We start from the raw sequence: 115,343 nt of genomic DNA on the forward strand, positions 1-115,343 counted from the left end.
CAAATGCCAAATATGATGCCGATCATGGATAATAATCAACCACCAAACATGATGCCATATCAAATGCCGTATCAACAGCCTATGATGCCGCCGAATCCATATTATCAACAACAAAATCCGTACTATAATATGCCATATCAGCAAGGAGCACCATTTGGGCCGCAATATACGTCTATGCCAAATCCAAATATGATGCCAATGGATAATAATATGCCGCCACTCGTGCAAGGTGAAGAAGACTGTGGATGCGGAGGAGAGAGTAGGTTATATAGTCCGCAACCTGGAGGGCCACAATACGCGAATCCTTTATATTATCAACCAACTCAGTCAGCATATGCGCCGCAGCCAGGAACGATGTATTACCAACCAGATCCACCAAATGTATTTGGCGAGCCAGTTTCAGAAGAAGAGGAAGAGGACAAAGAAGAAGTTTAAAAAAGGTGGGATTATTCCCGCCTTTTTTGTATTCATGTTAACTAAGACAATAAAGGTTTGTATTAAGTGTTAGAAAATTCCTAGTGAAATATTAACAGTGTAAAAAACCACTCTGTTACTCATCATAAGAGGGAGCTTTTCAGAAGAGAAGTTCATCCTAACAGAGGGGGTTTTTGTATTGAATACGAAAGTAAAAGTGATTGCTGCTTCTTTGTTAGTTACCAGTGCGTTAGCTGCATGTGGTACACCAAAAGATAACAATGCAATGGATGGACGCAACTACAATTACGAACATACATCTTATAATGATCGCGATAATGTAACGCGTAACGACCGTTATAATACAGATTATGTAACATATAAAAATGGTCGTAACGATACAGGATATAATTATTATCGTGATGTAAACTATAACGGGCAAATTGCGAATCCGTATCCAACTCGTAATATTACGACGAATAATTCATACACTAACAATGATGGTAAAACTGCAGAAAAAATTACGAATCGTGTGAAGGGTATGAATAACGTAGACCGCGTGTCTACAGTTGTATATGGAAACGATGTAGCAATTGCGGTAAAGCCACGTAATACAGTGACAAATGAAACAGCGATGGCGAACGAAATTCGTCAAGCTGTTGCAAATGAAGTTGGAAACAGAAATGTATATGTTTCTGTAAGAAATGACATGTTTACTCGTGTCGATGCAATGAGTATGCGTTTGCGTAACGGTACAGTTACAAACGACATTAATCGTGACATAGCGAATATGTTCAAAGACATTCGTTACGGTTTAACTGGTACAGTACGATAGGAAAACAAAAGAGGAAGGGATATCCCTTCCTCTTTATTCATCGTGGTCTTGTAAACGACGCTTTTTAATAAAATAACTAATGGAATAAGAAACTAAAAAGCATATGAAGAGAATACTACCTGTTAGAATAGCTTCAAATAGAGGTCTTTCTGGACTGAAAATAATATAAATAATAGCCATAATCATTCCCACAATAAAAGAGCGTAAAACAAGTTTGTAATAAGGAGTTAACTGTATTTCCTTTTCGCCTTCTTCAACATCGATAGAAATGCTTAACTGTAAATAACTAAGTACAATACTTGTAAGAATAAATAATAACCATAATGGAGATTTCGTAATTTGATCCATTCCTTCCGCGAATCCGATATAACCCAAAATACCGATTATACCAATGGATTGAAAAAGAAAAGCAATACGTATGTTTTTTAACGTTTGCAGTATAAGACGTTCATCCTTTATTTTCTTCACAATATCCATCCCCTGTTTATTATGATTTTGCTTTCATAATAATTGTAACATATATATTGCATTTATCAATTTATAATTTACATAAATTGTATTTGGATGAAAGAGGAAAAAATTTTTTTAGAAATATGTTGCGCTCATACTCTATTAATGTTATATTAGCAAAGCGATGAGCTAATTTACGTAAGACGAGAGATATGCTTAAGTGCTAAACACGCGAATGTGGTCGCCTGGTCTCTCGCCGTAAACGCATCAAGACGCCTGCTTTGCAGGCGTCTTTCATTTTATATGAATGTAAAGAGAAGACTGGAGTAATCCAAGCTTCTCTTTTTTGTTTGTTTTAAAGTCAGAAAATATTGAACTCTATAAATCTTAATGGGAGCAATCTATGAATTAGGGATAAAACCCCCATTTCCGGAAAAGCTACAAATGAAAGTATGATCTTGCCTAAAAGAGGTGAACGGAAATGAAATGGATACTGATTGCAGTACAAGCTTTCGTGATGATGTTTTGTTTAGTTTATGAAACGAATGTGAGGGCAGAAGGGCCAGTACCAGAAGTAACAGAGAAAGAACCTCAAGTTACAATTTTATTAGAGCGTATGTATGTTGATGGAGAAGTAAGTGAAGAAATATTTACAGAAAAAGTAGCGAATTTAGAAAAGTTTTTACAGCAATATAAAGAATGGCAACTCGTTGATCGTGATGATGTGCAAATTGTATTACAAAAGAAAGTTGATGATATTTCTCCTTTATTAAAAACGAGCGGTTACTTCGGTGTTTCAGAGGAAGGGATATTACAAATTTTCAAAGGAGTGCCGAAAAGCGATAACGCAATTCATTCCTTCTTTCAAATTGATATGAAAAAGCTTGAGAGTTATGATCGTGCGAAACTAAAGCGTGGTATTCGTATTAAATCAAAAGAAGGTTTTGTGAAGACGATTGAAAAAATGAAACAATACGCAGTGCAAAATAAGAAAAAAAGCAGCTCATGGTGAGCTGCTTTTTCTTATTTATTCTTAGCTAAAATTTCTTTTGCGATTTCATCAATTAGCATATCTTTTCCGATTGGATTGAATGCTTTCGTATTGAAGACTTCGTTCGATACTTCATATACGTGATTGTTTTTTACTGCTTTATTATCTTTCCAAACGGCGCTGTTTTTATAGTCTTCGTATACTTTATCAGCTTCTCCGCCGAAGTTTACAACGAACATTTGGTCAGGTTGGAATGCAACAAGGCCTTCTAGTGATACTTGTGCCATCGTTTGTTTTAAATCTGTACCTTTTGTTGCTGGAAGTTTTAAATCGTTAAAGAGTATGTCACCATATCCGAAGCTACCGTATACACGGAAGTTTTGTGGTGTTACTGCAACGAACATAAAGTTCTCATCTTTTGTTTTTTCTTTAATTTTCTTAGATAAAGAGTCGGCCTTTTTATCGTAGTCTGCAATCCATTTGTCAGCTTTCTTCTCTTCGTCAAATAGCTTACCTACTTCTTTAAACTTACCGCGCCAGTCTTCTAAGTTTGTTTCTAGAACAACTGTCGGTGCAACCTTTTCTAATTGATCATAAATTTTTAATTGACGGTTATTTAAAATAATTAAGTCTGGTTTTAAAGCTGTGACAGCTTCTAGGTCAACTTTAGGTGCCCAGTACCAGCCAACTGCTTTTACTCCGTCTAGCTTTTCTGTTAAGTGATTTTGAATTTTATCTTTATACGTATTTGCCGTACCAACAGGTTTATGTCCAAGAAGTAATAATTCTTCTGTTGATCCAGATAAGTCTACAATTCTCTTTGGATTTACTGGAATTGTAGTTTCTCCTTTAGCATGTTTTACAACTTTTGTTTTCGGTTGTTCTTTTGCTTTTGATTCTTCTTTTTTGGAAGAACAGCCAACGATAGAAAGAACGACTAGCATGATAGTAAATAAAATAAATAATTTGCGTTTCATCCCTATGTAACCCCTTTAATTAATATTGATAATCATTATCGACTTCTGTATATTAAGGGGCTTTATACTTTCTGTCAATGGAAAATAACAGAAGTTTTATATGGAGAACATTTGTTGGGGCAGTCTCGCTTTTCTATCATTAAATATGTTAAAATGGAATACATGATTTAAGAGGGAGAGATCGTATTTTGTTTGAATATGTTACAGGTTACGTGGAGTATGTAGGACCGGAATATGTCGTAATTGACCATAATGGAATTGGTTATCAAATTTTCACACCGAATCCGTATGTATTTCAAAGAAGTAAGCAAGAAATCCGTGTCTATACATATCATTATGTGAGAGAAGATATTATGGCACTTTACGGGTTTAAAACACGTGAAGAGCGTTTATTATTTACAAAGTTGTTAGGTGTGTCTGGCATTGGGCCAAAAGGCGCTCTTGCAATTTTAGCTTCTGGTCAAACAGGACAGGTCGTTCAAGCGATTGAACATGAAGATGAGAAGTTTTTAGTGAAGTTCCCGGGCGTCGGAAAGAAAACAGCGCGCCAAATGATTTTAGATTTAAAAGGAAAACTAGCAGATGTCGTACCAGATGCATTTGTTGATTTATTCTCAGATGCAGAACGTTTTGATGAGAAGAAAGGTTCATCAGCTGAGCTTGATGAGGCGCTGGAAGCTCTGCGTGCACTTGGATATGCAGAACGAGAAGTTTCTCGCGTTGTACCAGAGTTATTAAAAGAATCATTAACGACGGATCAGTATATTAAAAAGGCACTTAGTCTTTTACTAAATGGTAAGAGGTGAGTATAATGGACGAACGTCTCCTTTCAGGGGAATCTGGATACGAAGATGCGGATTTAGAGTATTCACTACGGCCACAGACGCTCCGTCAGTATATTGGCCAAGATAAAGCGAAACATAATTTAGAAGTGTTTATTGAGGCGGCGAAAATGCGTGAAGAAACGTTAGATCACGTACTTTTATATGGGCCACCTGGACTTGGTAAAACGACGCTCGCGAATATCATTGCCAATGAAATGGGCGTTAACATTCGAACGACGTCAGGTCCCGCAATTGAAAGACCAGGAGATTTAGCAGCGGTATTAACAGCACTTCAGCCTGGGGATGTATTATTTATTGATGAAATTCATCGTTTGCATAGATCAATTGAAGAAGTACTATATCCTGCGATGGAAGACTTTTGCCTTGATATCGTAATTGGAAAAGGACCGTCGGCACGTTCTGTACGATTAGACTTACCTCCATTTACATTAGTTGGAGCAACGACGCGTGCGGGGGCATTGTCAGCGCCGCTTCGTGACCGTTTCGGTGTACTTTCACGATTAGAGTATTACACAGTAGATCAGCTCTCTGCGATTGTTGAACGTACAGCAGAAGTATTTGAAGTTGAAATTGACTCGTTAGCTGCACTAGAAATTGCAAGACGTGCTCGTGGTACACCTCGTATTGCAAATCGTCTATTACGACGTGTACGTGATTTTGCACAAGTTCGTGGTAACGGAACGATTACAATGGAAATTACGCAAATGGCGTTAGAACTATTGCAAGTAGATAAATTAGGACTTGATCATATCGATCATAAATTATTGCTAGGTATTATTGAAAAGTTCCGTGGTGGTCCAGTTGGATTAGAAACGGTTTCGGCAACAATTGGAGAAGAATCTCATACGATTGAAGATGTGTATGAGCCGTATTTATTACAAATTGGCTTTTTACAACGAACGCCAAGGGGCCGAATTGTAACGCCACTTGCATATGAACATTTCGGAATGGAAATGCCAAAAGTATGACGGAGATGCCAAAGCTCCTTATTACAGCGGGTGTTTTACTTATTGTTGTTGGTCTAGCTTGGAAGTTCATTGGAAGGCTTCCAGGCGATATTTTTGTGAAAAAAGGTAACGTTACCTTTTATTTTCCTATCATCACATGTATTGTTTTAAGTATTGCATTATCTTTTATTATGTATATAATAAATCGATTCAAATAAGAAATAGGTGGATACAGTTATGGATATTAATCTGTTTGATTTTCATTTACCAGAAGAACTTATTGCACAAGTCCCGCTAGAGGAGCGTGAAACATCAAGGTTAATGGTGTTAGACCGTGAAACCGGTGATATTGAGCATAAACATTTTACGGACATTCTTTCTTACTTACATGAGGGGGATTGCTTAGTTTTAAACGAAACAAAAGTTATGCCTGCTCGCTTACACGGTGTGAAAGAGGATACAGGCGCACATATCGAAGTGCTTCTTTTAAAACAAGAGGATGGAGATAAGTGGGAAACGCTTGTAAAGCCAGCGAAACGTGTAAAAGAAGGAACTGTCATCTCTTTTGGTGAAGGAAAGCTAAAAGCAACTTGCACTGGAACAGCAGACCAAGGTGGACGTCAACTTGAATTTTCATATGACGGCATCTTTTATGAAATTTTAGACGAGCTTGGAGAAATGCCACTTCCGCCGTATATTAAAGAGACGTTGGAAGATCGCGATCGTTATCAAACGGTATATGCGAAAGAAATCGGTTCAGCAGCAGCACCGACAGCGGGGCTTCACTTTACAGAAGAGTTACTTGAGAAGTTAAAGCAAAAAGGCGTTCAGTTAGCATTTATTACACTTCACGTAGGGCTTGGAACATTTAGACCAGTTTCTGCAGACACGATTGAAGAACACCATATGCACGCAGAATATTACCATATGTCTGAAGAGACAGCGGCATTATTAAATCGCGTAAAAGAGAATGGTGGACGTATTATTACAGTAGGTACGACATCAACTCGTACGTTAGAAACAATTGCGACAGATCATGACGGTAAGCTTTGCGCTGCTTCTGGATGGACAGATATTTTTATGTACCCAGGTTATGAATTTAAAGCAATTGATGGTTTAATTACAAATTTCCATTTGCCGAAATCAACATTAATTATGCTTGTAAGTGCATTTGCAAATAGAGATAATGTACTTCATGCTTATAATGAAGCAGTAAAAGAAAAATATCGTTTCTTTAGCTTTGGTGATGCGATGTTCGTTGCATCTCACGCTAAAATAAGAAACAAATAAAAGGAGTAAATTATGACAGCAATTCGTTATGAATTTATTAAAACTTGTAAACAAACGGGCGCGCGTTTAGGCCGAGTACATACGCCGCACGGTTCATTTGATACACCAACATTTATGCCAGTTGGTACGCTTGCAACAGTTAAAACGATGTCACCAGAAGAATTAAAAGCAATGGATTCTGGCATTATTTTAAGTAATACGTATCATTTATGGCTGCGTCCTGGTCACGAAATTATTCGTGAAGCAGGCGGTTTGCATAAATTTATGAACTGGGATCGTGCAATCTTAACGGACTCTGGTGGTTTCCAAGTATTCAGTTTAAGTGACTTCCGCCGTATTGAAGAGGAAGGCGTCCACTTCCGTAACCACTTAAATGGAGATAAATTATTCTTATCACCAGAAAAAGCGATGGAAATACAAAATGCATTAGGTTCAGATATTATGATGGCATTTGACGAGTGTCCACCGTTCCCTGCTACTTTTGAATACATGAAAAAGTCTGTAGAACGTACGAGCCGCTGGGCAGAGCGTTGTCTAAAGGCGCATGAGCGTCCACAAGACCAAGGTTTATTCGGTATTGTACAGGGCGGAGAGTTTGAAGAGCTTCGTCGTCAAAGTGCGAAAGATCTTGTTTCAATGGACTTCCCTGGTTACGCTGTAGGTGGTTTATCTGTTGGAGAGCCAAAAGATATTATGAACCGTGTACTTGAGTTCACAACACCACTTCTTCCAGATAATAAACCACGTTACTTAATGGGGGTAGGTTCTCCTGACTCGTTAATTGATGGTGCAATTCGTGGTATTGATATGTTTGACTGCGTACTTCCAACTCGTATCGCTCGAAATGGTACATGTATGACAAGTGAAGGTCGTTTAGTTGTGAAAAATGCAAAATTCGCTAGAGACTTCGGTCCACTTGATCCAAACTGTGATTGCTACACATGCAAAAATTACTCTCGTGCGTACATTCGTCACTTAATGAAATGTGATGAAACATTCGGAATTCGTTTAACATCTTATCACAACCTTCATTTTCTGTTAAACTTAATGGAGCAGGTGAGACAAGCTATTCGTGAAGACCGTCTTGGCGATTTCCGTGAAGAATTCTTTGAACAGTATGGCTTTAATAAACCGAATGCTAAAAACTTTTAATACATAATTTAAAAGGAGGAACAAAAAATGAATGCAGGTATGATGAATATCGTTATGATTGTTGCGATGTTTGCGATTTTCTATTTCTTATTAATTCGCCCGCAACAAAAGCGTCAAAAAGCAGTTGCTCAAATGCAAAATGAGTTAAAAAAAGGTGATGCTATCGTAACAATCGGTGGTTTACACGGTACAATCGAATCAGTAGACGAAACTAAAATTGTTGTTAAATCTGGTGGTTCACACTTAACTTTCGATCGCAATGCGATTCGTGAAGTTGTGAAAAACTAATGATGAAGGCCCTGCATGAAATATGCAGGGCCTTTTTTAGTTATTTTGCTTTGACATATTTACACCAAAAATACCTCCAAGTGTACTCGTGCCCATTAATGCTAATTGGTAAAGTAACTGTGAGTCCGATAAAGTTTGAGAGAAGCCTAAATAGTTAACGAGGAAAACAAGAATAGCAAATGTGAGGCCTGTTGTGAAGCCTACAAGCCAACCTTTTCCTTGCGCCTTTTTACCGGCAATAAATCCGGACATAAGCGTAGATAGAAGTGCGAGTATAAAAATAGTAACTGTCAATGATCCTTCATTGATATTTGTAAATTTTAATAAAAGAGCCATGATCATACTTATAATAGATGCGAGGATTAATAAGGTAATTATACCGAATCCAATTGCAGTTGATAATTTTTTCGTTCCATCCATTATACATTCCCCCTTTTTAATACAAGCATATTGTCTTTTTGCCCAAGTTAGACTAGTTTCTTTTTAGTCGGAGAACCTATAAGTAAAAAAAGGAGATGTTGAAATGGAATGGGTATCCATAATTGGTCGGACGATGCTTTTGTATGTCATCATATTAATTATTTTTCGCTTGATGGGAAAACGTGAAATAGGAGAATTAAGTGTATTAGATTTAGTCGTATTTATTATGCTCGGTGAAATGGCTGTTGTTGCCATTGAAAATACAGATAAATCCCTTTTACATCAATTAGTTCCGATGACTTTTCTTATGTGCATACAAATTGTTTTGTCAGTTATTTCTTTAAAGTTTCAACGATTTCGGCATTTAATAGAAGGGGAGCCAGCTATTCTTATAAATGCGGGGAAAATTGATGAAAAAAAGATGAGGAAGCAGCGCTATAATATAGATGATTTAATGATGCAACTAAGGGAGCAAGGGGTCGGAGATGTGCGGGATGTGGAATATGCTATTTTAGAACCGTCAGGGAAGTTATCTATTTTTCAAAAACAAAAAAGTAAAAAGAGTAAAAATGATACGCCAATTTTTACACTCCCATTAATTATTGATGGAGAAATTCAATTTAATCATTTGCAAATGATTGAACATACAGATGAATGGCTCATTGGAAAATTAAAAAACTTAGGTTATAACGATATAACACAAATTTTATACTGCAGCTTTCAAAACGGCCAATTTTTTGTTGATTCGAAAGAAAACTAGAGGCTTACCGTATTAAATAGTAAGCCTATTTACTTCAAAAATGAAAGTTTCCGAATGATAGGGAGGCGACTCAACTCTTCTTTTCGAATGAGTTTGAAAACAAAGAGGAGAAAAATATAAACGATTGTTGTTAAAGTGATTTCCCATAATGTTTGTACGCCAAGTGAACGAGAGAAAATAACATACTTATGAAGGTAAAAACCGAAGGCGCCTGCAATACCGATAGCAAGTCCGCCAAAAATATAGTCTTTTGCATAAATAGTAAATTTAATTTTCTTCAAAACAGTAGCGTAGTGAAGGAATGTTACCGTCACTATATTTGCTGCGATTGCGAGGGCAACCCCCATCATTTGAAAATCTGGCCTTGAAGCTAGTACAAAAATGACGATTAATTTCACGATGGCGCCAATAAAAGTATTCATCATTGCAGCTCGTGCCAAGTTTAAAGCTTGCAAAACAGATGTAAGGGGACTTTGGAAATAATGGAATAGAAAGCAAGGTGCAAGAAGCTGGATGAATGCTGTTGCACTGTCGGATCCGTACATAAGCGTTAAGACGGGTGAAGCAAATACGTATAAAATAACGACTGACCATCCACCAGTGATTAATGAAATTCGAAGTGCTTGTTGTAAACGGTGTTCCACTAATTTGTGTTGTCTTTTTGCCATCGCTTCACTAATTGAAGGGACGAGTGCTGTCGAAAGAGCGTATGTAATAAAGGCAGGTAGTGATAGAAGCGGGAAGGCATAACCGTTCAATATACCGTATTGCTGTGTTGCGACAGAAGCGGCAACCCCGGCAATTGCTAAGCTTTGCATAACGACGATAGGTTCAAAGAAATAGGAAACGGAACCGATTAAACGGCTTCCTGTAGTTGGAAGTGCGATATCCATAAGAGAATAAAATGTATTTTTGCTCTCCTTTACCGTAGTGAAAAAACCAGAGCGTATAGATAAATGTTTTTCGCGCTGGAATAAAGTAAGTAAAAATAATAAAGATGCAACTTCGCCAAGAACGGCTGATAGCATGGCGCCAGCTGCAGCATATTCTACGCCGTAAGGTAAAAATAAACGAATGCATACAGCGATAATTGTAATGCGGACAACTTGTTCTATAACTTGAGCATATGCGCTAGGTTTCATATTTTGTTTCCCTTGGAAATAACCGCGTAAAACAGAGGAAACAGCAATAACAGGAACGACAGGTAAAATGGCCATTAATGGGTAGTACGTTCTTTCATCAGTTAATAATGTTTTCGCTAAAATAGGTGTGAGGAGCATGATCCCAATTGTTAAAATGATACTAATAACGGATGTAACAGCTAAGGAGACAGTTAATATTTTTTTGACTCTTTGTTTATCGTTCACTGCTTCTGCTTCTGCTACAAATTTTGCGATTGCAACAGGAAGGCCAATTTGTGTTAATGTAATTGCTAAAATGAAGGTGGGAACAGCCATCATATAAAGGCCAACGCCTTCTTCTCCTAAAATACGTGCCATTACAATGCGGTTAATAAATCCAAGGATTTTTGTAATAAAGCCAGCTATCATTAAAATAAATGCACCTTTTAAAAAGCTTTGTCTCGTCATGGTCTTCTCCTACCTTCTCAAAATCAGTGGAATGATTTACAATAATTTATATGCACGTATGAGACAAGAATGACAAGCATTTAAGAGAGTGCAGTATTGAGGGTACTCTTGAAAGTGGTTATTGCTGTCCATTAGAGCGGGAATAAAAGCGACTTTTCGTGCTGAAATCAGAAGGAGATGTTATATATGTTGGATAAAGAGGCTTTGGTAGAATCATACCGCGGACAGTTACAAGTCGTTTTAGAAAGTAAAGTAGAAGAGTTTCGAATGTTCGGTTACGACCGGGTGACAGATAATGATATTTGGAAATTCCTCAAGGTGAAAAAGTGGAAAAAAATCGACAGTGATGTTAGGTTATATGAATTAGTAAATGATGTATTAAGAGTAAGTACTAATGAATATATGAATTATTTAACTGTTGAAGCATATCAAGCACCACTTTGGTCGTTTGATGAATATGAAAATAAATAACCGACTGCAATTGGTTTGTTCTTCCTTTTGCAGTATAATGATAGGTATTGATAAAGAGGAAATAATTATGTCAGAGATTCTATGTAAAGGAGGTAGCGAAAAGAAAAATAAATAATAAAAGTATAGGTATTGTGAAGCGCATACCTATACAGCTAGTGGGAACTAGCAAAAAACATGTATTTTACAGAAAGGAAGTCTACTAACTAGGCGTATGCACACGTGCAAAAGTGAATCGTAAAAGATTTATTGAAAGTGTTAGTAGCAGAAAGAGGGTACATATGGCAAAGCGTGGTACAAGAATCGCCGCCTTTTTCCTCATCGTTTTATTAATTGGTGGAGTAATTGGTGCGGCAGGAAAAGACATAGCAAAAGGAATTAGTCTAGGACTAGACCTTCGCGGTGGTTTTGAAATTCTGTATGAAGTAAAACCAGCCAAAGAAGGCGATAAAATTGACAAAGAGGCACTTGTAAGTACAGTAGGTGCTCTTGAAAATCGTGTCAATGTTCTCGGTGTAAGTGAGCCGAACATCCAAATTGAAGGAGAAAATCGAATTCGTGTACAGCTTGCTGGTGTACAAGATCAGCAAAAAGCACGTGAAATGTTATCAACACAAGCGAAATTAACATTCCGTGATGTGAATGACAATCTTCTTATGGACGGAACGGATTTAAAAGGCGGCGGAGCGAAGCAAACATTTGATGAGCAAGGTCGTGCGAGCGTAGGCCTTACACTAAAAAGCGCTGACAAATTCCGTGAAGTAACTGAAAAAATTTCAAAAATGCCACCACCAACGAATTTAATGGTAATTTGGCTTGATTTTGAAGAAGGAAAAGATTCATATAAAGCAGAATCTGAAAAACCGAATCCGAAATTTTTATCAGCAGCAACAGTAAACCAAGTATTTAATCAAGCTGAAGTATCTATCGTAGGTGGAAACTTTACAGTGGAAAGTGCAAAAGAACTTTCATCTTTATTAAATGCAGGTGCACTTCCTGTTGATTTAAAAGAAATGTATTCAACATCTGTTGGAGCGAAATTTGGTCAACAAGCATTAGACCAAACGATTTTCGCTAGTGCGATTGGTATCGCTCTTATTTTCTTATTTATGCTTGTATACTACCGTTTACCAGGACTTGTAGCTGTGATTATGTTAGGGCTATACATTTTTGTTACGCTACTCGTATTTAACTGGATGCACGCGGTTCTTACATTACCAGGTATTGCGGCGTTAGTGCTCGGGGTAGGTATCGCAGTTGATGCGAATATCATTACGTACGAGAGATTGAAGGAAGAACTTAAAATTGGTAAGTCGATGATGTCAGCATTTCGTGCTGGTAACCATCGTTCATTAGCGACAATTTTAGATGCAAACGTTACGACTCTTGCAGCTGCAGGTGTATTATTCGTATATGGTACAAGCTCAGTGCAAGGCTTTGCAACAAGTTTAATTGTAAGTATTTTAGTTGGTTTTGTTACAAATGTATTTGGTACTCGTTTCTTATTAGGATTACTTGTAAAGAGTCGTTATTTTGATAAAAAACCAGGATATTTTGGTGTGAAACAAAAGGATATTATTCCGTTAACAAAAGGTATAGTACATCCACCAACGAAATTTGATCGTATTAACTTCGTAAACATCGGTCATAAATTCCTTATCTTCTCGATTGTAGTTGTAATTGCAGGTGCAATTATACTACCAATTTTCAAATTGAATCTTGGAATTGACTTTGCGAGTGGTACACGTATGGACTTGCAGTCAAAACAAGCACTTACTGTGTCTGATGTTCATAAAGATTTGAAAGAATTGAAAATTGATGTGAAGGAAGAAGATATTGTACCGACTGGGGATGACAATAAAGGATTCGCTGTTCGTACTGTAGGAGTTTTATCAAAAGATGAAATCGCGAAAGCAAAAACATTCTTCAGTGATAAATATGGTACAGAGCCAAACGTAAGTACAGTTTCACCGACAATCGGTAAAGAGATTGCACGAAATGCATTTATCGCAGTACTAATTGCTTCTGCAGTTATCATCTTATACGTAAGTATTCGATTCCGATTTACGTATGCATTATCTGCAGTACTTGCATTATTACATGATGCATTCGTTATGATTGTTATGTTTAGTATTTTGGGGCTAGAGGTAGACTTAACGTTTATTGCTGCGGTATTAACAATCATTGGTTATTCTATTAATGACTCGATTGTTACGTTTGATAGAAACCGTGAGCTATACAAACAGAAAAAACGAGTTCGCGACATAAAAGACCTAGAAGAAATCGTAAATATGAGTATTCGCCAAACGCTTGGTCGTTCGATTAACACCGTATTAACAGTGTTGCTCCCAGTAATTGCGCTGCTTATCTTCGGTAGTGAGTCACTACGTAACTTCTCGTTCGCATTACTTGTTGGATTAACTGTAGGTACGTATTCTTCTGTTTTCGTTGCCTCTCAAATTTGGTTAATGCTTGAAAACCGTCGTTTGAAAAAGGGTAAAAACAAGAAGAAGGTTGAGAAAGAAGTATCTGAACCGCAAGTATAAAAAAGGTGATGCCTCACTATGAGGCATCTCTTTTTTCGTTTGTGGATACAATAAGATAGCGACTTTGAAAGAACAAAATGGAAGAAAGTGGTGGTGTTATCGTCGATTTTGTTACAATGAAAAAGAGAGGTTAAGAAAAGAAGGGATTTTAATTATGGAAAAAGATGAACGTTTTAAACAGGCCGAGTTTGGTGCTATTGTCGGGATCGTTGGTAATATTATATTAGCGATTGTAAAGGCGGTAATTGGTTATATTGGGAATAGTAAAGCACTGTTAGCGGATGCCGTGCATTCTGCATCAGATGTAATTGGTTCGCTAGCTGTACTTTTTGGATTGCGAGCAGCAAAGCAGCCGCCTGATGAAGATCATCCGTATGGTCATGGTAAAGCGGAATCGATTTCAGCGATTATTGTTGCGGTATTATTATTTATTGTGGGAATCGAGATAGCGATTTCGTCTATAAAAGCTTTTTCGCAAGAATTAGAACCACCAAAGGGAATTACAATTTTTGCGGTTATTCTTTCGATTGTAGTAAAAGAAGGGATGTTTCAATATAAATTTCGGTTAGGGAAGAGGGTAAATAGTGATGCAATTATTGCAAATGCATATGAGCACCGTTCAGATGTATTTTCTTCAATTGCAGCTTTAATCGGTATTTGTGCGGCTATTATTGGTGGTAAGCTAGGCCAAGATTGGCTTGTATATGCTGATCCAATTGCAGGATTATTTGTTTCGCTTCTTGTTGTAAAGATGGCGTGGAGCATTGGAGCGGATGCAATTCATGCAACGCTTGATCACGTTCTTCATGAGGAAGATGTTATTCCGCTTAGAGAAGCAGTCCTTCAAGTAAATGGTGTGAAAAAAATAGGTTCTTTATATGCAAGAGAACATGGTCACTATGTCATTGTTGATATTAAGGTTTCTGTAGATCCATATATCACTGTAGAAGAAGGACATAGCATCGGAAAGCATGTGAAAGAAACGCTTATGAAACAAGATAACGTACAAAATGTTTTTGTACATATAAATCCGTATTCACCAAATTAAACATTGTTAACATTTTAGTATGCAGATATTGCATCGTAGTTTGCATTATATTGTCACCCCTTAATCTGTCTTGTATAATAAACAGGTTAAGGGGTGATTTCGTGTTACAACCGAAGACGCGTTGGAAAGAAAAAGAATATAATGAAGAGCGAGTAAGTGAATTAGCAAGCAAATTGCAATTATCGCCACTTGTCGTTTCGTTATTCCTCGGTAGAGGACTAGATACAGAAGATAAGATTTTAGATTTTTTAAATACAGAAAATCAAGAATTCCACGATCCATTTTTATTAGAAGGAATGGACAGAACAGTAGAACGTGTAAATAAGGCGATTCAAAATGGAGAGCAAATATTAATATTTGGTGATTATGATGCGGACGGAGTAAGTAGTACAACGGTTTTATATCTTGCTCTGCAAGAATTAGGTGCAGATGTAGAATTTTATATTCCGAACCGTTTTACAGAAGGTTATGGACCAAATGAAGAAGCGTTTCGCTGGGCACATAGTGCAGGGTTCTCACTCATTATTACTGTCGATACTGGTATCGCAGCGGTACATGAAGCGAAGGTAGCGAAGGAACTTGGCATAGATCTTATAATTACAGATCACCACGAGCCGCCGCCAGAATTACCAGAAGCACTTGCGATTATTCATCCGAAACTAGATGGCGGTGTGTATCCATTTCACTATTTAGCTGGTGTAGGTGTTGCTTTTAAAGTTGCGCATGCACTACTAGGCCGCGTGCCAGAACATTTATTAGAAATAGCAGTAATCGGTACAGTAGCTGATTTAGTATCGCTTCATGGTGAAAATAGATTACTTGTGAAGCTTGGTTTAAAGCATATGCGTATGACGAGAAATATCGGTTTAAAGGCATTGTTTAAAGTTGCTAACGTTTCGCAAAGTGAAATTACTGAAGAGAGCATTGGTTTCTCGCTTGCACCTCGTATTAATGCAGTTGGGCGTTTGGAAGATGCAACACCTGCTGTACACCTTTTATTATCAGATGACCCAGAGGAAGCGAAAGAGCTGGCTGAAGAAATTGATGAGCTGAACAAACTACGAAAAGATATTGTAAAGCAAATTACAGAAGAAGCTATTGCTGAAGTTGAAAATAAATTCCCACCAGAAAAAAACAAAGTGTTAGTGCTTGCAAAAGAAGGTTGGAATCCAGGTGTAATTGGAATTGTCGCTTCTAAATTAGTTGAACGTTTTTATCGACCGACAATTGTATTAAGTATTGATCCTGTAAAAGAAACAGCAAAAGGTTCAGCACGTAGTATTGCAGGATTTGATTTATTTGCGAATTTGTCCGATTGTAGAGAGTTATTACCACACTTCGGGGGACATCCAATGGCAGCGGGTATGACGCTACATATGAATGATGTAGATGAATTACGCCGCCGCTTAAATGAGCAAGCGGATGCAATTTTAACAGAAGAAGATTTTATTCCAATTACAGCGGTGGATGCATTTTGTAAAGTGGAAGATGTAACACTGACAGCAATTGAAGATATGCAAAAGTTAGCGCCATTTGGTGTTGGAAACCCGAAACCGCGTATTGCAGTGAAAGATGCTGAGTTAGAAAGTATTCGTGCAATCGGATCAGACGGTTCTCATTTGAAAATGGCTCTTCGTGATGGGCAAGCAACGCTAGACACAATTGGATTCGGATTTGGTGCGTATGCAAAAGAGATTTCCCCAGTTGCAAAGGTATCTGTAATAGGAGAAGCCTCCATTAATGAATGGAATAATTTTAAAAAGCCACAATTAATGGTACAAGATATTGCTGTAGAGGCATGGCAATTATTTGATTGGCGTAGTATGCGCAATGTAGAAGCGAATTTAGCAGAACTTCCGAAAGATAAAATAACGATGGTGTATTTTTCTGAAGAGGTATTGAATAAATTTTCTTTAGAAGAATATAAAGAGCATATCATGCATGCATCAGATGTAACACATTTAGATAATCAATACATTGTGTTACTCGATTTGCCGAAAGGAACAGATGAGTTACGTGATGTATTTAAAGTAGGGTTCCCATCTCGAATGTACACGCTCTTTTATCAAGAGAATAATCATTTATTTAGTACAGTCCCAACGAGAGAACACTTTAAATGGTACTATTCTTTCTTGAACCAAAAAGCACCATTTTCTTTAAGACAATATGGTGAACAACTATGTCGTCATAAAGGTTGGTCGAAAGATACAGTAAATTTCATGACACAGGTGTTTTTTGAGTTAGAATTTGTTACAATAAAAGACGGTGTCATTTTTATGGCCGAACAAAAACAAAAGCGTGATTTAATTGAATCGAACACATATCGTGAGAAAATGAACCACTTACAATTAGAAAAAGAATTGGTTTATAGCACATATCAGCAACTATATACATGGTTTGAAACGATTCGTAATCATAAATAAGTAGAACAGTTAGGGTAAAGGATTTGTATTTACAAACCTTTTATATCTGAGGAGGATTCAGAAATATGGATTTCAAGCAACATATCGCAATTGTACCGGATTATCCAAAAGAAGGTATCGTGTTTAAAGACATTACACCTTTAATGAACGACGGTAAAGCATACAAAGCAGCAACAGATGCAATCGTTGAATATGCAAAAGAAAGAGATATTGACGTTGTAGTAGGACCAGAAGCACGTGGTTTTATTATCGGTTGCCCGGTTTCTTATGCATTAGAAGTAGGTTTTGCACCAGTTCGTAAATTAGGGAAATTACCACGTGAAGTAATTACAGTTGACTACGGTAAAGAATATGGTAAAGATGTTTTAACAATCCATAAAGATGCAATTAAGCCAGGTCAACGCGTATTAATTACAGATGATCTGTTAGCTACAGGCGGAACGATTGAAGCGACAATTAAGCTAGTTGAAGAACTTGGCGGAGTTGTAGCAGGAATTGCATTCTTAGTAGAGCTTACTTACTTAGATGGTCGTAAAATGTTAGATGGTTACGATGTATTAGTATTAGAAAAATACTAATCACTATATAGGTAAAACTACGGTGATAAAAAGTACCCGTGAATCTCTTGGAGAGGAGCGGGTACTTTTGTATAATTGAACAAAAAAATATGGTGAAATGTCAGTAAAATCTTTTCCTTTTCACAATTCACAATCATTGGGTTATAATGATAGAATATAATTTATTCTACTTAATAAAGATAAAGTCAATTTTCAATAAAAGGTGATTCGATGGCAAATGAGCAGGTACTAACAGCTGAACAGGTACTCGAGAAAGCAAGTCAATATTTAGCGGATGAAGATATTGAGCTAGTGGCACGTGCCTATGAATATGCGCGCGATGCACATAGCGAACAATATAGAAAATCGGGTGAACCATATATTATTCACCCAATTCAAGTTGCAGGTATTTTAGTTGATTTACACATGGATCCGGCTACGGTATCGGCAGGTTTCTTGCATGATGTAGTGGAAGATACGGAAATTACATTAGAAGATATTGAACGGGAATTTAACAAAGAAATTGCTATGCTTGTCGATGGTGTTACAAAGCTTGGAAAGATTAAATATAAATCTCATGAGCAACAACAAGCAGAAAACCATCGCAAAATGTTTATCGCAATGGCTCAAGATATTCGAGTTATTTTAATTAAACTAGCTGATCGTCTTCATAACATGCGTACATTGAAACATTTACCTCAAGAGAAGCAGCGACGCATTGCAAATGAAACGTTAGAAATTTTTGCACCTTTAGCACATAGACTCGGAATTAGTACTATTAAATGGGAGCTAGAGGATACGTCACTTCGCTATTTAAACCCACAGCAATATTATCGTATTGTGAATTTAATGAAGCGTAAGCGTGCAGAGCGTGAAGAATATTTAGATGAAGTAATGACTGGCATTCGTGAGAAATTAAAAGAAGTTGCAATTCAACCTGAGATTTCTGGAAGACCAAAGCATATTTACAGTATTTATCGTAAGATGGCACTGCAAAACAAACAGTTTAATGAAATTTACGATTTATTAGCTGTACGTGTCGTTGTAAATAGCATTAAAGATTGTTATGCAGTACTTGGGATTATCCATACGTGCTGGAAGCCAATGCCAGGTCGTTTTAAAGATTATATTGCAATGCCAAAAGCGAATCTATATCAATCTCTTCATACGACTGTAATTGGGCCGAAAGGTGACCCGCTAGAAGTGCAAATTCGTACGAAAGAAATGCACGAAATTGCAGAATTCGGGATCGCGGCACACTGGGCGTACAAAGAAGGAAAAACAGCAGAAACAACGGGTACATTAGAGAAGAAACTAACATGGTTCCGTCAAATATTAGAATGGCAAAATGAAGCTTCTAATGCAGAAGAGTTTATGGAGTCATTAAAAATTGATTTATTCTCTGATATGGTGTTTGTCTTTACACCGAAAGGCGATGTAATGGAATTACCTCTTGGCTCTGTCCCAATTGATTTTGCGTATCGTGTCCATTCGGAAATTGGAAACAAAACAATTGGTGCAAAAGTAAATGGGAAAATGGTGACACTTGATTATAAATTAAAAACTGGTGACATCATTGAAATTTTAACATCGAAACATTCGTATGGCCCAAGTCAAGATTGGGTAAAGCTTGCTCAAACATCTCATGCAAAAAATAAAATACGTCAATTCTTTAAGAAGCAACGTAGAGATGAAAATATTGAAAAAGGCCGTGAGCTTGTTGAAAAAGAAGTACGTGGCTTAGAGTATGAGATGAAAGAAGTATTAGCTCCTGATAATTTAAAACGTGTCGCTGAGAAATTTAACTTTGCAAATGAAGAAGATATGTTTGCAGCAGTTGGATATAGTGGAATTACAGCTTCGCAAATTGTTACGAGATTAACGGACAAGTTCCGTAAGCAACGTGAAGAAGAAGAAATCGTCGAAGTTAAAGAAGTTCGTAAACCGATGAAAATTCGAAAATGGGATTCTGGCGTTAAAGTAAGTGGTGCGGATAATTTATTAATTCGTTTATCAAAATGCTGTAACCCAGTTCCAGGCGATGATATCGTTGGGTATATTACGAAGGGCCGAGGCGTATCGATTCACCGTCGTGATTGCGTTAATGTTCATACAGAAGAAGCTGTAGAGCGTTTATTAGAAGTAGAGTGGGAAGGTAGTCCTGAAAAAGAAATTGAATATAACGTTGATATTGAAATTTCAGGTTACGATCGCCGTGGTTTATTAAATGAAGTACTGCAAGCTGTTACAGAGACGAAAACGTACATTTCAGCTGTTTCTGGTAGAAGTGACCGTAATAAGATGGCGACAATTAATATGTCGATCTCTATTCGAAATTTACAGCACTTGAAAAAAGTAGTAGAGCGCATTAAGCGTGTTCCAGAAATTTATGCAGTACGACGCATGATGCATTAATAGGGAGTGTAGAAAAAATGAGAGTTGTTTTACAACGATCAAAGGAAGCGTCCGTCACAGTAGATGGTGAGATTGTAGGACAAATTCCATTCGGTTTAACATTACTAGTTGGCATTACGCATGAAGATACAGAAAAAGATGCAACTTACATTGCAGAAAAAATTGCAAACTTACGTATTTTTGAAGATGAGAGCGGAAAGATGAACCACTCTGTACTTGATGTAGAAGGACAAGTTCTATCTATTTCGCAATTCACATTATACGGAGATTGCCGTAAAGGAAGACGTCCAAACTTTATGGATGCTGCGAAACCTGACTATGCAGAGCGTTTATACGATTTCTTCAATGAAGAGGTCCGTAAACAAGGGTTGCATGTCGAAACAGGGAAGTTCGGAGCGATGATGGACGTTTCTTTAATCAATGATGGTCCGGTGACCTTAATTGTGGAAAGTAAATAGTGTTGCCCAAAAAGAGAGGATTATATAATCCTCTCTTTTTTATACATTGTTGTATGTTTCGTTCATTTAATATAGGATAATTTTGAAGGGGAATAAAAGGAAAAGTAGGTGTAGCATGCTTCAAGAATTTAATATAGCTTTACGTTTTATGCTAGAGTTATGTGTTCTTGGGATTGTTGGATACTGGGGATTTCGAGTAGGAACAATAACGGCTATAAAAATTATACTTGCGATTATTCTTCCAATTATTGTTGCTGTCATATGGGCGCTATTTGGAGCGCCGCACGCAGAATGTGAAGTACAGGGTATATTACATGTACTTTTAGAAATTATCGTATTTGGAACAGGTGTTGCAGCGTTGTATCATTTGAAGCATCCTATGCTGGCGAGTGGACTGGCTATTATTATTGTTGTAAATCGAATGCTAATGTTTGTTTGGAATCAATAGCTCGGGTTATTAATTATATAGTATCATGAAAAAAATGGTAAAAATATTTGAATGTATGTGTGATAAGGGGAGATAGTATATGAATTGGTCAGTCTTTAAAGATTTAAAATTTTTATTGCGATTTAGCTTAGCTATTCTTTTACATGCATTAGGAGTTACTTTCGCAGTGTTAAGTTATGGTACTTGGGTAGTATTTGTAATGGCAGCGATGGTTGTAACATTCTTTATGATTCAAAGAGCTAATTACTTATATAAGAGCGTTATGGAATAACGTTATTCGTTTTTACGTATAACTCTCTCATCAATATGGAACAATAAAAAGTAAAACATCCATATTGAATGTGAGGGATATACGTATGCGTATGAATGAAAAAGGGCATTCTGTTACAAATGGTGCAAATCAACTGTTTAATGTTAATTTACATGATTTTATTTCGAAAGAACAAAACAATACTTCAATGGAGCTTGCTTCTGAATTTGGCATTTCGCTACAAGATGTAAAGCGCCTAAAGAAGCAAATGGAGCGCTCTTAGAGCACTTGACAATCCTACTGAACAAACGTATAGTAATTTTATATTTACATATGAATAGAACCGTTGATAGAGAAGAGTAAATGAGATACACATGGAAAGAGAAGAAATGTCTTAGGCTGAAAACATTTCTACATGATGACTGATTGAATGACACTCTAGAGGTTTCAACTTGAACGGCATATATGCTTAGTAGGGATGAACGCACATTTAAGCGTTATTAAAAAAGTGGAAGCATACGTGCTTCAATTAGGGTGGCACCACGGGTATAATACTCTCGTCCCTACTGTTCAAACAGTAGAGGCGGGAGTTTTTTTATTTTTATTAAGATTAAAACAATTTGAGGAGGAACTGAATATGTCTATTCAAATCCCACGCGGAACGCAAGATATTCTTCCGGGTAGCGTTGAGTTATGGCAGTATATCGAAGGGCAAGCGCGCGAAATTTGCCGTCGTTACAATTATAAAGAAATTCGCACACCAATTTTTGAACACACTGAGCTATTTTTACGCGGTGTTGGTGATACGACAGATATCGTACAAAAAGAAATGTACTCATTCCAAGACCGTGGAGAGCGTAGTTTAACACTACGTCCAGAAGGTACTGCACCTGTTGTACGTTCTTACGTTGAAAACAAAATGTTCGGTGACGCAACACAGCCAACAAAATTATACTATATCGGTCAAATGTTCCGTTACGAAAGACCACAAGCAGGTCGCTATCGTCAATTCGTACAATTCGGTATTGAAGCAATCGGAAGTAACGACCCTGCAATTGATGCAGAAGTAATTGCACTTGCTGTCGAGTTTTACCGCGGCATGGGCTTAAAAAATATTAAAGTTGTATTAAACAGCTTAGGTGATGCAGCGAGCCGTCAAGCGCACCGTGATGCATTAATTGCTCATTTTGAGCCACGTATCGGTGAGTTCTGTTCTGACTGTCAATCTCGCTTAGAAAAGAATCCTCTTCGTATTTTAGACTGTAAGAAGGACCGTAACCATGAATTAATGGGTACAGCACCATCTATTACAGAATACTTAAATGAAGATTCAGCAGTATACTACGACAAAGTACAAGAACTATTAACGATGATGGATGTTCCATTTGAAAAAGATCCAAACTTAGTACGTGGTTTAGACTACTATCAACACACTGTATTTGAAATTATGAGTGAGGCAGAAGGTTTCGGTGCTATCACTACATTAAGTGGTGGTGGCCGTTATAACGGACTTGTACAAGAAATCGGTGGACCGGAAATGCCAGGTATCGGTTTTGCAATGAGTATTGAGCGTTTAATTATGGCGCTAAAAGCTGAAAACATTGAGTTGCCAATTGAACATAGTATTGATTGTTACGTTGTAGCTCTTGGTGAAAAAGCGAAAGACCATGCTGCAAAAGTTGCGTTCGATCTTCGTAAAGCTGGCTTATCAGTTGAAAAAGATTATTTAGATCGCAAAATGAAAGCACAATTTAAATCAGCAGATCGTTTAAATGCGAAATTTGTAGCTGTATTAGGGGAAGATGAGCTAGACAAAGGTGTCATTAACTTAAAAGATATGGCAACAGGTGGACAAGAAGAAGTAGCATTAGATGTATTTGCTTCATACGTAGCAGAGAAATTAATATAGGGGGAACTTACAGTGGCTGAAAGAACACATGCATGTGGAAAAGTAACAGTAGAAGCAGTTGGACAAACAGTTCAATTAAAAGGTTGGGTACAAAAACGCCGTGACTTAGGTGGATTAATCTTTATTGACTTACGTGACCGTACAGGTATCGTACAAGTTGTATTTAACCCAGAAACATCAAAAGAAGCACTAGAAGTAGCAGAGACAATTCGTAGCGAATACGTATTACACGTAGAAGGTACAGTTGTTGAGCGTGGGGAAGGTGCAATTAATGACAATATGGCAACTGGCCGTATTGAAGTACAAGCAACGAAGGTAAATGTATTAAATGCAGCGAAAACAACGCCAATCATTATCTCTGATGATACAGATGCATCAGAAGATGTACGTTTAAAATATCGTTACTTAGACTTACGTCGTCCTGTAATGTTCAACACATTCAAAATGCGTCACGACGTAACAAAAACAATTCGTAACTTCTTAGATACAGAAGATTTCTTAGAAGTTGAAACACCAATTTTAACGAAGAGCACGCCAGAAGGAGCTCGTGACTATTTAGTACCAAGTCGTGTGCATGATGGTGAATTCTATGCATTACCACAGTCTCCACAGCTATTTAAACAGCTTCTTATGGTCGGCGGATTTGAGCGTTACTATCAAGTAGCACGTTGTTTCCGTGACGAAGATTTACGTGCGGATCGTCAACCAGAATTCACGCAAATCGATATCGAGGCATCATTCTTAACGCAAGATGAAATTTTAGAAATGATGGAGCGCATGATGACGAAAGTTATGAAGGATGCGAAAGGTGTAGAAGTTAGTGCACCATTCCCTCGTATGAAATATGCTGATGCGATGGCTCGCTATGGTTCTGATAAGCCAGATACACGCTTTGAAATGGAACTAACAGACCTATCTGAATTTGCAGTAGGTTGTGGCTTTAAAGTATTTACAAGTGCTGTAGAAAGCGGCGGACAAGTAAAAGCAATTAATGCAAAAGGTGCTGCGAGCAAATACTCTCGTAAAGACATCGATGCATTAACTGAATTCGTAAAAGTATACGGTGCAAAAGGTCTAGCTTGGCTTAAAGTTGAAGAAGACGGCCTAAAAGGACCGATTGCGAAATTCTTCGGTGAAGAAGATGCAAACGTGTTAATGAGTACATTAGAAGCAAGTGCTGGCGACTTATTACTATTCGTAGCAGATAAGAAGAGCATTGTTGCAGACAGCTTAGGTGCACTTCGTTTACGCCTAGGTAAAGAACTTGAGTTAATTGACGAAAGTAAATTTAACTTCCTATGGGTAACTGATTGGCCACTTCTTGAGTACGATGAAGATGCAGATCGTTATTTCGCAGCTCACCATCCATTCACAATGCCATTCCGTGAAGATGTTGAACTATTAGAAACAGCACCAGAAAAAGCACGTGCGCAAGCATATGACCTTGTATTAAACGGTTATGAGCTTGGTGGTGGATCACTTCGTATTTACGAGCGTGACGTACAAGAAAAAATGTTCAAAGCACTTGGATTCTCACAAGAAGAAGCGCAAGAGCAATTCGGATTCTTATTAGAAGCATTCGAATACGGAACACCACCACACGGCGGTATCGCATTAGGTTTAGACCGTCTTGTTATGTTACTTGCAGGTCGTACGAACCTTCGTGATACAATTGCATTCCCAAAAACAGCAAGCGCAAGCTGCTTATTAACAGAAGCTCCAAGCCCAGTTGCAGAAGCACAGCTTGAAGAGTTAAACTTAAAATTGAGCTTGAAAGAAGAGAAGTAAGAATAAAGTCTAGATGGTTATACTATAGCCGTCTAGACTTTTTTTGAGAGGAAGTTAAAAAGTCCGGTTCAGATAACTGTCGCATCTCATCGTTACGTACGCTAGTCCGGTGCTCGAGTATTGCTCCTACACTGCGCTCCTCCTAGCGTACGTGCCTCGATCTGCTCGGTNNACTGTCGCATCTCATCGTTACGTACGCTAGTCCGGTGCTCGAGTAGTGCTCCTACACTGCGCCCCTCCTAGCGTACGTGCCTCGATCTGCTCGGTTCTCTGAATCCTCCTTTTTAAACGTATATTGAAGAGGAAGTTAAAAAAGCCCGGTGTACACTATGTTTTCATTTTGAAATATGTATTTTTAGGAATTCTATAACTTTTTCTATACAAATAGTCGGAAAAACGCTAGAATACATGGTAGACCATTTTTGTAATAGGAGTGTAGAGCTGAATGTTACATCAATTTTCACGTAATGAATTAGCCTTTGGAAAAGAAGGCCTTGAAATATTAAAAAATAGTACAGTCGGTATTTTAGGTATTGGCGGCGTAGGGTCGTTTTCGGCAGAAGCGTTAGCGCGTTCTGGTGTGGGGCGTCTTGTATTAGTTGATAAAGACGTTGTAGATATTACAAACGTAAACCGTCAAATTCACGCGTTAGTATCTACTGTAGGACGTTCAAAAGTAGAATTAATGAAAGAGCGTATTGCAGACATTAATCCAGAGTGTGAAGTAATTGGATTAGAGATGTTTTATACAGATGAAACATATGAAGAGTTCTTTAAACACGGCTTGGATTTCGTAGTGGATGCATCTGATACGATTACGTTCAAAATTCATTTAATTAAACAATGTTTACGTCGTAAAATTAAAATTATCTCATGTATGGGTGCAGCAAATAAAATGGACCCAACTCGTTTCCGTATTGCGGACATCTCTAAAACACATACAGATCCAATTGCGAAAGTAATTCGTACGAAGCTTCGTAAAGAGGGTATTAAAAAAGGTGTAAAAGTTGTCTTCTCTGACGAAAACCCAATCGTAATTCGTGAGGAAGTGCGTAAAGAAATCGTACCAGACGAAAATGCAAAAATTCGTAAAGCGAAATTACCACCTTCATCAAATGCATTCGTACCATCTGTGGCTGGTTTAATTATGGCGAGTCACGTTGTACGTGAACGTATTAAAAACGTAGAAGTGAAGCGTGTAGGGCAAGAATAAAAAAGAAAGCATATATCCGCCTGGGGTATATGCTTTTTGTATGTTTTAAAGAAATATTGTTAATGGCAATTTTTATCGGTAAATCGATATTCCATGTCGAATCGTTAATATATTTCGAGTTGTGATAGATATATTCGGAAAATCGTTGATATATTTTGAGTTGTGATAGATATATTTGAAAAATCGTTAATATAATTTCATTTATCGGTGCGCTGTTTGCCGAAGAAATAAACAGGGATGTCACTAAGTTGAAAAAGTGACATCCCTGTTTTTTAGCTTTCTGCTGAATATATAATATCTAAATTCCCGTTTTGATCTGTTTTGAAAATGGGGGCAATTTGTTCGTCTTGTTCTTCGACCGAAACAAGTTTTCGAGCGCGATCCATAATTCTAACTAGCATTGCATAATCTTCTTCGATTGCTTGTTGTTTTTTTGTGAGAACAGCTAATTTTACTTCAAGTTCATGATTCGCTTTTTGCAGGGAAGTGAGCTGATCTTGTAGTAAGTCATTTTCAGTTTCTAACTTTGCGAGTGAAGGGTGATTGTGCTCCAAGTTTTGCAAAAATGAGATGACGTTTTGCATTGTAAGAACCTGTTTATTTGGCAGAATATCTTCTGAAAACTCGGCATCAATTACGAGCTGATGCCGAGTTTTTGTAAACTGCTCTTTTTCTATGTGAGCTTCAGAACGTTTTAACTCTTTACGTTGTTTTTTTGCAAGTTGCACTGCATTTTCAAAATTTTGTCTTACTTCAGCATTCCATCTAAAGCCGCAAGCTGCGGAAGTTCGGTTCAATGTATCGCCAACTTCATCGAATGCTTTTATTTGTGTACTTCCGCTGCGGATATGTCGTAAAACAGTTTCTGCTAAAAGGAGATCGTCTTCTTTTGTCCATGCATCTTGACGTGTTTTCATAAGCGAAGCCTCCATAATGGTGACGTTTTCGCTTAGGTTACCCTTTATTTTTCGTTTTATTCGAACTTTGTAATCTTTCATACACGGTAGAAAGCGCTTGTTCAAATTTTCCTGTCGTTTTCGGTTTATAATATTGTTTGTTTTTTATTTTATCAGGTAAGTACTGTTGTTGTACCCAGCCGTTTGGCTGATCGTGTGGATATAAGTATCCGATACCTCTACCTAATGATTCTGCGCCTTTATAATGACTATCTTTTAAATGACTTGGAATGTCACCTGTTTGACCGTTGCGCAAATCGTGTAATGCAGCATCAAGCGCTTTATAAGCTGAATTTGATTTTGGTGATAAGCAAAGCTCGATAACGGCATTTGCAAGTGGTATGCGTGCTTCTGGAAAACCAACTCGTTCAGCAGATTCAATTGCGGCTAGTGTACGTGGTCCAGCCTGCGGGCTAGCAAGTCCGATATCTTCATATGCCATAATAAGAAGGCGTCTACCGATGCTTTGTAAATCACCGGCTTCAATAAGGCGTGCTAAATAATGAAGCGCTGCATTTACATCACTTCCGCGCACTGATTTTTGAAATGCTGATAACACGTCATAATGTGCATCCCCGCCTTTGTTGTGAACGAAGCTCTTTTTTTGTAAGCACTCTTCAGCGATTTCTAGCGTGATTTCTGCGGCTTTGTCGTCAGTTGTAAAGCTAGACAAAACAGCTAATTCAAGCGCGTTATAAGCGGAACGCATATCTCCGCCTGACGCATTTGCAAAGTGATGTAATGCTTCATCCGTAACAGTTACATTATATTCCCCAAGCCCTTTTTCTTTATCTTCAAGAGCTCGTTTTAAACCAATTAAAATATCATCTTCTGTTAAGGCGTGTAATTCGAAGATTTGACAACGACTTCGAATAGCAGAGTTTATCGCATGAAATGGATTACTGGTCGTTGCTCCGATTAAAGTAAGAAGTCCACTTTCTAAATGAGGTAATAGAAAGTCTTGTTTCGCCTTATCTAGCCTGTGGACTTCATCTAAAATTAAAACGAGGTGTCGATGCATTTTTGCTTCCTGTACGACAACTTCCATATCTTTTTTATTATGAGTAACAGCGTTTAATAGGCGAAACGGGGTACCAGTACTTCCTGCAATTGCGCTAGCAATCGATGTTTTTCCTGTGCCTGGAGGACCGTATAAAATCATCGATTGAAAATGATTTGCTTGGACCATTCGCCATAAAATCTTTCCTTCACCAACTAAATGCTGTTGTCCGATAATTTCTTGAATATTCGTAGGGCGCATTCGATGTGCGAGTGGTTGTTTCATTTTGACCTTCTCCCTTAATGTATAATCTCACTCTATCGTATCATTTTTTGTAATGGAATTTGAAATAAGATGCTGTTTTATGGGAAAAATGAATATTAATATTTTCATTTTTCTATCAATTGTAATAATTCCCGAGTTTTTCAATGTGATTTTATGTTATCATTTTGATACACAAGTTGAAATTTCTTATAATACTATATTATGCTATAATTTCATAGGATTTTAAATTGTGTTCTTTTATAAAGTGAAACTTTAATCAGTGGGGGTTTTGTTCATCCCCCACCTAACTTCTTTGCTCCAGCCGAATTTTGAGGTGGGAGTTTTACTGCCCGCAAATAGCGGGATAAATAAGATATAACCAATAGAAGTGAAAATTTGAAAAGAGGTGCAAAATAGATGAAGATTTCAACAAAAGGCCGCTACGGCTTAACAATTATGATCGATCTTGCAAAAAAGTTTGGTGAAGGACCGATTTCGTTAAAATCAATCGCACAGGCACATGACTTATCAGAACATTACTTAGAGCAATTAATTTCACCACTTCGTAACGCTCGTCTTGTAAAGAGTACGCGCGGGGCATATGGCGGATATGTATTATCTGATCAGCCGGCTAACATTACAGCTGGGGATGTAATTCGTGTACTAGAGGGTCCAATTAGTGTGGTAGAAATGATAGAGGAAGAAGAACCTGCACAACGCCAATTATGGATGCGTGTTCGTGATGCGGTGCAAGAAGTATTAGATAGTACAACTTTAGAAGATTTAGTACGTTATGAGGAAGAAAATCATGGGGGCTATATGTTTTACATTTAATTCCTTGTGAAACGATTTGGAAAGAAGGAGATTTAATGGAACGCATTTACTTAGATCATGCTGCGACATCTCCGACTCACCCAGAAGTGGTCGAAAAGATGATTCCATATATGACAGAAACGTTTGGAAATCCGTCTAGTATTCATTTTTATGGACGTCAATCGCGCCATGCAGTAGATGAGGCGAGACGTGTTTGTGCACGTAGCATTCACGCGAGCCCAAATGAAATTATATTTACGAGCGGTGGTACAGAAGCTGATAATTTAGCGCTTATAGGTGTAGCACGTGCGAATCGTCATAAAGGTAACCACATTATTACAACGCAAATTGAACATCATGCGATTTTGCATACATGTGAAGTGCTAGAACGTGAAGGATTTGAAGTGACATATTTACCTGTAGATGAAACAGGGCGCGTTCAAGTTTCTGACATACAAAAGGCATTAACAGAAGAAACGATTCTTGTATCCATTATGTTTGGGAACAATGAAGTAGGGACAATGCAATCAATTGCGGAAATAGGAAAGCTGCTAAAAGAGCATCAAGCTTATTTCCATACAGATGCGGTACAAGCTTACGGGCTAGTGGAGATTGATGTAAAAGAGTTTGGTATTGATTTATTATCAATTTCAGCTCATAAAATTAACGGACCAAAAGGTGTGGGCTTCCTATATGCAGGCACAAATGTAAAATTTGAACCGTTAGTAACAGGCGGAGAGCAAGAAAGAAAACGCCGCGCTGGTACGGAAAATGTACCTAGTATCGTGGGACTTCAACATGCAATTTTACTAGCTGAAAAAACTCGTGAGCAAAAAAATGCCCAATATGAAGAGTTTAAAGATATAATGGTATCTGTCTTCAAAAATGAAGGCATTACTTTCGAGGTAAACGGAAACTTAGAATATCGCTTACCACATGTGTTGAATATAAGTTTTACAGGAATGAACATTGAACCGTTTCTTGTAAACTTAGACTTAGCTGGCATTGCAGTATCAAGTGGTTCTGCTTGTACAGCTGGTTCGATTGATCCATCACATGTATTAGTTGCGATGTTCGGAAAAGACTCCGATCAAATACGTTCATCCGTACGCTTTAGTTTCGGACTTGGAAATACGAAAGAGCAAATTGAAAAAGCGGCGTACGAAACAGTGAAAATCGTGAAGCGATTAACACAAAATTAGCATGGGAGGTGACATGATGAACAAACTACCTCACGAAACACGCGTTGTCATCGGGATGTCCGGTGGCGTCGATTCATCTGTAGCAGCTCTTTTATTAAAAGAGCAAGGTTATGATGTAATCGGAATTTTTATGAAAAACTGGGATGATACAGATGAAAATGGTGTCTGCACAGCGACAGAAGATTACAATGATGTAATTGAAGTGTGTAACCAAATTGGTATTCCGTATTATGCAGTAAACTTTGAAAAACAATACTGGGATAAAGTATTTACGTATTTCTTAGATGAGTACCGAGCTGGTCGTACACCAAACCCAGATGTAATGTGTAATAAAGAAATTAAATTTAAAGCATTTTTAGAGCATGCAATTGCGCTTGGTGCTGATTATGTAGCGACAGGCCATTATGCACGTGTTGCTTATATGGACGGCGAATATAAAATGCTTCGCGGCGTTGATGATAACAAAGATCAAACGTACTTCCTAAATCAATTAAGCCAAGAGCAATTATCAAAAACAATGTTCCCATTAGGTGAATTAAAGAAACCACAAATTCGCGAAATGGCGACAGCTGCTGGTTTAGCAACAGCGGCGAAAAAAGATAGTACTGGTATTTGCTTCATTGGTGAGCGTAACTTTAAAGATTTCTTAAGTAACTATTTACCAGCTCAGCCAGGTGTAATGCAAACATTATCTGGTGAAGTGAAAGGAAAACATGACGGTTTAATGTACTATACAATTGGCCAACGTCATGGTCTTGGTATTGGTGGTAACGGTGATCCGTGGTTCGCTGTTGGGAAAAACTTGAAAGAAAACATTTTATATGTTGACCAAGGATTCCATAACGAACTCCTATATGGTGATGAAGTTATTGCTACGAATGTAGGATGGGTAAGTAACAAAGCAAAAGAAACAGAATTTAAATGCACAGCGAAATTCCGTTATCGTCAAGCTGACAATAAAGTAACGGTTCAAATCGTTGATGAAAATACAGTTCGTATTCTTTGTGATGAGCCAATTCGTGCGATTACACCAGGACAAGCAGTTGTTTTCTATGATGGAGATGAGTGTTTAGGCGGCGCTACAATCGATGAAGTATACCGTAGTGGTAAGAAATTAGATTATTTAGGATAATAAGAGAAGCCTCTGCCGATTAGCGGTTAGAGGTTTCTTTTACATAAAGCGAATTTTCGTTCGCTTGGAAAATACATTCTTTGTTATAATTTGTTGTAGAGGTGAAGGACATGTCAAACAAACTTGAAACAGGTATTCAATATATGCAAGAAGGAAACTGGGAAGAAGCAGCTAAAAATTTTACAGAAGCAATCGAAGAAAATCCGAAAGATGCGCTTGGCTACATTAACTTTGCGAATTTATTAGATGTATTAGGTGATAGTGAGCGAGCAATTTTATTTTATAAACGTGCATTAGAGTTAGATGATAAATCTGCGGCTGCTTATTATGGCTTAGGAAATGTATATTACGGTCAAGAGCAATTTACAGAAGCAAAGGCTGTATTTGAACAAGCAATGCAAGCGGGATTACAATCAGCTGATGTAACATTTATGCTAGGGATCACACATGTACAACTTGGAAATGATCGTCTGGCATTGCCGTTTTTACAAAGGGCAACAGAATTAGATGAAAACGATGTAGAAGCTGTATTCCAGTGCGGACTTTGCTTCGCGCGACTAGAACATATTCAAGAGGCGAAACCTTATTTTGAAAAGGTATTAGAAATGGATGAAGAGCATGCAGATGCATATTATAATTTAGGTGTTGCGTACGTATTTGAAGAAAATAACGAGAAAGCTCTCACTTTATTTAAGAAAGCAACTGACATTCAGCCAGATCACTTTTTAGCTGGTAATGGTATTCGTTTATTAGAGCAAGAAGCTGAATAAGATGAACATATAGTTTAATGGGTAGTTATCCCTCATCTAAAGAGGTGGGGGATGTACTGCTCATTAAAGTGAAAAAATCGGAAAGGAGAGGAAAGGAAAGATGGGAAATCAACATGCAATGGATTTGTTTGAAGAAGAGAAAAAATTTATAAAAGCGCAAGTTCTTCATACCATTTTCCACAACGAAGAAAACCTCTATTCCGTTGTCAGTATGAAAATCATTGAAACGAATGAAACATATGACGAAAAAAAAGTGATGATAAACGGTCACTTTCCCCGTATGCACGAAGATGAAGTGTTTACATTAACAGGTCACTTTAAAGACCACCCAAAGTATGGGAAACAATATTTAGTTGAAACGTTTAAGAAAGAATTGCCGCAAACGAAAGCGGGCATGGTGCAATATTTAGCGAGCGATTTATTTAAAGGAATTGGAAAACGTACAGCTGAAAAAATCGTGGATCATCTTGGTGAGCATGCTATTTCTAAAATTATGGATGATCCCGATGCGTTAAATGGCGTTGTAAACAAGCAAAAGGCGCAGGAAATATATGAGACGATTATTGAGCATCAAGGGCTAGAGAAAGTGATGAGCTTTTTAAATGGTTACGGCTTTGGGACGAAGCTTTCTATTAAAATTTATCAGCAATATAAAGAAATGACATTAGAAGTGATCCGTAATAATCCATATCAGCTTATTGAAGAAGTCGATGGGATTGGTTTTGGAAGAGCAGATGATATAGGACGTGCATTAGGTATATCAGGCAATCATGATGACCGTGTACGTGCGGGATGTTTTTATACGCTAGAGAATGTTTCATTGCAACTCGGTCATGTTTACATGGGGAAAGATCAACTTGTAAGAGAAACGATGTCACTTTTAAACAATCAAGAAGGAAGAGTGACTGAGGAAGATATTATAGGTTGCATTGAAATGATGCAAGGTGAAGGGAAAGTCATCATAGAAGAAGAGCGAGTGTATTTAGCTTCGTTATTTTACTCTGAAAAAGGCGTTGTAAAGTCCATTCGTCGTCTTATGAATCAAGAAGAAACCCCTGCATTCCCTGAAGCAGAAGTGTTAAAAACATTAGGGGAAATTGAAGAACAGCTAAAGGTACAGTATGCACCGCTTCAGCAAGAAGCAGTTCAAACTGCACTTCATAAGCCGATGATGTTATTAACAGGTGGACCAGGAACGGGGAAAACAACAGTTATTAAAGGAATTGTTGAAATGTATGCGTCGTTGCACGGATTATCACTAAATCTAAATGAATATAGTGATGACAATCCATTTCCAATACTATTAACGGCTCCAACAGGAAGAGCAGCGAAGCGAATGAGTGAATCCACAGGACTTCCAGCTTGCACAATTCATCGTCTGCTTGGATGGACGCCAGAAGGGTCTTTCCAGCGAAATGAAACAGACCCTGTCCAAGGGAAGCTCCTTATTATTGATGAGTTTTCGATGGTAGATATTTGGCTGGCAAATCAATTGTTTAAGTCCTTGCCGACGAACATCCAAGTAATCGTTGTAGGTGATGAAGACCAATTACCATCGGTAGGACCTGGACAAGTGTTGAAAGATTTATTAAATGCAGGTGCCATCCCAACGGTAAAACTCACAGAAATTTATCGTCAGGCAGAAGGTTCGTCTGTTATTCAGCTTGCCCATGCGATAAAAGACGGGACGCTCCCACCAGATTTAGCACAAAATAAAAAAGATCGTTCATTTATCAGTTGTGCAGGGGCTCAAATTGTTGAGGTTGTTAAAAAGGTTTGTGAAAATGCTAAGACAAAAGGCTTTAGTGCAAGAGATGTACAAGTATTGGCACCTATGTACCGCGGACCAGCAGGTATTAATGTGTTAAATGAAGCTCTTCAAGAAGTGTTTAATCCGAAAAAAGAAAAGAGCAAAGAAATTGCCTACGGTGACGTTGTATACCGGCGAGGTGATAAAGTACTTCAATTAGTCAATCAGCCGGAAAGCCAAGTGTTTAATGGTGATATTGGAGAAATTGTTTCAGTGTTTTATGCGAAAGAAAATGTCGAGCAACAAGATATGATCATCGTTTCATTTGACGGAATTGAAGTAACATATACAAAGCCGGATTTAAATCAAATTACGCATGCATATTGTTGCTCGATTCATAAATCACAAGGTAGCGAATTCCCAATAGTTATTATGCCGATTGTAAAGAGCTACTACCGTATGTTACGCCGTAATTTAATTTATACAGGTATTACAAGAAGTAAAAAATTCCTTATTATTTGCGGGGAGGAAACAGCTTTTAAATCTGGCGTAAATCGCCTTGATGATGCAATGCGTCAAACGACTTTAGCTAGTCGCTTGCAAGAATCACAAGGGGAAGTACAACTGGTAACAGTTAATGGCGAAGAAATGGACGTGGAAAACATTTCACCGTATGATTTCATGTAACAAGGTGAAATTATATAGTGACACTTTCAAACGTATAACGTTGAAAGGCTTCAGCAATGTATAAATGAATGCAGTTTGGACATAATGGCGAATAGAATCTGGGAGACTGTAAGGAGATGAAAGCCATATGCTCAGTTGTCCAAATTGCAAAGGGAAAGACATTGGAAAAATAGGTGTCAACCAATTTTATTGCTGGAATTGTTATATCGAATTATCGGTTTCAAAGGGGAAAATCCATACGCATCAAGTAGAGGAAGATGGTTCATTAAGCTCTCTTGATGATTTATTTGATGAGAATGAAAGAACAATCGGATAACGAAAAGGGGGATTTACTTTGAATCTACGCAATTCATTAATCGCATTAAGTGTTGGGGCTGCAGCATATCAATATGCTCGTAAGCAAGATGTGTTTTCAAAACGCAACATAAAAAAGGCGCGTAAGATGATTAAGTCTTATTTATAATCATTTCGATAAAGTAAAAAACTCCCTTATTGCTGAGGGAGTTTTTTTACGTGCCCATATGCAAATATAAAAGTCCGATTTCTGAGAAAAGATAAGATAGACCGTAGCATCCAACGCCAAGTATTCCGTAATACCATAATTGCTTCGCTCTTTCTTTTCGCGGGGAACGAATAAAGAATCCTTTCCAAATACCAAACCCGATACAAACCCATTCAAGAATCATAAAAAGTGCGGATAATACGAGCATAAACAAAACCATAATTAGCCCTCCTGATTATATTGTTCCAGGTTGCATTCTCAGGGGTGGTTGTCCTTGTTATGTTAAATATATGTACGTCTTTACAAAACAGTATTGTCCGTATGAAAAGATTTTAAAAGTTTTGCACATAACCTACCCTATTTATTTTCAAAATAAAGGTGGAGGAGGTTTTTCGTGTGAAGAATCTTAAAATCATTTGGATATATCGTTTAGGATTATTGTTACTCGTTTTTCTTTGCTTGCTCGTTTTTTTAAAAATTAAGCCGCTATGGGCGCCGATTATTTTTGTATTTAAAGTGGCAATTACGCCTTTTCTTATCGCGTGTTTTATTGCTTATTTATTGCATCCTTTAATTGAAAAAATTCATAAAGAGGGAATGCCTCGCACGCTTGCGATTTTACTCATTTACATTCTTTTTTTTGGCGGGATTGGTTATGGGATTTATAAAGGAACGCCAGTTGTTATTAAGCAGTTGCAAGAGATTAATGAACAGTTTCCGCAGTTTACTAAAATGTATGATTCCTGGATGGATGGTGTTACAGAACAAACAGCGAACTTCCCGTCATTTATTCATGAAAAGGTGAAACAAATTTTTGGTGGTGTAGAAACGAAGATTCAAGCGCTTTTAAATAAAGTGATGAGTACAGCTCGTGGTGTACTTGATTCGTTGCTCATTATTTTCTTAATACCGTTCATTGTATTTTACATATTAAAAGACTACGGTGAGTTTTATCATATCTTTTGGAAACTGGTCCCGAGTAAATGGCGAAGTACGGGGCAGATGCTTGCGAAAGAAATTGACAAGTCACTTGGAAGTTATATTCGAGGACAGTTATTTGTTTGCTTAGTATTAGGAGGGGTATCTGTTCTTTCTTTTTGGTTTATTGGTATGAAATATCCATTGCTGCTCGGCATTATTATTGGGGTAACGGATATAATCCCGTACTTTGGTCCTATTTTAGGGGCGATTCCGACGTTGATGATTGCAGCAACGGTATCAACGAGTTTACTCATTAAGGCGGGGATTACGATTGCCATTTTGCAATTTTTGGAAAGTAACATTTTATCGCCTTACATCGTTGGTAAGTCGCTTCGTATGCATCCAGTTATTATTATGCTTGCCTTACTAGTTGGAGGAGAGGTAGCTGGGATTGTAGGTTTACTAATATCGGTTCCAATTTTAGCTGTGATTCGTACAGTGATTGTTCATGTGAGGCCTCTTTGGAAAAGAGAAGATATGTAATGATTAGCCCTCTATTTTTATAAATAGAGGGCTAATCATATGCTTATTTAGGGAGTTGTTCTTGTATTTTTTGAACAAGTGAGCTCACATCATTTGTTTGAATATGTTTTATTCTTTTCCATTCCGTATCATACATAAATACAATTTGATTGCTGAAAAGACGCTTTTGTTCTTTTAGATTAGAAATTTTTGCGAAAGAGTACTCTTCAAATATTGGATTCTTGCTTATATCTGGTCCATAAAAGAAGAGTCTTTTGTTCGTTAAAATTAACAGCCCGGGCCTTGCGACGGAACGATATATAAATATATCTAATGAACATGCTGCGTAAAACAAAATTGTTTCGTCAGCCGTTAATATATTTTTAGCTTTGTTCAATACGGTTGTCATAGTAATCGCTCCTTTGCTATTAATAATTAATTGTAACAAAAATATAATATTCAGAAAAGTTTATGTAGATATTTTCATGAAAATAGTACGATTTATTAATGGATTGCATAATATATGAAAAGGCTGTTAAGAATGAATAGTAGAATAACTATGGTTAATGAGCAATTGATACAATATAAATGATTATCTACATTGACAAACTTAAGAGAATTCTATTATATTTAGTCATATAATACATTAAATCAATGACGGAACAAGTACGTTACAGTCCATTTATAGAGAGAAGCTTCCAATGGCTGAGAGAAGCTTTAAATGAAGGGTAACAGAAAGCTAATCCTGAGAGCAGCTAATCACTGCCGTCTTGCCACGTTACGGCACCATGAGGTGATGAATTGATTGTTATAATAATCAATTCATAATTAGGGTGGTATCGCGAGTTAACTCTCGTCCCTTTTATAGGGACGGGAGTTTTTTATATTTAAGGAGGAAAATACAATGAAACAACTAACAGGCGCACAAATTCGTCAAATGTTTTTAGACTTTTTCCAAGAAAAAGGACATGCAGTAGAACCTAGTGCATCACTAGTTCCACATGAAGATCCATCTCTTCTATGGATTAACAGTGGTGTAGCAACATTAAAAAAATATTTTGATGGCCGTGTAATCCCGCAAAACCCACGTATTACAAATGCTCAAAAATCAATTCGTACAAACGATATTGAAAACGTAGGGAAAACAGCTCGTCACCATACATTCTTTGAAATGTTAGGAAACTTCTCAATCGGTGATTACTTCAAAGAAGAAGCAATTACTTGGGCTTGGGAATTCTTAACGAGCGACAAATGGATCGGATTCGATAAAGAATTACTATCAGTTACAATCCATCCAGAAGATGAGGAAGCATTCACAATTTGGAATGAGAAAATGGGTGTTCCGAAAGAGCGTATTATCCGCTTAGAAGAAAACTTCTGGGATATCGGTGAAGGACCAAGTGGACCGAATACAGAGATTTTCTATGACCGCGGAGAAGCTTACGGTAATGACTTTAGTGACCCAGAATTATATCCGGGCGGAGAAAACGAGCGTTACTTAGAAGTATGGAACCTTGTATTCTCTCAATTTAACCATAATCCAGACGGTTCATATACACCACTTCCTAAGAAGAACATCGATACAGGGATGGGTCTAGAGCGTATGACATCTATCGTTCAAGATGTACCTACGAACTTTGATACAGACCTATTCATGCCGATGATTGGCGCAACAGAATCAATTTCTGGTGAGAAGTATCGTAATGGCGATTTAGAAAAAGATATGGCATTTAAAGTAATTGCTGACCATATCCGTACTGTAACATTCGCTGTTGGTGATGGTGCTCTTCCATCTAATGAAGGCCGTGGTTATGTATTACGTCGTTTATTACGCCGCGCTGTTCGTTATTCGAAGAAATTAAACATCAACCGTCCATTCATGTTTGAATTAGTGCCGGTTGTTGGAGAAGTAATGAAAGATTTCTATCCAGAAGTACTGGAGAAGAAAGATTTCATCGCAAAAGTTGTGAAAAACGAAGAAGAGCGTTTCCATGAAACACTTCATGATGGTGAAGCAATTTTAGCTGAAGTAATTGCAAAAGCGAAAGAAGAAAAAACAACTGTTATTTCTGGCGTAGACGCTTTCCGTCTATATGACACATACGGTTTCCCAATTGAATTAACAGAAGAATATGCAGAAGAAGCTAGTATGACAGTTGACCATAAAGGTTTTGAAGCTGAAATGGAAAAACAACGTGAGCGTGCACGTGCTGCTCGTCAAGACGTTGATTCTATGCAAGTTCAAGGCGGTGTCCTTGGAGAAGTTAAAGTAGGAAGTGAATTCGTTGGTTACGGTACAGTTGCAACAGAAAGTAACGTTGTTGCACTTGTGAAAAATGGTGAATACACAGATAGCTTGCAAGCTGGTGAAGAAGGACAGTTAATGCTTGATGTAACGCCATTCTACGCTGAGAGCGGTGGACAAATTGCAGACCGTGGTTATCTTCTTGCAGATGGCGTGAAAGTGCTTGTAAAAGATGTACAAAAAGCACCAAACGGTCAAAACTTACACAAAGTTGTTGTGGAAGAAGGTACATTAACGAAAGACACGGCTGTGAAAGCTATTATTGATACAAAGAATCGTAGTAGCGTTGTGAAAAACCATACAGCAACTCACTTACTACACCAAGCATTAAAAGACGTACTAGGAATGCATGTTAACCAAGCTGGTTCTCTTGTAACTTCTGAACGTCTACGCTTTGACTTCTCTCACTTCGGTCAAGTACAAGCTGACGAATTAGAAAAAATTGAGCGTATCGTAAACGAGAAAATTTGGGAAAGTATTGATGTTGAGATTTCTCAAAAAGCAATTGAAGAAGCGAAAGAAATGGGTGCAATGGCATTATTCGGTGAAAAATACGGTGATGTTGTACGCGTTGTACAAGTTGGCGATTACAGCTTAGAGCTTTGCGGTGGTTGTCACGTTGATAACACAGCTTCTATCGGTATTTTCAAAATTGTTGCTGAGTCTGGTATCGGTGCAGGAACTCGTCGTATTGAGGCGGTAACTGGTAAATCTGCATACGAATTAATGAACGATCAAGTAGGTTTATTAAAAGAAGCAGCTGGAAAAATGAAAACAAATCCGAAAGATATTTTAACAAGAGTTGATGGTTTATTTGTTGAAGTGAAACAACTGCAAAAAGAAAACGAATCTCTTGCTGCGAAATTAAGCAATATCGAAGCTGGAAACTTAACTGATTCAGTAATGACTGTTGATGGCGTGAACGTATTAGCTGCGAAAGTAAATGTTGCAGATATGAACAACTTACGTACGATGATGGATGACCTGAAAAATAAATTAGAGTCTGCAGTTGTTGTTTTAGCGTCTGTAAATGATGATAAAGTAAACATTTTAGCTGGCGTAACGAAAGACTTAATTAGTCAAGGTTACCATGCTGGTAAGCTTGTGAAAGAAGTAGCTTCTCGTTGCGGCGGTGGCGGTGGCGGCCGTCCTGATATGGCGCAAGCAGGCGGTAAAAACCCAGCTCAAGTTGAAGAAGCTTTAGCATTTGTACAAGAGTACGTTAAATCTGTTTCAAAATAAAGAGATAGTAGTGTACAATGGTAGGGAGAGGAGAAGTTCTTCTCCCTATACTTACTATATAAGTGAGGTGCTTGAAATGGACGGTTTTGATAAAACAATGAAGTTTAGCATTCAAGATGAAAAACAGAGTGTCCATGTAAACGATGTACTTTTAACTGTGTATGATGCACTTCAAGAAAAAGGCTATAATCCGATTAACCAAATCGTCGGTTATTTATTAAGTGGAGACCCAGCATACATACCTCGCCATAAAGATGCACGAAGCATCATTCGCAAGCTTGAACGTGATGAGTTAATTGAAGAGCTTGTGAAGTCTTACTTGAAACATCATCGTGAGGAGTAGTTTATGCGGATATTAGGTTTAGATGTAGGTACAAAAACAGTCGGAGTTGCAATGAGCGATGAAATGGGCTGGACAGCACAAGGGCTGGAAACAATTAAGATTAACGAAGAAAGAGGTCATTTTGGTTTTGACCGTATTTCTGAGTTAGTAAAACAGTATGATGTGGACAAAATAGTAGTAGGTTTACCTAAAAATATGAATGGTACAATTGGCCCGCGTGGTGAAGCGTGCCAGCAATTTGCAGAAAACCTACGAGAGCTGTTACAATTAGAAGTTGTAATGTGGGACGAGCGTTTGTCGACGATGGCAGCGGAACGTCTGCTCATATCAGCTGATGTAAGTCGTAAGAAGAGAAAGCAAGTCATCGATAAGATGGCTGCAGTCGTAATCTTACAAGGATTTTTAGATAGTAAATAAGAGGTGACCAAAATGGAAGAAAATCAAATTACAATTGTAGACGAAAAAGGTAACGAACATTTATGTGAAATTATTTTCACTTTTGATGCTGAAAAATTTGGTAAAAAATCATACGTAGTCTTCTCTCCAATCGGTGAAGTAGACGAAGATGGAGACCAAATTTATGATGCAATGGCTTATGAGCAAAATGAAGAAGAGGGCGGAACTTTACTTCCAATCGAATCTGAAGAAGAGTGGGAAATGGTACAAGAAATGTTTAACACTCTAGCTGATGAGGCAGAACAAGACGCAGAATAGTAAGTACTGAAAAGATGGACGACATATAGTCCATCTTTTTTGTTTTCATATGTAAAATGAAAGGTTTTTTGTCGAAACTGCGTAATCCTTTGTAGTATAATGAGACGGATTGTAGAAAAATAAAAATGCCTATCAAAAAAAGATAGGTAAGTTTGTTGTGGTTTTTCATCGTGTTGTATAGAAATATGTACATATGGCCTACAATTGAATAAGGAGGAAGAATTTTGATAGAGAATCAAGTGAAAAAGAAGCGTAGACGTATTTTTTTATTTTCGATTATTGCACTGCTTTTAGTTTGTGGTTCAGTCTATGCGTATATTTCATCGGCATTAGGACCAGTTGATAGCGGGAATAAAAAAGAGATTGAAGTAGAGATTCCAAAAGGATCATCTACTAGTAAAATAGGTGAGATTTTAGAAGAAAAAGGTGCTGTGAAAAACGGTACAGTTTTTAGTTTTTATACAAAGGCTAAATCGAAAAATTTACAAGCTGGTACATATTTGTTGAATCCTTCAATGAGTGCTAAAGATGTCATTGAACAAATGTCATCGGGTAATGTCCATCGTCCAGCTCTTTATAAACTGACGATTAAAGAAGGAGCGCAAGTAACTGAAATAGCAGAAGTGATTGCTGCAGAATTAAAGTGGAATAAAGATGACGTTGTGCGTCAATTAAACGATAAAGCATTCGTTCAAAAAATGCAGCAAAAGTATCCGAAGTTATTAACGGATAAAATTTTTGATAGTAATATTAAATATCCGTTAGAAGGTTATTTATACCCTGCGACGTATTCGTTCTATAAGAAGGATACGACGTTAGAAGAAATCGTAATTCCAATGCTTGAGAAAACGAATGCAATCATTGTTCAAAACGAGGCGAAAATGAAAGCGAAGAACTGGGATGTTCACCAGCTTTTAACATTGTCTTCACTTATTGAAGAAGAGGCAACGGGCTTTACTGATCGTCAAAAGATTTCAAGTGTCTTTTATAATCGTTTAGCGAAAGGTATGCCGCTGCAAACCGATCCAACGGTATTATACGCACTTGGAAAGCATAAACAACGTGTATTATACGAGGATTTAAAAGTAAACTCTCCGTACAATACGTACGTTGTGAAAGGGTTGCCGGTTGGACCGATTGCAAACTCTGGTAAACAATCAATAGAAGCAGCGTTAGAACCTGCACAAACAGATTATTATTATTTCTTAGCAGCACCAAGTGGTGAAGTGTACTATGCGAAAACGTTAGAAGAGCATAATGCATTAAAGCAAAAATATATTACGAAAAAACAGTGAAATGGGGAGGGATAGCGAAAAGTGTCGCACATCCCTCTTTTTTGTGGTAAAATATATCGGGTTAAAAACTGGCAGAAGAATCGTTTTTAATATCAAAACGGGACGTACAAGCTAAGGGTAAAGCTGGCTTGTATTTTTATTGCATTCTATGTGCGAAAAGACGTCATAGAGGCACTTCTCCATGTAAATAAGGAGGACCATTTATGGAGGATGCAGTTAACGAGTACCTATTATCATTTATTGATCCAAAAGATAAATTAATTCTTGAAATGGAAGAATATGCAACAGAAAATCATGTGCCGATTATGGATCGACTTGGAATGGAATTTATGCTGCAATTTTTACGGTTAATTGGACCGAAAAGCATTTTAGAACTTGGAACAGCAATCGGTTATTCTAGTATTCGTATGATGGAAGCTATTCCGAATTCGCGTATTGTGACAGTAGAGCGCAATCGTGAACGATATGAAAAGGCACTTGAATATATAGAACGTTCCCCAGTAACAGATCGCATTTCTGTTATTTATGGTGATGCTTTAGAAACGGGCGAACAAGTGAAAGAACATGGAACATTTGATGTTATTTTTATTGATGCAGCGAAAGGGCAATACCGTCGCTTTTTTGACTTATACGAACCGTTATTAAATCCTGGTGGCGTTATTATTTCAGATAATGTTATGTACCATGGTCTTGTAACGACAAAAGAAAAGATTGAAAACAGACGTACACGTGGTTTAATCCGCCGTATTAAGACGTACAATGAATGGCTTATGAACCATGAAGGATACGATACAACGATTTTCCCAATTGGTGATGGAGTAGCTGTTAGTAAAAAGAGAGGGTGACAAAGGTATGAAGAAACCTGAATTGTTAGTAACGCCAACAGCAGTGGCGGATATCGAACCTCTTGCAAAAGCAGGAGCAGATGCGGTAATAATCGGTGAGCAAAAGTTTGGTTTACGCTTAGCGGGGGAATTTTCACGTGAAGATGTGAAACAAGCTGTGAATATTGCACATGAAAATGGTATGAAAGTATACGTAGCTATGAATGCGATGTTCCACAATGATAAGGTGGAAGAATTGACAGATTACGTTGCATTTTTAAACGAAGTAAATGTAGATGCAATTGTCTTCGGAGATCCAGCGGTATTAATGGCTGTTCGTGAAGTTGCACCAAACATGCAATTGCACTGGAATACAGAAACGACAGCAACAAACTGGTTTACTTGTAACTATTGGGGGCAAAGAGGTGCAAAACGCGCTGTATTAGCTCGCGAGCTTAGCTTAGATGAAATTGTTGAATTAAAAGAAAATGCTGAAGTAGAACTTGAAGTACAAATTCACGGTATGACTTGTATGTTCCAATCGAAGCGTTCATTAGTAGGAAACTATTTTGAGTATCAAGGGCGTAATCTTGACATCGAAAAGAAAAAGTATGAAGAGAATATGTTCTTACATGATCCAGAGCGTAATAATAAATACCCAATTTATGAAGATGAAAATGGTACTCACATTATGAGTCCGAACGATATTTGTTTCATTGATGAATTAGAAGAACTAATTGATGCTGAAGTCGATAGCTTAAAAGTTGATGGGGTATTAAAAAGCTCTGAATACATTATTGAAGTTACGAAGAAATATCGTAAAGCAATTGATTTATGTGTAGAAGATCGTGATACGTATTATGACGTGAAAGAGGATTTATATAAAGAGATAGAAGAAATGCAACCAGTAAATCGTCCGTTAGATACAGGATTCTTCTTTAAAGAAACGGTTTACTAAACGAGGAGGGTGTAGGAAATGACTGTACAAGAAATTTCACGAGTGATCGATGGCAAACGCGTTATTGTGAAGAAACCTGAACTGTTAATCCCTGCGGGTAACTTAGAAAAATTAAAAGTAGCTATCCATTATGGGGCAGATGCTGTATATTTAGGTGGACAAGAATTTGGTCTTCGTTCGAATGCAGGTAACTTTACGCTGGAAGACATGGCAGAAGGCGTTGAATTTGCAAAGAAATATGGAGCAAAAATATACGTAACAACAAATATCTTTGCACATAATGAAAATATGGACGGGCTAGAGGAATATTTAAAAGGGATTGAAAAAGCTGGCGTAACGGGAATTATCGTTGCTGACCCGCTTATCATTGAGACGTGTAAACGTGTAGCACCTTCTGTTGAGGTGCATTTAAGTACACAACAATCACTATCCAACTGGAAAGCAGCACAGTATTGGAAAGAAGAAGGTTTACATCGTCTTGTATTAGCTCGTGAAGCAAGCTATGAAGAGATGAAAGAAATTAAAGAAAAAGTGGATATTGAAATTGAAGCATTCGTCCATGGTGCAATGTGTATCGCCTATTCAGGAAGATGTACATTAAGTAACCATATGACAGCGCGTGACTCTAACCGTGGTGGTTGTTGTCAATCTTGCCGCTGGGACTATGATTTAGTTCAAACAGTATCACAACATAAAGATGCAAAAGAGCTTCCTCTATTCCAAGAAGAAGATGCTCACTTTGCGATGAGTCCAAAAGATTTAAATTTAATTTTATCAATTCCGAAAATGATTGAAATTGGAATTGACAGCTTAAAAGTTGAAGGACGTATGAAATCTATCCATTACGTAGCGACTGTAGCAACTGTATATCGTAAAGTAATTGATGCGTATTGTGCGGATCCAGATAACTTTGAGTTTAAACAAGAATGGTTAGATGAGCTTGATAAATGTGCAAATCGTGATACAGCTCCTGCATTCTTTGAAGGGGTTCCAGGACATCAAGAGCAAATGTTTGGAAATCATAGTAAGAAAACAACGTATGATTTTGCTGGTTTAGTGTTAGATTATAATGAAGAAACGGGCATCGTAACGATTGAGCAACGTAATCATTTCAAACCAGGACATGAAGTGGAGTTCTTTGGACCGGAAATAGAAAACTTTACGCAGACGGTGGAGAAAATTTGGGATGAGGATGGAAACGAATTAGATGCAGCGAGACATCCGTTGCAAATCGTGAAATTCAAAGTGGATCAACCAGTGTATGTGAATAATATGATGCGCAAAAGCATACTTCAATAAGAAAGAGTGATAGTCGAATGGGGACGAATAAGCCTGTTGTAATTGGAATTGCTGGTGGTTCGGGATCAGGTAAAACGAGTGTAACGAAAGCGATTTTTGACCATTTTAAAGGTCATTCTATTTTAATCTTAGAGCAAGATTATTATTACAAAGATCAAAGCCATTTACCAATGGAAGAGCGTTTAAAAACAAATTATGATCATCCGCTTGCGTTTGATAATGATCTGTTAATTGAACATTTGCAGCAGTTGCTTGCATATGAGCAAATTGATAAGCCTGTATATGACTATACATTGCATACACGTTCGGAAGACATTATTCCAGTTGAGCCGAAAGATGTAATCATTTTAGAAGGAATTCTTATTTTAGAAGACCCACGTCTTTGTGAGTTAATGGACATTAAGCTATTCGTTGATACAGATGCAGATCTTCGTATCCTGCGCCGTATGCAGCGTGATATTAAAGAGCGTGGTCGTACAATGGATTCAGTTATTGATCAATACGTAAGTGTTGTACGTCCAATGCACAATCAATTTATTGAGCCTTCTAAGAAATTTGCGGATATTATTATCCCTGAAGGTGGACAAAACCACGTTGCAATTGATATTATGGTGACAAAAATTGCAACAATTCTTGAACAAAAAGTAAATTTGTAATAGCATAGTAAAAGATATACGATAGGAAGGGATTTTTTCCCTTCCTATCGAATACAATGAAACATGCAACCTCATCTATATATAGGTGAGGGCATATTTATATCAACTCTCCATACATATCTTCTTTATATAAAGAAGAATTGGGAATCCGGGGTTGTATGTGACAACTCCGCTAGTACAGGCGTGCTAGAAACCTCCGCTACACATATAAGCGGGGGAGTTTTCATATGGAACTCCTCTTTTTTCAGGGGATTGGTATATAAAAGGAGTGGAAAATATGGCAATAGAAAAAACATACCCTATGACGCAAGAGGGTAAGCAAAAATTAGAGAACGAACTTGAGGATTTAAAGACAGTAAAACGTAAAGAGGTTGTAGAGCGCATTAAGATTGCACGTAGCTTCGGGGATCTTTCAGAGAACTCTGAGTACGACGCAGCGAAAGATGAGCAAGCATTCGTAGAAGGACGTATTACACAACTAGAAAACATGATCCGTAATGCGGTTATCATTGAAGACAATGGTGAAGAGTCTACAGTTGTAACATTAGGTAAAACAGTAACATTTAAAGAATTACCAGGTGGAGACGAAGAAGCTTACACAATTGTAGGTAGTGCAGAAGCAGATCCATTTGAAGGAAGAATTTCTAACGACTCTCCAATCGCAAAAAGCTTATTAGGTAAGCAAATTGGTGAGAAGGTAGCAATCCAAACACCAGGTGGAGAAATGCAAGTAGAGATTATCTCTGTAAAATAAAAAAAGATTCTCNNGAGAATCTTTTTTTATTTTATCTGTAGAATGAAGAACTTGTATGAACATTCGAATGCTTCGACAAAAAATGTCAAAAAATCACTTTAAGCTTTGATATCATAATTAGGAACTATAGGTTTCAATGGAGAAAAGGGGCTAATTATGAAACATAAAATCTTTACAGGACTGGTTTGTAGTATATCCATATTAGGGCTCGTTGCATGTGGAACGAATGAGGAAACTACATCATCAAAGGGCGAAAAAGTAAAGCAAGAAGAAAAAAAGGATACTAGAGCAGCTGAGAGTTCAAAAAGCGTAGAAAATCCACAAGATAAAAAGGAATTTGATGATTTTGATGTAGCGTATCAATTAGCTATTGTGATGAAATTATTTCAAAATGTAACAATTAAGTATGATTATGCGATTGGGAATCCAGATTATTTATTGCGAGATTCAATGGATCAAAAAACAATAGATGACATGAAGAATATGTTGCTAGAACAGGCGAAGAATAATGATAAAATTTTAAAGGATGAAGTGAATCAAGCCTATACATATTTAAAACAATCGAAAGTAAGTAATAAAGATGATATTCAAAAAATAATAGATGCAGAAAATAATTACTTACAAATTGTAGATAAGATGATTGCTTGTATTGATTCTGTAACAGTCGAGAATGCTAAAGAAAAAAGAAATGAAATGAATAATTTAAGTAAGGAATATTTAAAAGTAGCGGCTAACGTAACAACTACTGTAATTGAAGTTGCCAAAAACACTGGAGTGAATGAAACAGAATTTAGATCGCTTCTTATGAACTTTCTAGAGAAGCCAAAGAATCAATAACAGCTTATATAATATCTTTTTTTGTTTTGTAGCTTGTATAAATAAAATAGTACCTCGTCTAAACTACAATAGACGAGGTGTTTTTTATGAGAATAAAACGGAGAATTACAATTGTTTTAATTGTTTTTATATGTGTCATGTTTTTATTACTTTGTCGTTTAATTCAAATACAAATTATAGATACAGAATCATTTACTGATCGTAAGATTAATTTAATTGAGAAAAGTGTTACGCAACGAACACAATCACTTACAGTAGATAATGGAAGAGGGCATTTTACAGATCGAAATGGTAAGGAAGTTGGTGAAGAGAAATATCCAGTTTTGATTGTTTTTCCATTTTTACAAATAAAAAATGGCATGTTAGAGAAAATTGCGCATATCATTGGTGTGTCAAGAGAAGAGATTGAAAACCAAATGAAAGATAAGAAAAATGCATTTATACTGCAAAGAGGAAACGGTCCATTTCGATTGGAACGAGAGCAGATGGAGAAGGTGAACCAATTAAATGTATTAGGGATTGTAGCAACTGACGTTCGATTAAAGCAAACTGGAGCGATGAATCATTTAATTGGTGATGTGGGGGAGAATGAGCAAGAATTTCAAAAGCGATATGGAGAAGTGAAAAAAATTTCGAAGCAAACGCCAATTGGTATTTCTGGATTACAGCAATCATTTGATGAATTTCTATTGACCGATGGAGAGGCAAAAGTATTGTATCAAGTGGATCGACAAGGAGAACCGATTTTTGGAAAACAAGCAAAATATACTTCACCCGGAAATCCATTTTATCCGGTTACGATTCAAACTACTTTACATAAAGAGTTGCAGCAAAAAGCAGAAGAGGTGATTGAAGCAAGTGAAATAAAGAAGGGGGGATTAGTATTACTTGATGTGAAGAAAAATGAAATTTTAGCGATGATCAGCAAACCATCTGTACAGGTGAAAGATGAGAGTGTATATAAGACTACACTTGAAAATCAAATGTTAACACCACATTTCCCGGGCTCTGTTTTTAAAACAGTAGTTGCAGCGGCAGCAATTGATCAAAATATAAATGTGTTTAATCGTACATTTAATTGTAATAAAGATTTATATGGTGAAAACCGCCCGCAAGTTATGATGGGTACACTTAGTTTTAAAGAGAGCTTTGCTAGAAGCTGTAACAGGACATTTTCAGAGTTAGGCAACGAGCTAATACAAAAGGATAAGACGGTGCTAGAAACGTACGTAGCAGCTTTAGGGGCCGCTGGAAACGTTGGTTGGAAAGGTTCGGTATTTCATATAGCTCGTTTTGAGCAAATACCAGAAGAGAAGAGTGCTATTATTTGGGGGAATGAAGTAAATAAGAATAGTAAAAAAGCGATAGCGCAAACAGCAATTGGACAGAAAGATGTACGGATATCACCTCTAGCGATCGCAAATATGATGGCGACAATTGCTAGAAATGGAGAAAAGATGGAAGTGAAAGCTGTTGAAAAAATAGTGTATAAAAATGGAACGGATTATTTTACATTTGAAAACCATACATTAAATGGAAAACGGCTTTCGTATGAAACAGTGAAAACATTACAAGAGTTATTAAGAGGTGTTGTACTAGCGGAGAAAGGAACAGGATCAGCATTCAGGTCGTTGCCACTAAGTGTCGCAGGAAAATCTGGGACAGCGCAAACAGGAAAAGGAACGAAAGTAAATCGCTGGTTTGCAGGTTATTTTCCATACGAAAATCCAAGATACGCTTTAGTTGTAGTTGATATAGAAACAGATAGTAACAAAAATGTAGTTACACCAGTTTTTACAGAACTGGTAGAAGCAATTCATAGATTAGAAAATGAACAGTAATCTTGCAATTATTTATGAAATGTTTTCATTTCGTGAAAATATTATTGTAAATGTTCAACCTTTCTAGATTTAATGTTACAATAGCAAGTATGAAAAACTGCATGGAGGTTTGAAGAATGGCAGGAGGATCTAGATTTCAACAGAAACAACAAAAACGTCGTCAAAACGGTGTTTTAAATATTGCGATTGCTATTGTATTAGTAGCGGTAGCTATTGTAGCATATCAATTGTTTGTTCCTAATACGAAAGAGCAAGCGTCTTCTAGTGATAAAAAAGTAGCTCAGCAAACAACAAAAGAGAATAAAGCTGAGAAAGCTAAAGGTAAAGAAGAGACGAAGAAGAACGAGCAAGAGAAGGCAGAGGCTAAGAAGGAAGAAGAAGAGAAACTAAAGGCTGAAGAAGAAAAGAAAAAAGCTGAAGAAGAAGCGAAAGCTAATGAGAAAGTACCAGCTGAAAAAACACAGCCAAAGGCAACAGATGCTTATACGAAATCTTCTTGGAAGCCAGTAGGTACGCAGCAAGGTGCAACACCTGCGATGACATTCCAAAAAGGCACAGCAGATTGGAATGAGATGAATCAAGCGATTTCAGCTGCAATTGACGTTCCGGTAGAGCAATTAGTTATTCATAGAATCGGAAATAACGGTAAGAATAAAGCTTACGGCAACGTACAAGATAAGCAATCAGGTAAAAAATATTATGTGAATATTGATTGGGTAGACAATGAAGGCTGGAAACCAGTACTTGTTCAAACTCTAAACTAAAAAAGAGAGGCTCTTATGAGCTTCTCTTTTTTAGTTAGCGTAATTTCTTTAATTTAAAATGAACAACCGCACTATAGTACGGTCTTTTGCTTTCAGAATCCATAACCATTTGATGCGAGATATGATGAACTTCAAGCATAAGTGCTTTATTATTATCGATTTGTTCACTAATTTTTCGTTCTAAAGAAGCTAAGTCCCCCGCTTCAAAAAATTCTACTTTATCTTCTAACATTTCAAAGGTAAATGACATGAAGACGCCCCCTCTCCTATGTAATCACCTATAGTGTAACAAAGAAAAGAAGGAAATTCCAAGTGCATTTCAATTGACATTTTTAGAAAGAGGGCATATTATACTGATAAAACCGATAAGAAAAAGGGGAATTTTTATGGGTACAGAATTTAATGGTTTATTTGATGAGTGGGCTCATACGTACGACTCATTCGTACAAGGCGAAGATATACAATATAAAGAGGTTTTCGCTCGTTATGAGGACATTTTAGAGGATGTAGTTAACAAGTCATTTGGTAATGTATTAGAATTTGGTGTTGGTACTGGTAATTTAACAAATAAATTATTACTTGCTGGCCGCACAGTTTACGGTATAGAACCGTCACGTGAAATGCGCATTATCGCTAAAGAGAAATTGCCAAAAGAGTTTTCCATTACAGAAGGTGATTTTCTTTCTTTTGAAGTTCCAAATTCAATTGATACCATTGTAAGCACCTATGCATTTCATCATTTAACAGATGAAGAAAAAGACGTAGCGATTGCGAAGTATAGTCAATTGCTAAACAAAGGTGGTAAAATAGTGTTTGCTGATACGATATTTACAGATCAAGATGCATATGATAAAACTGTCGAAGTAGCAAAACAAAGAGGTTTTCATCAGTTAGCAAACGATTTGCAAACAGAATACTATACACGTATTCCTATCATGCAATCTATTTTTGAAAACAATGGCTTCCATGTAACGTTTACGAGATTAAATCATTTCGTTTGGGTAATGGAGGCAACTAAGCAATAGAAAGAGGGATTAGATTGAGAATTGCTGTAATTGGAGCAATGGAAGAAGAAGTACGTATTTTACGTGACAAATTAGAACAAGCAGAAACAGAAACGGTTGCAGGTTGTGAATTTACGAAAGGGCTATTAGCAGGACATGAAGTAATCTTGTTAAAGTCTGGTATTGGTAAAGTAAATGCAGCGATGTCAACGACAATTTTATTAGAAAAATATAAGCCTGAAAAAGTAATTAATACTGGTTCAGCTGGTGGCTTCCACCATTCTCTAAATGTTGGTGATGTAGTTATTTCAACAGAAGTTCGTCACCATGACGTAGATGTAACAGCATTTAACTATGAGTATGGTCAAGTACCAGGAATGCCGCCTGGATTTAAAGCTGATGAGGCGCTAGTTGCATTAGCTGAAAAATGTATGCAAACTGAAGAAAACATTCAAGTTGTAAAAGGTATGATTGCAACAGGAGATTCATTTATGAGTGATCCGAACCGCGTTGCAGCAATCCGTGATAAATTTGAAGATCTTTATGCAGTAGAAATGGAAGCAGCAGCTGTTGCGCAAGTATGCCATCAATATGAAGTTCCGTTTGTAATCATTCGTGCACTTTCTGATATTGCTGGTAAAGAATCAAATGTTTCATTTGATCAATTTTTAGATCAAGCAGCTCTTCATTCTACAAACTTTATCGTAAAAGTACTAGAAGAGTTAAAGTAATGTAACAAAAAGGCAACTGTCTCATATAAAGAAAATACATACAGTTGCCTTTTCTTTATTGGCAAATAAGGGGGAGAACACGATGAATGTATATCGTGGAGTTCATGAGTTAATTGGTCATACACCAATTGTAGAAATTACTCGTTTTTCACTTCCAAAAGAGGTCCGTTTATTTGCAAAGCTTGAATTTTATAACCCAGGTGGAAGCGTTAAGGATCGTTTAGGAAGAGAATTAATCAAGGATGCGCTAGAAAAAGGGCTTGTTGCAGAGGGCGGAACAATTATTGAACCGACTGCTGGAAATACTGGCATTGGACTGGCACTTGCAGCGTTAGAACATGATTTACGCGTCATTGTATGTGTACCAGAGAAATTTAGTATTGAAAAACAAGAGTTAATGAAAGCGTTAGGTGCAACAGTTGTGCATACGCCGACTGAACAAGGAATGACCGGCGCGATTGCAAAGGCAAAAGAATTAGTAAAGGAAATACCGAATTCATACTCTCCAAGCCAATTTGCGAATGAAGCAAACCCTCGTGCTTATTTCAAAACACTAGGTCCTGAACTTTGGTCGGCACTAAATGGGGAGATTAACATATTTGTTGCAGGGGCAGGAACTGGCGGTACGTTTATGGGAACTGCGTCTTATTTAAAAGAGAAAAACATTGATATTAAGACGGTTATTGTAGAACCGGAAGGATCTATTTTAAATGGGGGTAAAGCTGGTTCACATGAAACAGAAGGCATTGGTCTTGAATTCATTCCACCATTTTTAAAAACATCTTATTTTGATGAAATTCATACGATTTCTGATCGAAATGCATTTTTACGCGTGAAAGAATTGGCGCAAAAAGAAGGTCTTCTCGTTGGAAGTTCTTCAGGAGCAGCATTTCATGCAAGCTTACTTGAGGCGGAGAAAGCGGCACCAGGTACAAATATTGTAACGATTTTTCCTGATAGTAGTGAGCGTTATTTAAGTAAAGACATATACAAAGGATGGGAATAAAAAATGAGAGCAAAGACAAAGTTAATTCATGGTATTCGCATAGGAGAACCATCAACTGGATCTGTAAACGTGCCAATCTATCAAACAAGTACGTATAAACAAGAAGCAGTTGGTAAGCATCAAGGATATGAATATTCACGTACAGGTAACCCTACACGTGCAGCTTTAGAAGAAATGATTGCTGTATTAGAAAACGGTCATGCTGGATTTGCATTTGGTTCAGGAATGGCTGCTATTACAGCGACAATTATGTTGTTCTCAAAAGGTGACCACGTCATTTTAACAGATGATGTTTATGGCGGAACGTATCGCGTTATTACGAAAGTATTAAACCGTTTTGGCATTGAGCATACATTTGTAGATACAACAAACCTAGAGGAAGTTGTAGAAGCAATTCGTCCAAATACGAAAGCGATTTATGTGGAAACACCAACGAACCCATTACTGAAAATTACTGATATTAAGAAAATATCTACTCTTGCTAAAGAGAAAGATTTATTAACAATTATTGATAACACATTCATGACGCCATATTGGCAGTCGCCGATTTCTTTAGGAGCAGATATTGTACTTCATAGTGCAACGAAATATTTAGGAGGTCATAGTGACGTAGTTGCAGGTTTAGTAGTTGTAAATAGCCCGCAACTAGCAGAAGACCTTCACTTTGTACAAAACTCGACAGGAGGTATTCTAGGGCCGCAAGATAGCTTCTTATTACTTCGTGGTTTAAAAACATTAGGAATTCGTATGGAAGAACATGAAACGAATTCACGTGCAATTGCTGAGTTTTTAAATAACCATCCAAAAGTAAATAAAGTATATTATCCAGGTCTTGAATCACATCAAAACCATGCATTGGCAACAGAACAAGCAAATGGATTTGGTGCCATTATCTCATTTGATGTAGATAGTGAAGAAACGTTAAATAACGTACTTGAGAAACTGCAATACTTCACACTTGCTGAAAGCTTAGGAGCGGTAGAAAGTTTAATTTCTATCCCATCTCAAATGACACATGCATCAATCCCAGCAGATCGCCGTAAAGAATTAGGAATTACAGATACATTAATTCGTATCTCTGTCGGTATTGAAGATGGTGAAGATTTAATGGAAGATTTAGCACAAGCGCTAGCATAGTAAAAAATGCACTGCTAATATAGAGCAGTGTGTTTTTATTATATTAATTTGTGAAACATTTCACAAATTAGACATACACAAACGAAATGATTTCATGTATATTGAATTCATGAAATATTATTCACGAATAAACTTGTGAAATACTTCACAAACAATGGGATTCATGTAGGAAGGTAACTCTATTTTTTTACGATAATCGGGACTTATTATGACCTATAGGGACTTATAAAGACCGTGATAACAGAATAGGAGGAAATTTACATGGTAGTCAAAGAGAAAGTTGTAAATGAAATGCAAGAGGTAAAAGAGATGATTGATACGTTAGTAAATAACGGTCAAGAGGCTTTACAAGCATTAGAAAGTTTTACACAAGAGCAGATTGACAACATTGTTCATGAAATGGCACTAGCGGGTGTTGATCAACATATGCCATTGGCAAAATTGGCTGTTGAGGAAACGGGCCGTGGTATATATGAAGACAAATGCATTAAAAATATTTTTGCTACTGAATATATTTGGCATAGTATAAAGAAAGATAAAACGGTAGGAATTATTCACGAAGATCCTCATGAAGAAATAATAGAAATTGCGGAACCTGTCGGTGTAGTAGCTGGGGTAACGCCAGTAACGAATCCAACGTCGACCACAATGTTTAAAGCGTTAATCGCGATAAAAACGAGAAATCCAATTGTTTTCGCCTTTCATCCTTCTGCACAAAATTGTTCCGTTGCAGCGGCGAAAACAGTATATGATGCAGCAGTGAAAGCTGGTGCGCCAAAGCATTGTATTCAATGGATTGAAAGACCGTCTGTTGAAGCAACGAAGCAATTAATGAACCATGATGGTGTGGCACTTGTTTTAGCAACTGGAGGGGCTGGTATGGTGAAATCAGCTTATTCTACTGGAAAACCAGCGCTAGGCGTCGGCCCTGGTAATGTACCATGTTATATAGAGAAATCAGCACATGTAAAACGAGCTGTTAATGATTTAATTTTATCGAAAACATTTGATAACGGTATGATTTGTGCATCGGAACAGGCAATCATTGTCGATAAGGAAATTTATGATGATATGAAAACAGAAATGATTGCAAACAATTGTTACTTTGTAACAGAGGAAGAGAGAAGCAAATTAGAAAAGCTAGTTATAAATGAAAATACATGTGCAGTAAATAGTGATATTGTAGGGAAATCCGCGCAGTATATTGCTGAATTAGTTGGAATTACTGTGCCTGAACATACAAAAATGCTTGTAGCTGAAATACAAGGTATCGGACCAGCATATCCACTATCTCGTGAGAAACTGAGCCCAGTATTAGCTTGTATAAAAGCAAATTCATTAGAAGAAGGATTTACATATTGCGAAGAAATGTTGAACCTTGGTGGGTTAGGACATTCAGCAGTCATCCACTCTGCAAACAAAGAAGTGCAAAAACAATTTGGATTACGAATGAAAGCTTGCCGTCTCATTGTAAATGCACCTTCATCACAAGGTGGAATAGGAGAGATATATAATGGATTTATTCCATCACTTACGCTTGGTTGTGGATCCTACGGAAAAAACTCAGTTTCCCAAAACGTAACAGCGACACATTTATTAAATATAAAAAGGCTGGCAAATAGAAAAAAGAATATGCAGTGGTTCAAATTGCCACCAAAAATTTATTTTGAAAAACATGCTACAGCGTATTTAGCAAACATGCCTAACATTTCACGTGCATTTATTGTAACCGATCCAGGAATGGTTGAGCACGGATATGTAGATACAGTCACGCACTATTTACGTAAACATACAAATGATGTGAAAGTTGAAGTGTTCTTTGAGGTTGAGCCAGACCCATCAGATGAAACTGTTTTTAAAGGTGCGGAAATGATGAAAAGCTTTAAACCTGATGTAATTATCGCGCTTGGTGGCGGTTCAGCTATGGATGCAGCAAAAGGGATGTGGCTTTTCTATGAGCACCCAGAAACAACATTCTATGGCATTAAACAGAAGTTTTTAGATATAAGAAAACGTACATGTAAATATCCGAACTTAGGAAATAAAGCGCAATTTGTTGCCATTCCAACAACATCAGGGACAGGATCAGAAGTAACGCCATTTGCGGTTATTACAGATAAGAAAAATAATATAAAATATCCGCTCGCGGATTATGAATTAACACCAGATGTAGCAATTGTTGATCCACAATTTGTAATGACAGTACCACCTCATGTAACAGCAGATACTGGTATGGACGTATTAACACATGCAATTGAGGCATATGTATCTGTTATGGCAAATGACTATACAGATGGGTTAGCATTAAAAGCCATTGATCTCGTATTTAAATATTTACCGAGAGCATTTAAAGATGGAAATGATGAAGAAGCACGAGAAAAAATGCATAACGCTTCTGCAATTGCAGGGATGGCATTTGCAAATGCTTTCCTAGGTATTAATCACAGTTTAGCACATAAAATTGGACCGGAATTCCATATTCCGCACGGACGCGCAAATGCCATTCTTATGCCGCATGTAGTCCGGTATAACGCTATTAAGCCAAGAAAACACGCATTGTTCCCAAAATATGAGCACTTTGTAGCAGATGAACGCTATGCACAGATTGCGAGAATGCTCGGGCTTCCAGCAAGTTCAGCGGCAGAAGGTGTGGAATCACTCGTCCAAGCAATTATTGTACTTGGAAAAAGTTTGAATATTAATATGAGTATTGCAGGGCAGGGAGTCGATAAAGAGCAATTTGAAGAGGTTGTTGGCATATTAGCAGAAAGAGCTTTTGAAGATCAATGTACAACAGCTAATCCAAAATTACCGCTCATTTCAGAACTGAAAGAAATTTATATGGAAGCATATAAAGGTGTGTAATGGATATGAAAGAGTCGCTTCATTGCGACTCTTTTTCTTTTGGAAAACATCTCCCTCACTGGCTGTATTTACTTGTCTTTAAGTTTAATAGAATATGATACAGTGAAATGGAGGAGTGAGAATATAATGAAAGAATTGCAAGGGAAAATAGAAGATTATACTCGGTTCGGACAAATCCTTCTCGCTGTAAGTACATTGTTAATGGTTGGCTTATTGATTCCGAATGGAGCAAAAGAAACGATACAATCTTTCGTTATGATGGGCAGCATCGTTATATTTTTAAGTTTATCATTCTTTTTCTTTCAGCGTGTAAAAGTGATACGTAATCAGTTAGAGGAAAATGAATGTGAGTAATATTGATGAATAGAGCGCTACGAAAAGAAAGAGTCTTTTTGTAGCGTTTTTTGTTTTTTATAGAAATGTATGCGTTTTATATTGACAATGATAATCTTTATCAATTAAAGTAGAATAGTAATTAATGATTATCATTATCAATTAGAGGTGAAAGAATGAAGAAATCTATTACGCTATTCACAGCGATTCTATCTATTTTTTTCTTATTAATAGGTTGCAGTGCCAAAGGAGACGAAAAAGCATCTGCAACAAAAACGGAAAAGGGAAAAGAGAAAATCGAAATTACCGACCTGTCAGGAAGAAAGGTAACATTCGATAAAACACCTGAAAGTTTTGCAACATTAAGTATGGGAGACATGGATATTATTCATGCTTTAGGTGGAAAAATAGTAGGTCGTCCGGATACGAAATTAACTCTTCCAGAAGAGTTAAAGAAAGCGCAAGTAATTGGGAATGCGCATCAACCGAACTTTGAACAAATTGCTAGCTTAAAGCCTGATGTACTTGTTGCTAACAATGGATTCCAAAAGAATGTTCCAACGGTTGAAGGACAAGGAACGAAAGTAATGATTTCTTCTGCGAATTCTGTACAAGAAATTCAAAAGAATATTGAACTATACGGAACAGTAATGAAGAAAGAGGATAAAGCAAAAGAACTTAATCAAAAAATTAATAATCAAATGAAGAAATATGAGAAAAAGAGCGATGTGAAAGCATTGCTAGTGTATGGCGCACCAGGTACTTATTTAGCAGCATTACCAACATCGTTATCAGGTGATATTTTAGAAAAAACAGGCGGGAAAAATATTGCAGCTGATTTTCCAGAAATGAAAGAATATCCGCAATATGCGCAGTTAAGTGTAGAACGCATTATTGAGGCGAATCCAGATGTGATTTATTTAATTACACATGGAGATCCAAATAGTGTGAAAAAAGCATTCGAAGGCGAAATGATGAAAAATGAAGCGTGGAAAAATTTAGACGCAGTAAAACAAAATCGTGTAGTGATTTTACCACCAGACTTATTTGGATCAAATCCAGGAACAAAAGTTACAGAAGCGATGGACTTTATGTATAAAAGTATACAAGATGTAAGGAAATGATAAGTATGGAGAGTAGTGAAGTAGTAAGAGAAAAGGAACATCCTTTTGCGAAAAAAAGATGGATCATAGCAGTTACTTTAGTTATATTAACGATTCTAAGTCTTTTTTACGGTCTTTTCGCAGGAAGTTTATCCTTTTCTTTACGAGATATTCTGGTAGGGATGCAAGATGAAAGTTCGACAGTTCATCGAATTGTATGGGATCTTCGTATACCGAGAGTACTTGTTGGGTTTATAGTAGGAACATGTTTAGCTGCATCTGGTGCATTACTGCAAGGGGTTATGAGAAACCCTCTCGCAGACCCTGGTATTATCGGGGTTTCATCTGGAGCGGGTCTTGTAGCAATTGTAATTATGATCTTATTTCCTCAGCATATGGCTTTTTTACCGCTAGGGGCGTTTTTAGGAGCTTTCATCACAGCGATGGTCATTTATGCTTTATCATGGCAAAAAGGGGCACCGCCTTCAAGAATCGTCTTAGTAGGTGTGTCAATCAATGCATTAATTGGTGCAGCAACTTCAGCATTAATGTTACTACATAGTGATAAAGTACAATCCGTATTACCGTGGTTAGCTGGTGGCATTGGTGGTGTAAGCTGGGCACATTTAAACATGATTATTTATTATGCAATATTCGCTATTATATTAGCCTTCTTTGGTATTAAGCATATCCGAGTATTAATGCTTGGAGATGAGATGGCGAAGTTATTAGGTCATAACGTGGAAAAAAGCCGATTTTATTTAATCGTAGTAAGCACATTATTAGCTGGAATAGCAGTTAGTGTTTCTGGACTTATTGGGTTTGTTGGTCTTGTTGTACCGCATATGCTACGTTTATTAGTCGGAAATGACTATAAATATTTACTTCCATTATCATGCCTTGCCGGCGGGATATTACTTGTTTTCGCGGATGCGATAGCTCGAAGTTGGTTCGATCCAATCGAATTGCCTGTTGGTATTTTATTATCCTTCTTAGGTGGTCCGTTCTTCTTATATTTAATTCATAGAGGAGGAAAACAAAGTGATTTCCGTTGAAAAAGTGTTTTACGCACATTCCGAAAGATTTCAAATGCAAAATATGAATGTACATATTAAAGCTGGAGAAGTCGTTAGTTTAATTGGACCGAATGGATCTGGGAAATCTACTTTGCTTCGTTTAATGGCAAGACTACTTAAACAAAGCGAAGGAGAGATCATTTTAGATGGAAAAAATATTCATACGATGAAGAGTGCTGATGTAGCGAAGCAATTAGCAATGTTACCACAAATGCATGATCACCAATTAGATTTAACAGTGAAAGAATTAATTGAATTTGGAAGAGGTCCCCACAAATCATGGAGCGGTCGCTTAAATAAAGAAGATGAAGAAATTGTTGATTGGGCATTGTCTGTTACAAATCTTGCAGGGTATGAATATCGTCTTTTACAGTCTTTGTCAGGAGGAGAAAGACAACGGGCTTGGATTGCAATGACGCTAGCACAACGTACAAATGTCTTATTGCTAGATGAACCAACAACCTTTTTGGATATCGTTCACCAGTTAGAAGTAATGGAACTTGTAAAACGATTAAACGAAGAGTTTGGTATGACAATTATAATGGTTTTACATGACATTAACCAAGCAGCTCAATATAGCGATCGTTTACTCGTATTAAAGCGAGGGCAGATTCAGTATGATGGTGTACCAGAAGAAGTTTTATGTCATCAAATGTTTCAACACGTATTTGGCATAGAAGTTGATATTTTTCAGGGAAGCGACAAGCCATTTTTTACACCGAAACGAATTTCTAAAAAAGGAGAAGCGAGATGCAAACAGAAGAGCGTATTACCACTGAATTAGTAAGAGAATTTGTTATGGCGGCTCACGGGAATTTAGAAAAAGTACAGGAACTGTTGGCTGAATCACCAAGCTTACTTCATGCCTCTTATAATTGGGGTGGATCAGATTGGGAAAGTGCGTTAGGGGCATCGGCACATGTGGGCCGTAAAGACATTGCTCTTTATTTACTGGAAAAGGGTGCTCGAATGGATATTTTTGCAGCAGCTATGCTTGGAGAGCTAGAAGTTGTACAAGCGATTTTAGTAGCACAACCAGAAGCATTGCATGCATCTGGCCCTCACGGCATTTCTCTCCTTCAGCATGCAAGAATGGGTGGAGAAGAATCTAAGCGTGTATATGATTACTTAGCGGCGCTTTCTTAATGAACGAAGGAAGTTCTTATGTGCGGTAAACTTTTCACTTTAATATAATTGAAAAGTTTACCGCCCGTTAGAACGGGATAAGTATCTAGTATATTTGAAAATCCTACACCCCCTCAATTGTAGTTTTCTTTATGCTAGTTATGATATGGATGCAGTAGACAATATTTGTCTACTGCTTTTTTATTTCTATAAAGAGTGAATATTCTGTATTTTTATGCTGGTTCATTTATAATAGAGAGTAACATTTATTATACATACAAAATATGATCGTGTAATAAAGAACAAAATGGTGGGAAGGAGTTTAAAAATGTTCCATACAGATCGCTTGCAATTTCGTAAATATACAATAGATGATTTACAGTTCTACGCTTCGTTATGGGGGAATGAGAAGGTAATGCGTTATATTGGAAATGGAACGTTAAAAACATATATGCAATGTAAAAAAAGCTTGGAGGAGTGGGTGCTTCCTAATTATAAAAATGGCCTTGGTTTATTTGTAATGATTGAAAAGGAAACGGGAATACGAATTGGTCATGCAGGATTAGTAAAGCAGAATATAGATGGAAAAGAGGAAATTGAAATTGGGTATTGGTTACTCCCGCAGTATTGGGGAAAAGGATATGCAAAAGAAGCAGCGGCAGCATTTCGAGACTACGGTTTCCAAGCATTACAAATGAATAAGTTAATTTCTCTTATTAACCCGAATCATCCCGCCTCGATATTTGTTGCTCGAAAAACAGGGCTCAGTTATGAGAAAACAACTTCATTTCATGGGATGGATGTTCTCGTTTATTCCATTAAGCGAGTTGGATGAAAAAATACTTTTTAAAAGGTAAATTGAATCTTTTGAAGAATGGTATATAAAAATAAAGGGGGGATTAAATGTACATTTATCATAATGGATTGATTATTCGTGAGGGAACGAGTGGTGTACCAGCATATGCAATTAAAGCTTTGTTTGAAGATGCTGGTTGGAGCAATCATAATATCCCTTCTTGGCAAATTGAGAAATTCACGATAGCATTTGAAAATTCAACATGGGCTTTTACAATTTGGGATGAAGAAGAGATGATCGCTATGGTTAGAGTCATTTCTGATCAAATTATGGTCGCAAACATAGTAAATTTAGTTGTGAAGTGTGAGTATAGAGGGAAGGGATTGGGTAAGAAACTAGTCGCTCTTTGTTTACAAAAGCTGCCGCATGGTGACTGGTTTGCACATACATCTGCTAACAATTTTGATTTTTATAAAAGTTGTGGTTTTGAAGTGAGAGAGTTATCAAGAAATGGAACATGTGCGTACTATGGATACCAAGTTGCAAAAAGGGATGGTCATCGATAAATGAGCGAAAAGTAAAGAAAAATTACAGTTATTAGTATCTCTAATTCTTTTTGTAATAGAAAATGAATTCAGACTCATTTTATGATAAAATGAAAGAAAATTCTGTTTATTATTAGGGGGATAAAAATGAGTATTAAAGTTGGAGATGTATTTAAATATGAAAGAAGATTTACCGAGGAGGAAGTTTTCGAATTTGCAAATATTACAGGAGATAAAGGTAGACATCATATGGAATATGATGAGAATGGACAATTAATGGTTCATGGTTTATTGACTGCTAGCATTGGGACGAAAGTAGGCGAAGAGTTACATTACATAGCAAGAGAATTAGTAAGTGAGTTTATTAGACCAGTTTTTACAGGAGATACGATCACTTGTGAATTAACTTTAACAAATATTGAACAAATGGAAGGATATAAAAAAGTTTCAATTGAGTCAGTTTATCGAAATCAACATGAAAAGACTGTGCTAGTGGGGACAAGTTACGGGATTATAAGGGGATAAAAAAGAAGCCTGTAAATCAGGCTTCTTTTCCAACACTCTGGAATCTTTTTTGATTTTAGCAAAAGAAAAAACATAAAATAATAGAATTTAGAAAGATAGCCCTCCACCAACCCCTTTTGGGTTAGATGGAGGGCTATTTTTTCATGTTTTGACAAGCAACGTTGAGGTAAGCCTGTATTTGGACAGACTTCAGCCTTCGAAATGGAGCATACCGATAGCCATGTAGTTCTTTGGCGTTCGCCTTAATATGTGTAGAATCTGCCATCAGCGTACGTCCTCCCACCATCTCATCAAAAATTTCTTCGAAAATATTTGTATGAACAAAACGGGTACGGCGATTCCAAATAATTGTAGAATGAGCTGGAATTATATCTGATAGAGAGAATCCTAAAAACATATAATTAATCTACCTTTTCATTAAAATTGTGATAATTTATCTTTTAACTCCAATTCTTCAACTTTTTCAAAATCTTTAAAAAATAAACTTTCAATTTGATTATGATTAAAAACATATTATATTCTTCAGGCAAATTTCTATGAAGATATGGACAAGACACATAATCCCACATTTTATCTTCACTTACTTGTTGTTGCTTTTTATCATAAATCATAAGAGGTTGGTTCACCTCTTTAACAAGAACCACTGAACCAATTGGTAATAAATCCTGTCCTATAACTAATTATGGTATATATATATATACCATAATTAAACATTCCTCTTGATAATTATAAAATTAATATCTCTTCGAAGAGTGAGATTTCTTTAAAAAAAACGAAACAATCTTATAAAATATAAAAGTAAATAACGGCATTACTACACCAAATACAAAAGATAAAATAATTTTTTCTTTAAATGTAGCCTCTGCTCCAAACCATATAGCTAATAAACTAGATGGAACAGCAATAGCACAAAAAATCATTAAAATCTTCTTAAATACATCCAAAGACAACATTTTTAACCCCCTAATAAAAAATAAAGATATTTAACCTTTTTCAACTCCAAACTCACATTGAGTTCATTCATCAATCCAAATGTAGCCTCTGCACTTATACTACCATAAGCTGCCTCTTCACCAACAACTACTTTCCAATCAGTCAAAAAAAGAAGCCTCTAAATCAGGCTTCTTTCTTTATTTAGTAAACGCGTTTTCGATTTTCTGCATGACTAGAGATAAGTAATAATGCAGATTCTTCCCCTATATTACGAACAATATGAGGAACGCACGCATTCCAGGAAAAAGAATCACCTTCTCCAACAATTGCAATGTCTTCTCCATGTTGAACTTCTAGTTTTCCGCGTAATACAAGATGGCACTCTTCTCCTTCATGAGCATTCGGTGAGTTTTCTTTCGGAAATCCAGCAGGAATTTCTACGAGATTTAGGCGAAGGCCACCTTGTTCAGCGACATGTTCAATTCTTTGTTCATCTTGTCCATACACACTGTATTTACGTTCTTCTTTTTTAACAATTTTTAAACGGTCTTTTTGTTCTAACAATAAATAGGGAAGGGGAACATTTAAAAAATGAGAGATCGTTTCTAAAGTTGAGATAGATGGTGAGGTTTTATTGTTTTCAACCTGACTCATAAATCCTTTAGAAAGACCTGTGCCTTCACAAATTTGGGCAATCGTAATACCTTTACGTTGACGAATTTCACGAATTGCAGAACCGATATTCATAAAATCAAGCTCCTTTTTGTAAACAACTATTTGTATCATAGCAAAAAAAATATATTTTTTCTCATAAAAAATGAATTGACGAATAAAAAAAATTAGTGTATGTTTTGTAATGTAAATAAAAGTTTTGTATAAGAAAACTATAAAGGAGAGAAAGAAATGAATCAACATATCGGTAACTTAATTATTCGCATCGTGTTAGGAGTAACATTCTTTATGCACGGTTTAACAAAATTCCAATCGGGAATTGACAATATTGCAGGGTGGTTTACAAGCATTGGTTTACCAGGAGGACTTGCATACGGTGTAGCAACTGTTGAATTAGTTGGAGGTCTATTGTTAATTTTAGGTTTAGGTGTAAGATATATTGGATTATTATTTGCACTTGTTATGGTCGGAGCGATTGTAAAAGTAAAATGGTCAGCTGGCTTGTTAGGAGACGGAAAAAATCCTGGATTTGAGTTAGAACTTGCACTATTAGCAATGGGTGCATACTTATTTGTTGCGAAAGCTGATGGTTTTGTAGATAATTTCTTAAAAGAGAAAATGTCAAAGAAGAACTAATTTAAATGGGGGTATAACAAGATGAGCTTTCAACTTCATCCCGAAACAACACTTGGTGTTGTTCATTTATACGTATCAAATATAAAGAAATCACTAGATTTTTATACGGAAGTACTAAGCATGAAAGTGCTAAAAGAAGAGGAAGCAGTCGTTACATTTGGGAATGAAAATGATGAACCACTCCTTATCATTGAAGAGAAGAAAGAAGCTTTTCCGAAACAAAGAGGAAGAACAGGGTTATATCATTACGCAATTTTATTACCAAATAGACAAGACTTAGCGAACATTCTTCGTCACCTTGTAGAGATGGTATATCCACTGCACGGTGGAGCCGATCATTACTTTAGTGAAGCTCTTTATTTAGCTGATCCAGATGGAAATGGGATTGAAATTTATCATGATCGCCAAAAAGAAGTTTGGCGTGATGGGAATGGAGAGCTACCATTTGTTAGTAAACCGTTAGCTGGTGAAGAATTATTGCAGCAAGGAAGTGTATGGAATGGGTTCCCGGCGGGTACTGTGATGGGACATATTCATTTACATGTAGCTGACTTAGAAGAAGCGAAACGTTTCTATGTTGATGGTCTTGGTTTTGATGTAACAATCCCAGCTCGTAATGGAGCGCTGTTCGTATCCGCAGGTGGTTATCATCACCATATTGGCTTAAATACATGGCAAGGTGAAGGGATACTACCGCAAATGCCAAATTCCGTTGGTTTGAAATATTTCACAATTGTACTAGCGGATGAAAAACAAAAAGAGCAAGTATGTGAAAGCTTAAAAAATATTGGCAAGATTGCTACGTACAAAGACGGAGTATTACAGGCCAAAGATCCATTTGGACACTGTATACATTTCAAAATAAAAGGAGAAGCCTAAAAAGGCTCCTCCTTTTTTACTTTCTTATAATTGCTTTTTCATTTTGTAAAAATAGTTGGTCAAATTGCTTAGCGAGCTCAAAATCTAGTTTCGTTAAACCTTTTGCATTCCAAGATGACAAAGTAATAATAACTGCCTTATACTGTATAAGGATAAATGGGTGGTGATTATGTTCTTCTGATAGTTTGGCGGCTTCAGAGACAAATTCGACTCCTTTTAAGTAGTCGGAAAACATGTATTTTCGTTCAATCCATTTTTCATCTTTTACCATCCATTTATCTAACTTCAATAATTCCTCTTGAACTTGTTCTTCAGTTAATCGTTGCATCATTTTTCACATCCTTTACCTTCAGTAATGCAAGACCATTGTTAATAAGGCGTGTTACAGCTTCGTCCGTTGTGAAAGTAGACAGTTGTTGTAATAATGCTGCAGATGTTTCGTGACCTTTGTTATGTTCTAAAAGCAATTCTAAAATTTCAAGGCGAAGTAGCCATTCTTTCGGATGAAATTTATTTAATACTTCTTGAATAGCTGCTAATTGATCGACATGAGCGTCGTGTAAAATACCTTCATTACGAATATCGCGAACTGTTTGATACATACGATCTAGTTCAGTTAATGTAAGAGGTGTTGGAGTTTCTTCTATTTCCTCATCCGCTGGGAAAAACGATGCTGCATCTGCTGCACCTGGGAATACGGAAGTGATTGTTGAACCAACCGCCATATCAAATGCTCCCCATGAAGCGTCAAATAATAAACGATCTTGATGAGTAACTGTACAATCTATAAATGAGATAAGAGCAACCTTATTATCATTCTTTACAATATCTGTTACTGTTCCTTTTACATGAATACCACTTGCAAAAGTAAACTCTGCAATATTTCCAATTGCAATTCCTAATGATTGTAGTTGTTCGTCTGTACAATTTTCTAATGCAATATTTTCAGTGAGTAATCCAATTGGTGTTCCAAAGCCGTCACTGTGTACAGATGTAGAATGATTCGCTAGCTGTTTATTGTGAATTGCTAATGCTGTTGGTGAGCTTGTTCTCATGTAAATGACTTCACCAATATCATTTTTAATCGTCTCTGTAAATGTACCTGTAATTTGTAATCCGCTATTTAGCTCGGCTGTTGCATGGTTTTCAGAGCGAATCGCTTTTTCTAATCCTTCTTTACCACCTGTTTTAAAGGCCATCGTTTCAGAGAACTTCTCAAGTGCTGCTGTTAATTCCTCAAACGATTCACAAACAAATAGTTGTGGTTGCATTTTTGTTACGTCATAAGTTGTCCCTGTACATGATTCGATGGAAAATGGAACCTTTTCTACAGCATCTGTTAAGCAATGTTTGCTTTCGCCGACAGAGGAAAGCAGACCAGCACCGTAGATTTTTGGATTGTCCATATTTCCGATTAATCCATATTCTACCGTCCACCAGAAAAGACGTGAAATTTGTTCAGCTTCTGATAAACCAGAAACTAAGTTTTGCTTTTCAATTACAGCATTTTCAGCGGCTGCAACTTCTTCAGGTGTAGAAGTTGGGCTTTCTTTTACGATCGTTAATGTACGAACAGCTTCAAACGCATCATGTTCTTCTTTTGTAGAGAAAGCTTTCGCTCCAATTTGTCCAAATCGTTTCACATATTTTGCATATGTAGGATCAAGTAAGATCGGTGCGTGTCCTGCAGCTTCATGAACGATATCAGGAGCCGGTGTATACTCGATATTTTCTACTTTGCGAATATCTGTTGCAATTGGTAATAATCCGTGACCTTGAAAATCAAAGAATGCTACGCCGGGAATAAGTCCGTCAATCGTTACAGCTCCCCAGCCGTTTGGTGCTAAACATTTATTCATTTCTTCTACCTTTGGAATTGCATCTATATTAATACCAGATGATTGTAGTCCATTCACATAGGCTGGATGAGCAACGTCTTTTAAAAAACTATGATTTTGTCTCATGATGTAACGCCAAACAGCGTGATTCACCGGTGTGTATTGATCATAATGTTGTGTGGATACGAATGGTTTTAAATGCGATGGAATTTCTGTTTTCTTTGTCATTTAGACATCCTCCTTTTTTCTATAAAATTGAATATCGGTTTTGTATAGCTTGTACCAGCCACTTTTAAAATTGTAAGCGCTTATAATTTTATCATAAAATTCTGAATTATTTAATATTTGTTACGTGAGAAATAGAAAAATCCCCTATCGGAACATCCGATAGGGGCAGAAGAATGGGGGTACTACTTTATTTCACTTCCAAATCAACATTTAACTTAGATGTATTTCCTGCTGCATCAGTTGCTACAATATGAATTGTATTCTTTCCTTCTTGTAATTGACTACGATCGAAATAAATGCCGTAATTTTTCTCCCAAGGATTTAGGAATGCACTTTCCCATACACCATTTCCGTTGATTTCATATTGCATGCTCACTGGAATACCAGGTGCTATCCAACCAGACTCTGACATCCAATCTAGTAGAATATCGTCCACTTTTCCTGTGATCACAAGGTTTTCTTGGTCAACTTCGTATGTTAACTTAGGTGCAGTTCTATCAAGAAATACAGCAGCTGTTTGTTTTGTTTCCCCACCAGAATTAGAGGCAACTGCTTCGATTTGGTATAGACCATCAGCTAACGGAGTACCATCTGCTTTTGTACCATTCCATTTGAAAGGTTTGTATCCAGGAGTTTCATTTTTAGCTTGATGGATAACCCCTTGGTATGTTACACGTTCTTTTGTAACTAAATTTGCATGCAATGTTACATCATCCACAGGTGCAACTAAATAGTAGTTGATGAGATTATCGTCTAATATTTGGTCACCATTTGGACTAAACGTAGAATTAATAATTTCAAGTCCATCTATACGTTTGTAATCTTTAGGATCGATGCTAAATGTAAATGGAATGCGAGTTTCTTCCTTCGTTCCTTGTTCTTTTACATACACATTTCCAGTATATACACCTTGAGGCAATGAACTATCGACAGTGATAGTAAATGGTTTTTCGGTACTACTATTCGGCTGTACGCTAATCGATGAAGGTACAGAAGTTTTTACTTTTGTATTTGTATTTGCATCTAGTAATTCTACACGAGTTGAAAAGCTTTTCTTTTTATTAGAAAGATTTTGTAACGTAATATTTTGTGTCAGTTTTATTTTTCCACTGTTTGGTTTAATAAGACCAAAACTGATATTGTTAGGTTTCACCAATACATCTGTTTGAGCTGCTTTTGGGATGTTAATCAAACCAGATCCTTGTGTCATAATAGGATATGTATTCTCATTCACATCTTTTAAAGTCTTTGCGGTATTGGCAAGGGATGCTTTTAATTGCTCTGTCGTCCAATCAGGATGCATTTGACGCAAGAGGGCAACCGCTCCAGCTACTTGAGGCGCAGCCATACTTGTCCCATTATGGGATTCATAGCCACCTCTCGGTACTGTACTAGTAATTTGTACTCCTGGTGCAACGATATCAGGTTTAATAAGCCAACTTCCTTGTGAAGGTCCTCTGGAACTAAAGTTACCAATTAATTCAGTTGGAACTGGTTGTCCGATTTTTATATTTTTCGTGCGCTTAGTAATTAAGTTTTTCAACTCTTCACCATTTGCATTTGATAATTGCATAACTGGAAGGGCTAGATTTTCACGTGTAAAGTATTCAGGCATAATATTAATCTCTTTTTCAGTAGAAATTAATAGTACACCGAGGGCGCCTGCTTGCTTCGCTTGTTCTGCTTTTACTAGCGTACTAGAAGTTCCTTGTAGGACAAGGGCGAATTTTCCTTTTACATCTTGTTTTGCATAATCACTTGGCGAACCATACCCAACATATACAAGAGGGGAATCATTTCCTATTGGGAAATCAGATTTTGATAATGGTAACCCTTGATATGTTTTGCTAGAACCGGCTACTTGGAATGTTGGGAACGGGATAGAAACGGTAGATGCTCCAACTGATATAACACTACTTGCATTACCAGGTGCATCAACAGACCAAGGGTGTGGTCCATCATTTCCATTTGAAACAACTGCAGTAACTCCAAGCTTTGCCGCACGCTCAAGCGTTAATGTTACAGGTTGATCAGGTGTATTTAAACTTTGCCCAAGAGATAAATTTAAAACGTCAGCACCGTCTTGAATTGCTCGTTCAATACCTTGAATAATATCTTCTGTTGTACCAGTCCCGCCATCATTCATTACACGATAGGCTAAAATGGAAGCATTTGGAGCAACGCCTTTAATTTTTCCGTTACCGGCAACAATTCCAGCTACATGAGTACCATGTACGTTACCATCCATCGGATCGTTATCTTCATCGACTGTGTCATATCCACCGATATAATTTGCTTTTAAGTCAGGATGTGTATAGTCTACGCCAGAATCGATAATCGCTACTTTCATACCTTTTCCATCAAGAGGTTTGCCAGACGGATCTTTTAAATTCCATGCTTCAGGTGCACCAATTGTCGGTCCGCCGATGTTTGGTGCTTCTTCGTTAGTAGCACTTTTTGATGTTTCATGCAATTTATATGTTAAGTTCGGATAGACTGCTTTTACTTCAGGTAAAGAAGCAAGAGCGGTAATTTGATCTCCAGGAACTGAAATAGAGAATCCAGAAAATAAAGTATTATAAACTTCTTTAATTTTTGCACCAGGTGCTTTTTCTTTTATTTTCTTAGTCGTATCTTCTTGTGCCTTTTTAAGTTGTGCATGATAAGACTGCGCATTATTATTTTGTAAATCGGGTGCATGCTGAATATTACTTTGCGCAGCAAGAGGAGCATGTTGCAATTCTACAATGACTGAAATTTCTTTTGATGTTTTTGTTTCAACACTTTGCGCGATTTTGTTTTCTCCCCATTGTTCAATATTCGTTTTTAACTGTGGACTAAATTGCTTCTCTTTTTGCAGTGATTCAGCATGGGCGCTTAAAGCTCCAAAACTTGAAAAGACGAGCGCCATACTTAATAGTGTAGATGTCGTTTTTTTCATTGAAACTCCCCCTAATAAAAAGTGCCAATATTCCGAAAAATAATCTTACATTTTTATTCAGAATTATAAAATCGGATGTTAGCTAAAATATATTTTCGACATAATTCATACCAATCCTCTTTGGATTGAAAATTTCTTGGGAAATTTTTTCTGATTATGTCGAATGGGGATTTTTCACATATTGTAGGCGGGAAGTGAGGAATGCTATGTGGGAAATGGAGGAGTGTTATGAAAAGGCTTATAGTAAGTGGCAGCGCAGTGTTACTCATGTTTTTATGTTCCATCACTATTACTAGCGCAGAAAATAATGAAGCGAAAATTGCTTTTATTCGTCATCATGACCTTTGGATTAAAGTTGATGGGAAAGAAAAACAACTTACAAAAGGAGAGTACATAACAGGGCCAAAGTGGTCTTATGATGGAGAGTGGCTTGCATATGCGAAAGGTGAGAAACAAAATCAATTGGAATTGTATCGATTGAAAAATGGAAAGAAAGTTACACCGTTTCACTCAGAAACATCGAATTATCAATGGTCACCAAAAGAGAATATAATTGCATTTATATTCACAGGTACATTAAGTACATATGATGTAGAAAAAAAGAATGCCACTTTTGAAAATGTATCCAATGGTGTAGGGGATTATGCTTGGTATCCAGACGGACAGAGGTTTTTTGTTTCTTCTGAAGCGTACTTGCTTCCAACAGGATGGACAGGAGCCCAGCTATATGAAGTGCAAAAGGATGCAAACATGAATCCGCATAAAATGAAACATATATATGCATTACCAAATGAACATGATGATTTTTTAGCGTTAGTTGCAAGTGGATTCAAGTGGTCACCAGATCAAAAATGGATTTCGTTTTTAGCGGTGCCAACAGCTTCTTGGTCAGCTGATAGTAATACACTTTGTTTAATTCGAGCAGATGGCAGTCGGTTTGAAAAAGTAGATCAAATGTTATTAAACACACAATGGTTCCAATGGGCACCATCAAAAAATATATTAGCCTATATTGAAGGAAGCGGGAGAGTTGCATTAGAAAATAAACATTTAAAAATAAAGGAACTGCCAGCACTCCAGCAGAATACATTTACACCGAAAGGGTATGTCGATTGGGATTTCACATGGAAGAATGATCAAGTTATTATCGTTTCACGTGCAAAAGAGGCAGGGATTGAAACTCCACCAGAAAAAAGACCACTACCATCTTTATATGAAATCGATAGTACAAGCGATGAACAACATCAAATTATAAATCCATCTAAGAAGCAAGGTGATTACCACCCCATCTTCTTGAAGAAGAATAATCAATTAATATGGATACGTTCAGACCGTAAAAAAGCTGATATATGGATAGCTCATAGTGATGGAAAGCATGAAAAGAAGTGGATTGAAAATATAGATGTACCAGAGTGGTATTATGAAAGCTGGAATTGGGAAAATGTCATCTCGGTGAAATAACAATAAAAAACCTGNNCAGGTTTTTTATTGTTATTTATGTGTTTTATTTGGCTTTTTCTTCGCCGGGTTTCCGTTCCCTTGACGTTTTCTATTTTGTTCATCTTTTGCTTGTCTTTCATGTAGTGTATCTAAAAAGTCATTTGAGTTACTCATTTGTATATCTCTCCTTTCATTTCTTCATAGTTACTATAACCATTTAGGAGGATAATCATGAGTTAGAAGTTAGGCGCTTAATTTTCTTCGATAGTATAAGTAAAATAGTCCATACATAATAAGTAGCATGAGTAAAACTTGTAACTCTACATTGTCTTTTAAAATAGTTGCGACAGGATCAGGTAAGAAAGGTGATTTTTCATTACCTCCTAAATCTAACCAGTTGTTTAAGAGGTTAATGATACAAAACATGAAAACACCAGACCAACTCGCGATAATTGCTTTATTTTTAATTTTTGTTTCACGTTCATCATCTGTAATCCAAGGATTAGCAGTTTTATCGCTATTAAAAAATCCATTTATGTATCCCCATATGATCATTCCGATAAAGGCGATAATCCATTTCATATTTGTGATCCTCCTCTTATTGTAAAAAGTATTTGACACACATAATTGTAATGTTTTCCAGTTATGTGTGTCAAACGTTTTTTACATATAGGTTGTTCGTGTAGCAGGAATAAAGAATGAAATAGGGAAGAGATACGTGAGCTTATTTTAAAGTGAGAGGGGAAGAGGTATGAAACTCGTTTTTGTTCGGCATGGAGAAGGGGAACATACAAAGAATTTACCTTCAAGTTTACAATTGTTGAATCCCCGGTTGACGGAGGAAGGGAGAAATCAGGCTAAATTACTTCAACGAGATGTTCCGTTACAAGAAACGGATATATTAATTGTTAGCCCTACACTTCGAACCCTGCAAACCGCGGCAATATGGAGTGCAAAAGTTGGTTGTCAAAAAATCGTCCATCCATATGTATCTCCACGTATTTTTCCTTATCGAGAAGGAGCGAAAACATTACCATGTGATCGCATAGTAGATCAGGAAATGGTAACAAAGTTATTTCCACATTTTTCGTTAGAGAAAAGTGCAAATAAGCAGTTATGGATGGAAGGTATAAATATTATTTCAGAGAATAGTCTTCAGCAAATAGTAGATGAATTTGTTAGCTGGTGTTTTGAGGTAAGAGCTGAAAGAATTTGCATCGTCTCTCACGATGGAACAATTACAGCATATAGGCAATACTTGCAGAAAGTCGTTTTAACGAGATCAGATTTTTTGAAAGAAACGGGTATATATGAAATGAATTTATCCAGTAAAAGTCTGATTAATGAGGGAGTATTAAACATGAAAAAACGTTAGAAGAAGCTTTTCAAGAATCGAGATTAATTGATAAAAAGACACATACATTTCGACTATATAAGTAGTGTGAAACGTGTTTATTCAAATATAGAATAAACACGTTTCACATTTAGCACACAATTTTTTTACAATTCCTTAAATGAAAATGATTATCATTTATGGTATGATATGTTCAAGTTTTTACAGTTAATAAAAGTTACTATATAAACGTTAGTTTTTAATGATTAATGAGCATTTCACAAATTATTCATAATTAACATTTGAAAAATAAGTAACTAATGTTATTATATTATCTGTAACTGACTTAATTACAACTTTAGGAGGAAGATATGGTTATTCAATTTTTAAGAGAAAACAAAGCAGTTTCTTTTGTATTAGCGATAATTCGAGTGTATCTTGGTTACACCTGGGTAATGGCTGGAATCGGTAAACTACAAGGAAAAGGATTCGATGCAACTGGTTATTTACAAGGTGCAATTGAAAAATCTAAAGGAGCGCAACCGGCTGTCCAATCTTGGTGGGCATCATTTTTACAAGATTTCGCAATTCCAAATGTTGATCTATTTAATACACTTGTAACATGGGGAGAAATTTTAGTCGGAATTGGTTTAATTGTAGGCTGTTTAACAAAAACAGCGGTCTTTTTCGGTCTTTTAATGAACTTTTCCTATATGTTTAGTGGGTCAATTGGTGTGAACCCTGAAATGGTTATCTTATCTATGTTTGTTCTTGTTTCTGGTATGAATGCTGGAAAATTTGGAATTGATGGCTTCATTATTCCGAAAGTATTAGGATCAAAAACGCCAAAACGTCAAAAGCAAGCTGCTTAATATATGAAAACGGGTATCTCAAAATGAGATACCCGTTTATATTATTTTTCAGATTGAATAGGATTGTTTTTAAAGAAATCTTTTACATATCCTACAAACTCTTGTGGCTCTTGACGAAATGGTGCATGATAACCTTTTTCGATAATATGGAAAGTACTATTTTTTAAGAATTGATGATACGTTTCCCCTTCTTTCCAAGAAACGCTACTATCATTTCTTCCCCATATAATTAAAGTTGGTTGTTTGATTTCATTTGCATTGATTTGAAGACGTCTAGGCCATAATTTCATTTTGTTGTAATGTTCTTCATCGTCACGCTTAAACTTCACTTGGCTCTCATCATAGTCTTTAACAGAAGAAACAGTATTTAAATCAGTCGATAATTGTGGTTTCGGAGAACCTTTTTTATTAACTAGTGTATGAGGACCGCCTGTGGCATCAGTTAAGATAAGGTGGGTAACTGCTTCAGGGTATAAATATGTTAAATTAAGAGAAATTTCTCCGCCCATTGAATGCCCCAGTATTGCGAATGAATCATAGCCGAGTTTTTTCATTAACTTATAATACAAGTTTGCGTGAGTTGGAAAAGAATAATAAAAATCCATCGGCTTTGATGAGCGCCCGAATCCTAAAGCATCAACAGAAATAATCGTATGATCTTTTGCTAAATCTGAGTAAATCTTTTGGAAGCCATCTGATGATCCTCCAAATCCATGAATCATAAGTAAAGGTGGTTTTTCATTACCAATCTTTTTAAAGTAAATGGTTTGACCATCTATTTCTACCATTTTTTCCTCGGTAGTTAGTTTCGTTTTAATTGTATTTTTAACTTGTTTTACTTGTTCTACTGGCTTTTCTGCTGCACTACATCCTACTAATAGTGTAAGAGTAAGACAACCTACCATAAAATAGCTAAATCGCTTCAATTAGGTGTCCCCTTTCTAACATAACGCTGTATCTATCATAGCAAATAGCATATTACGATTTCCAGGAAGTTGGCTACCATTTTTTATCATAAGAGGTGAAAGGAGCGTTTCTTGGAAATTGTCCGTTTGAAGAAATTTACGAAATGTAAATTGTGAATGTGGGACATCAATTCGTACTGTGCCGTTCCAACATTCGCAAATTTTTTTTAATAATTGAATAGCATCTTCCTCTTGTTTTGCGATAAGTGGATTGATACATAATATATTATCTTTTTGTATGCAGAAGGAAAAAGCTTCTATACAATTGTTTCTTTCAATTTTAAAAGAGTGTACAGCTCTGGGTAATAGTAATGAATAAAGTAGAGAGCGATTCGCACCGATTGCAATTTGATCCAGAGAAGTGAGAGAGACAAGGTCTTTTTCTTCTATTTGTCGTGTGTAAGAAGTATTTGTTTTAGTAGTTTGTTTTTCAAAACGATGAATCGTTGTTACCGTTTGAAATCCGCATGATGTGTATAGAGGCTCGCCAGCTTTTGTCGCAATAAGTACAACGGGTTGATTTTGATGAGTGTGTTCCAAACAACGATTTAGCAAAATCCGTCCGATCCCCCTCCCTTGAAAATTAGGGTGTACGATTAACATACCAATGGAGGAAAAGCTATTTTTAAAGGGAAATACTCCTCCAGTTGCAATTAGTTTGTTTTCGTGAAAATAGCCGAGAAGTGTGCCGATAGAAAGGTACATTTCGAATTGTTTTTTCATAAAGGTTTTATTTTGTAACCATCCAACAGATTTGCAAAGGTCGAGTAAATCAAAAATGAAAGAGTTATTTAGCTTTACTATTTTCATAAAAGCTCACCACATTTCTATTTATTTTCATGGAAATAGATTCGAAATTAAAAATACGAGATTTACGTTATATGAAATCCAACTTGTTTATATGTAATTTGTAAAGGCAATGAAGCTTGATATGAAAAGACAAAGTTATACAAATTATAACTGATATTTACATAACTTAACAAAAAATTTACATATAACCAATTTTCTCTTAATAGTCTTCTATTAAATTTGATAGTGGGAAATGAATAACCTAATTAGGGGGACAAGACAGTGAAAAAGTTTGTAAAAAAAGCATGGCCATTTGCAGTTGTTGCATCATTAGCAGTTACTTCGGTAGCAACATGGAATTTTACTCGTTCTAGTGAGGTTAATGCAGATGAGAACGGCAACAATGCAAAGATTAAAAATGTTATCGTATTAATTGGGGACGGTATGGGGCCTTCATATATGACGGCTCATCGTTATATGAAAGATAATCCAAAAACATTCGAGATGGAATCTACAGAATTTGATAAGCATCTTGTAGGAACACAAAAAACATATCCAGAAGATGAACATGAAAATATTACGGACTCTGCATCAGCAGCAACAGCTATGTCTGCAGGGATTAAAACATATAACGCGGCAATTGCGGTTGATAACGATAAAGCGGAAGTGAAAACTGTTCTCGAGCAAGCGAAAGAAAAAGGAAAATCAACAGGATTAGTAGCGACTTCTGAAATTACGCATGCAACACCAGCAGCTTTCGGTGCGCATGACATTAGCCGTAAAAATATGGACGCAATTGCAAATGATTATTTTGATGAGAAAATTAAAGGGAAGCATAAAGTAGATGTTATGCTTGGCGGCGGTGTAAATAACTTTGTTAGAAAAGATCGCAATCTTACAGAAGAATTTCAGAAATCTGGTTATAGCTATGTAACAGATCGAGATCAATTGTTAAATGATAAGAATGATCAAATTCTCGGGTTATTTGCACCAGGCGGATTAGATAAAATGATTGACCGTAATGAGAAAACACCTTCATTAGAAGAAATGACAAATGCAGCAATTGAGCGTTTGAACAAAAATAAAAATGGTTTCTTCTTAATGGTTGAAGGAAGTCAAATTGACTGGGCTGGACATGATAATGATATCGTTGGTGCAATGAGTGAAATGGAAGACTTCGAAAAAGCTTTCAAAGCAGCGATTGAGTTTGCAAAAAAAGATAAAAATACATTAGTTGTTGCAACTGCAGACCACGCTACAGGTGGGTTATCTCTAGGTGCAAATGGTGAATATAACTTTAAAGTAGATCCAATTAAAGCTGCAAAACGCACACCAGACTTTATGGCAAATGAGATTGCAAAAGGTGCAAATGTAGAAGAAACATTGAAAAAATATATTGATTTACAATTAACACCAGAAGAAATTAAAGCGGTAAATGATATAGCTCCATCAAAAGATGTAACAAAGATTGATAATGCGATTGAAGATATTTTCAATAAGCGCTCGGTTACAGGCTGGACAACTGGTGGACATACAGGTGAAGATGTAAACGTGTATGCATTTGGACCAGGTAAATACTTATTCTCTGGTGTTCAAGAGAATACAAATATAGCAAAACGTGTATTCGATATTGTTGGCGGTGGCGATCCGAATAAAGGAAGACGCTAATTAAGAGCGAAAGTGAGGCAAAATGCCTCACTTTTCTTTTTAGGAGATGGAAATATGAAAGAACAATTTAGGAAATTAAGATTTCTTCTAGTATTTGTAGTATTGCTAGTTGGATGTCAACCCGACGAGAATAATATAGAACAAAAACCTACTACTAAAAAAACTGAGGAAAAGGCACATATAACAACAGAAGAAGAGAAATCCATTCAAGCAGTTATTGAAACATTTGTACGGACGACGAATGAGAAAAATCTTGCTGAACATATGGAGTTATTTTCAAAGAAAATGCCTAGTGCTGAAGACTTAAAAACACAAAAGGAAGCTGCTTTTCAAAAGGGGAATAAGAAAATTGAATTGGAACATTTAGATATGAAGGCTAGTAACGCAGGATATGTTATTGTTGAAACGAAAGAAAAGGAGACAGATGGGGATGTCACTCTTCAGAAGAAAGTACAGTATGCGCTTGGAAAAGAAGAGGATAAATGGAAAATCGAAGAGGTTCGCACGATTGAAAAGAAATAAAAAGGTTCTCATAGGAGAGAACCTTTTTATAGTGGTAACATAATTTGATTTGAGCATGCTTCAATGTCATCAATATCTTGGCGAATTGTTGCCATTTTATTGTCAAGATCTTCAGCTTTCATTGCTGCATCATGGAGCTCTTCTTTTAAATACTCAGGTATATTGCCTTCATATTTATAATAAAGTTTATGTTCTAAACTTGCCCAAAAGTCCATCGCAAGTGTACGTAACTGAATTTCTGCAAATACATCTTTTGTACCAGAATTTAGTGATAAAGGATATTTAATAATCATGTGCAAACTTTTATATCCGTTTCCTTTTGGATTAGCAATATAATCTTTTACGTCTACGACTTCCATATCCTCACGATTTTCAATTACTTCTTTTAAATGATAGATATCTTCTACGAAGCAACATGTAATACGAATACCAATAATATCTTGTAACTGTGTTTGAGCATTTTCAACTGTTGGTGATAAGTTTTTACGCTCTAGTTTTTTAATAATACTTGCAGGTTGTTTTAGTCTAGTTTTTATATGTTCAAACGGGTTGTAATCCTCTAGAAATTGAGCTTCCCGGTTCATAATTTCAAATTTAGTTTTTAACTCTTCTAAAGCAAATGTATACGGTAATACAAAAGCTTTCCAGTAGTTAACTGTTGATTGATTATAGTCCATTTATATACACACCTTTTCCTATTTACAAGTGAGGTTGTTATTATACTAAACACCAAATCATATAAGCACAAGCAGCAAATGATGAAATCATAAAACGATATTTAGTTTTCATACTATCAACTCCTTTCTAGTAAGATTCTATATGAATAAACGTGATTGTTAATAAGTTCACTATGTACAATTTCTATAGTAATAGATTCGTGTGAATTTCGTATGAACTAATTGTTTCAGTTTTTTGTCTTTTGTTTGCAATTGACAAATTAAGTGAAGTTGTATAATATTTAAATCGTAATCATTACGTTTTAGTTGTAATCTTTGAAAGAAAGGAGAATTACATATGCGTGTAAATATTACATTAGCTTGTACGGAGTGCGGTGATCGTAATTACATTTCTAAAAAAAATAAGCGAAACAATCCAGAACGCATCGAACTAAAAAAATATTGTCCACGATTAAAGCGAGTTACGTTACATCGTGAAACGAAGTAGAAGACTAGAGATTTCTCTAGTCTTTTTTTATTAATGTGTATTGGTTTTGTTTGTTATAATTACCTTAAATTGTAATAGAGGAGAGGTAGAATGAATCAAAAAGATAATGAAAGAAAAGAACAAGTGGCTCATATTATTGAAATTCCAGATGAATATAAGCTTGTTGTAGATGATCAAGAAGGAGTGGATGATCCTCATCATCTATTATGGTGGGAGCATAAAGAGGCTGAGGAGAAAACGGTACAGATTACGCTGAATAGACATACCGGTAATTTAATTGAATTTAGGATAGGTGATGAAAATTATTTTTCAAGTGGTAAGGCAGCGATAGAGGAGAATAAGGCAAGAGAAATTGCAAATGTATTTATAAAGAAATATGTGCAAGAAGGATTAGAATTTTATACATATGTGAAGGTTAAGGGCGACAGGCGTGGCTGGAAAGAAGTAAATTATATGCAAGAAGTGAATGGCTATCCATTGCCGAATACGGGATGTGTTGTACGAGTCCATCCTTCAGGGAATGTTGTGAATTTCCATTATAATGGACAAAAAGCGATAGAGAAAAAACCGTTATGGCCAAGTGAAATTGTTGAGGAGAACATCGTTTTAGAAAGTTTGAAAGCTAGACAAGATATGAGACTTGTATTTGTAGATTTAACATATTCTTCATGTAAATATGAAAATGGTGAGGAAATAAAAGGGCATCATCTTGTATATGAACCAGCACCTAGTCATGCGTTTATTAATGCAAGTACAGGTAAAGATTTATATGGGCCAGAACATTATAAATTACCTTCTACAGTACTTGTCGATAAACCGTTAAAGAGTAGTCCTAAAAAAGATGTGCTTGATTTATTTGATTGGGACAAGGAGAAATTTGTAAAATCAGATGAAAAAGTAGATGAGGATGAAGTGCGGATAAAATTTGTATTAAAAGAAGAATTACAAAAAGAAATAGAAGAGCAGGATTCATATTCAATGGATGAGTTCTATAAAAAACATTTTCCAATGCTGAAGCATGATGAATTTGTTGTAATTACTCTAGATAAAGAAACAAATCAATTACTTTCTTTTTTTATGTGGAAGGATGAGAAAAAAAGAAGAACAATCTTATCAAGAGAGCAATGTTTAAGCAAAGCACTTCAATTTTTAGAGTATACTATCCCAGATGCGACAAAGTATATTCAGCTTTGGGATGACTATGAAGAGGAAGAGGGGATAGAGAGGTTTTCCTTTTCAATGTATGTAAATAACATTCATGTAGAGCGGAAATATATTATGATCAACATCAATGCAGAAAATGGTGCAGTGATGCACTACTCTGGAGAGTCTAGCAAATTTATAAAAGAATTACTTACATATGAAACAACACCAAAAGTAACAAAAGAAAAAGCGTTAGAAACATACAAAGAGGCCATCCGAGTGAAATTAAAATGGTATTTAGATAATGATGCAGAGGAAACAAAATACGAGCTGATTTATAAACAAACGACGAATGAAGATCATAAAGAATCCGTTGATTGTAGACAGGGGATTCGTTACATAGATGCGCATACTGGGGAGAAAATTTGGAGTGAATAGTGTTATTAAAAGCCAATCGAGAGTCTCGATTGGCTTTTGGTTATATGAATAAAGTAGAAATATCAGTGGATTTTAAGTACGCCTTTTTGAGCTTCATACCAATCATATATATTTCCATCCGAACCTACTGCAAAGTTGTAAACGCGTTGACGTTCGCCCTCTCCACGTGCATAGAAGACATCGTATAGTTTAATTCCGTTGATTATACCGATAGGTTCATTTGTAGCGCCATAGTGAAGTTGAGCTGTTTGAGATCCCATTCTTTTTTCTAAGATTTTTATGGCATCTTCACTTGTGAATTCAGTAATATCGGTTTGGTTGTTTACTGGTTTATTCGATTGTTTCCCTGTTTGTTTATTGACTTGTTGAGCTTCCAGCGTGTTTTTAAATTCTGATTCAGTTAATGTGCTACCGTCACTCCAATTAACAATAATTTCTCCTGTTTGTTTATGAACAGAAAAGGTGAAATCAGCACTATGATTATCAAATTGAGGCATGAAAGTATAGTAATCAGTACCTGGTTTATTATTAATTTTATTTTTTGCAGAGTTTTCACTAGGTAGGAGCTTGTATGTAACTTCATTTTCGTTTAATGTTCCAAATTTTTGAATAAGAATTTCTTTAGCCTTGCTTGCTGTTATGTTTATATTTGTAGCGTTTTCTTGCTTTTCTTTAATTTTTGTCTGTTCTTGAGGCTTTGCTTGTTCTTCTGGTTTTATTTGATCTTTAGCTTTTTCCTGTTCTTCCGGTTTGTCCCCGTTTTCAGTGTTTGTATTATCTTTTATTGTTACAGTTTCCTTCTTAGTGTTATCATTTTGTGTATTTCCATTTTGTTGTTCACAAGCTGAAAGTAGGAAGAATGATAAAATGAGTACGATAGAATTTCTTATTTTTACGGTTGAGTATTGCATAAAAAACACCTCTTTCAAATTTTTATTTCTTTATAAATTATAATATAACGAAAATATAATTCAAATAATATGGTTTATTTAATTCTCTAATAGTCTGAGGGTTCCATATTTCCATTGTACAGACACAAACAACCCCACGACCACATACACATAATAAAGACCACTATTTTGGCGGAGGTGAAAGGTTTGAGTCTATTCGCCGCAATTGGATATATGGTTCGAGAAGTGTTTGTCTTTGTTTCTTATGTGAAGAACAATGCGTTTCCACAGCCGTTATCATCAGATGATGAGAGAAAGTACCTAGAGTTAATGGAGCAAGGTGATGCTCAAGCGAGAAATCTTTTAATTGAACATAATTTACGGCTTGTAGCTCATATCGTTAAAAAATTCGAGAACACCGGTGAAGATGCAGAAGATTTAATTTCAATTGGCACAATTGGGCTTATTAAAGCAATCGAAAGCTATTCAGCAGGGAAAGGAACAAAGCTTGCGACGTATGCGGCACGCTGTATTGAAAATGAAATTTTGATGCATTTACGTGTACTAAAGAAAACGAAAAAAGACGTTTCACTTCATGATCCGATCGGGCAAGACAAAGAGGGGAATGAAATATCGCTTATTGATATATTAAAATCAGAGTCTGAAGATGTAATTGATATGATTCAGCTTAGTATGGAGTTAGAAAAGATTAAAGAGTATATCGATATTTTAGATGAACGAGAGAAAGAAGTTATCGTAAAGCGTTTTGGACTTGGGCTTGATAAAGAAAAAACGCAGCGGGAGATTGCGAAGGCGCTTGGTATTTCAAGAAGCTATGTATCAAGAATTGAAAAGCGTGCTTTAATGAAAATGTTCCACGAATTTGTAAGGGCAGAGAAAGAGAAAAAAGCAAAAGAATAATGTGTATTGCAAGCAGCCATATTTTAAAATTGGCTGCTTTTATTTTTGTAAATAAGGGAAGAAAACGAGTTGTGATAGGAAAGAAATACATGTTCACTGTTGAAAATGACGGATTCTATCTGTAATATTAGAAGGTGCTAAACAATTTAAGAATAATATCATACCTTAGTTTTTCATCTGATATGTGGGAATAAGAACCAATTTTCCATATGATATAGAAAGGAAAGAAGGGGAAACTAAAGTTATAGACTGATTAGGAGGTTTCGCAATTTGCGACGTACATTATATCGACTTATGATTGAACTTACAAATGGTCGCTTTACTTCTTATATATTACGTAAATTTGCACAATCTCGTTTGAGCTCGATCATTATTCCATCGTATGCGAAAGTTTTTCAAATTAACCAAGATGAGATGGAAAAGGGTTTAAAGGAATATAGAACATTGCATGAATTATTTACGCGTAGGCTAAAAGAAGGAAAGCGTAGTGTTGATACAGATACATCGAGTATCGTTAGTCCTGTTGATGGTGTTTTTGCTGATCATGGTCCTATTGAGGACACAAAAACATTTGATATTAAAGGCAAGCGTTATTCAATTGTGGATATGCTAGGTAATGAAGAACGCGCGAAGCGATATGCAGGCGGTACATATATGGTCATTTATTTGAGCCCAAGTCACTATCATCGCATTCATAGTCCGCTTTCTGGTTCTGTGACTGAAAGATTTGTACTCGGTAGAAAATCATATCCGGTAAATGCAGCTGGTATGGAATATGGAAAAGAACCATTGTCAAAAAATTATCGCTCTGTTACTGAAGTGAATAGTGACGGTGAACATATGGCTCTTGTAAAAGTAGGTGCTATGTTTGTGAATAGTATTGAGCTCCTTCATGAAAGAAGTACTGTTCAAAAAGGCGAAGAAATGGCATACTTTACATTTGGTTCAACAGTTGTGTTATTGTTTGAAAAAGATATGATAGAAGTGGTGCCGGAATTAACAAGTGGACAAGAACTTCGTCTTGGTGAAAAAATTGCTACTCGATTAGTTCATAAATAAAGGAAAGATTTTATAACTGTAAGTAAGAGTTATGGACAAAGATGCTTAATGATGCCCCCTAGATGGGAGTACTTGTTTATTCGAGAGCCATCGTAGGATGGCTCTTTTTACAGGTCGGCCAGTAGTTTATATGTAATTAAGACGATTTGACAAGCTTGTCCTCTAATGAGCGTCTAATTATTTCTTGTTTTATAAGTAAAATGAAGTCGGGATTTAATTTTAGTTCTTTTGCTTTATAATAAGACTCAGTGAGTAACTCAGTAGATAACTGTTCCATATGTTTTGTTTTCAAGGTGAGTCACCTCCTAATAATATAAGGATTGATTCGCTGTTGCATTTAATGTACCAAAAAAATATGACAGTCACAAACGATGGGTTATCCACATGCCTAGGTGGATAAAATGTGAATAGAATGTTAGTAAATTCCAAATTAACTGAAAAATTAACGTGGAAAATGTGTACAATTTTATCCACAGGTTATATATCGAAAAATGTTGTCGAAAAATTTTATGAAAACTCCTCAAAGAGGTGAAAGAAATTGAAGTTATTTTTACCAAATGAATACGTGAAAAATGTATATCATGTTCAACCAGAAGATTTGAAAAAACGTGGGATTAAAGGCGTTATTACTGATTTAGATAATACTTTAATTGAATGGGATCGTCCAAATGCAACGCCACAACTAGAAAAGTGGTTTTTGGAAATGAAAGAGCAAGGCATCCAAGTAACGGTCGTTTCAAATAATAATGAGCAACGTGTGAAAGACTTTGCTGATCCATTAGGTATTCCATTTATTCATAGTGCGCGTAAACCATTTGTTCGCGCATTTAAGCGTGCGATACAAGAGATGCGTTTACAACCAGATGAAGTTGTAGTAATTGGGGATCAGTTACTAACGGATGTGCTTGGTGGAAATCGAGTGGGACTTCATACAATTTTAGTTGTACCGGTAGCACAAACAGACGGATTAGTGACGCGCTTTAATCGAAAAATTGAACGCAGAATCATGAGAAACATGAAGAAAAAAGGTTTAATTAACTGGGAGGAATAAAGTTTGACTGAAACAATTAAATGTATTGGTTGCGGTGTAGAAATTCAAACAGAAAATAAAAACGAAGTGGGGTATGCTCCTACTTCATCTTTAGAGAAAGAACAAGTAATTTGTCAACGTTGTTTTCGCTTGAAGCATTACAATGAAATTCAAGATGTATCATTAACGGATGATGACTTCCTACGTATTCTAAATGGAATTGGAAAATCGGATGCGCTAGTAGTTAAGATTGTAGATATTTTTGATTTTAATGGTAGCTGGTTACCTGGCTTACATCGTTTCGTAGGAAATAATAAAGTATTACTTGTTGGAAATAAAGCTGATTTAATTCCTAAGTCAGTAAAAGATGATAAAGTAAAGCATTGGATGCGCTATAGTGCAAAGCAGCTAGGATTAAAGCCAGAAGATGTCTTTTTAATTAGTGCAGCGAAGGGACAAGGGATTGCTGAACTTGCGGATGCTATTGAGTATTATCGCGATGGTAAAGATGTTTATGTTGTTGGATGTACGAATGTAGGGAAATCAACATTTATTAATCGTATGATTAAAGAATTTAGTGATGAGACTGAAAATGTAATTACAACATCTCATTTCCCAGGAACAACACTTGATTTAATTGATATTCCATTAGACGAAGAATCTTCTTTATATGATACGCCAGGTATCATTAACCATCATCAAATGGCTCATTATGTTGGAAAACAAAGCTTAAAGCTTATTACACCAACAAAAGAGATTAAGCCGATGGTGTTCCAATTAAATGAAGAACAAACGTTATTCTTTAGTGGATTGGCACGTTTTGATTATGTAAGTGGTGGTCGTCGTGCGTTTACTTGTCACTTCTCGAATCGTTTAACAATCCATCGTACAAAGCTGGAAAAAGCAGATGAATTGTATAAAAATCATGCTGGGGATTTACTAAGCCCGCCAACACCAGAAGAATTAGCAAATATGCCTGAACTAGTGAAATACGAGTTTAATATTCGTGAACCAAAAACGGATGTTGTATTCTCTGGCTTAGGATGGGTTACTGTGAACGAACCAGGAGCGAAAATTGTTGCACACGTACCAAAAGGAGTAAGTGTTTCATTGCGTAAATCTTTAATTTAATATGGAGAGGGATTTATGAAACAATTATATGGTGTAATCGGAAATCCAATTGGACATTCATTATCACCCGTTATGCATAATGATGCATTTGAACACTTGAATATGGATGCCCATTATCATGCATTCCTTGTTGAAGAGGAAGTGCTAGGGGAAGCAGTAAGAGGTTTAAAAGCATTAGGTATTTCAGGATTTAATGTAACAACTCCGCACAAAGTTGCTATTATGGAGTATTTGGATGAGATTGACCCGCTAGCAAGGCAAATTGGTGCAGTAAATACAGTGGTTCATAAGGGTGGAAAATTAATTGGCTACAATACAGATGGAATCGGTTTTGTTCGAGCATTACAGTCAATTAGTAATGAACCACTTCAAGGGAAACGTATTTTGCTACTTGGCGCAGGTGGAGCTAGCCGAGCTATTTATTTTTCTCTTGCTGATGTAGGTGTAAAAGAGATTGATGTGGCCAATCGTACAGTAGATAAGGCGAAAGAACTTATTGCTGCATGTACGGCTAATGTTAATTCTGTTGCTTTATCGCTAGAAAAAGCAACAGAGGAACAAGGAAATTATGATATTATCATTCAGACGACAACAATAGGCATGCATCCACACGTTGAACATACACCATTACACATTTGTTCGTTAAAAAAAGGAACGATTGTATCAGATATAATTTATAATCCATTTGAAACGAGAATTTTATGTGAGGCAAAAGAGCAAGGTGCAATCATTCAAAATGGTATTGATATGTTTGTTTATCAAGGGGCACTTGCATTTGAAATGTGGACAGGACGCATACCAAATATTGATCGAATGAAACAATTAGTTATAAAAAAGCTTGGAGGCTAACATATATGTTAACAGGAAAACAAAAAAGATTTTTACGTGCACAAGCACATCATTTAACACCAATTTTTCAAGTAGGAAAAGGCGGCGTAAATGAGAATATGGTGAAACAAATTGGAGAAGCGTTAGAAGTTCGTGAACTATTTAAAGTGAGCGTATTACAAAACTGTGAATTTGATCGTCGTGAAGTTGCAGAAGAGCTTGCACAAGGCGCACGAGCTGAAATCGTTCAAGTAATCGGAAGCACAATTGTTTTATACAAAGAATCAAGAGAAAATAAGCAAATTAAGCTTCCACGATAAACGGTATACGTGAGTTGTTTCGTAGTTGACGCTTAATATATATTGAGCGAAACCAATTGGACTTTTATTAACAGTAGACTCTCTTCAAATGTTTATGGGGAGAGTTGCTGTATGTAAAAGGAAGGAGCGTTTCTTTTGAGAAAAATTGGCATTATTGGTGGCACATTTGATCCACCTCACAATGGGCATTTGTTAATTGCAAATGAAGTGTACCATGCTTTAGGTTTGGAAGAGGTATGGTTTTTGCCGAACCAAACTCCACCGCACAAACAAGGCCGTAACATTACGAGTGTGGAAAGTCGATTAAATATGCTACAAGTGGCGACTGAGGAAGAATCATACTTTTCAATTTGTTTAGAAGAGCTAAACAGAGAAGGCCCATCTTATACGTATGACACTATGTTACAATTAACGGAGAAGTATTCGGACGTGCAGTTCCACTTTATTATTGGCGGAGACATGGTTGAGTATTTGCCAAAGTGGTATAACATTGAAAAGTTACTTAAACTTGTAACTTTCGTTGGAGTTACGAGACCAGGTTATACATTGAATACGCCTTATGATATCGTAAAAGTGGAAATTCCGGAGTTTGCAGTTTCTTCATCTTTATTACGTGAGAGATATAAAGAGAAGAAAACATGTAAATATTTGCTACCTGAAAAAGTACAGGTATATATCGAGAGGAATGGGTTGTATGAATCGTGAGGAAGCACTTAATATTGTCAAACAACAAATGCATGAAAAACGTTATATACACACGATTGGTGTAATGGAAACAGCGATTGAACTTGCTCGTTTATATGGTGTAGATGAGAAAAAGGCAGAGACAGCTGCTATCTTTCATGATTATGCAAAATGTAGAGCGATTTCAGAAATGGAAGAGATTATTAAGAGAGAAGATTTGCCGAAGGATCTACTTCACTATAACAAAGAGTTATGGCATGCACCTGTGGGGGCATACTTAGTAGAAAAAGAAGTAGGCATTACTGATTCTGAAATTCTGCAAGCTATTACATATCATACAAGTGGTCATGAAAAAATGACAATGTTAGATAAAGTTATTTATGTAGCAGATTACATTGAACCAGGACGTAAGTTTCCAGGTGTAGAAGAAGCGAGGGAACTCGCATATAAAGATATAAATCAAGCTTTATTGTTTGCTTTAAAACGAACAATTCAATTTTTAATGGAAAAAGATCAAACGATTTATCCATTAACATTCCAAACATACAATGCAGTTATCAAGGAGGAAATTATTAAATGAAAGATAAAGATTTATTAGTATTAGCGGCAAAAGCAGCTGATGATAAGAGAGCAGAAGATATGGTTGTACTAAATATGCAAGGTATCTCACCAATTGCAGACTATTTTATTATTTGTCACGGGAATTCGGACAAGCAAGTGCAAGCAATTGCACGTGAAATTAAAGCGAAGGCACATGAGTTCGAAATTAACGTGCAACGTATGGAAGGTTTTGATGAAGCGCGTTGGGTGTTAGTGGACCTTGGTGATGTAGTTGCGCATGTGTTCCATAAAGATGAGCGTAATCACTACAACTTAGAGCGTCTATGGGGCGATGTACCGCGTGAAGATATCGCAGATGAGCTAGATCAATGAAATACGAACAATTTGCTTTGCTGTATGACGAACTGATGAATGATGTCCCTTATGATAAATGGGTGGAATTCACAGAAGAAAGTTTGCAACAGGCATCCATGAAAGAGGCAAAGATTCTTGACGTAGCATGTGGAACTGGTAACGTAACACTTCCACTTGTGCGAAAAGGCTATGACTTAATTGGTGTAGATCTTTCGGAAGAAATGTTGACTGTCGCACAGCAAAAACTAGGAGGAGAAGGGTACTTTATTCCTTTTTACCAACAGGACATGCGAGAGCTTGATGTTCCAGGTGAGTTTGACTGTGTAACCATCTTTTGTGATTCATTAAATTATGTATTGCAAGAAGATGGAGTGCAAGAAACATTTAGAAGAGTATTTCACCATTTACGTCAAGATGGTTTGTTTTTATTTGATGTACATTCTCTATATAAAATACATCATATATTTCAAAATGAAACATACACAGTGAATGGAGAAGAAATATCTCTTATTTGGAATTGTTTCCCTGGTGAAGAACCAGATAGTGTAGAACATGATTTAACATTCTTTGTTCAAGATCCAGAAGAAGATGTATACCATCGTTTTGACGAATGTCACATGCAACGTGCATATCAGGTTGAAGAATTAACGAAATGGCTTGAAGAAGCTGGATTTACAGTGCTTCGCGTGACTGGTGACTTCGAACGAATCGAAGTGACAGAACAAACAGAGCGTATTTTCTTCATGGCGAAGAAAAATAGATAAAACAAAAGCAACCGAGAAGGTTGCTTTTGTTTTGTAAAAAAGATGTTATTTTAGTTCTAGAATAATAAAAAGATGCTATGTGTGAAGTGTGAAAATGCAAGTTTAAGTGAAAATTTAGTATAAAAAATAAGTATTGATAAAAAGGATTTGGAATGCTGGTGACGTATTTATTATGTGTGTTTATTGAATTGTTGATCAACGCATTTTAAATCTTCATCAAATTTCTCGTGTGTCCGCTCGATTAATTTATGAAACATATCTCCGACATGTTCTTCTAAAACACGAATACCTTCTCCTGTAACGCCGCCTTTGACACATACCTTTTCTTGTAAAGTAGGTAATGTGAAGATTTCTTTTTCAAGTAATTTCCCCATTCCAACGACCATTTCACTTACTAAAGTAGTGGCTTCTTCATGCGTAATATTTGTTTTATCTACAGCAGCATTAATGAAACATTGTAATAAATAACTAAAGAATGCAGGGCCACAGCTTGCTATATCAGATGAAACGCGTGTTATATCTTCTTCTATTACAAGGGGAGTAGAAATGTTTTTGAATAGACGCAGTAGTTTTTGTTGCCACTCTTCAGAGCATTTACTTCCGAATGTAAATAGTGATGCGCCAGATAAGGCACGGTTTGTAATGCTCGGAATAATACGTGCGACGTGGCATGGTACAAGTGTCTCTAATTGTGATGGAGATATTGGACTTGTGATAGAAACTAAACACTTTTCATCAGAAAAATGGTCAGCATATTTTTGTAGGATAGGGTATATATCTATCGGTTTCACGCAAATAAAAATAAGATGTGATCGTTCGATTACCTCATCGATAGTTTTGGCTATATGAACAGAAGGGTATTTTTCCTTTATATGATATGCTTTGGCGGGCGTTCGATTAATGATTGTAAGGCACGAAGGTTTGACAGCACGGGTTTCTAAAAATGCGTCGATTAGTATATTCCCCATGTTCCCTGTCCCTATAATTCCTATGTTCAATGTTTCATCCCTCCTTCGTAACGGCTTTCTCCTAAACAATATGAATGATGTTATAAATTTATGATTAGAGGTGTAATTTGATGTGGGATTTTCCGAAAAAATGGTTGGGTTTAGTAGCTGTTATTGGAGCTTTATTTTTTCTTGTTTTTTGGAAAACGAGCCAGAGTGCAGAACAATCGCCTATTACAATGGATGTGCAAGCGAAAAATGTGGAGAAAAAAAGTAAACCGAAAATACCGGATACAAAGGAGCAGAAAAAAATAATAATCATTGATATGAAAGGGGCTATTGTTAAAGAGGGTGTGTATGAAATGAAAGAAGGGGACCGAGTCAAGGATGCAGTTGAAAAGGCGGGTGGTTTTTTGCCAGAGGCAGATATGAAGAAGGTGAATTTAGCACAAATTGTACAAGACCAAATGATCCTTTATGTACCGAATAAAAATGAGCAAGTACAGGAGGATGCTGCTTTTCCAAAAAAAGAGGGGAAAATTCAAATAAATGCAGCTTCTAAAGAGCAACTCGAAAAAATCACAGGCATTGGCTCTCGAAAAGCAGAAAGTATTTTGAAATACCGAGAGGAACATGGTCCGTTTCAGAAAATAGAAGATTTATTAGAGATTGATGGAATTGGGGCGAAGTCTCTAGAAAAAATAAAAGATCAAATTATTGTTCCGTAAAAGATTGACGAAGTTTTTCTTCTTTCGCTACACTACAAGTAGACAAAAAAGAAGGTGAAAAATATGGAACGAATTTCATGGGATCAATATTTTATGACGCAAAGCCATCTGTTATCTTTACGTAGTACATGTACAAGGCTTGCGGTAGGAGCGACAATCGTTCGTGATAAACGAATTATTGCTGGTGGATATAATGGCTCAATTAAAGGTGGCGTACATTGTATAGATGATGGATGCTACGTAATTGATAATCATTGTGTTCGTACAATTCATGCAGAAATGAATGCTTTATTACAATGTGCAAAGTTTGGAGCGAAAACAGAGGAAGCGGAAATTTACGTTACGCATTTCCCTTGTTTACAATGCTGTAAGGCAATTATTCAAAGTGGTATTACAGCAGTTTATTATGCACAGGATTATAAAAACCATCCGTATGCCGTAGAGTTATTTGAACAAGCAAATGTAACGGTGAAGCACGTTCCGCTGGAATATGATATTACAGCACTAGAGGAACAAAAGCGTCATATGGATTTGAAAGAACTATTTGCATCTTTAGAAAAAGATAATTTATCGATGGAAGAATTACAGCATGTATTCACGCAAGCAAAAATGATGCTATAAGGAGTGAGTATGAGTTGAATGGACAATGGGGCTATGTTGCAATCTCGTTTGTAATGGGGATTGCAATTGCCTTTTCCACGTCGTCTTTTTTGATTGTTTGTTGTCTTGCTTTCTATGTCTTATTTTGTTTATATCGTACTTCGCGTAAAACCTTCTTTTTTTGTATGGTAGCGTGTTTTAGTGGCGCTATGTACACTTCATATGTTCAGGGGCAAAATAAGTCTCTAGGAGAGCTCTACGAAGTTACACGAGGGGTGATACAAAATACACCTCTTATTAACGGAGATCGCCTATCATTTCAAATTGAGGATCAGCATAAAAATTTAGTGCAGTTAAGTTACAAAATTAAATCATCCTTGGAAAAGAAACAATTGCAACAATTATATGCAGGGGTATCATGTGTATTCAAAGGTGAGAGGAAAGAACCGCAAACAGCTAGGAATTTTCATGGTTTTAATTACCGTGATTATTTATATAAGCAAAATATTCATTTCATATTTGATGCTACATATATTTCTGAATGTCATAAAACATCATTGTCACTCATGCAATGGATTCTCCTTTTGAGACAGCAAGCAATCTCAAAAGTTACAGAAATGTTCCCTGAGCAATCAGGTGCTTTTATGAATGCGTTATTATTTGGTGATAGACAACAAATGACGTTTGAAGTTGAAGAGCAATACCAACAATTTGGCCTTGTGCATTTGTTGGCGATTTCGGGATCGCACATTGTATTGTTAATGGTGATCGTGTACTTTGTTTTGCTAAGAAGTGGTGTGACGAGGGAGGTAGGGACCGTCTGTCTTATCGTCTGTATTCCTTTGTATATGATTTTAGCAGGGGCGTCACCGTCTGTAATAAGGGCTTCTATAACAGGAGTTTTGTTGTTGATTGCTTTCATGTGTTCTATTCGTTTATCTAGCTTAGACGCTTTAAGTGTAACAGCTATATGTATGCTTATATACGATCCGTATCTTGTTTTTAATATTGGATTTCAATTTTCATTTGTAGGTAGTTTCGCTTTAATTTTGTCTGCTTCGATATTACTAGGTCGTAGTAATGGAGTAATCCGAAATTCGATTTACATTTCTATTATTTCACAGCTCGTTAGTACGCCGATTTTGTTATACCACTTCGGTTATTTTTCTCCCTATAGTATTTTCCTCAATCTCCTATATGTTCCGTTTTTATCTATAATTGTGTTACCGTGTAGCATTATTATTCTGATGTGTATGCCGATTATCCCATTTCTCGCAAAAGGACTTGCGAATGTACTATCAATTGGTTTGAGTATTTCTAATGATTTTTTAAGTTACTGTGAAAATTTACTATTTACCCGGCTTATTTTCGGGCAAACACCTATACTTCTAGTAGCGGTATATTGTGTAATTATTGTTAGTGTATTGATAGTTTGGGAAAGGAGGATGTCAAAAAGGATTATGTTCATAGTTGTGGGTGTATTTCTTTTTGTTTGTACATGTCATTATGTATATCCATATTTTCGTGAAAGTGGCAGCGTTACATTTATTGATGTTGGACAAGGTGATGCAATCTTAATTCGCCTTCCATATGATAAAGGAGTTTATCTTATTGACACAGGTGGAACGCTTCAACTCAATAAAGAAGAATGGCAACGGAAAAAACATGAATTTTCTGTTGGGCACGATATTCTCGTTCCTTTTTTACAAAAGGAAGGTATAAAAACGATTGACAAATTAATTGTAACGCACGGGGATGCAGATCATATAGGTGCCGCATTGGATTTATTATCATCTATTACTGTAAAGGAAGTTGTATTTGGCCAGAAGGAGCAAGATGCAGTATTAGAAAAAGTATTAAAGAAAAAGGCATTAGAAAAGAGAGTGAACATAAGTAAAGTGAAGGAAGGGGAAAGTTGGAGTGTAAATGGAGCGGAATTTGTTGTGTTAGCTCCAAACGGAAAGGAATCTAATGAAAATGATTCCTCAATTGTAATATGGGCGAAATTTGGAGGGGTAACGTGGTTGTTTACAGGAGATTTAGAAGAAGGTGGAGAGAGTCGTTTAGTATCAAAATATCCCGCATTGCGGGCGGATGTTTTAAAGGTTGCTCATCATGGGAGTAAGACGTCGTCTATATCCTCCTTTTTAAGCCTTATACAGCCTAGTGTAGCGATTATTTCTGTAGGAGAACGCAATAGATATGGGCACCCTCATAAGGAGATTATAGAGCGTTTTGAGAAGATGGACATTGAAATATGGCGTACGGATAAACAAGGTGCTATTTCCTATGTTTTTAAAGGAGAAAACGGAACCTTTAAAAGTAAAATGACATATGATGAAACACATAGTAGATGAAAAAGAAAAGACTGCCATAAAGTGGCAGCCTTTAAGAACCGATAAATTTAATAACAGTTGCAATAATGAAAAGTGTTGCGAAAAAACCAAATGAGACGATAAATCCTACTCCTGAATCAATAGCGTCATTGCGTTTACTTTGAACGTTTTGTTCAAAATTATTCATTTAGAATCCCTCCCCAACATTCCACTTTAGTATAAAATATTGTCAGAAAAAAATCTACAATTTCCACATGAAGAGGAATCGAGTATTTTTACTGTTTTTTAGTTCATTAACTAACGTAAGTTTTTCGTTTCCAAGCTTGTTAACAGTTGGCACTTATACTCGGATTTTTATTGTGAATAATAAAGGGAAGGTGATTACCGCACACCAATAAGAAACCCGGGACTTATTGCGTGGCGTTTTATATAAATAAAGGGACGGGTTTATACAGCCTGTTCCTTTGTACTTGTAAAACAAAAGCTAGGGCATTAGTATAAATATATATTGCCAAGTTAGGGAGTAGGAAAAAGTATGAGTGATATACATAAAAAAATTAAAAAGAAGCAGTTTGCTCCGTTATATTTACTATATGGAACGGAAGCGTTTTTTATAAATGAAACGATAAAGCTTATTACAACAGAAGCGCTTGAAGAAGAAGACCGAGAGTTTAATGTTGTGACATACGATTTGGAAGAGGCGTATTTAGAAGATGTGGTTGAGGATGCGCGTACGCTTCCTTTTTTTGGAGAACGGAAAGTGTTATTAATAAAATCACCACTATTTTTAACTTCACAAAAAGAAAAGTTAGAACAAAATATAAAAATTTTAGAAGAATATATTGGTGAACCTTCTCCGTTTTCTATTCTTGTTTTTGTTGTGCCTTACGAAAAGCTTGATGAACGTAAAAAAATTACAAAACTATTAAAGAAAACAGCGGATATAGTAGAAGCGAATGCGATGCAAGTGCAGGATGTTCAAAAATGGATTGTTGCACGTGCAGATGAGGTGCATGTGCACATTGACAATGCAGCTGTTAGTTTGTTGTTAGAGCTTGTGGGAAGTAATGTAACGATGTTAGCGAAGGAAATGGATAAGTTAACATTATACGTCGGTATGGGCGGAGAGATTACACCGAAGCTTGTTGCAGAGCTTGTGCCGAAATCTGTTGAGCAAAATGTGTTTGCTTTGACAGAAAAAGTGGTGAAAAAAGATATCGCAGGTGCGATGCAAATTTTGGATGGATTATTTACGCAACAGGAAGAACCAATTAAACTGCTTGCGTTATTAGTGAGTCAATTCCGCTTGCTGCATCAAGTGAAAGAGTTACAGCAACGTGGTTATGGGCAAAATCAAATAGCGTCTCATATTGGTGTGCATCCGTATCGTGTAAAGTTGGCGATGAATCAAACGAAGTTTTTCTCCTTTGAAGAATTAAAAAAAGTCATTATAGAATTAGCGGAAGCTGATTATAGTATGAAAACGGGAAAGATGGATAAGAAGCTTGTACTCGAGTTTTTCTTAATGCGGTTAAATCATATGTAGTGATACAAAAAAGTTCATGTACTTAGTACGTGAACTTTTTTGTATATAAAAAAACGACCCAAATGGATCGTTTTTTAAACGCCTTACGCGTTTACTTGTTTCGCTAAGCGAGATTTTTGACGAGCTGCAGCGTTTTGGTGGATAAGACCTTTACGAGCTGCTTTGTCAAGTTTTTTAGAAGCAGTTTTGAAAGCTTCTTTAGCATTTTCAAGATCGTTATTAGTAACTAAAGCTTCTACAGTTTTAACAGCAGAACGCATGTCAGACTTGATAGAAGCGTTATGTGAACGACGCTCTTCGCTAAGTTTAGCGCGTTTGATAGCAGATTTGATGTTTGCCATACTTTTCACCTCCCTGGTGCAATCGAATGACTCGATTCATAACATAGAACAAGTGATATTCTATCAAACGGTGAAGAGAATTGCAATAGTATATCAATGAAATTTCACGTAAAGGAAAGAATGACCTTATATAACTTTGGGAAATCTAACGATATTTACTATGAATTACGGAGGAGATACGATGAAAGAACCATTAGATTTAAGTAAATATAGTGTTAGAACGGACCTTGCTGTAGAGGCGCATCAAATGCTGCAAGAGCGACAAGGAGAACAAAAAGAACAAAAAGGGATACAGGGAGTTATTGTAAAAGAGAGGGAAGAAGAGGGTATTACAATTACAAAAGTAACGATTGATGAGGTTGCATCTGAATCGATGGGTAAAAAACCTGGAAATTATTTAACTCTTGAGGTGCAAGGGATACGTCAGCAAGATACGGAACTCCAGCAAAAAGTAGAGCGTGTTTTTGCCAAAGAGTTTTCTTATTTCTTAGAAGAGGTTGGCGTTACAAAAGAAGCGAGTTGTTTAATCGTCGGGCTTGGGAATTGGAATGTAACACCAGATGCGCTTGGACCGATAGTTGTAGAAAACGTATTGGTAACGAGACATTTGTTTCAATTGCAGCCGGAAAGCGTAGAAGAAGGATTTAGGCCTGTTAGTGCAATCAGGCCGGGGGTAATGGGAATTACAGGAATTGAAACGAGCGATGTTATTTATGGGATTATCGAAAAAACGAAACCAGACTTTGTAATTGCGATTGATGCATTAGCTGCCCGTTCTATTGAACGAGTAAATAGTACGATACAAATTTCTGATACAGGAATTCATCCAGGGTCTGGTGTTGGTAATAAACGTAAGGAATTAAGTAAAGAAACATTAGGTATTCCTGTTATTGCAATTGGTGTTCCGACTGTGGTTGATGCAGTTTCTATTACGAGTGATACAATCGATTTTATTTTGAAGCACTTTGGAAGAGAGATGAAAGAGGGGCATAAGCCGTCACGTTCTTTATTACCGGCGGGATTTTCATTTGGAGAAAAGAAAAAACTAACAGAAGAAGATATGCCAGATGAAAAGAGTAGGAATATGTTTTTAGGAGCTATTGGTACGCTGGAAGAAGAAGAAAAAAGAAAATTGATTTATGAAGTACTATCTCCTCTCGGTCATAATTTAATGGTGACTCCAAAAGAAGTAGATGCATTTATTGAGGATATGGCCAATGTAATAGCGGGTGGTTTAAATGCAGCGCTGCATCATCAAATTGATCAAGATAATACAGGAGCATATACACACTGATGGAAAGAGGCGACAATGGTTTAAGCCGCTTTGCGCTTTTGTGTATATGTAGTGCAGCATTATGCCTGCTTATGATGATAGCGGGAGTGGCGCTTGCTAATCATGGTTTGAAAAGTATGAAAGGTTATCAGCAGTTGTCATATGAGCAAATAGCTCATATGACAGGGACAGAGGGTGCGGGTGCTGAATCAGAAATTTTGGGGAATTCGTTTTCAACTATTGAAAAACAAAAACAACTAGAAAGTTTAAGAAGTTTTAATGTCGTAGAAGGAATGGGTATGGCAATAGCGAGTGTTGCTTATGAAATGACAAAGTTTGGGACAGATATAGTTGTCGGGAAAGTAAAAGAAATTTTTAGTTAAGAGTCAAACGGAGGACGGTTGTTTTACATATTTGTAAGACAGCCGTTTTTTAATTTGAAAAAGGTTTGTCTCTTATGGTTTGTTCGCATAAGATATAGATAGAATGATTTGTATTGTAAGCAGCACGAGTTTTCATTGAATCTTTGCTGCTCTATTGATATAATCAGTGCTAGTGTATATTGGCGAGACTATTAGGAGTTGAGAACATAGATGAACAAAGAAGAAAGAGCAAAAAGACAGTCCAAAATCCGTAATTTCTCTATCATTGCTCATATTGACCACGGAAAGTCAACTTTAGCAGACCGTATTTTAGAGAAAACAAACGCGTTAACACAACGTGAAATGAAAGCTCAATTGCTTGACTCTATGGATTTAGAGCGTGAGCGTGGTATTACAATTAAATTAAACGCAGTACAATTAAACTATACAGCAAAAGACGGTGAAGAGTATATTCTTCACTTAATTGATACACCAGGACACGTCGACTTTACGTACGAAGTATCTCGTAGTTTAGCGGCTTGTGAAGGCGCGATTCTTGTAGTAGATGCAGCGCAAGGTATTGAAGCACAAACGTTAGCAAACGTATACTTAGCGCTTGATAATAATTTAGAAATCTTACCAGTTATTAATAAAATCGACTTACCAAGTGCGGATCCAGAACGCGTACGTCAAGAAGTAGAAGATGTAATTGGTTTAGATGCATCGGAAGCTGTACTTGCTTCAGCGAAAGCTGGCATTGGTATTGAAGAAATTTTAGAACAGATCGTTGAAAAGGTACCAGCTCCAACGGGTGATTCAGAAGAGCCGTTACAATGTATGATCTTCGATTCTTTATATGATCCGTACCGCGGTGTAATTGCATACATTCGTGTTGTAAATGGAACTGTAAAAGTTGGCGATAAAGTACGTATGATGGCAACTGGAAAAGAATTTGAAGTAACAGAAGTAGGTGTATTTACACCGAAAACAACGCAACGTGACGAGCTAACAGTAGGTGATGTAGGTTTCTTAGCGGCATCGATTAAAAATGTTGGTGACACACGCGTTGGTGATACGATTACACATGCGAAACGTCCTGCTGCAGAGGCGTTAGCAGGTTACCGTAAATTAAACCCGATGGTATTCTGTGGTCTGTACCCGATTGATTCTGCTCGTTATAACGATTTACGTGATGCGTTAGAAAAATTAGAGTTAAACGATTCTGCTCTTGAGTTTGAGCCTGAAACATCTCAAGCGCTAGGATTTGGTTTCCGTTGTGGTTTCTTAGGACTTCTTCACATGGAAATCATTCAAGAACGTATTGAACGTGAATTTAAGATTGACTTAATTACAACAGCGCCAAGCGTTATTTATAAAGTTTATTTAACAAACGGTGAAGATGTTATTGTTGATAATCCATCTAATATGCCAGATCCACAGTCTATCGATCGCGTAGAAGAGCCGTTTGTAAAGGCTGCAATTATGGTTCCGAATGACTATGTTGGAGCTGTAATGGAAATTTGCCAAGGTAAACGTGGAACGTTTATTGATATGCAATATTTAGATGAAACACGTGTTACATTGACATATGATATCCCGTTATCAGAAATCGTATATGATTTCTTCGATCAATTGAAATCAAATACGAAAGGATATGCATCATTTGACTACGAGTTAATCGGTTATAAACCATCTAAACTTGTGAAAATGGATATTCTTTTAAATAATGAACAAGTGGATGCTTTATCATTTATTGTGCACCGTGATTCAGCGTATGACCGTGGTAAAGTAATTGTAGAGAAATTAAAAGAATTAATTCCAAGACAACAGTTCGAAGTGCCAATTCAGGCGACGATCGGAAACAAAGTTGTAGCACGTTCTACAATTAAGGCAATGCGTAAAAACGTACTTGCGAAGTGTTACGGCGGTGACATTTCTCGTAAGCGTAAACTTCTTGATAAGCAAAAAGAAGGTAAAAAACGTATGAAGTCTGTTGGTTCTGTAGAAGTACCGCAAGAGGCATTCATGGCTGTACTGAAAATGGATGACAACTAATATTTGAAATAAAAAAAGAAGTCGTTTATGCGGCTTCTTTTTTCTGTATAATTACTTTTTAGACATCTTAGCATCTCTCATTTACAATGGTGAGAGAGCTTTTTAGTTCATACAGAGTTAGGAGATTGTTAATGTCCGAAAATATTCGAAAAGATATTCACGAGAAAATACAAAATGGTAATTTTAATTGTGAAAAGGAATTGACGCTTTCTATTATTAGCGGAAAGTGGAAAGTTGTGATACTGTGGCATCTTGGTGTGGAAGGGCCTCATCGTTTTAGTGAATTACAACGATTATTCCCAAGCATTTCTCATAAAGTTTTGTCGAATCAATTAAAAGAGTTAATGGAGGATGGGATTGTTAATCGAACAGTGTATCCTGAAATTCCTCCTCGCGTTGAGTATTATATGACGGAACTAGGCATGTCGCTTTTACCAATCGTTGAAATGATGTATGATTGGGGAAAAATGCGAATGGAACAAATCCGTAATACGTTAGAGAAGTAGAGAATCCTCCGGAGTGCGGAGGTTTTCTTTTTAGAAAGGTAGGGGTTATATTTGGTACAAGCTGCATATATTCATATTCCATTTTGTCAGCATATTTGTCACTATTGTGATTTTAATAAAGTGTTTATTGAACGCCAACCGGTAGATCAATATTTAGAGTATTTGGAGAAAGAAATAATAAACACGGTTCAAAAAGTACCGTTTGATAGTATGAAAACGATTTTTGTTGGCGGGGGAACTCCGACAGCATTAAATATGGAACAGACAAAAAAACTACTTGATATTATTAACCGTCGTTTACGTCCATTTGCTCCGAATTGTGAATTAACATTTGAAGCGAATCCAGGTGATTTACCGAAAGAGAAGTTAAACGTATTGTTAGAAGGCGGCGTGAACAGAATTAGTTTTGGTGTACAAACGTTTCGTGATGAACTGCTTGAGAGAATTGGACGCAAGCATACGAGAGAAGATGCGTTTGTGGCAATTCGAGAAGCGCAGGAAGTTGGCTTTAAAAATATTAATGTAGATATTATTTATGCTTTGCCAGGACAGACGATAGAAGATGTAAAAGAAACATTAGACATTGCTTTTACGCTTGGTGTACAACATTTCTCGGCATATTCATTAATTGTGGAACCGAAAACAGTATTTTATAACTTAATGAATAAAGGGAAGTTGAGACTTCCGGGTGAAGATCACGAAGCGAAAATGTACGAAATGGTAATGGATGAAATGGAGAAACATGGTTATAGCCAGTATGAAATTAGCAATTTCTCAAAAGGTGATAATGAAAGTAGACATAACCTCACATATTGGAATAATGAAGAGTATTATGGATTTGGAGCTGGAGCGCATAGTTATGTAAATGGAGAACGTATCCAAAATGTAGGGCCGCTCAAGCAATATTTCAATAAAATTGATGAAACTGGATTTCCGTATTTAGACGTTCACACAGTAACGGAGAAAGAAAGAATGGAAGAAGAGTTGTTCTTAGGGCTTCGAAAAACAAAAGGTGTGTCTAAAATAGCATTTCAAAAGAAATTTAATATGGATATGGATCAAGTTTTCGCGAAGCAGTTACAAACCAATCAAGAACAAGGATTGCTTGAAGAGAGAGATGGATATGTTCGTTTAACGCGAAAAGGAAAATTATTAGGGAATGAAGTATTCCAGTCATTTTTGATTGACTAATTAAATGTTCCATAAACGTGAAAAAGTTTCATTATTTCGTGACGTTTCCGTTGACAATTGAATGTCAATTTTGGTAAGTTATTAATAGATTTAGCACTCGAAGACAAAGAGTGCTAACAGAGGTGATGATGAGATGCTTACGGAACGTCAGCTCTTAATTTTGCAAACAATTATTGATGACTTTATTGGATCAGCGCAGCCCGTTGGGTCTAGAACGTTGGCTAAAAAAGAGGAAATTACATTTAGTTCAGCTACTATTCGAAATGAAATGGCTGATTTGGAAGAATTAGGTTTTATTGAAAAAACGCATAGTTCTTCTGGACGTGTTCCTTCTGAGAAAGGATACCGATTTTATGTAGACCACCTTTTAGCCCCGCAAAACTTACCGAACGATGAGGTTGTACAAATTAAAGATTTATTTGCTGAAAGAATTTTTGAAGCGGAAAAAATTGCACAGCAATCTGCTCAAATTTTATCAGAACTTACGAACTATACGGCCATTGTTCTTGGACCGAAGTTAAGTACAAATAAACTTAAAAACGTACAAATTGTGCCGCTTGATCGTCAAACTGCAGTCGCTATTATTGTAACGGATACAGGGCATGTACAAAGTAAAACGATTACCGTTCCGGAATCTGTTGATTTATCAGATTTAGAAAAAATGGTTAATATTTTAAATGAAAAGCTATCTGGCGTACCGATGGCAGAACTTCATAATAAAATCTTTAAAGAGATTGTTACAGTTTTACGTGGGTATGTTCATAATTACGATAGTGCAATAAAAATGTTAGATGGTACATTTCAAGTTCCGTTATCGGAAAAGATATACTTTGGAGGAAAAGCAAATATGCTTTCGCAACCAGAGTTCCATGACATTCAAAAAGTAAGATCCTTGCTGACAATGATTGATAACGAAGCTGAATTTTATGATATTTTGCGTCATAAACAAGTAGGTATTCAAGTTAAAATTGGCAGGGAAAATTCTTCGATTGCTATGGAAGATTGTAGTTTGATTTCTGCAACGTATTCGATTGGAGAAGAGCAACTCGGAACAATTGCAATTTTAGGTCCAACGAGAATGCAATATTCTCGTGTCATTAGTTTGTTACAGTTATTTACGAGACAATTTACTGATGGACTTAAAAAGTAAATGAGAGTAATACATTCGCTCAAGTGATGAAGTTTTCATTGCTGTGTGTAATATATAATGCTTAGGTAATCATGCTATACATGATACCTAATACCTTTTAAGGAGGTGAAAATTGTGGAAGAGCGTAACGAACAAGTGGTAGAAGAAGTGAAAGAAGCGCAAGTTGAAGAAGCTGTCACGCCAGAAAACAGTGAAAAAACTGTAGAAGAAAAAAGTGAGGCTGCTCTTTTACAAGAAAAAGTAGATGAGTTACAAGCGAAACTAACGGAAACGGAAGGTCGCACATTACGTCTACAAGCTGATTTTGAAAATCATAAGCGCCGTGTCCAAATGGATAAACAGGCTGCTGAAAAATATAGAGCACAAAGTTTAGTTTCAGATATTTTGCCAGCTCTTGATAATTTTGAAAGAGCGATGCAAGTGGAAGCAGCTGATGAGCAAACGAAATCCTTGTTACAAGGTATGGAAATGGTGCATCGTCAATTGCTAGAAGCGTTGACTAAAGAAGGTGTTGAAGTGATTGAATCTGTTGGTAAACAGTTTGATCCTAATGAGCACCAAGCTATTATGCAAGTGGAAGACAGTGAATTTGAATCAAATGCGGTTGTGGAGGAATTCCAAAAAGGTTATAAACTAAAAGACCGTGTCATTCGCCCATCAATGGTAAAAGTAAATCAATAATTTACATAAAAGTAGGAGGAATCGCCATGAGTAAAATTATCGGTATTGACTTAGGTACAACAAACTCTTGTGTAGCTGTTATGGAAGGTGGAGAACCAAAGGTTATCCCAAATCCAGAAGGAAACCGTACAACACCTTCTGTTGTAGCTTTCAAAAATGAAGAGCGTCAAGTTGGGGAAGTTGCGAAACGTCAAGCAATTACAAACCCAAATACAATTATGTCTGTTAAACGTCATATGGGTACAGACTATAAAGTAGAAGTTGAAGGTAAAGATTATACACCTCAAGAAATTTCTGCAATCATTTTACAAAACCTAAAAGCTTCTGCTGAAGCATACTTAGGTGAAACAGTAACGAAAGCTGTTATTACAGTACCTGCATACTTCAACGATGCAGAACGTCAAGCAACAAAAGATGCTGGTCGTATCGCTGGTTTAGAAGTTGAGCGTATCATTAACGAGCCAACAGCAGCAGCACTTGCTTACGGTTTAGAAAAACAAGATGAAGAACAAAAAATCTTAGTATACGACTTAGGTGGCGGTACATTTGACGTATCTATCCTTGAGTTAGCAGACGGCACATTCGAAGTTATTTCAACTGCTGGTGACAACCGTCTTGGTGGAGATGACTTTGACCAAGTTATCATTGATCACTTAGTAGCTGAGTTCAAAAAAGAAAATAACATTGATTTAAGCCAAGATAAAATGGCACTTCAACGTTTGAAAGATGCAGCTGAAAAAGCGAAAAAAGATCTTTCAGGTGTAACACAAACGCAAATTTCATTACCATTCATTAGTGCTGGAGCTGCTGGTCCATTACACTTAGAATTAACGTTAACAAGAGCGAAATTCGAAGAGCTTTCAGCAGGTCTTGTTGAAAGAACTTTAGAGCCAACTCGTCGTGCATTAAAAGACGCTGGTTTTGCTCCAAGTGAATTAGATAAAGTTATCCTTGTTGGTGGATCTACTCGTATCCCAGCTGTACAAGAAGCTATTAAACGTGAAACTGGTAAAGAGCCATATAAAGGTGTAAACCCTGATGAAGTTGTAGCATTAGGTGCTGCAGTTCAAGGTGGCGTACTTACTGGTGATGTAGAAGGCGTACTATTATTAGACGTGACTCCACTTTCTTTAGGTATCGAAACTATGGGTGGTGTGTTCACGAAATTAATCGAGCGTAACACTACAATTCCAACAAGTAAATCACAAGTATTCTCAACAGCTGCTGATAACCAACCAGCTGTAGACATTCATGTACTACAAGGTGAGCGTCCAATGTCAGCTGACAACAAAACGCTAGGTCGTTTCCAATTAACAGACCTTCCGCCAGCACCACGTGGTATTCCTCAAATCGAAGTAACATTCGATATTGATGCGAACGGTATCGTTAACGTACGTGCAAAAGACTTAGGAACAAGCAAAGAGCAAGCTATTACAATCCAATCTTCTTCAGGTCTTTCTGATGAAGAAGTAGATCGTATGGTACAAGAAGCAGAAGCAAATGCTGATGCTGACCAAAAACGTAAGGAAGAAGTTGAACTTCGTAACGAAGCTGACCAACTTGTATTCCAAACGGATAAAGTTGTAAAAGATTTAGAAGGTAAAGTGGATGCAGCTGAAGTAGCGAAAGCAACAGAAGCGAAAGAAGCATTACAAGCGGCAATCGAGAAAAACGAACTTGAAGAAATCCGTGCGAAAAAGGATGCTCTACAAGAAATCGTACAACAATTAACTGTTAAATTATACGAGCAAGCTCAAGCGGCTGCAGGGCAAGCAGAAGGTGCGCAAGGAGCACAAGACGCTGGCGCGAAGAAAGACAATGTAGTTGACGCTGAGTTTGAAGAAGTAAAAGAAGACAAGTAATATAAATAAGTAAGATGACAAAAAGTCAAAGTCAAGCGTGCCTTGGCTTTGGCTTTTTTCATGAATGAGAAGAAATGTGTGAGGATCTTAAGTTTTTTACTTTGCATACTGTAAGTGAGGAAACTTTGTTGCAAAGCACTTTCTTTCGGTGTTAAAATTACGTTTATGTGAAAGATTCGGGGGTTGCAAATTTATGAGTAAACGAGATTATTATGAGGTCCTTGGCCTTAGCAAAGGTGCTTCTAAAGATGAAATAAAAAAAGCGTATCGTCGTTTGGCTAAAAAATACCATCCAGACGTAAGTAAAGAAGAAAACGCAATTGAAAAGTTTAAAGAAGTACAAGAAGCATACGAAGTATTAAGCGATGATCAAAAGCGTGCGCAGTACGATCAATTTGGTCATGCTGGTGCAAATCAAGGGTTTGGCGGCGGAGGAGACTTCGGTGGTGGCTTCGGCTTTGAAGATATCTTTAGTTCATTCTTTGGCGGCGGTGGAGGCAGACGTCGTGACCCAAATGCTCCGCGCCAAGGTGCTGACTTACAATACCAAGTTACTTTAGAGTTTGAAGAAGCTATTTTTGGTAAAGAGTTAAATGTTGAGATTCCAGTAGAAGATCCATGTGATACTTGTAAAGGTAGCGGAGCAAAACCAGGAACTTCAAAAGAAACATGTAAACATTGTTCAGGATCAGGTCAAGTAAGTGTAGAACAAAATACACCGTTTGGTCGTATTGTAAACCGTCAAGCTTGTGGTCATTGTTCAGGAACTGGTCAAATGATTAAAGAAAAATGTACGACATGTCACGGTTCAGGTAAAGTACGTAAACGTAAAAAAATTAATGTTAAAATTCCAGCGGGTATCGATAATGGCCAACAAATTCGTGTATCTGGAAAAGGTGAAGCGGGCGTAAATGGCGGACCAGCAGGAGATTTATATGTAGTCGTTCATGTAAGAAGTCATGAATTCTTCGAGCGTGAAGGAGATCACATTATTTGCGAAATGCCATTAACATTCGCACAAGTAGCGCTTGGTGCTGAAGTAGAAGTGCCTACAGTTCACGGAAAAGTGAAGTTAAAAATTCCGGCAGGAACACAAACAGGAACGGAATTCCGTCTAAAAGGAAAAGGTGCTCCGAACGTACGTGGATATGGTCAAGGAGATCAATACGTAGTCGTTCGCGTTGTTGTACCGACGAAATTAACTTCGCATCAAAAAGAATTATTGCGTGAGTTCGCTGGTCAGGAAAATCAAGATGATAGCTTATTCGGAAAGCTTAAACGTGCTTTCAAAGGGGAATAATGGAAATAAAAAATGGAGTTGGTAAATTGTGAAATGGTCAGAAGTTAGTATTCATACAACAGAAGAAGCAGTAGAAGCTGTCTCTCATATTTTACATGAAGCTGGTGCGAGCGGAGTTGCGATTGAGGATCCAGCGGAGTTAACGAAAGAGCGCGAGCAACAATATGGTGAAATTTATGCATTGAACCCAGATGAATACCCGGCAGAAGGTGTATTAATTAAAGCATATTTCCCGCAAACGGATTCTTTACAGGAAACGATTGCGGGTGTAAAATCATCTATTGATGTGCTTCCATCTTACGACATCGAAATCGGTACTGGAAATATTACCGTTAACGAAGTCGATGAAGAAGATTGGGCTACTGCTTGGAAAAAATATTACCATCCAGTACAAATTTCTGATACATTCACGATTGTGCCAACGTGGGAAGAGTATACACCATCTTCTCCGGATGAAAAAATCATTGAATTAGATCCAGGTATGGCGTTTGGAACAGGAACGCATCCAACAACAACGATGTGTATTCGTGCTTTAGAAAAAACAGTCCAGCCAGGTGACACTATCATTGATGTAGGAACAGGTTCTGGTGTACTTAGTATTGCAGCGGCAAAATTAGGTGCGTCTTCTGTTCAAGCGTATGATTTAGATCCGGTTGCAGTTGAAAGTGCAGAAATGAATGTGCGTTTAAATAAAACAGATGATATCGTATCTGTTGGACAAAATAGTCTTTTAGAAGGTATTGAAGGTCCTGTTGATTTAATCGTAGCTAACTTATTAGCAGAAATTATTCTATTATTCCCTGAAGATGCAGCAAGAGTTGTGAAGTCAGGCGGATTATTTATTACATCGGGCATTATTGCTGCGAAGGAAAAAATAATTTCTGAGGCGCTAGAAAAAGCTGGATTTACAATTGAAGAAGTGTTACGAATGGAAGATTGGGTAGCAATTATTGCACGAAATGCGTAATATAGATTTTAGTCTATAATGAAAAGGGGGAGTCTCTCACTATAAGGTGAGGGACTTGCCGTTTGTTATATGAAAAATGATAACGTTTCGTTCTTTTCGTAAGTGTTGACTTACGAAAGGAACGAAACTCTACTAAGGTGATTATATGCAACGTTATTTTGTAGAAGAAAAACATGTAAGTGAAGCGAAAATTCGCATTGTAGGTGATGATGTACATCACATTGCGAGAGTAATGCGTATGACAGCTGGCGATCAAATTTATTGCTGTGTAAACGGAAAAACAGCAGTATGTTCAATTGATGAAATTACCAGTGAATTTATTAATACGGCTATTGTAGAATGGGTAGAGGCGTCAAGTGAACTTCCTGTTTTCGTGACGATTGCAAGTGGACTGCCAAAAGGAGACAAGCTAGAGTTAATTTTTCAAAAAGGAACTGAGCTTGGGGCAGCCGCGTTTTTACCATTTCAAGCATCCCGCTCGATTGTAAAATGGGATGCAAAAAAAGCTGATAAAAAGGTTGAGCGTTTGAAAAAAATTGTGAAAGAAGCTGCGGAACAATCGCATAGAAGCGAAGTTCCAGAAGTATATGCTCCGGCATCGTTTAAGCAATTGCTTTCAATGAGTAATGAGTATGATGTATGTCTTGTTGCGTACGAAGAGGAAGCAAAACAAGGTGAGAAATCTAATTTTGCAAAAGCTTTAACGACAATGAAACCGGGTCAAAAGCTATTAGTTGTATTTGGCCCAGAAGGCGGTTTAGCAGAGGAAGAGATTGCTGCACTTCGTGAACATAAATTTGTACCATGTAGTTTAGGACCAAGAATTTTAAGAACAGAAACGGCTCCGCTTTATGCGTTAAGTGCCGCTTCTTATCATTTTGAATTGATGGGGTGATAATCAATGGCAACTGTTGCGTTCCACACGTTAGGTTGTAAAGTAAACCACTATGAAACAGAAGCGATTTGGCAATTGTTTAAACAAGGTGGTTATGAAAGAACTGAATATGAAAAGAAATCTGATGTATATGTTATTAATACATGTACAGTAACGAATACGGGAGATAAGAAAAGCCGTCAAGTTATTAGACGTGCTGTTCGTCAAAACCCAGATGCGGTTATTTGTGTAACGGGATGTTATGCACAAACATCTCCAGCGGAAATTATGGCGATTCCAGGTGTAGATATTGTAGTTGGTACACAGGATCGTGAAAAGATGTTAGGTTACATCGAAGAATTCCGCAAAGAGCGTCAACCAATTAATGCTGTCCGCAACATTATGAAAACACGTGTATACGAAGAACTTGATGTACCTTATTTCACGGATCGTACACGTGCGTCTTTAAAAATACAAGAGGGTTGCAATAACTTCTGTACATTCTGTATCATTCCTTGGGCGCGTGGTTTAATGCGTTCTCGTGATGGAAAAGAAGTTATTAAACAAGCGCAGCAATTAGTAGATGCAGGCTATAAAGAAATCGTATTAACAGGTATTCATACAGGTGGATACGGTGAAGACATTAAAGATTATAACTTAGCTGGATTGCTTCGTGATATGGAGGCGGAAGTAGGCGGATTAAAACGACTTCGTATTTCTTCTATTGAAGCGAGTCAAATTTCAGATGAAGTAATTGAAGTGTTAGATAAATCTGAAGTAGTTGTACGTCATTTGCATATTCCGTTGCAATCAGGATCTAATACAGTATTAAAACGTATGCGTCGTAAATATACGATGGAATTTTTCCAAGAGCGTTTAGATCGTTTGAAAGAAGCGTTACCGGGTCTTGCAATTACATGTGACGTAATTGTTGGTTTCCCAGGTGAAACAGAAGAAGAGTTTATGGAAACGTACAATTTCATTAAAGAGAACCGCTTCTCTGAATTACACGTATTCCCTTATTCAAAACGTACAGGTACTCCAGCAGCACGTATGGAAGATCAAGTTCCTGAAGATGTGAAGAACGATCGTGTCCATCGTTTAATTGAATTATCTAATCAGTTAGCGAAAGAGTATGCGTCACAGTTCGAAGGCGAAGTACTTGAAATCATCCCAGAAGAGCAATTTAAAGATGGCGACCGTGAAGGGTTATATGTAGGTTATACAGATAACTACTTGAAAATTGTATTTGAAGGATCAGAAGACTTAATTGGTAAACTAGTGAAAGTGAAAATTACGAAAGCTGGTTACCCATATAATGAAGCGCAATTTGTTCGTGTTCTTGAAGATGATGTAAAAAAAGAATCGGCAAGCGCATAATAAAAAGCATGCAAACGACAAGGGTTTGCATGCTTTTTTCGTTCGTGGAGAAGTTAAGTATTGAAAAAAGAAGAGCATCCATTCTTCTTTTATTCTGTCAAATAGTTGACCTGAAGTGATAAAATGTATTATAATCGTAAAAGACATGCTGAAGAAGTGTTTCTTTTTGCATGCTGAAGTTAGTATGTAAGTGTGATGTTTCGGAGGGAGGGAAAGAGAATGTCAAAAACAGTCGTTCGTAAAAACGAGTCTTTGGAGGATGCACTTCGCCGTTTTAAAAGATCGGTTTCAAAAACTGGTACACTTGCTGAAGCAAGAAAGCGCGAGTTTTATGAAAAACCAAGTGTAAAACGTAAGAAGAAATCTGAAGCGGCAAGAAAGCGTAAATTCTAAGAGAGGGTGTAAGTTATGAGTCTTCTCGGTCGTTTAAACGATGATATGAAACAAGCGATGAAGAATAAACAAAAAGAAAAATTAACCGTTATTCGTATGGTTAAGGCTGCTTTACAAAATGAAGGTATTAAACTGCAACATACTCTTACTGAAGAAGAGGAATTAACAGTTTTAGCTCGTGAAGTAAAACAGTATAAGGACTCCCTCCTTGAATTTAAAAAAGCTGGTCGTGAAGACCTTGTTGATAAACTGCAAAGTGAAATTCAGATTTTAAGCGCATATTTGCCGGAGCAATTAACAGAAGAAGAATTAGCGAATGTAATTAAGCAAGTTATTTCTGAAGTTGGTGCTACTTCTAAAGCAGATATGGGTAAAGTGATGACTGCTGTTATGCCGAAAGTAAAAGGTAAAACAGACGGATCATTAGTGAATAAGCTGGTTATCCAGCTATTAGCATAAAAAAACGTCTCATTTCGTATGAGACGTTTTTTTATGCTTTTTTTCAGTTTGGACGTGATATTACAAGCTCTTTTTTCATACATATGGGATGAGAGGGGGTCTTTTGGAGATGAAGAAATTAGAACAAATGAAGAATTGGTTAACGAAGCAAATAGACCTGCCAGTGGATGTACTAATGGATCTACCTCGGATCACGCTTGTTGGGCAAGTGCATATCTATATAGAAAATCATCGAGGTTTATTAGTGTTTTCAGATAAAGAAGTAAGGTTGTTGTTAAAGCATGGTCAGTTATTAATTAAAGGGCAGTCCTTTGTTATTAAAACAATCCTTCCCGAAGAACTTTTACTAGAAGGGATAATTGAACAAGTGACGTTTTTAGAAAACGAAAAGAAAGAAGAGTGAGGGAAACTTCCGTATGTGAAGTTTTTCTTCTTTATTCTCGTGATGCGACTTTACTATTTAGTTTATTTCGTTATTAGGATAGTAAAACTCTTTATTTCATTTTCGTACGAGCTATTTTGCTAATTAAAGTGAAAAGTAGTGTGTCTACTTTTGGAAAGGTAGTGAAGGTAGTAGATGAAAAATAAATGGTTTATAAAATGGCTTGGATATGTAAAAGTACGAATTGAAGGTAGAGGAGCGGAACGGTTCGTTAACGAATGTGTACGTAGAAAATTATTGGTTTGGGATGTTAAGAAGATTGCTGATGAAACGTTAGTTTTTTGTATGTTATTACGAGATGTGAAAAAAATAAAACCAATTTATAGAAAGAATGAATGTAAATTATATTTTATTGGACGTTACGGCTTTCCTTTTTGGAATAAGCGTTTAATTAAAAATAGTGGATTTTTAATTGGGTTTCTAATTTTCTTTTTTGGCATGATTGCATTATCAAATATGGTTTGGAAAATTGAAATTACAGGGGCCAAACCTGAAACAGAATATATATTGATGAAAGAATTGGACAAAATGGGTATTAAAAAAGGGAAATTACAGTTCCAAATGCCTAGTGTAGAAGATGTGCAACGTCATTTGACAGATAATATTAATGCGATTACTTGGGCGGGGCTCGAAATAAGAGGAACGACATACCATTTTAAAATTGTTGAAAAAAACGAGCCGAAAAAAGAAAAGGAACAACAACCACAAAATTTAGTGGCAAAAAAAGAAGCGATTGTTACAAAAACGTTTGTTGAAGTTGGGAAACCAGTCGTCCTGAAAAATGATCATGTAGAAAAGGGGCAGCTTCTTGTATCCGGAATATATGGTAATGAGGAGAGTCCGACGATTGTTTCAGCGAAAGGTATTGTGTATGGAGAAACGTGGTATACATCTGAGGTGAATGTCCCGCTAAAGACACAATTTCAAGTATATACTGGTAATGCATACAATGAGCATTTTCTTAGATTTGGAAGTGTGGAAATAAAAATATGGGGATTTCAACATGATAAGTATAAACGCTCTCGTACTGAAAGTGTAAAACATGATGTGAAATTATTTGGTTTTACGTTACCGATTGCATACGAAAAAGATATAGTGCGAGAAGAGGAAGAAGCGAATCGAGAATATACCGAAAAACAAGCAATGAAAGTAGCGAAAGAGATGGCAGAAAAAGAACTGAAGAAAAAATTGGATGAACATGCTATGATTGTAAGTGATAAGATTTTGAGTAAAGAGGTTGAGGCGGATCAACTAAAAGTTACATTGCATTATACGGTAATCGAAAATATTGCAGAGCCACAACCAATATCTGAATCCGATATTCAAGGAGACTGAGTAATGGCAGAACAATTAGTAGAAATGAACCAGCAACTGGAAAATTCTAACGAAGCAATCGCACTTTTTGGAGTAAATGATGCTCATTTAAAAGTAATTGAAAGAGAACTTAATGTATCGATTGTAACTAGAGGAGAAACTGTTTATGCATCTGGGACGGATGAAACTGTAATACTCGTAGAAAAAATCTTACAGCAATTACTTGTTGTTATTCGTAAAGGTGTATCAATTACAGAAAGAGATGTCGCGTATGCGATTCAGCTCGCACAACAAGGGAAAATTGCTCAATTTGAAGAGTTATATGAAGAAGAAATCTTTAAAACTGCAAAAGGTAAATCAATTCGTGTAAAAACGATGGGGCAAAGAAGATATATTCATGCAATGAAGAAGAATGATATTGTATTTGGGATGGGACCTGCAGGGACTGGGAAAACATACTTAGCTGTAGTAATGGCTGTGAGAGCTTTAAAGCAAGGGTATGTAAAGAAAATTATTTTAACAAGACCTGCTGTAGAAGCCGGAGAGAGCTTAGGTTTTTTACCAGGGGATTTAAAAGAGAAGGTAGATCCGTATTTACGTCCGCTGTATGATGCACTGCACGATATTCTTGGACAAGAATACACGCAGCGTATGATGGAACGTGGAGTGATTGAAATCGCACCTCTTGCTTATATGAGAGGACGTACACTTGATGATTCATTTGTTATTTTAGATGAAGCGCAAAATACAACGGGTGCCCAAATAAAAATGTTTTTAACAAGACTAGGTTTTAGTTCTAAAATGGTTATTACAGGAGATCCTTCACAAATAGACTTACCAAAAGGGGTAAAATCAGGACTTTCTCTTGCCTCTAACATTTTATCTGGTGTATCGGGTCTTTCGTTCATTACATTAGAACAAACGGACGTTGTGAGACATCCACTGGTGCAACGTATTATTGAGGCATATGATAAAATGGAATGATCCTATTTGTCAGGATCATTTCTTTTTGTATGATAAGGTTGGCGAACGGCATATTTTTTACTATCATTAAAGATAAGGGAAATAAACTATAGGTACTGGTGTATAAAATGTTGTCCAAAAGTATCGTTGGCTAGAAGAAATGACAGCTATAAATAGTTTCACTTTATTTCTGGAGAGGAGAAGGTATTGAAATCATGTCAAAATCTCAAGAAATTTATAAGTGGTTTCGTAATTTACAACATTCGAAAAAACTAAATTGGATTTCTTACGTTGTATTAGGAGCGGTGCTGTTTTTTGCACTTATGAATAATGTAAAACCGGAGCAATTAGATGTTGAAATATATTCTATTGCGAAAAAGACAATCCATTCTCCTGTGAAAATTGAAGATAAAGTTACAACGGAAAAAAAGAAAAAAGAAGCCGCTACAAAAGTTGAAGATCAATATACATATAAAAGTGAGTATAAACAAAATAAAGTGGATATTGTGAATGACGTCTTTGCTAAAGTAGATGAAGTGGTGCAAGAGATAAAAGCTATTGGGCCAGATGAACAAAAAAAGATAACTGATGCTGAAAAAGTGGACAAGTTGAAAAAGAAATTACCTGTCGAATTAACGAAAGAGTTATCTGATTCAAACTTACTGAACTTGATTAATGCAGAACCGAGTCAGTTAGTATTAGCGAAAGATGCAGCAGTTACAGCTATTAATAGTATTATGAGCGGGCATATTAAAATGGACGAATTGAAGGATGCGAAGGATCGATATGTCAGTGAGATGAATAGTGTTAATGTGGATAATGGTTTGAAAGAATCTATTAAGGCGTTAGGGAAATATGCGATTTCGGCGAATTATTTTTATGATCCGGCTTTAACAAAAGAGAAGAGAAAAGCGGAGGAAGATTTAGTTCCGCCCGTCTATATTCTTCAAGGACAAGTTCTTGTTAGAGAAGGTGAAACGATTTCAAGTGATATGTATAATCAGTTGAAATTAGTCGGCTTGTTAGAGAAAGGTAATAGCTTCCAGCCCTATGTCGGTTTAGTGATACTCATTGGTGTACTACTATACTTTATGCATAAGCAATTTGAATTGTTTTTACAGCGGAGAAGAGAAGATAGACCGTACATTTTAGCGTATATTACAATTTTGTCTATTACAATTGTTTTAATGAAAATCATTAGTTTGTTTCAAAAGCTTGAATATGCAGGGATCGCATATGTTGTCCCAGTCGCGATGGGGACAATACTTGTAAAACTGATGATTGGTGATCGGTTTGTATTTTTAACAAGTATGATTTTTTCTGTGTGCGGAAGTATTATGTTTAATGAAGGGGTAACGAGCACGCTAAATTATAGTGTAGGTATTTATGTGTTATTAAGTTCATTATCAGTGAGTATTTTCTTGAGAGAAAAAAATCGTCGTACGATGATTTTACAAGCTGGTGTACTCGTTTCTGTATTAAATGTAGTCGTATTGGCGGCGTTATTATTATTACGTAATGGGAATTTTTCACCTCTTGAAATTGGTACGCAATTATTAATGGCTTCACTTTCAGGGATTATCTCTTCCGTG

The 115,343-nt window shown here is 36.6% G+C and carries 122 protein-coding genes, 4 pseudogenes and 2 other annotated features (1 of these 128 running past the window's edge); of the genes and pseudogenes, 99 read left to right on the forward strand and 27 right to left on the reverse strand.

What is annotated here, in order from left to right; translation table 11 throughout:
- Nucleotides 1-435: pseudogene (locus tag COC96_RS15710) on the forward strand (peptigoglycan-binding protein LysM); the annotation flags it as partial.
- Nucleotides 436-613: 178 nt separating this feature from the next.
- The gene (locus COC96_RS15715; RefSeq protein WP_098268206.1) at nt 614-1,249 is read left to right on the forward strand and encodes a YhcN/YlaJ family sporulation lipoprotein; all 636 of its coding nucleotides are present in this window, start codon (nt 614-616) and stop codon (nt 1,247-1,249) included.
- A 33-nt stretch (nt 1,250-1,282) separates the two neighbouring features.
- On the opposite strand, the gene COC96_RS15720 is transcribed toward COC96_RS15715, so the two are convergent.
- Nucleotides 1,283-1,717 carry a branched-chain amino acid ABC transporter substrate-binding protein gene (locus COC96_RS15720; RefSeq protein WP_141536077.1) on the reverse strand — a complete coding sequence of 145 codons (435 nt, stop codon included), beginning with the start codon at nt 1,715-1,717 and terminating at the stop codon, nt 1,283-1,285.
- A 463-nt stretch (nt 1,718-2,180) separates the two neighbouring features.
- Here COC96_RS15720 and COC96_RS15725 point away from each other — a divergent pair, with 463 nt between their 5' ends.
- Nucleotides 2,181-2,711, forward strand: a complete 531-nt coding sequence (locus tag COC96_RS15725) for a BofC C-terminal domain-containing protein (protein ID WP_098769033.1) — start codon at nt 2,181-2,183, stop codon at nt 2,709-2,711.
- Between the two features lie 11 nt (nt 2,712-2,722).
- Here the strand turns inward: COC96_RS15725 and COC96_RS15730 are convergent, their stop codons facing one another.
- Nucleotides 2,723-3,667 carry an iron-hydroxamate ABC transporter substrate-binding protein gene (locus tag COC96_RS15730; protein WP_098769034.1) on the reverse strand — a complete coding sequence of 315 codons (945 nt, stop codon included), beginning with the start codon at nt 3,665-3,667 and terminating at the stop codon, nt 2,723-2,725.
- 188 nt (nt 3,668-3,855) lie between these two features.
- Between COC96_RS15730 and ruvA the strand changes: the two genes are divergently transcribed.
- Genes ruvA through yajC form a run of 6 tightly spaced genes read left to right on the forward strand, consistent with a single transcriptional unit; the run spans nt 3,856 to nt 8,189 of the window.
- Nucleotides 3,856-4,473, forward strand: coding sequence for a Holliday junction DNA helicase RuvA (gene ruvA, locus COC96_RS15735; protein ID WP_098268202.1), 618 nt, complete (start codon nt 3,856-3,858; stop codon nt 4,471-4,473).
- 5 nt (nt 4,474-4,478) lie between these two features.
- Nucleotides 4,479-5,480 carry a Holliday junction branch migration DNA helicase RuvB gene (ruvB, locus tag COC96_RS15740; RefSeq protein WP_097905810.1) on the forward strand — a complete coding sequence of 334 codons (1,002 nt, stop codon included), beginning with the start codon at nt 4,479-4,481 and terminating at the stop codon, nt 5,478-5,480.
- On the forward strand, nt 5,477-5,677 hold the full coding sequence (locus tag COC96_RS15745; protein ID WP_097905811.1) for a DUF2905 domain-containing protein: 201 nt from the start codon (nt 5,477-5,479) through the stop codon (nt 5,675-5,677). The genes ruvB and COC96_RS15745 overlap by 4 nt, the downstream gene beginning before the upstream one ends.
- 19 nt (nt 5,678-5,696) lie before the next feature.
- Nucleotides 5,697-6,749: a tRNA preQ1(34) S-adenosylmethionine ribosyltransferase-isomerase QueA gene (gene queA / locus COC96_RS15750; protein WP_098268200.1), complete on the forward strand. Its 1,053-nt coding sequence runs from the start codon at nt 5,697-5,699 to the stop codon at nt 6,747-6,749.
- A 12-nt stretch (nt 6,750-6,761) separates the two neighbouring features.
- Nucleotides 6,762-7,901 (forward strand): tRNA guanosine(34) transglycosylase Tgt, encoded by a 1,140-nt coding sequence (tgt, locus tag COC96_RS15755; RefSeq protein WP_000125362.1) that lies wholly within the window; start codon nt 6,762-6,764, stop codon nt 7,899-7,901.
- A 27-nt stretch (nt 7,902-7,928) separates the two neighbouring features.
- Complete coding sequence (yajC, locus tag COC96_RS15760) at nt 7,929-8,189, forward strand: preprotein translocase subunit YajC (RefSeq protein WP_071712910.1); 261 nt, start codon at nt 7,929-7,931, stop codon at nt 8,187-8,189.
- 36 nt (nt 8,190-8,225) lie between these two features.
- Here yajC and COC96_RS15765 read toward each other — a convergent pair whose 3' ends face one another.
- Nucleotides 8,226-8,609, reverse strand: coding sequence for a TIGR04086 family membrane protein (locus tag COC96_RS15765; RefSeq protein ID WP_097905813.1), 384 nt, complete (start codon nt 8,607-8,609; stop codon nt 8,226-8,228).
- Nucleotides 8,610-8,712: 103 nt separating this feature from the next.
- Here COC96_RS15765 and COC96_RS15770 point away from each other — a divergent pair, with 103 nt between their 5' ends.
- Nucleotides 8,713-9,369, forward strand: coding sequence for a DUF421 domain-containing protein (locus COC96_RS15770; RefSeq protein WP_098268199.1), 657 nt, complete (start codon nt 8,713-8,715; stop codon nt 9,367-9,369).
- Nucleotides 9,370-9,398: 29 nt separating this feature from the next.
- On the opposite strand, the gene spoVB is transcribed toward COC96_RS15770, so the two are convergent.
- The gene (gene spoVB / locus COC96_RS15775) at nt 9,399-10,958 is read right to left on the reverse strand and encodes a stage V sporulation protein B (protein WP_098769035.1); all 1,560 of its coding nucleotides are present in this window, start codon (nt 10,956-10,958) and stop codon (nt 9,399-9,401) included.
- A gap of 186 nt (nt 10,959-11,144) precedes the next feature.
- On the opposite strand from spoVB, the gene COC96_RS15780 reads away from it, so the two are divergent.
- From COC96_RS15780 to COC96_RS15840, 13 genes are all read left to right on the forward strand, one after another.
- Nucleotides 11,145-11,429 carry a post-transcriptional regulator gene (locus COC96_RS15780; RefSeq protein ID WP_097905816.1) on the forward strand — a complete coding sequence of 95 codons (285 nt, stop codon included), beginning with the start codon at nt 11,145-11,147 and terminating at the stop codon, nt 11,427-11,429.
- 278 nt (nt 11,430-11,707) lie between these two features.
- The gene (gene secDF, locus COC96_RS15785) at nt 11,708-13,972 is read left to right on the forward strand and encodes a protein translocase subunit SecDF (RefSeq protein ID WP_098769036.1); all 2,265 of its coding nucleotides are present in this window, start codon (nt 11,708-11,710) and stop codon (nt 13,970-13,972) included.
- Between the two features lie 154 nt (nt 13,973-14,126).
- A complete protein-coding gene (locus tag COC96_RS15790) occupies nt 14,127-15,020 on the forward strand; it encodes a cation diffusion facilitator family transporter (protein WP_098268197.1) in 894 nt (297 codons plus the stop codon).
- Nucleotides 15,021-15,121: 101 nt separating this feature from the next.
- Nucleotides 15,122-17,443 carry a single-stranded-DNA-specific exonuclease RecJ gene (gene recJ / locus COC96_RS15795; RefSeq protein ID WP_098769037.1) on the forward strand — a complete coding sequence of 774 codons (2,322 nt, stop codon included), beginning with the start codon at nt 15,122-15,124 and terminating at the stop codon, nt 17,441-17,443.
- Between the two features lie 65 nt (nt 17,444-17,508).
- Nucleotides 17,509-18,021 (forward strand): adenine phosphoribosyltransferase, encoded by a 513-nt coding sequence (locus tag COC96_RS15800; RefSeq protein ID WP_000346215.1) that lies wholly within the window; start codon nt 17,509-17,511, stop codon nt 18,019-18,021.
- Between the two features lie 210 nt (nt 18,022-18,231).
- Nucleotides 18,232-20,415: a GTP diphosphokinase gene (relA, locus tag COC96_RS15805; protein ID WP_001262795.1), complete on the forward strand. Its 2,184-nt coding sequence runs from the start codon at nt 18,232-18,234 to the stop codon at nt 20,413-20,415.
- Nucleotides 20,416-20,432: 17 nt separating this feature from the next.
- On the forward strand, nt 20,433-20,873 hold the full coding sequence (locus tag COC96_RS15810; RefSeq protein WP_001266956.1) for a D-tyrosyl-tRNA(Tyr) deacylase: 441 nt from the start codon (nt 20,433-20,435) through the stop codon (nt 20,871-20,873).
- A gap of 115 nt (nt 20,874-20,988) precedes the next feature.
- Entirely contained in the window at nt 20,989-21,321 is a 333-nt protein-coding gene (locus tag COC96_RS15815) for a YrdB family protein (protein WP_098252957.1), read from the forward strand.
- A 79-nt stretch (nt 21,322-21,400) separates the two neighbouring features.
- On the forward strand, nt 21,401-21,592 hold the full coding sequence (locus COC96_RS15820) for a damage-inducible protein DinB (RefSeq protein WP_098252958.1): 192 nt from the start codon (nt 21,401-21,403) through the stop codon (nt 21,590-21,592).
- 85 nt (nt 21,593-21,677) lie between these two features.
- A complete protein-coding gene (locus COC96_RS27590; RefSeq protein WP_088230665.1) occupies nt 21,678-21,854 on the forward strand; it encodes a hypothetical protein in 177 nt (58 codons plus the stop codon).
- A 54-nt stretch (nt 21,855-21,908) separates the two neighbouring features.
- Nucleotides 21,909-22,139 (forward strand) — a binding site (T-box leader).
- 69 nt (nt 22,140-22,208) lie between these two features.
- Entirely contained in the window at nt 22,209-23,480 is a 1,272-nt protein-coding gene (gene hisS, locus COC96_RS15830) for a histidine--tRNA ligase (protein ID WP_098268216.1), read from the forward strand.
- Nucleotides 23,481-23,492: 12 nt separating this feature from the next.
- On the forward strand, nt 23,493-25,268 hold the full coding sequence (gene aspS, locus COC96_RS15835) for an aspartate--tRNA ligase (protein WP_098769038.1): 1,776 nt from the start codon (nt 23,493-23,495) through the stop codon (nt 25,266-25,268).
- A 445-nt stretch (nt 25,269-25,713) separates the two neighbouring features.
- Complete coding sequence (locus COC96_RS15840; RefSeq protein WP_000903182.1) at nt 25,714-26,481, forward strand: tRNA threonylcarbamoyladenosine dehydratase; 768 nt, start codon at nt 25,714-25,716, stop codon at nt 26,479-26,481.
- Between the two features lie 272 nt (nt 26,482-26,753).
- Here COC96_RS15840 and COC96_RS15850 read toward each other — a convergent pair whose 3' ends face one another.
- Complete coding sequence (locus tag COC96_RS15850; RefSeq protein WP_098769039.1) at nt 26,754-27,398, reverse strand: RsfA family transcriptional regulator; 645 nt, start codon at nt 27,396-27,398, stop codon at nt 26,754-26,756.
- 37 nt (nt 27,399-27,435) lie between these two features.
- On the reverse strand, nt 27,436-28,722 hold the full coding sequence (locus COC96_RS15855) for a replication-associated recombination protein A (protein WP_098769040.1): 1,287 nt from the start codon (nt 28,720-28,722) through the stop codon (nt 27,436-27,438).
- 396 nt (nt 28,723-29,118) lie between these two features.
- On the opposite strand from COC96_RS15855, the gene cymR reads away from it, so the two are divergent.
- The 7 genes from cymR to COC96_RS15890 all read left to right on the forward strand — a co-directional run bounded on the left by cymR (nt 29,119) and on the right by COC96_RS15890 (nt 35,518).
- Nucleotides 29,119-29,535: a cysteine metabolism transcriptional regulator CymR gene (gene cymR / locus COC96_RS15860; RefSeq protein ID WP_000704116.1), complete on the forward strand. Its 417-nt coding sequence runs from the start codon at nt 29,119-29,121 to the stop codon at nt 29,533-29,535.
- 35 nt (nt 29,536-29,570) lie between these two features.
- Entirely contained in the window at nt 29,571-30,716 is a 1,146-nt protein-coding gene (locus tag COC96_RS15865; RefSeq protein ID WP_098769041.1) for a cysteine desulfurase family protein, read from the forward strand.
- A 16-nt stretch (nt 30,717-30,732) separates the two neighbouring features.
- On the forward strand, nt 30,733-31,848 hold the full coding sequence (mnmA, locus tag COC96_RS15870; protein WP_098769042.1) for a tRNA 2-thiouridine(34) synthase MnmA: 1,116 nt from the start codon (nt 30,733-30,735) through the stop codon (nt 31,846-31,848).
- Between the two features lie 110 nt (nt 31,849-31,958).
- Nucleotides 31,959-32,618, forward strand: a complete 660-nt coding sequence (locus COC96_RS15875; RefSeq protein WP_098268190.1) for a tetratricopeptide repeat protein — start codon at nt 31,959-31,961, stop codon at nt 32,616-32,618.
- Nucleotides 32,619-32,718: 100 nt separating this feature from the next.
- Nucleotides 32,719-35,055: an SF1B family DNA helicase RecD2 gene (recD2, locus tag COC96_RS15880; RefSeq protein ID WP_097905205.1), complete on the forward strand. Its 2,337-nt coding sequence runs from the start codon at nt 32,719-32,721 to the stop codon at nt 35,053-35,055.
- A 127-nt stretch (nt 35,056-35,182) separates the two neighbouring features.
- Nucleotides 35,183-35,371, forward strand: a complete 189-nt coding sequence (locus COC96_RS15885; RefSeq protein WP_000947445.1) for a hypothetical protein — start codon at nt 35,183-35,185, stop codon at nt 35,369-35,371.
- A gap of 18 nt (nt 35,372-35,389) precedes the next feature.
- On the forward strand, nt 35,390-35,518 hold the full coding sequence (locus COC96_RS15890; RefSeq protein WP_098268188.1) for a YrzQ family protein: 129 nt from the start codon (nt 35,390-35,392) through the stop codon (nt 35,516-35,518).
- A gap of 46 nt (nt 35,519-35,564) precedes the next feature.
- Here the strand turns inward: COC96_RS15890 and COC96_RS15895 are convergent, their stop codons facing one another.
- Nucleotides 35,565-35,777 carry a hypothetical protein gene (locus tag COC96_RS15895; RefSeq protein ID WP_098769043.1) on the reverse strand — a complete coding sequence of 71 codons (213 nt, stop codon included), beginning with the start codon at nt 35,775-35,777 and terminating at the stop codon, nt 35,565-35,567.
- Nucleotides 35,778-35,953: 176 nt separating this feature from the next.
- Between COC96_RS15895 and COC96_RS15900 the strand changes: the two genes are divergently transcribed.
- Nucleotides 35,954-37,021 (forward strand): AI-2E family transporter, encoded by a 1,068-nt coding sequence (locus COC96_RS15900; RefSeq protein ID WP_098268186.1) that lies wholly within the window; start codon nt 35,954-35,956, stop codon nt 37,019-37,021.
- A gap of 43 nt (nt 37,022-37,064) precedes the next feature.
- Here the strand turns inward: COC96_RS15900 and COC96_RS15905 are convergent, their stop codons facing one another.
- Entirely contained in the window at nt 37,065-37,409 is a 345-nt protein-coding gene (locus COC96_RS15905; protein WP_098268185.1) for a PH domain-containing protein, read from the reverse strand.
- Between the two features lie 236 nt (nt 37,410-37,645).
- Nucleotides 37,646-37,864, forward strand: a binding site (T-box leader).
- A gap of 40 nt (nt 37,865-37,904) precedes the next feature.
- On the opposite strand from COC96_RS15905, the gene alaS reads away from it, so the two are divergent.
- The 13 genes from alaS (at nt 37,905) to COC96_RS15970 (ending at nt 50,832) form a co-directional block, all read left to right on the forward strand.
- On the forward strand, nt 37,905-40,547 hold the full coding sequence (gene alaS / locus COC96_RS15910; protein ID WP_098769044.1) for an alanine--tRNA ligase: 2,643 nt from the start codon (nt 37,905-37,907) through the stop codon (nt 40,545-40,547).
- Nucleotides 40,548-40,623: 76 nt separating this feature from the next.
- Complete coding sequence (locus COC96_RS15915; protein ID WP_000348590.1) at nt 40,624-40,890, forward strand: IreB family regulatory phosphoprotein; 267 nt, start codon at nt 40,624-40,626, stop codon at nt 40,888-40,890.
- A 3-nt stretch (nt 40,891-40,893) separates the two neighbouring features.
- Nucleotides 40,894-41,307, forward strand: coding sequence for a Holliday junction resolvase RuvX (ruvX, locus tag COC96_RS15920; RefSeq protein ID WP_001221200.1), 414 nt, complete (start codon nt 40,894-40,896; stop codon nt 41,305-41,307).
- Nucleotides 41,308-41,319: 12 nt separating this feature from the next.
- Nucleotides 41,320-41,604, forward strand: a complete 285-nt coding sequence (locus tag COC96_RS15925; RefSeq protein ID WP_097905209.1) for a DUF1292 domain-containing protein — start codon at nt 41,320-41,322, stop codon at nt 41,602-41,604.
- A 224-nt stretch (nt 41,605-41,828) separates the two neighbouring features.
- Nucleotides 41,829-42,899 carry an endolytic transglycosylase MltG gene (gene mltG / locus COC96_RS15930; protein WP_098268183.1) on the forward strand — a complete coding sequence of 357 codons (1,071 nt, stop codon included), beginning with the start codon at nt 41,829-41,831 and terminating at the stop codon, nt 42,897-42,899.
- A gap of 203 nt (nt 42,900-43,102) precedes the next feature.
- Nucleotides 43,103-43,744 (forward strand): O-methyltransferase, encoded by a 642-nt coding sequence (locus COC96_RS15935; protein WP_097905211.1) that lies wholly within the window; start codon nt 43,103-43,105, stop codon nt 43,742-43,744.
- 7 nt (nt 43,745-43,751) lie between these two features.
- Entirely contained in the window at nt 43,752-44,681 is a 930-nt protein-coding gene (locus COC96_RS15940) for a peptidase U32 family protein (protein ID WP_098769045.1), read from the forward strand.
- Between the two features lie 18 nt (nt 44,682-44,699).
- Nucleotides 44,700-45,980 carry a peptidase U32 family protein gene (locus COC96_RS15945; RefSeq protein ID WP_000217964.1) on the forward strand — a complete coding sequence of 427 codons (1,281 nt, stop codon included), beginning with the start codon at nt 44,700-44,702 and terminating at the stop codon, nt 45,978-45,980.
- A gap of 17 nt (nt 45,981-45,997) precedes the next feature.
- Entirely contained in the window at nt 45,998-46,636 is a 639-nt protein-coding gene (gene udk, locus COC96_RS15950; protein ID WP_098268180.1) for a uridine kinase, read from the forward strand.
- Nucleotides 46,637-46,913: 277 nt separating this feature from the next.
- Nucleotides 46,914-47,390, forward strand: a complete 477-nt coding sequence (greA, locus tag COC96_RS15955) for a transcription elongation factor GreA (protein ID WP_097905214.1) — start codon at nt 46,914-46,916, stop codon at nt 47,388-47,390.
- A 156-nt stretch (nt 47,391-47,546) separates the two neighbouring features.
- Nucleotides 47,547-48,227, forward strand: coding sequence for a hypothetical protein (locus tag COC96_RS15960; RefSeq protein ID WP_098268179.1), 681 nt, complete (start codon nt 47,547-47,549; stop codon nt 48,225-48,227).
- A gap of 86 nt (nt 48,228-48,313) precedes the next feature.
- The gene (locus tag COC96_RS15965) at nt 48,314-50,068 is read left to right on the forward strand and encodes a peptidoglycan D,D-transpeptidase FtsI family protein (RefSeq protein ID WP_098769046.1); all 1,755 of its coding nucleotides are present in this window, start codon (nt 48,314-48,316) and stop codon (nt 50,066-50,068) included.
- Between the two features lie 116 nt (nt 50,069-50,184).
- The gene (locus COC96_RS15970; protein WP_098268177.1) at nt 50,185-50,832 is read left to right on the forward strand and encodes a YrrS family protein; all 648 of its coding nucleotides are present in this window, start codon (nt 50,185-50,187) and stop codon (nt 50,830-50,832) included.
- 34 nt (nt 50,833-50,866) lie between these two features.
- Here the strand turns inward: COC96_RS15970 and COC96_RS15975 are convergent, their stop codons facing one another.
- The gene (locus COC96_RS15975; RefSeq protein ID WP_000010986.1) at nt 50,867-51,082 is read right to left on the reverse strand and encodes a YrzA family protein; all 216 of its coding nucleotides are present in this window, start codon (nt 51,080-51,082) and stop codon (nt 50,867-50,869) included.
- Nucleotides 51,083-51,218: 136 nt separating this feature from the next.
- Here COC96_RS15975 and COC96_RS15980 point away from each other — a divergent pair, with 136 nt between their 5' ends.
- From COC96_RS15980 to COC96_RS16045, 13 genes are all read left to right on the forward strand, one after another.
- The gene (locus COC96_RS15980) at nt 51,219-51,857 is read left to right on the forward strand and encodes a class I SAM-dependent methyltransferase (protein ID WP_098268176.1); all 639 of its coding nucleotides are present in this window, start codon (nt 51,219-51,221) and stop codon (nt 51,855-51,857) included.
- Between the two features lie 14 nt (nt 51,858-51,871).
- Nucleotides 51,872-52,567, forward strand: a complete 696-nt coding sequence (gene mtnN, locus COC96_RS15985; protein WP_071712933.1) for a 5'-methylthioadenosine/S-adenosylhomocysteine nucleosidase — start codon at nt 51,872-51,874, stop codon at nt 52,565-52,567.
- Nucleotides 52,568-52,649: 82 nt separating this feature from the next.
- Nucleotides 52,650-53,573 carry an O-acetylserine dependent cystathionine beta-synthase gene (locus COC96_RS15990; protein ID WP_098268175.1) on the forward strand — a complete coding sequence of 308 codons (924 nt, stop codon included), beginning with the start codon at nt 52,650-52,652 and terminating at the stop codon, nt 53,571-53,573.
- A gap of 3 nt (nt 53,574-53,576) precedes the next feature.
- Nucleotides 53,577-54,710 carry a bifunctional cystathionine gamma-lyase/homocysteine desulfhydrase gene (locus tag COC96_RS15995; RefSeq protein WP_097905220.1) on the forward strand — a complete coding sequence of 378 codons (1,134 nt, stop codon included), beginning with the start codon at nt 53,577-53,579 and terminating at the stop codon, nt 54,708-54,710.
- 261 nt (nt 54,711-54,971) lie between these two features.
- Nucleotides 54,972-57,575, forward strand: a complete 2,604-nt coding sequence (gene adhE, locus COC96_RS16000; RefSeq protein WP_098268174.1) for a bifunctional acetaldehyde-CoA/alcohol dehydrogenase — start codon at nt 54,972-54,974, stop codon at nt 57,573-57,575.
- A 126-nt stretch (nt 57,576-57,701) separates the two neighbouring features.
- The gene (locus COC96_RS16005) at nt 57,702-57,929 is read left to right on the forward strand and encodes a YrhC family protein (RefSeq protein ID WP_088230642.1); all 228 of its coding nucleotides are present in this window, start codon (nt 57,702-57,704) and stop codon (nt 57,927-57,929) included.
- A 155-nt stretch (nt 57,930-58,084) separates the two neighbouring features.
- Nucleotides 58,085-59,032 (forward strand): ABC transporter substrate-binding protein, encoded by a 948-nt coding sequence (locus COC96_RS16015; RefSeq protein ID WP_098268172.1) that lies wholly within the window; start codon nt 58,085-58,087, stop codon nt 59,030-59,032.
- A gap of 5 nt (nt 59,033-59,037) precedes the next feature.
- Nucleotides 59,038-60,066: a FecCD family ABC transporter permease gene (locus COC96_RS16020; protein WP_142340011.1), complete on the forward strand. Its 1,029-nt coding sequence runs from the start codon at nt 59,038-59,040 to the stop codon at nt 60,064-60,066.
- Nucleotides 60,053-60,871: an ABC transporter ATP-binding protein gene (locus tag COC96_RS16025; RefSeq protein ID WP_098268170.1), complete on the forward strand. Its 819-nt coding sequence runs from the start codon at nt 60,053-60,055 to the stop codon at nt 60,869-60,871. Before COC96_RS16020 ends, COC96_RS16025 begins: the two co-directional genes overlap by 14 nt.
- Nucleotides 60,838-61,233: an ankyrin repeat domain-containing protein gene (locus tag COC96_RS16030; protein WP_098268169.1), complete on the forward strand. Its 396-nt coding sequence runs from the start codon at nt 60,838-60,840 to the stop codon at nt 61,231-61,233. The genes COC96_RS16025 and COC96_RS16030 overlap by 34 nt, the downstream gene beginning before the upstream one ends.
- Before the next feature lie 286 nt (nt 61,234-61,519).
- Complete coding sequence (locus COC96_RS16035; RefSeq protein ID WP_098268168.1) at nt 61,520-62,047, forward strand: GNAT family N-acetyltransferase; 528 nt, start codon at nt 61,520-61,522, stop codon at nt 62,045-62,047.
- 68 nt (nt 62,048-62,115) lie between these two features.
- Nucleotides 62,116-62,574, forward strand: a complete 459-nt coding sequence (locus COC96_RS16040; protein ID WP_097905226.1) for a GNAT family N-acetyltransferase — start codon at nt 62,116-62,118, stop codon at nt 62,572-62,574.
- 126 nt (nt 62,575-62,700) lie between these two features.
- Nucleotides 62,701-63,078, forward strand: a complete 378-nt coding sequence (locus COC96_RS16045; RefSeq protein WP_098268167.1) for a MaoC/PaaZ C-terminal domain-containing protein — start codon at nt 62,701-62,703, stop codon at nt 63,076-63,078.
- Between the two features lie 211 nt (nt 63,079-63,289).
- Here COC96_RS16045 and COC96_RS16050 read toward each other — a convergent pair.
- The 5 genes and pseudogenes from COC96_RS16050 to COC96_RS16065 form a co-directional block, all read right to left on the reverse strand.
- Nucleotides 63,290-63,472 (reverse strand): annotated as a pseudogene (locus tag COC96_RS16050) (IS5/IS1182 family transposase); the annotation flags it as partial.
- A 23-nt stretch (nt 63,473-63,495) separates the two neighbouring features.
- Nucleotides 63,496-63,689 (reverse strand): annotated as a pseudogene (locus COC96_RS16055) (DUF4176 domain-containing protein).
- Between the two features lie 123 nt (nt 63,690-63,812).
- Entirely contained in the window at nt 63,813-64,031 is a 219-nt protein-coding gene (locus tag COC96_RS16060) for a hypothetical protein (protein WP_098268166.1), read from the reverse strand.
- A gap of 2 nt (nt 64,032-64,033) precedes the next feature.
- Nucleotides 64,034-64,177: a hypothetical protein gene (locus COC96_RS27595; RefSeq protein ID WP_176538815.1), complete on the reverse strand. Its 144-nt coding sequence runs from the start codon at nt 64,175-64,177 to the stop codon at nt 64,034-64,036.
- Nucleotides 64,178-64,212: 35 nt separating this feature from the next.
- Nucleotides 64,213-64,758 carry a helix-turn-helix domain-containing protein gene (locus COC96_RS16065; protein WP_097905228.1) on the reverse strand — a complete coding sequence of 182 codons (546 nt, stop codon included), beginning with the start codon at nt 64,756-64,758 and terminating at the stop codon, nt 64,213-64,215.
- 156 nt (nt 64,759-64,914) lie between these two features.
- Between COC96_RS16065 and COC96_RS16070 the strand changes: the two genes are divergently transcribed.
- Together COC96_RS16070 and COC96_RS16075 are read left to right on the forward strand one after the other, a co-directional pair.
- Nucleotides 64,915-65,319 (forward strand): DoxX family protein, encoded by a 405-nt coding sequence (locus COC96_RS16070; RefSeq protein ID WP_001071557.1) that lies wholly within the window; start codon nt 64,915-64,917, stop codon nt 65,317-65,319.
- 21 nt (nt 65,320-65,340) lie between these two features.
- Nucleotides 65,341-66,198, forward strand: a complete 858-nt coding sequence (locus COC96_RS16075; protein WP_098769048.1) for a VOC family protein — start codon at nt 65,341-65,343, stop codon at nt 66,196-66,198.
- A 16-nt stretch (nt 66,199-66,214) separates the two neighbouring features.
- Here COC96_RS16075 and COC96_RS16080 read toward each other — a convergent pair whose 3' ends face one another.
- The 3 genes from COC96_RS16080 to COC96_RS16090 all read right to left on the reverse strand — a co-directional run bounded on the left by COC96_RS16080 (nt 66,215) and on the right by COC96_RS16090 (nt 71,205).
- Nucleotides 66,215-66,529, reverse strand: coding sequence for a 4a-hydroxytetrahydrobiopterin dehydratase (locus tag COC96_RS16080; RefSeq protein ID WP_098268164.1), 315 nt, complete (start codon nt 66,527-66,529; stop codon nt 66,215-66,217).
- Nucleotides 66,510-68,264 (reverse strand): aromatic amino acid hydroxylase, encoded by a 1,755-nt coding sequence (locus tag COC96_RS16085; protein WP_098769049.1) that lies wholly within the window; start codon nt 68,262-68,264, stop codon nt 66,510-66,512. The genes COC96_RS16080 and COC96_RS16085 overlap by 20 nt, the downstream gene beginning before the upstream one ends.
- Nucleotides 68,265-68,451: 187 nt before the next feature.
- Entirely contained in the window at nt 68,452-71,205 is a 2,754-nt protein-coding gene (locus COC96_RS16090; RefSeq protein ID WP_098769050.1) for a S8 family serine peptidase, read from the reverse strand.
- A 228-nt stretch (nt 71,206-71,433) separates the two neighbouring features.
- On the opposite strand from COC96_RS16090, the gene COC96_RS16095 reads away from it, so the two are divergent.
- Entirely contained in the window at nt 71,434-72,666 is a 1,233-nt protein-coding gene (locus COC96_RS16095; RefSeq protein ID WP_098268161.1) for a TolB family protein, read from the forward strand.
- Nucleotides 72,667-72,696: 30 nt separating this feature from the next.
- Here the strand turns inward: COC96_RS16095 and COC96_RS16100 are convergent, their stop codons facing one another.
- Together COC96_RS16100 and COC96_RS16105 are read right to left on the reverse strand one after the other, a co-directional pair.
- Nucleotides 72,697-72,819, reverse strand: a complete 123-nt coding sequence (locus COC96_RS16100) for a DUF4023 domain-containing protein (protein ID WP_088230853.1) — start codon at nt 72,817-72,819, stop codon at nt 72,697-72,699.
- Between the two features lie 69 nt (nt 72,820-72,888).
- Nucleotides 72,889-73,227 carry a phosphoglycerate mutase gene (locus COC96_RS16105; RefSeq protein ID WP_098268160.1) on the reverse strand — a complete coding sequence of 113 codons (339 nt, stop codon included), beginning with the start codon at nt 73,225-73,227 and terminating at the stop codon, nt 72,889-72,891.
- A gap of 169 nt (nt 73,228-73,396) precedes the next feature.
- Between COC96_RS16105 and COC96_RS16110 the strand changes: the two genes are divergently transcribed.
- From COC96_RS16110 to COC96_RS16120, 3 genes and pseudogenes are all read left to right on the forward strand, one after another.
- Nucleotides 73,397-74,020, forward strand: coding sequence for a histidine phosphatase family protein (locus COC96_RS16110; protein ID WP_098769051.1), 624 nt, complete (start codon nt 73,397-73,399; stop codon nt 74,018-74,020).
- A pseudogene (locus COC96_RS16115) lies at nt 73,993-74,085 on the forward strand (delta-aminolevulinic acid dehydratase); the annotation flags it as partial. The gene COC96_RS16110 and the pseudogene COC96_RS16115, both read left to right, overlap by 28 nt.
- Nucleotides 74,086-74,349: 264 nt before the next feature.
- Entirely contained in the window at nt 74,350-74,850 is a 501-nt protein-coding gene (locus COC96_RS16120) for a DoxX family protein (protein WP_098769052.1), read from the forward strand.
- Nucleotides 74,851-74,891: 41 nt separating this feature from the next.
- On the opposite strand, the gene COC96_RS16125 is transcribed toward COC96_RS16120, so the two are convergent.
- A complete protein-coding gene (locus COC96_RS16125) occupies nt 74,892-75,776 on the reverse strand; it encodes an alpha/beta fold hydrolase (protein WP_098769053.1) in 885 nt (294 codons plus the stop codon).
- Nucleotides 75,777-75,791: 15 nt separating this feature from the next.
- Nucleotides 75,792-76,625, reverse strand: a complete 834-nt coding sequence (locus tag COC96_RS16130; RefSeq protein WP_098769054.1) for a GNAT family N-acetyltransferase — start codon at nt 76,623-76,625, stop codon at nt 75,792-75,794.
- Nucleotides 76,626-76,886: 261 nt separating this feature from the next.
- Here COC96_RS16130 and COC96_RS16135 point away from each other — a divergent pair, with 261 nt between their 5' ends.
- On the forward strand, nt 76,887-78,272 hold the full coding sequence (locus COC96_RS16135; RefSeq protein WP_098268155.1) for an alkaline phosphatase: 1,386 nt from the start codon (nt 76,887-76,889) through the stop codon (nt 78,270-78,272).
- A 54-nt stretch (nt 78,273-78,326) separates the two neighbouring features.
- On the forward strand, nt 78,327-78,794 hold the full coding sequence (locus COC96_RS16140; protein ID WP_098268154.1) for a hypothetical protein: 468 nt from the start codon (nt 78,327-78,329) through the stop codon (nt 78,792-78,794).
- Nucleotides 78,795-78,820: 26 nt separating this feature from the next.
- On the opposite strand, the gene COC96_RS16145 is transcribed toward COC96_RS16140, so the two are convergent.
- Nucleotides 78,821-79,471 (reverse strand): GTP pyrophosphokinase, encoded by a 651-nt coding sequence (locus COC96_RS16145; RefSeq protein WP_098268153.1) that lies wholly within the window; start codon nt 79,469-79,471, stop codon nt 78,821-78,823.
- Between the two features lie 337 nt (nt 79,472-79,808).
- On the opposite strand from COC96_RS16145, the gene rpmG reads away from it, so the two are divergent.
- Nucleotides 79,809-79,958 carry a 50S ribosomal protein L33 gene (rpmG, locus tag COC96_RS16150; RefSeq protein ID WP_001265617.1) on the forward strand — a complete coding sequence of 50 codons (150 nt, stop codon included), beginning with the start codon at nt 79,809-79,811 and terminating at the stop codon, nt 79,956-79,958.
- A gap of 90 nt (nt 79,959-80,048) precedes the next feature.
- Nucleotides 80,049-81,539 carry a YcdB/YcdC domain-containing protein gene (locus COC96_RS16155; protein WP_098769055.1) on the forward strand — a complete coding sequence of 497 codons (1,491 nt, stop codon included), beginning with the start codon at nt 80,049-80,051 and terminating at the stop codon, nt 81,537-81,539.
- A gap of 62 nt (nt 81,540-81,601) precedes the next feature.
- Here COC96_RS16155 and COC96_RS16160 read toward each other — a convergent pair whose 3' ends face one another.
- Nucleotides 81,602-82,450: a hypothetical protein gene (locus tag COC96_RS16160; RefSeq protein WP_098268151.1), complete on the reverse strand. Its 849-nt coding sequence runs from the start codon at nt 82,448-82,450 to the stop codon at nt 81,602-81,604.
- Nucleotides 82,451-82,636: 186 nt separating this feature from the next.
- Here COC96_RS16160 and sigK point away from each other — a divergent pair, with 186 nt between their 5' ends.
- Together sigK and COC96_RS16170 are read left to right on the forward strand one after the other, a co-directional pair.
- Nucleotides 82,637-83,350, forward strand: a complete 714-nt coding sequence (gene sigK, locus COC96_RS16165; RefSeq protein WP_000051382.1) for an RNA polymerase sporulation sigma factor SigK — start codon at nt 82,637-82,639, stop codon at nt 83,348-83,350.
- A 270-nt stretch (nt 83,351-83,620) separates the two neighbouring features.
- Entirely contained in the window at nt 83,621-84,409 is a 789-nt protein-coding gene (locus COC96_RS16170) for a phosphatidylserine decarboxylase (RefSeq protein WP_098268150.1), read from the forward strand.
- 136 nt (nt 84,410-84,545) lie between these two features.
- On the opposite strand, the gene COC96_RS16175 is transcribed toward COC96_RS16170, so the two are convergent.
- On the reverse strand, nt 84,546-84,701 hold the full coding sequence (locus tag COC96_RS16175; RefSeq protein ID WP_000850094.1) for a sporulation histidine kinase inhibitor Sda: 156 nt from the start codon (nt 84,699-84,701) through the stop codon (nt 84,546-84,548).
- A 246-nt stretch (nt 84,702-84,947) separates the two neighbouring features.
- Here COC96_RS16175 and COC96_RS16180 point away from each other — a divergent pair, with 246 nt between their 5' ends.
- The 8 genes from COC96_RS16180 to COC96_RS16215 all read left to right on the forward strand — a co-directional run bounded on the left by COC96_RS16180 (nt 84,948) and on the right by COC96_RS16215 (nt 90,081).
- On the forward strand, nt 84,948-85,460 hold the full coding sequence (locus COC96_RS16180; RefSeq protein ID WP_097906201.1) for a YqeG family HAD IIIA-type phosphatase: 513 nt from the start codon (nt 84,948-84,950) through the stop codon (nt 85,458-85,460).
- Nucleotides 85,461-85,463: 3 nt separating this feature from the next.
- Nucleotides 85,464-86,570, forward strand: coding sequence for a ribosome biogenesis GTPase YqeH (gene yqeH / locus COC96_RS16185; protein WP_000140805.1), 1,107 nt, complete (start codon nt 85,464-85,466; stop codon nt 86,568-86,570).
- A gap of 15 nt (nt 86,571-86,585) precedes the next feature.
- Entirely contained in the window at nt 86,586-87,419 is an 834-nt protein-coding gene (aroE, locus tag COC96_RS16190; RefSeq protein WP_097906200.1) for a shikimate dehydrogenase, read from the forward strand.
- 5 nt (nt 87,420-87,424) lie between these two features.
- The gene (gene yhbY, locus COC96_RS16195) at nt 87,425-87,718 is read left to right on the forward strand and encodes a ribosome assembly RNA-binding protein YhbY (protein WP_000955228.1); all 294 of its coding nucleotides are present in this window, start codon (nt 87,425-87,427) and stop codon (nt 87,716-87,718) included.
- Between the two features lie 135 nt (nt 87,719-87,853).
- Nucleotides 87,854-88,423: a nicotinate-nucleotide adenylyltransferase gene (locus COC96_RS16200; protein WP_097906199.1), complete on the forward strand. Its 570-nt coding sequence runs from the start codon at nt 87,854-87,856 to the stop codon at nt 88,421-88,423.
- Complete coding sequence (yqeK, locus tag COC96_RS16205; protein ID WP_097906198.1) at nt 88,413-88,982, forward strand: bis(5'-nucleosyl)-tetraphosphatase (symmetrical) YqeK; 570 nt, start codon at nt 88,413-88,415, stop codon at nt 88,980-88,982. Before COC96_RS16200 ends, yqeK begins: the two co-directional genes overlap by 11 nt.
- Complete coding sequence (gene rsfS, locus COC96_RS16210; RefSeq protein WP_097906197.1) at nt 88,979-89,335, forward strand: ribosome silencing factor; 357 nt, start codon at nt 88,979-88,981, stop codon at nt 89,333-89,335. Before yqeK ends, rsfS begins: the two co-directional genes overlap by 4 nt.
- Nucleotides 89,332-90,081 carry a class I SAM-dependent methyltransferase gene (locus COC96_RS16215; protein ID WP_098268148.1) on the forward strand — a complete coding sequence of 250 codons (750 nt, stop codon included), beginning with the start codon at nt 89,332-89,334 and terminating at the stop codon, nt 90,079-90,081. The genes rsfS and COC96_RS16215 overlap by 4 nt, the downstream gene beginning before the upstream one ends.
- Nucleotides 90,082-90,251: 170 nt before the next feature.
- Here the strand turns inward: COC96_RS16215 and comER are convergent, their stop codons facing one another.
- Nucleotides 90,252-91,079 (reverse strand): late competence protein ComER, encoded by an 828-nt coding sequence (gene comER / locus COC96_RS16220; protein WP_097906195.1) that lies wholly within the window; start codon nt 91,077-91,079, stop codon nt 90,252-90,254.
- 77 nt (nt 91,080-91,156) lie between these two features.
- Between comER and COC96_RS16225 the strand changes: the two genes are divergently transcribed.
- The 3 genes from COC96_RS16225 to COC96_RS16235 all read left to right on the forward strand — a co-directional run bounded on the left by COC96_RS16225 (nt 91,157) and on the right by COC96_RS16235 (nt 94,713).
- Nucleotides 91,157-91,756 carry a helix-hairpin-helix domain-containing protein gene (locus COC96_RS16225; protein WP_098268147.1) on the forward strand — a complete coding sequence of 200 codons (600 nt, stop codon included), beginning with the start codon at nt 91,157-91,159 and terminating at the stop codon, nt 91,754-91,756.
- Between the two features lie 63 nt (nt 91,757-91,819).
- Entirely contained in the window at nt 91,820-92,377 is a 558-nt protein-coding gene (locus COC96_RS16230) for a ComE operon protein 2 (protein ID WP_098268146.1), read from the forward strand.
- A gap of 14 nt (nt 92,378-92,391) precedes the next feature.
- Complete coding sequence (locus COC96_RS16235; RefSeq protein ID WP_098769056.1) at nt 92,392-94,713, forward strand: DNA internalization-related competence protein ComEC/Rec2; 2,322 nt, start codon at nt 92,392-92,394, stop codon at nt 94,711-94,713.
- Nucleotides 94,714-94,744: 31 nt separating this feature from the next.
- Here COC96_RS16235 and COC96_RS16240 read toward each other — a convergent pair whose 3' ends face one another.
- Nucleotides 94,745-94,879: a YqzM family protein gene (locus COC96_RS16240; RefSeq protein ID WP_001058627.1), complete on the reverse strand. Its 135-nt coding sequence runs from the start codon at nt 94,877-94,879 to the stop codon at nt 94,745-94,747.
- A gap of 348 nt (nt 94,880-95,227) precedes the next feature.
- On the opposite strand from COC96_RS16240, the gene holA reads away from it, so the two are divergent.
- A complete protein-coding gene (gene holA, locus COC96_RS16245; protein ID WP_097906192.1) occupies nt 95,228-96,238 on the forward strand; it encodes a DNA polymerase III subunit delta in 1,011 nt (336 codons plus the stop codon).
- Between the two features lie 83 nt (nt 96,239-96,321).
- On the opposite strand, the gene rpsT is transcribed toward holA, so the two are convergent.
- Nucleotides 96,322-96,579 carry a 30S ribosomal protein S20 gene (gene rpsT, locus COC96_RS16250; RefSeq protein ID WP_001274014.1) on the reverse strand — a complete coding sequence of 86 codons (258 nt, stop codon included), beginning with the start codon at nt 96,577-96,579 and terminating at the stop codon, nt 96,322-96,324.
- Between the two features lie 181 nt (nt 96,580-96,760).
- Here rpsT and gpr point away from each other — a divergent pair, with 181 nt between their 5' ends.
- The 18 genes from gpr to COC96_RS16345 all read left to right on the forward strand — a co-directional run.
- Nucleotides 96,761-97,873, forward strand: a complete 1,113-nt coding sequence (gene gpr, locus COC96_RS16255; protein WP_098268143.1) for a GPR endopeptidase — start codon at nt 96,761-96,763, stop codon at nt 97,871-97,873.
- Nucleotides 97,873-98,235 carry a YqxA family protein gene (locus tag COC96_RS16260; RefSeq protein WP_373561063.1) on the forward strand — a complete coding sequence of 121 codons (363 nt, stop codon included), beginning with the start codon at nt 97,873-97,875 and terminating at the stop codon, nt 98,233-98,235. Before gpr ends, COC96_RS16260 begins: the two co-directional genes overlap by 1 nt.
- Nucleotides 98,236-98,445: 210 nt before the next feature.
- Nucleotides 98,446-100,269, forward strand: coding sequence for an elongation factor 4 (gene lepA / locus COC96_RS16265; RefSeq protein WP_098268141.1), 1,824 nt, complete (start codon nt 98,446-98,448; stop codon nt 100,267-100,269).
- Nucleotides 100,270-100,400: 131 nt separating this feature from the next.
- Nucleotides 100,401-100,775 (forward strand): winged helix-turn-helix transcriptional regulator, encoded by a 375-nt coding sequence (locus tag COC96_RS16270; protein ID WP_097906188.1) that lies wholly within the window; start codon nt 100,401-100,403, stop codon nt 100,773-100,775.
- 51 nt (nt 100,776-100,826) lie between these two features.
- Nucleotides 100,827-101,966, forward strand: coding sequence for a radical SAM family heme chaperone HemW (hemW, locus tag COC96_RS16275; protein ID WP_098769057.1), 1,140 nt, complete (start codon nt 100,827-100,829; stop codon nt 101,964-101,966).
- Nucleotides 101,967-102,099: 133 nt separating this feature from the next.
- On the forward strand, nt 102,100-103,116 hold the full coding sequence (gene hrcA, locus COC96_RS16280; protein ID WP_097906186.1) for a heat-inducible transcriptional repressor HrcA: 1,017 nt from the start codon (nt 102,100-102,102) through the stop codon (nt 103,114-103,116).
- A 114-nt stretch (nt 103,117-103,230) separates the two neighbouring features.
- The gene (gene grpE / locus COC96_RS16285) at nt 103,231-103,797 is read left to right on the forward strand and encodes a nucleotide exchange factor GrpE (protein WP_098769058.1); all 567 of its coding nucleotides are present in this window, start codon (nt 103,231-103,233) and stop codon (nt 103,795-103,797) included.
- A gap of 26 nt (nt 103,798-103,823) precedes the next feature.
- A complete protein-coding gene (gene dnaK, locus COC96_RS16290; RefSeq protein WP_016086236.1) occupies nt 103,824-105,659 on the forward strand; it encodes a chaperone protein DnaK in 1,836 nt (611 codons plus the stop codon).
- 193 nt (nt 105,660-105,852) lie between these two features.
- Nucleotides 105,853-106,959 carry a chaperone protein DnaJ gene (gene dnaJ, locus COC96_RS16295; protein ID WP_098769059.1) on the forward strand — a complete coding sequence of 369 codons (1,107 nt, stop codon included), beginning with the start codon at nt 105,853-105,855 and terminating at the stop codon, nt 106,957-106,959.
- Between the two features lie 28 nt (nt 106,960-106,987).
- The gene (prmA, locus tag COC96_RS16300) at nt 106,988-107,926 is read left to right on the forward strand and encodes a 50S ribosomal protein L11 methyltransferase (RefSeq protein ID WP_098268137.1); all 939 of its coding nucleotides are present in this window, start codon (nt 106,988-106,990) and stop codon (nt 107,924-107,926) included.
- A 145-nt stretch (nt 107,927-108,071) separates the two neighbouring features.
- Nucleotides 108,072-108,821 carry a 16S rRNA (uracil(1498)-N(3))-methyltransferase gene (locus tag COC96_RS16305; RefSeq protein ID WP_098268136.1) on the forward strand — a complete coding sequence of 250 codons (750 nt, stop codon included), beginning with the start codon at nt 108,072-108,074 and terminating at the stop codon, nt 108,819-108,821.
- 6 nt (nt 108,822-108,827) lie between these two features.
- The gene (gene mtaB / locus COC96_RS16310) at nt 108,828-110,180 is read left to right on the forward strand and encodes a tRNA (N(6)-L-threonylcarbamoyladenosine(37)-C(2))-methylthiotransferase MtaB (RefSeq protein ID WP_098769060.1); all 1,353 of its coding nucleotides are present in this window, start codon (nt 108,828-108,830) and stop codon (nt 110,178-110,180) included.
- Nucleotides 110,181-110,399: 219 nt separating this feature from the next.
- Nucleotides 110,400-110,573: a 30S ribosomal protein S21 gene (rpsU, locus tag COC96_RS16315; protein WP_000048061.1), complete on the forward strand. Its 174-nt coding sequence runs from the start codon at nt 110,400-110,402 to the stop codon at nt 110,571-110,573.
- A 15-nt stretch (nt 110,574-110,588) separates the two neighbouring features.
- Nucleotides 110,589-111,032 carry a GatB/YqeY domain-containing protein gene (locus tag COC96_RS16320; RefSeq protein ID WP_060632306.1) on the forward strand — a complete coding sequence of 148 codons (444 nt, stop codon included), beginning with the start codon at nt 110,589-110,591 and terminating at the stop codon, nt 111,030-111,032.
- A 109-nt stretch (nt 111,033-111,141) separates the two neighbouring features.
- Nucleotides 111,142-111,435, forward strand: coding sequence for a sporulation protein YqfC (gene yqfC, locus COC96_RS16325; protein ID WP_002088680.1), 294 nt, complete (start codon nt 111,142-111,144; stop codon nt 111,433-111,435).
- A 174-nt stretch (nt 111,436-111,609) separates the two neighbouring features.
- On the forward strand, nt 111,610-112,809 hold the full coding sequence (gene yqfD, locus COC96_RS16335) for a sporulation protein YqfD (RefSeq protein ID WP_098268134.1): 1,200 nt from the start codon (nt 111,610-111,612) through the stop codon (nt 112,807-112,809).
- A 3-nt stretch (nt 112,810-112,812) separates the two neighbouring features.
- Nucleotides 112,813-113,772, forward strand: coding sequence for a PhoH family protein (locus COC96_RS16340; RefSeq protein ID WP_098268133.1), 960 nt, complete (start codon nt 112,813-112,815; stop codon nt 113,770-113,772).
- 194 nt (nt 113,773-113,966) lie between these two features.
- On the forward strand, nt 113,967-115,343 hold the 5' portion of the coding sequence (locus COC96_RS16345; RefSeq protein WP_097906180.1) for an HD family phosphohydrolase. It continues 768 nt past the right edge of the window; only the first 1,377 of its 2,145 coding nucleotides appear in the window; it begins with the start codon at nt 113,967-113,969; its stop codon lies off the right edge, out of view.

It is taken from the genome of Bacillus cereus, from assembly GCF_002577405.1.
Taxonomy (GTDB): domain Bacteria; phylum Bacillota; class Bacilli; order Bacillales; family Bacillaceae_G; genus Bacillus_A; species Bacillus_A cereus_AU.

Bases quoted from the DNA above. Each gene is read 5' to 3' on its own strand.
- COC96_RS15725 (WP_098769033.1), top strand. From the start codon at position 2,181: ATGAAATGGATACTGATTGCAGTACAAGCTTTCGTGATGATGTTTTGT.
- COC96_RS15730 (WP_098769034.1), bottom strand. From the start codon at position 3,667: ATGAAACGCAAATTATTTATTTTATTTACTATCATGCTAGTCGTTCTT.
- ruvB (WP_097905810.1), top strand. From the start codon at position 4,479: ATGGACGAACGTCTCCTTTCAGGGGAATCTGGATACGAAGATGCGGAT.
- COC96_RS15745 (WP_097905811.1), top strand. From the start codon at position 5,477: ATGACGGAGATGCCAAAGCTCCTTATTACAGCGGGTGTTTTACTTATT.
- queA (WP_098268200.1), top strand. From the start codon at position 5,697: ATGGATATTAATCTGTTTGATTTTCATTTACCAGAAGAACTTATTGCA.
- tgt (WP_000125362.1), top strand. From the start codon at position 6,762: ATGACAGCAATTCGTTATGAATTTATTAAAACTTGTAAACAAACGGGC.
- yajC (WP_071712910.1), top strand. From the start codon at position 7,929: ATGAATGCAGGTATGATGAATATCGTTATGATTGTTGCGATGTTTGCG.
- COC96_RS15765 (WP_097905813.1), bottom strand. From the start codon at position 8,609: ATGGATGGAACGAAAAAATTATCAACTGCAATTGGATTCGGTATAATT.
- COC96_RS15770 (WP_098268199.1), top strand. From the start codon at position 8,713: ATGGAATGGGTATCCATAATTGGTCGGACGATGCTTTTGTATGTCATC.
- spoVB (WP_098769035.1), bottom strand. From the start codon at position 10,958: ATGACGAGACAAAGCTTTTTAAAAGGTGCATTTATTTTAATGATAGCT.
- COC96_RS15780 (WP_097905816.1), top strand. From the start codon at position 11,145: ATGTTGGATAAAGAGGCTTTGGTAGAATCATACCGCGGACAGTTACAA.
- secDF (WP_098769036.1), top strand. From the start codon at position 11,708: ATGGCAAAGCGTGGTACAAGAATCGCCGCCTTTTTCCTCATCGTTTTA.
- COC96_RS15790 (WP_098268197.1), top strand. From the start codon at position 14,127: ATGGAAAAAGATGAACGTTTTAAACAGGCCGAGTTTGGTGCTATTGTC.
- COC96_RS15800 (WP_000346215.1), top strand. From the start codon at position 17,509: ATGGATTTCAAGCAACATATCGCAATTGTACCGGATTATCCAAAAGAA.
- relA (WP_001262795.1), top strand. From the start codon at position 18,232: ATGGCAAATGAGCAGGTACTAACAGCTGAACAGGTACTCGAGAAAGCA.
- COC96_RS15810 (WP_001266956.1), top strand. From the start codon at position 20,433: ATGAGAGTTGTTTTACAACGATCAAAGGAAGCGTCCGTCACAGTAGAT.
- COC96_RS15815 (WP_098252957.1), top strand. From the start codon at position 20,989: ATGCTTCAAGAATTTAATATAGCTTTACGTTTTATGCTAGAGTTATGT.
- COC96_RS15820 (WP_098252958.1), top strand. From the start codon at position 21,401: ATGAATTGGTCAGTCTTTAAAGATTTAAAATTTTTATTGCGATTTAGC.
- COC96_RS27590 (WP_088230665.1), top strand. From the start codon at position 21,678: ATGCGTATGAATGAAAAAGGGCATTCTGTTACAAATGGTGCAAATCAA.
- hisS (WP_098268216.1), top strand. From the start codon at position 22,209: ATGTCTATTCAAATCCCACGCGGAACGCAAGATATTCTTCCGGGTAGC.
- COC96_RS15840 (WP_000903182.1), top strand. From the start codon at position 25,714: ATGTTACATCAATTTTCACGTAATGAATTAGCCTTTGGAAAAGAAGGC.
- COC96_RS15850 (WP_098769039.1), bottom strand. From the start codon at position 27,398: ATGAAAACACGTCAAGATGCATGGACAAAAGAAGACGATCTCCTTTTA.
- COC96_RS15855 (WP_098769040.1), bottom strand. From the start codon at position 28,722: ATGAAACAACCACTCGCACATCGAATGCGCCCTACGAATATTCAAGAA.
- cymR (WP_000704116.1), top strand. From the start codon at position 29,119: ATGAAGATTTCAACAAAAGGCCGCTACGGCTTAACAATTATGATCGAT.
- COC96_RS15865 (WP_098769041.1), top strand. From the start codon at position 29,571: ATGGAACGCATTTACTTAGATCATGCTGCGACATCTCCGACTCACCCA.
- mnmA (WP_098769042.1), top strand. From the start codon at position 30,733: ATGAACAAACTACCTCACGAAACACGCGTTGTCATCGGGATGTCCGGT.
- COC96_RS15875 (WP_098268190.1), top strand. From the start codon at position 31,959: ATGTCAAACAAACTTGAAACAGGTATTCAATATATGCAAGAAGGAAAC.
- recD2 (WP_097905205.1), top strand. From the start codon at position 32,719: ATGGGAAATCAACATGCAATGGATTTGTTTGAAGAAGAGAAAAAATTT.
- COC96_RS15885 (WP_000947445.1), top strand. From the start codon at position 35,183: ATGCTCAGTTGTCCAAATTGCAAAGGGAAAGACATTGGAAAAATAGGT.
- COC96_RS15895 (WP_098769043.1), bottom strand. From the start codon at position 35,777: ATGGTTTTGTTTATGCTCGTATTATCCGCACTTTTTATGATTCTTGAA.
- COC96_RS15905 (WP_098268185.1), bottom strand. From the start codon at position 37,409: ATGACAACCGTATTGAACAAAGCTAAAAATATATTAACGGCTGACGAA.
- alaS (WP_098769044.1), top strand. From the start codon at position 37,905: ATGAAACAACTAACAGGCGCACAAATTCGTCAAATGTTTTTAGACTTT.
- COC96_RS15915 (WP_000348590.1), top strand. From the start codon at position 40,624: ATGGACGGTTTTGATAAAACAATGAAGTTTAGCATTCAAGATGAAAAA.
- ruvX (WP_001221200.1), top strand. From the start codon at position 40,894: ATGCGGATATTAGGTTTAGATGTAGGTACAAAAACAGTCGGAGTTGCA.
- COC96_RS15925 (WP_097905209.1), top strand. From the start codon at position 41,320: ATGGAAGAAAATCAAATTACAATTGTAGACGAAAAAGGTAACGAACAT.
- COC96_RS15935 (WP_097905211.1), top strand. From the start codon at position 43,103: ATGGAGGATGCAGTTAACGAGTACCTATTATCATTTATTGATCCAAAA.
- COC96_RS15940 (WP_098769045.1), top strand. From the start codon at position 43,752: ATGAAGAAACCTGAATTGTTAGTAACGCCAACAGCAGTGGCGGATATC.
- COC96_RS15945 (WP_000217964.1), top strand. From the start codon at position 44,700: ATGACTGTACAAGAAATTTCACGAGTGATCGATGGCAAACGCGTTATT.
- udk (WP_098268180.1), top strand. From the start codon at position 45,998: ATGGGGACGAATAAGCCTGTTGTAATTGGAATTGCTGGTGGTTCGGGA.
- greA (WP_097905214.1), top strand. From the start codon at position 46,914: ATGGCAATAGAAAAAACATACCCTATGACGCAAGAGGGTAAGCAAAAA.
- COC96_RS15960 (WP_098268179.1), top strand. From the start codon at position 47,547: ATGAAACATAAAATCTTTACAGGACTGGTTTGTAGTATATCCATATTA.
- COC96_RS15965 (WP_098769046.1), top strand. From the start codon at position 48,314: ATGAGAATAAAACGGAGAATTACAATTGTTTTAATTGTTTTTATATGT.
- COC96_RS15970 (WP_098268177.1), top strand. From the start codon at position 50,185: ATGGCAGGAGGATCTAGATTTCAACAGAAACAACAAAAACGTCGTCAA.
- COC96_RS15975 (WP_000010986.1), bottom strand. From the start codon at position 51,082: ATGTCATTTACCTTTGAAATGTTAGAAGATAAAGTAGAATTTTTTGAA.
- COC96_RS15980 (WP_098268176.1), top strand. From the start codon at position 51,219: ATGGGTACAGAATTTAATGGTTTATTTGATGAGTGGGCTCATACGTAC.
- COC96_RS15990 (WP_098268175.1), top strand. From the start codon at position 52,650: ATGAATGTATATCGTGGAGTTCATGAGTTAATTGGTCATACACCAATT.
- COC96_RS15995 (WP_097905220.1), top strand. From the start codon at position 53,577: ATGAGAGCAAAGACAAAGTTAATTCATGGTATTCGCATAGGAGAACCA.
- adhE (WP_098268174.1), top strand. From the start codon at position 54,972: ATGGTAGTCAAAGAGAAAGTTGTAAATGAAATGCAAGAGGTAAAAGAG.
- COC96_RS16005 (WP_088230642.1), top strand. From the start codon at position 57,702: ATGAAAGAATTGCAAGGGAAAATAGAAGATTATACTCGGTTCGGACAA.
- COC96_RS16015 (WP_098268172.1), top strand. From the start codon at position 58,085: ATGAAGAAATCTATTACGCTATTCACAGCGATTCTATCTATTTTTTTC.
- COC96_RS16020 (WP_142340011.1), top strand. From the start codon at position 59,038: ATGGAGAGTAGTGAAGTAGTAAGAGAAAAGGAACATCCTTTTGCGAAA.
- COC96_RS16030 (WP_098268169.1), top strand. From the start codon at position 60,838: ATGCAAACAGAAGAGCGTATTACCACTGAATTAGTAAGAGAATTTGTT.
- COC96_RS16035 (WP_098268168.1), top strand. From the start codon at position 61,520: ATGGTGGGAAGGAGTTTAAAAATGTTCCATACAGATCGCTTGCAATTT.
- COC96_RS16040 (WP_097905226.1), top strand. From the start codon at position 62,116: ATGTACATTTATCATAATGGATTGATTATTCGTGAGGGAACGAGTGGT.
- COC96_RS16045 (WP_098268167.1), top strand. From the start codon at position 62,701: ATGAGTATTAAAGTTGGAGATGTATTTAAATATGAAAGAAGATTTACC.
- COC96_RS16060 (WP_098268166.1), bottom strand. From the start codon at position 64,031: ATGTTGTCTTTGGATGTATTTAAGAAGATTTTAATGATTTTTTGTGCT.
- COC96_RS16065 (WP_097905228.1), bottom strand. From the start codon at position 64,758: ATGAATATCGGTTCTGCAATTCGTGAAATTCGTCAACGTAAAGGTATT.
- COC96_RS16070 (WP_001071557.1), top strand. From the start codon at position 64,915: ATGAATCAACATATCGGTAACTTAATTATTCGCATCGTGTTAGGAGTA.
- COC96_RS16075 (WP_098769048.1), top strand. From the start codon at position 65,341: ATGAGCTTTCAACTTCATCCCGAAACAACACTTGGTGTTGTTCATTTA.
- COC96_RS16080 (WP_098268164.1), bottom strand. From the start codon at position 66,529: ATGATGCAACGATTAACTGAAGAACAAGTTCAAGAGGAATTATTGAAG.
- COC96_RS16085 (WP_098769049.1), bottom strand. From the start codon at position 68,264: ATGACAAAGAAAACAGAAATTCCATCGCATTTAAAACCATTCGTATCC.
- COC96_RS16090 (WP_098769050.1), bottom strand. From the start codon at position 71,205: ATGAAAAAAACGACATCTACACTATTAAGTATGGCGCTCGTCTTTTCA.
- COC96_RS16095 (WP_098268161.1), top strand. From the start codon at position 71,434: ATGAAAAGGCTTATAGTAAGTGGCAGCGCAGTGTTACTCATGTTTTTA.
- COC96_RS16100 (WP_088230853.1), bottom strand. From the start codon at position 72,819: ATGAGTAACTCAAATGACTTTTTAGATACACTACATGAAAGACAAGCA.
- COC96_RS16105 (WP_098268160.1), bottom strand. From the start codon at position 73,227: ATGAAATGGATTATCGCCTTTATCGGAATGATCATATGGGGATACATA.
- COC96_RS16110 (WP_098769051.1), top strand. From the start codon at position 73,397: ATGAAACTCGTTTTTGTTCGGCATGGAGAAGGGGAACATACAAAGAAT.
- COC96_RS16120 (WP_098769052.1), top strand. From the start codon at position 74,350: ATGGTTATTCAATTTTTAAGAGAAAACAAAGCAGTTTCTTTTGTATTA.
- COC96_RS16130 (WP_098769054.1), bottom strand. From the start codon at position 76,625: ATGAAAATAGTAAAGCTAAATAACTCTTTCATTTTTGATTTACTCGAC.
- COC96_RS16140 (WP_098268154.1), top strand. From the start codon at position 78,327: ATGAAAGAACAATTTAGGAAATTAAGATTTCTTCTAGTATTTGTAGTA.
- COC96_RS16145 (WP_098268153.1), bottom strand. From the start codon at position 79,471: ATGGACTATAATCAATCAACAGTTAACTACTGGAAAGCTTTTGTATTA.
- rpmG (WP_001265617.1), top strand. From the start codon at position 79,809: ATGCGTGTAAATATTACATTAGCTTGTACGGAGTGCGGTGATCGTAAT.
- COC96_RS16155 (WP_098769055.1), top strand. From the start codon at position 80,049: ATGAATCAAAAAGATAATGAAAGAAAAGAACAAGTGGCTCATATTATT.
- COC96_RS16160 (WP_098268151.1), bottom strand. From the start codon at position 82,450: ATGCAATACTCAACCGTAAAAATAAGAAATTCTATCGTACTCATTTTA.
- aroE (WP_097906200.1), top strand. From the start codon at position 86,586: ATGAAACAATTATATGGTGTAATCGGAAATCCAATTGGACATTCATTA.
- yhbY (WP_000955228.1), top strand. From the start codon at position 87,425: ATGTTAACAGGAAAACAAAAAAGATTTTTACGTGCACAAGCACATCAT.
- yqeK (WP_097906198.1), top strand. From the start codon at position 88,413: ATGAATCGTGAGGAAGCACTTAATATTGTCAAACAACAAATGCATGAA.
- rsfS (WP_097906197.1), top strand. From the start codon at position 88,979: ATGAAAGATAAAGATTTATTAGTATTAGCGGCAAAAGCAGCTGATGAT.
- COC96_RS16215 (WP_098268148.1), top strand. From the start codon at position 89,332: ATGAAATACGAACAATTTGCTTTGCTGTATGACGAACTGATGAATGAT.
- COC96_RS16230 (WP_098268146.1), top strand. From the start codon at position 91,820: ATGGAACGAATTTCATGGGATCAATATTTTATGACGCAAAGCCATCTG.
- COC96_RS16240 (WP_001058627.1), bottom strand. From the start codon at position 94,879: ATGAATAATTTTGAACAAAACGTTCAAAGTAAACGCAATGACGCTATT.
- holA (WP_097906192.1), top strand. From the start codon at position 95,228: ATGAGTGATATACATAAAAAAATTAAAAAGAAGCAGTTTGCTCCGTTA.
- rpsT (WP_001274014.1), bottom strand. From the start codon at position 96,579: ATGGCAAACATCAAATCTGCTATCAAACGCGCTAAACTTAGCGAAGAG.
- gpr (WP_098268143.1), top strand. From the start codon at position 96,761: ATGAAAGAACCATTAGATTTAAGTAAATATAGTGTTAGAACGGACCTT.
- COC96_RS16260 (WP_373561063.1), top strand. From the start codon at position 97,873: ATGGAAAGAGGCGACAATGGTTTAAGCCGCTTTGCGCTTTTGTGTATA.
- lepA (WP_098268141.1), top strand. From the start codon at position 98,446: ATGAACAAAGAAGAAAGAGCAAAAAGACAGTCCAAAATCCGTAATTTC.
- COC96_RS16270 (WP_097906188.1), top strand. From the start codon at position 100,401: ATGTCCGAAAATATTCGAAAAGATATTCACGAGAAAATACAAAATGGT.
- hrcA (WP_097906186.1), top strand. From the start codon at position 102,100: ATGCTTACGGAACGTCAGCTCTTAATTTTGCAAACAATTATTGATGAC.
- dnaK (WP_016086236.1), top strand. From the start codon at position 103,824: ATGAGTAAAATTATCGGTATTGACTTAGGTACAACAAACTCTTGTGTA.
- dnaJ (WP_098769059.1), top strand. From the start codon at position 105,853: ATGAGTAAACGAGATTATTATGAGGTCCTTGGCCTTAGCAAAGGTGCT.
- COC96_RS16305 (WP_098268136.1), top strand. From the start codon at position 108,072: ATGCAACGTTATTTTGTAGAAGAAAAACATGTAAGTGAAGCGAAAATT.
- mtaB (WP_098769060.1), top strand. From the start codon at position 108,828: ATGGCAACTGTTGCGTTCCACACGTTAGGTTGTAAAGTAAACCACTAT.
- rpsU (WP_000048061.1), top strand. From the start codon at position 110,400: ATGTCAAAAACAGTCGTTCGTAAAAACGAGTCTTTGGAGGATGCACTT.
- COC96_RS16320 (WP_060632306.1), top strand. From the start codon at position 110,589: ATGAGTCTTCTCGGTCGTTTAAACGATGATATGAAACAAGCGATGAAG.
- yqfC (WP_002088680.1), top strand. From the start codon at position 111,142: ATGAAGAAATTAGAACAAATGAAGAATTGGTTAACGAAGCAAATAGAC.
- yqfD (WP_098268134.1), top strand. From the start codon at position 111,610: ATGAAAAATAAATGGTTTATAAAATGGCTTGGATATGTAAAAGTACGA.
- COC96_RS16340 (WP_098268133.1), top strand. From the start codon at position 112,813: ATGGCAGAACAATTAGTAGAAATGAACCAGCAACTGGAAAATTCTAAC.